Origin of the sequence: Halomonas hibernica (assembly GCF_013183775.1) — a bacterium.
Taxonomy (GTDB): Bacteria; Pseudomonadota; Gammaproteobacteria; order Pseudomonadales; family Halomonadaceae; genus Vreelandella; species Vreelandella citrativorans.
Map to the genome: position 1 here is coordinate 115,344 of NZ_VIFN01000007.1, position 91,502 is coordinate 206,845.

At 55.0% G+C, this 91,502-nt stretch carries 84 protein-coding genes and 2 pseudogenes (1 of these 86 only partly in view); 40 read left to right on the plus strand and 46 right to left on the minus strand.

Going from position 1 to position 91,502, the window contains the following annotated elements; translation table 11 throughout:
• Nucleotides 1-335 carry the 3' end of a glucose/quinate/shikimate family membrane-bound PQQ-dependent dehydrogenase gene (locus FKN99_RS12120; RefSeq protein WP_172118110.1) on the plus strand. Its footprint begins 2,185 nt before the window's first position, so only the last 335 of its 2,520 coding nucleotides appear in the window; the start codon falls outside the window, past its left edge; the stop codon is at nucleotides 333-335.
• 122 nt (nucleotides 336-457) lie between these two features.
• Here FKN99_RS12120 and FKN99_RS12125 read toward each other — a convergent pair whose 3' ends face one another.
• A complete protein-coding gene (locus FKN99_RS12125) occupies nucleotides 458-2,506 on the minus strand; it encodes a TonB-dependent receptor family protein (RefSeq protein WP_172118112.1) in 2,049 nt (682 codons plus the stop codon).
• Between the two features lie 148 nt (nucleotides 2,507-2,654).
• Here FKN99_RS12125 and FKN99_RS12130 point away from each other — a divergent pair.
• Nucleotides 2,655-2,794: pseudogene (locus FKN99_RS12130) on the plus strand (YqaE/Pmp3 family membrane protein); the annotation flags it as partial.
• Between the two features lie 69 nt (nucleotides 2,795-2,863).
• Here the strand turns inward: FKN99_RS12130 and FKN99_RS12135 are convergent.
• The 3 genes from FKN99_RS12135 to FKN99_RS12145 form a co-directional block, all read right to left on the minus strand.
• Nucleotides 2,864-3,337: a nucleoside deaminase gene (locus FKN99_RS12135; protein WP_172118114.1), complete on the minus strand. Its 474-nt coding sequence runs from the start codon at nucleotides 3,335-3,337 to the stop codon at nucleotides 2,864-2,866.
• Between the two features lie 34 nt (nucleotides 3,338-3,371).
• Nucleotides 3,372-4,520, minus strand: coding sequence for a dicarboxylate/amino acid:cation symporter (locus FKN99_RS12140; protein WP_319941287.1), 1,149 nt, complete (start codon nucleotides 4,518-4,520; stop codon nucleotides 3,372-3,374).
• Nucleotides 4,521-4,813: 293 nt separating this feature from the next.
• Nucleotides 4,814-5,713 carry an NAD(P)/FAD-dependent oxidoreductase gene (locus tag FKN99_RS12145; RefSeq protein WP_172118116.1) on the minus strand — a complete coding sequence of 300 codons (900 nt, stop codon included), beginning with the start codon at nucleotides 5,711-5,713 and terminating at the stop codon, nucleotides 4,814-4,816.
• Nucleotides 5,714-6,046: 333 nt separating this feature from the next.
• On the opposite strand from FKN99_RS12145, the gene FKN99_RS12150 reads away from it, so the two are divergent.
• Nucleotides 6,047-7,009 (plus strand): ATP-binding cassette domain-containing protein, encoded by a 963-nt coding sequence (locus FKN99_RS12150; protein ID WP_253927037.1) that lies wholly within the window; start codon nucleotides 6,047-6,049, stop codon nucleotides 7,007-7,009.
• A 9-nt stretch (nucleotides 7,010-7,018) separates the two neighbouring features.
• On the opposite strand, the gene FKN99_RS12155 is transcribed toward FKN99_RS12150, so the two are convergent.
• On the minus strand, nucleotides 7,019-7,906 hold the full coding sequence (locus FKN99_RS12155) for a helix-turn-helix transcriptional regulator (protein ID WP_172118118.1): 888 nt from the start codon (nucleotides 7,904-7,906) through the stop codon (nucleotides 7,019-7,021).
• A gap of 136 nt (nucleotides 7,907-8,042) precedes the next feature.
• Between FKN99_RS12155 and FKN99_RS12160 the strand changes: the two genes are divergently transcribed.
• Entirely contained in the window at nucleotides 8,043-9,206 is a 1,164-nt protein-coding gene (locus FKN99_RS12160; RefSeq protein WP_172118120.1) for an MFS transporter, read from the plus strand.
• Between the two features lie 271 nt (nucleotides 9,207-9,477).
• The gene (locus FKN99_RS12165) at nucleotides 9,478-9,684 is read left to right on the plus strand and encodes a cold-shock protein (RefSeq protein ID WP_018917934.1); all 207 of its coding nucleotides are present in this window, start codon (nucleotides 9,478-9,480) and stop codon (nucleotides 9,682-9,684) included.
• Nucleotides 9,685-9,811: 127 nt separating this feature from the next.
• Here FKN99_RS12165 and FKN99_RS12170 read toward each other — a convergent pair whose 3' ends face one another.
• A complete protein-coding gene (locus tag FKN99_RS12170; RefSeq protein WP_172118122.1) occupies nucleotides 9,812-10,714 on the minus strand; it encodes a putative RNA methyltransferase in 903 nt (300 codons plus the stop codon).
• Nucleotides 10,715-10,757: 43 nt separating this feature from the next.
• Nucleotides 10,758-11,492: a helix-turn-helix domain-containing protein gene (locus FKN99_RS12175; RefSeq protein WP_172118124.1), complete on the minus strand. Its 735-nt coding sequence runs from the start codon at nucleotides 11,490-11,492 to the stop codon at nucleotides 10,758-10,760.
• Between the two features lie 140 nt (nucleotides 11,493-11,632).
• On the opposite strand from FKN99_RS12175, the gene FKN99_RS12180 reads away from it, so the two are divergent.
• Both FKN99_RS12180 and FKN99_RS12185 read left to right on the plus strand, forming a co-directional pair.
• The gene (locus FKN99_RS12180; RefSeq protein ID WP_172118126.1) at nucleotides 11,633-15,115 is read left to right on the plus strand and encodes an acyl-[ACP]--phospholipid O-acyltransferase; all 3,483 of its coding nucleotides are present in this window, start codon (nucleotides 11,633-11,635) and stop codon (nucleotides 15,113-15,115) included.
• A 221-nt stretch (nucleotides 15,116-15,336) separates the two neighbouring features.
• Nucleotides 15,337-15,936 carry a nitroreductase family protein gene (locus FKN99_RS12185; protein WP_172118128.1) on the plus strand — a complete coding sequence of 200 codons (600 nt, stop codon included), beginning with the start codon at nucleotides 15,337-15,339 and terminating at the stop codon, nucleotides 15,934-15,936.
• A gap of 170 nt (nucleotides 15,937-16,106) precedes the next feature.
• Here FKN99_RS12185 and FKN99_RS12190 read toward each other — a convergent pair whose 3' ends face one another.
• Nucleotides 16,107-17,864: a mechanosensitive ion channel family protein gene (locus FKN99_RS12190; RefSeq protein ID WP_172118130.1), complete on the minus strand. Its 1,758-nt coding sequence runs from the start codon at nucleotides 17,862-17,864 to the stop codon at nucleotides 16,107-16,109.
• Between the two features lie 401 nt (nucleotides 17,865-18,265).
• Between FKN99_RS12190 and FKN99_RS12195 the strand changes: the two genes are divergently transcribed.
• On the plus strand, nucleotides 18,266-19,015 hold the full coding sequence (locus FKN99_RS12195) for a hypothetical protein (protein ID WP_172118132.1): 750 nt from the start codon (nucleotides 18,266-18,268) through the stop codon (nucleotides 19,013-19,015).
• An 89-nt stretch (nucleotides 19,016-19,104) separates the two neighbouring features.
• Here the strand turns inward: FKN99_RS12195 and FKN99_RS12200 are convergent, their stop codons facing one another.
• Nucleotides 19,105-19,683 (minus strand): NAD(P)H-dependent oxidoreductase, encoded by a 579-nt coding sequence (locus FKN99_RS12200; protein WP_172118134.1) that lies wholly within the window; start codon nucleotides 19,681-19,683, stop codon nucleotides 19,105-19,107.
• Nucleotides 19,684-19,864: 181 nt separating this feature from the next.
• Here FKN99_RS12200 and FKN99_RS12205 point away from each other — a divergent pair, with 181 nt between their 5' ends.
• On the plus strand, nucleotides 19,865-20,767 hold the full coding sequence (locus FKN99_RS12205) for a LysR substrate-binding domain-containing protein (RefSeq protein ID WP_172118136.1): 903 nt from the start codon (nucleotides 19,865-19,867) through the stop codon (nucleotides 20,765-20,767).
• 216 nt (nucleotides 20,768-20,983) lie between these two features.
• Here FKN99_RS12205 and glpK read toward each other — a convergent pair whose 3' ends face one another.
• A complete protein-coding gene (gene glpK, locus FKN99_RS12210; protein WP_172118138.1) occupies nucleotides 20,984-22,489 on the minus strand; it encodes a glycerol kinase GlpK in 1,506 nt (501 codons plus the stop codon).
• Nucleotides 22,490-22,571: 82 nt separating this feature from the next.
• Nucleotides 22,572-23,294: an MIP/aquaporin family protein gene (locus FKN99_RS12215; RefSeq protein ID WP_172118139.1), complete on the minus strand. Its 723-nt coding sequence runs from the start codon at nucleotides 23,292-23,294 to the stop codon at nucleotides 22,572-22,574.
• A 452-nt stretch (nucleotides 23,295-23,746) separates the two neighbouring features.
• On the opposite strand from FKN99_RS12215, the gene FKN99_RS12220 reads away from it, so the two are divergent.
• The gene (locus tag FKN99_RS12220) at nucleotides 23,747-24,175 is read left to right on the plus strand and encodes a DUF2231 domain-containing protein (protein ID WP_172118140.1); all 429 of its coding nucleotides are present in this window, start codon (nucleotides 23,747-23,749) and stop codon (nucleotides 24,173-24,175) included.
• Nucleotides 24,172-25,578, plus strand: coding sequence for a PQQ-dependent sugar dehydrogenase (locus FKN99_RS12225; RefSeq protein ID WP_172118141.1), 1,407 nt, complete (start codon nucleotides 24,172-24,174; stop codon nucleotides 25,576-25,578). The genes FKN99_RS12220 and FKN99_RS12225 overlap by 4 nt, the downstream gene beginning before the upstream one ends.
• Nucleotides 25,579-25,646: 68 nt before the next feature.
• Here FKN99_RS12225 and FKN99_RS12230 read toward each other — a convergent pair whose 3' ends face one another.
• Nucleotides 25,647-26,669 carry an SO_0444 family Cu/Zn efflux transporter gene (locus FKN99_RS12230; RefSeq protein WP_172118142.1) on the minus strand — a complete coding sequence of 341 codons (1,023 nt, stop codon included), beginning with the start codon at nucleotides 26,667-26,669 and terminating at the stop codon, nucleotides 25,647-25,649.
• A gap of 71 nt (nucleotides 26,670-26,740) precedes the next feature.
• On the opposite strand from FKN99_RS12230, the gene FKN99_RS12235 reads away from it, so the two are divergent.
• Nucleotides 26,741-27,172 (plus strand): MerR family transcriptional regulator, encoded by a 432-nt coding sequence (locus FKN99_RS12235; protein WP_172118143.1) that lies wholly within the window; start codon nucleotides 26,741-26,743, stop codon nucleotides 27,170-27,172.
• A 98-nt stretch (nucleotides 27,173-27,270) separates the two neighbouring features.
• Nucleotides 27,271-27,783 carry a hypothetical protein gene (locus FKN99_RS12240; RefSeq protein ID WP_172118144.1) on the plus strand — a complete coding sequence of 171 codons (513 nt, stop codon included), beginning with the start codon at nucleotides 27,271-27,273 and terminating at the stop codon, nucleotides 27,781-27,783.
• 138 nt (nucleotides 27,784-27,921) lie between these two features.
• Here the strand turns inward: FKN99_RS12240 and FKN99_RS12245 are convergent, their stop codons facing one another.
• Complete coding sequence (locus FKN99_RS12245) at nucleotides 27,922-30,048, minus strand: TonB-dependent siderophore receptor (protein ID WP_172118145.1); 2,127 nt, start codon at nucleotides 30,046-30,048, stop codon at nucleotides 27,922-27,924.
• Between the two features lie 210 nt (nucleotides 30,049-30,258).
• On the opposite strand from FKN99_RS12245, the gene FKN99_RS12250 reads away from it, so the two are divergent.
• The 4 genes from FKN99_RS12250 to FKN99_RS12265 are packed head-to-tail and all read left to right on the plus strand — an operon-like array spanning nucleotide 30,259 to nucleotide 34,196.
• Complete coding sequence (locus FKN99_RS12250) at nucleotides 30,259-31,251, plus strand: iron-siderophore ABC transporter substrate-binding protein (RefSeq protein ID WP_172118146.1); 993 nt, start codon at nucleotides 30,259-30,261, stop codon at nucleotides 31,249-31,251.
• Entirely contained in the window at nucleotides 31,211-32,287 is a 1,077-nt protein-coding gene (locus FKN99_RS12255; RefSeq protein ID WP_172118147.1) for a FecCD family ABC transporter permease, read from the plus strand. The genes FKN99_RS12250 and FKN99_RS12255 overlap by 41 nt, the downstream gene beginning before the upstream one ends.
• The gene (locus FKN99_RS12260; RefSeq protein ID WP_172118148.1) at nucleotides 32,284-33,357 is read left to right on the plus strand and encodes a FecCD family ABC transporter permease; all 1,074 of its coding nucleotides are present in this window, start codon (nucleotides 32,284-32,286) and stop codon (nucleotides 33,355-33,357) included. The genes FKN99_RS12255 and FKN99_RS12260 overlap by 4 nt, the downstream gene beginning before the upstream one ends.
• Entirely contained in the window at nucleotides 33,354-34,196 is an 843-nt protein-coding gene (locus tag FKN99_RS12265) for an ABC transporter ATP-binding protein (protein WP_172118149.1), read from the plus strand. The genes FKN99_RS12260 and FKN99_RS12265 overlap by 4 nt, the downstream gene beginning before the upstream one ends.
• Here the strand turns inward: FKN99_RS12265 and FKN99_RS12270 are convergent.
• The gene (locus FKN99_RS12270) at nucleotides 34,193-35,566 is read right to left on the minus strand and encodes an amidase (RefSeq protein ID WP_172118150.1); all 1,374 of its coding nucleotides are present in this window, start codon (nucleotides 35,564-35,566) and stop codon (nucleotides 34,193-34,195) included. The genes FKN99_RS12265 and FKN99_RS12270 overlap by 4 nt on opposite strands.
• Nucleotides 35,567-35,771: 205 nt before the next feature.
• Entirely contained in the window at nucleotides 35,772-37,001 is a 1,230-nt protein-coding gene (locus tag FKN99_RS12275) for an MFS transporter (protein ID WP_216658072.1), read from the minus strand.
• 135 nt (nucleotides 37,002-37,136) lie between these two features.
• Here FKN99_RS12275 and FKN99_RS12280 point away from each other — a divergent pair, with 135 nt between their 5' ends.
• The gene (locus FKN99_RS12280) at nucleotides 37,137-37,700 is read left to right on the plus strand and encodes a TetR/AcrR family transcriptional regulator (protein WP_172118151.1); all 564 of its coding nucleotides are present in this window, start codon (nucleotides 37,137-37,139) and stop codon (nucleotides 37,698-37,700) included.
• A gap of 59 nt (nucleotides 37,701-37,759) precedes the next feature.
• On the opposite strand, the gene FKN99_RS12285 is transcribed toward FKN99_RS12280, so the two are convergent.
• The 4 genes from FKN99_RS12285 to FKN99_RS12295 form a co-directional block, all read right to left on the minus strand.
• Complete coding sequence (locus FKN99_RS12285; protein WP_172118152.1) at nucleotides 37,760-38,956, minus strand: Bcr/CflA family efflux MFS transporter; 1,197 nt, start codon at nucleotides 38,954-38,956, stop codon at nucleotides 37,760-37,762.
• 133 nt (nucleotides 38,957-39,089) lie between these two features.
• A complete protein-coding gene (gene lldD / locus FKN99_RS12290; protein WP_172118153.1) occupies nucleotides 39,090-40,250 on the minus strand; it encodes an FMN-dependent L-lactate dehydrogenase LldD in 1,161 nt (386 codons plus the stop codon).
• Between the two features lie 127 nt (nucleotides 40,251-40,377).
• Nucleotides 40,378-40,563 (minus strand): type 2 periplasmic-binding domain-containing protein, encoded by a 186-nt coding sequence (locus FKN99_RS17930; RefSeq protein ID WP_253927045.1) that lies wholly within the window; start codon nucleotides 40,561-40,563, stop codon nucleotides 40,378-40,380.
• A 61-nt stretch (nucleotides 40,564-40,624) separates the two neighbouring features.
• On the minus strand, nucleotides 40,625-41,290 hold the full coding sequence (locus FKN99_RS12295; RefSeq protein WP_253927038.1) for a LysR family transcriptional regulator: 666 nt from the start codon (nucleotides 41,288-41,290) through the stop codon (nucleotides 40,625-40,627).
• A gap of 141 nt (nucleotides 41,291-41,431) precedes the next feature.
• On the opposite strand from FKN99_RS12295, the gene FKN99_RS12300 reads away from it, so the two are divergent.
• The 5 genes from FKN99_RS12300 to FKN99_RS12320 all read left to right on the plus strand — a co-directional run bounded on the left by FKN99_RS12300 (nucleotide 41,432) and on the right by FKN99_RS12320 (nucleotide 44,374).
• Nucleotides 41,432-41,824 carry a RidA family protein gene (locus FKN99_RS12300; protein WP_172118154.1) on the plus strand — a complete coding sequence of 131 codons (393 nt, stop codon included), beginning with the start codon at nucleotides 41,432-41,434 and terminating at the stop codon, nucleotides 41,822-41,824.
• A gap of 341 nt (nucleotides 41,825-42,165) precedes the next feature.
• Nucleotides 42,166-42,684, plus strand: coding sequence for a cupin domain-containing protein (locus tag FKN99_RS12305; protein WP_172118155.1), 519 nt, complete (start codon nucleotides 42,166-42,168; stop codon nucleotides 42,682-42,684).
• A gap of 53 nt (nucleotides 42,685-42,737) precedes the next feature.
• Complete coding sequence (locus FKN99_RS12310) at nucleotides 42,738-43,382, plus strand: TetR/AcrR family transcriptional regulator (protein WP_172118156.1); 645 nt, start codon at nucleotides 42,738-42,740, stop codon at nucleotides 43,380-43,382.
• Nucleotides 43,379-44,056 carry a type 1 glutamine amidotransferase domain-containing protein gene (locus FKN99_RS12315; protein WP_172118157.1) on the plus strand — a complete coding sequence of 226 codons (678 nt, stop codon included), beginning with the start codon at nucleotides 43,379-43,381 and terminating at the stop codon, nucleotides 44,054-44,056. Before FKN99_RS12310 ends, FKN99_RS12315 begins: the two co-directional genes overlap by 4 nt.
• Nucleotides 44,057-44,077: 21 nt before the next feature.
• Nucleotides 44,078-44,374, plus strand: coding sequence for a DUF1330 domain-containing protein (locus tag FKN99_RS12320; protein WP_172118158.1), 297 nt, complete (start codon nucleotides 44,078-44,080; stop codon nucleotides 44,372-44,374).
• Nucleotides 44,375-44,669: 295 nt separating this feature from the next.
• Here FKN99_RS12320 and FKN99_RS12325 read toward each other — a convergent pair whose 3' ends face one another.
• Nucleotides 44,670-45,479 carry a sulfite exporter TauE/SafE family protein gene (locus FKN99_RS12325; RefSeq protein WP_172118159.1) on the minus strand — a complete coding sequence of 270 codons (810 nt, stop codon included), beginning with the start codon at nucleotides 45,477-45,479 and terminating at the stop codon, nucleotides 44,670-44,672.
• A gap of 107 nt (nucleotides 45,480-45,586) precedes the next feature.
• On the opposite strand from FKN99_RS12325, the gene FKN99_RS12330 reads away from it, so the two are divergent.
• Complete coding sequence (locus FKN99_RS12330) at nucleotides 45,587-46,372, plus strand: AraC family transcriptional regulator (RefSeq protein WP_172118160.1); 786 nt, start codon at nucleotides 45,587-45,589, stop codon at nucleotides 46,370-46,372.
• Between the two features lie 327 nt (nucleotides 46,373-46,699).
• On the opposite strand, the gene FKN99_RS12335 is transcribed toward FKN99_RS12330, so the two are convergent.
• Nucleotides 46,700-47,683 (minus strand): TAXI family TRAP transporter solute-binding subunit, encoded by a 984-nt coding sequence (locus tag FKN99_RS12335; protein ID WP_172118161.1) that lies wholly within the window; start codon nucleotides 47,681-47,683, stop codon nucleotides 46,700-46,702.
• Between the two features lie 130 nt (nucleotides 47,684-47,813).
• Nucleotides 47,814-49,862, minus strand: coding sequence for a TRAP transporter permease (locus tag FKN99_RS12340; protein WP_172118162.1), 2,049 nt, complete (start codon nucleotides 49,860-49,862; stop codon nucleotides 47,814-47,816).
• A gap of 592 nt (nucleotides 49,863-50,454) precedes the next feature.
• Here FKN99_RS12340 and FKN99_RS12345 point away from each other — a divergent pair.
• Together FKN99_RS12345 and FKN99_RS12350 are read left to right on the plus strand one after the other, a co-directional pair.
• Nucleotides 50,455-50,772, plus strand: coding sequence for a helix-turn-helix domain-containing protein (locus FKN99_RS12345; RefSeq protein ID WP_172118163.1), 318 nt, complete (start codon nucleotides 50,455-50,457; stop codon nucleotides 50,770-50,772).
• Nucleotides 50,765-52,024 (plus strand): type II toxin-antitoxin system HipA family toxin, encoded by a 1,260-nt coding sequence (locus FKN99_RS12350; protein WP_172118164.1) that lies wholly within the window; start codon nucleotides 50,765-50,767, stop codon nucleotides 52,022-52,024. The genes FKN99_RS12345 and FKN99_RS12350 overlap by 8 nt, the downstream gene beginning before the upstream one ends.
• Nucleotides 52,025-52,064: 40 nt before the next feature.
• Here the strand turns inward: FKN99_RS12350 and FKN99_RS12355 are convergent, their stop codons facing one another.
• Both FKN99_RS12355 and FKN99_RS12360 read right to left on the minus strand, forming a co-directional pair.
• Nucleotides 52,065-53,087, minus strand: coding sequence for a methionine synthase (locus FKN99_RS12355; RefSeq protein ID WP_172118165.1), 1,023 nt, complete (start codon nucleotides 53,085-53,087; stop codon nucleotides 52,065-52,067).
• Nucleotides 53,088-53,115: 28 nt separating this feature from the next.
• The gene (locus tag FKN99_RS12360; RefSeq protein WP_172118200.1) at nucleotides 53,116-54,099 is read right to left on the minus strand and encodes a DUF1852 domain-containing protein; all 984 of its coding nucleotides are present in this window, start codon (nucleotides 54,097-54,099) and stop codon (nucleotides 53,116-53,118) included.
• Nucleotides 54,100-54,508: 409 nt separating this feature from the next.
• On the opposite strand from FKN99_RS12360, the gene FKN99_RS12365 reads away from it, so the two are divergent.
• Nucleotides 54,509-54,817: a hypothetical protein gene (locus FKN99_RS12365; protein WP_149573861.1), complete on the plus strand. Its 309-nt coding sequence runs from the start codon at nucleotides 54,509-54,511 to the stop codon at nucleotides 54,815-54,817.
• Between the two features lie 35 nt (nucleotides 54,818-54,852).
• Here the strand turns inward: FKN99_RS12365 and FKN99_RS12370 are convergent, their stop codons facing one another.
• From FKN99_RS12370 to guaB, 7 genes are all read right to left on the minus strand, one after another.
• A complete protein-coding gene (locus FKN99_RS12370) occupies nucleotides 54,853-55,803 on the minus strand; it encodes a DUF808 domain-containing protein (RefSeq protein ID WP_172118166.1) in 951 nt (316 codons plus the stop codon).
• A gap of 69 nt (nucleotides 55,804-55,872) precedes the next feature.
• Nucleotides 55,873-56,811, minus strand: a complete 939-nt coding sequence (locus FKN99_RS12375; RefSeq protein ID WP_172118167.1) for a nucleotidyl transferase AbiEii/AbiGii toxin family protein — start codon at nucleotides 56,809-56,811, stop codon at nucleotides 55,873-55,875.
• Nucleotides 56,795-57,613: a type IV toxin-antitoxin system AbiEi family antitoxin domain-containing protein gene (locus FKN99_RS12380; RefSeq protein ID WP_172118168.1), complete on the minus strand. Its 819-nt coding sequence runs from the start codon at nucleotides 57,611-57,613 to the stop codon at nucleotides 56,795-56,797. Before FKN99_RS12380 ends, FKN99_RS12375 begins: the two co-directional genes overlap by 17 nt.
• 195 nt (nucleotides 57,614-57,808) lie before the next feature.
• On the minus strand, nucleotides 57,809-58,942 hold the full coding sequence (locus tag FKN99_RS12385; protein ID WP_172118169.1) for a Fic family protein: 1,134 nt from the start codon (nucleotides 58,940-58,942) through the stop codon (nucleotides 57,809-57,811).
• Between the two features lie 195 nt (nucleotides 58,943-59,137).
• A complete protein-coding gene (locus FKN99_RS12390; protein ID WP_172118170.1) occupies nucleotides 59,138-61,111 on the minus strand; it encodes a DUF4365 domain-containing protein in 1,974 nt (657 codons plus the stop codon).
• Nucleotides 61,112-61,473: 362 nt separating this feature from the next.
• Nucleotides 61,474-63,051, minus strand: coding sequence for a glutamine-hydrolyzing GMP synthase (gene guaA / locus FKN99_RS12395; protein WP_172118171.1), 1,578 nt, complete (start codon nucleotides 63,049-63,051; stop codon nucleotides 61,474-61,476).
• Between the two features lie 94 nt (nucleotides 63,052-63,145).
• Complete coding sequence (gene guaB / locus FKN99_RS12400) at nucleotides 63,146-64,615, minus strand: IMP dehydrogenase (protein ID WP_172118172.1); 1,470 nt, start codon at nucleotides 64,613-64,615, stop codon at nucleotides 63,146-63,148.
• 216 nt (nucleotides 64,616-64,831) lie between these two features.
• Here guaB and FKN99_RS12405 point away from each other — a divergent pair, with 216 nt between their 5' ends.
• A complete protein-coding gene (locus tag FKN99_RS12405) occupies nucleotides 64,832-66,562 on the plus strand; it encodes an SWIM zinc finger family protein (protein WP_172118173.1) in 1,731 nt (576 codons plus the stop codon).
• 106 nt (nucleotides 66,563-66,668) lie between these two features.
• Nucleotides 66,669-67,421 (plus strand): hypothetical protein, encoded by a 753-nt coding sequence (locus tag FKN99_RS12410; RefSeq protein WP_172118174.1) that lies wholly within the window; start codon nucleotides 66,669-66,671, stop codon nucleotides 67,419-67,421.
• Nucleotides 67,422-67,441: 20 nt separating this feature from the next.
• Here the strand turns inward: FKN99_RS12410 and FKN99_RS12415 are convergent, their stop codons facing one another.
• Entirely contained in the window at nucleotides 67,442-67,855 is a 414-nt protein-coding gene (locus FKN99_RS12415) for an opioid growth factor receptor-related protein (protein WP_253927039.1), read from the minus strand.
• Nucleotides 67,856-67,928: 73 nt separating this feature from the next.
• On the opposite strand from FKN99_RS12415, the gene tnpA reads away from it, so the two are divergent.
• The 4 genes from tnpA to FKN99_RS12435 are packed head-to-tail and all read left to right on the plus strand — an operon-like array spanning nucleotide 67,929 to nucleotide 70,500.
• Nucleotides 67,929-68,219: an IS66 family insertion sequence element accessory protein TnpA gene (gene tnpA / locus FKN99_RS12420; RefSeq protein ID WP_022519766.1), complete on the plus strand. Its 291-nt coding sequence runs from the start codon at nucleotides 67,929-67,931 to the stop codon at nucleotides 68,217-68,219.
• A complete protein-coding gene (tnpB, locus tag FKN99_RS12425; protein ID WP_016915087.1) occupies nucleotides 68,216-68,560 on the plus strand; it encodes an IS66 family insertion sequence element accessory protein TnpB in 345 nt (114 codons plus the stop codon). Before tnpA ends, tnpB begins: the two co-directional genes overlap by 4 nt.
• Before the next feature lie 28 nt (nucleotides 68,561-68,588).
• Nucleotides 68,589-70,241 (plus strand): IS66 family transposase, encoded by a 1,653-nt coding sequence (tnpC, locus tag FKN99_RS12430; protein WP_022519765.1) that lies wholly within the window; start codon nucleotides 68,589-68,591, stop codon nucleotides 70,239-70,241.
• The gene (locus FKN99_RS12435) at nucleotides 70,231-70,500 is read left to right on the plus strand and encodes a hypothetical protein (protein WP_022519664.1); all 270 of its coding nucleotides are present in this window, start codon (nucleotides 70,231-70,233) and stop codon (nucleotides 70,498-70,500) included. Before tnpC ends, FKN99_RS12435 begins: the two co-directional genes overlap by 11 nt.
• A 25-nt stretch (nucleotides 70,501-70,525) precedes the next feature.
• Here the strand turns inward: FKN99_RS12435 and FKN99_RS18015 are convergent, their stop codons facing one another.
• The gene (locus FKN99_RS18015) at nucleotides 70,526-70,648 is read right to left on the minus strand and encodes a hypothetical protein (RefSeq protein ID WP_264757784.1); all 123 of its coding nucleotides are present in this window, start codon (nucleotides 70,646-70,648) and stop codon (nucleotides 70,526-70,528) included.
• Nucleotides 70,649-70,757: 109 nt separating this feature from the next.
• On the opposite strand from FKN99_RS18015, the gene xseA reads away from it, so the two are divergent.
• Complete coding sequence (xseA, locus tag FKN99_RS12440) at nucleotides 70,758-72,098, plus strand: exodeoxyribonuclease VII large subunit (protein WP_172118175.1); 1,341 nt, start codon at nucleotides 70,758-70,760, stop codon at nucleotides 72,096-72,098.
• Nucleotides 72,099-72,119: 21 nt separating this feature from the next.
• On the opposite strand, the gene FKN99_RS12445 is transcribed toward xseA, so the two are convergent.
• Together FKN99_RS12445 and FKN99_RS12450 are read right to left on the minus strand one after the other, a co-directional pair.
• A complete protein-coding gene (locus tag FKN99_RS12445) occupies nucleotides 72,120-72,692 on the minus strand; it encodes a carboxymuconolactone decarboxylase family protein (RefSeq protein WP_172118176.1) in 573 nt (190 codons plus the stop codon).
• 38 nt (nucleotides 72,693-72,730) lie between these two features.
• Nucleotides 72,731-74,056: an aspartate aminotransferase family protein gene (locus FKN99_RS12450; RefSeq protein WP_172118177.1), complete on the minus strand. Its 1,326-nt coding sequence runs from the start codon at nucleotides 74,054-74,056 to the stop codon at nucleotides 72,731-72,733.
• A 193-nt stretch (nucleotides 74,057-74,249) separates the two neighbouring features.
• Between FKN99_RS12450 and FKN99_RS12455 the strand changes: the two genes are divergently transcribed.
• Nucleotides 74,250-75,167 (plus strand): MurR/RpiR family transcriptional regulator, encoded by a 918-nt coding sequence (locus tag FKN99_RS12455; protein WP_172118178.1) that lies wholly within the window; start codon nucleotides 74,250-74,252, stop codon nucleotides 75,165-75,167.
• A gap of 112 nt (nucleotides 75,168-75,279) precedes the next feature.
• On the opposite strand, the gene FKN99_RS12460 is transcribed toward FKN99_RS12455, so the two are convergent.
• From FKN99_RS12460 to FKN99_RS12470, 3 genes are all read right to left on the minus strand, one after another.
• The gene (locus FKN99_RS12460) at nucleotides 75,280-76,467 is read right to left on the minus strand and encodes a DUF3618 domain-containing protein (protein WP_172118179.1); all 1,188 of its coding nucleotides are present in this window, start codon (nucleotides 76,465-76,467) and stop codon (nucleotides 75,280-75,282) included.
• Nucleotides 76,464-76,901: a phage holin family protein gene (locus FKN99_RS12465; protein WP_172118180.1), complete on the minus strand. Its 438-nt coding sequence runs from the start codon at nucleotides 76,899-76,901 to the stop codon at nucleotides 76,464-76,466. Before FKN99_RS12465 ends, FKN99_RS12460 begins: the two co-directional genes overlap by 4 nt.
• Nucleotides 76,902-76,994: 93 nt before the next feature.
• Nucleotides 76,995-77,660 (minus strand): hypothetical protein, encoded by a 666-nt coding sequence (locus tag FKN99_RS12470; protein WP_216658074.1) that lies wholly within the window; start codon nucleotides 77,658-77,660, stop codon nucleotides 76,995-76,997.
• A gap of 723 nt (nucleotides 77,661-78,383) precedes the next feature.
• Between FKN99_RS12470 and FKN99_RS12475 the strand changes: the two genes are divergently transcribed.
• Nucleotides 78,384-79,238: an SDR family oxidoreductase gene (locus FKN99_RS12475; protein WP_172118181.1), complete on the plus strand. Its 855-nt coding sequence runs from the start codon at nucleotides 78,384-78,386 to the stop codon at nucleotides 79,236-79,238.
• Between the two features lie 117 nt (nucleotides 79,239-79,355).
• On the opposite strand, the gene argA is transcribed toward FKN99_RS12475, so the two are convergent.
• The 3 genes from argA to FKN99_RS12490 form a co-directional block, all read right to left on the minus strand.
• Complete coding sequence (gene argA, locus FKN99_RS12480; protein ID WP_172118182.1) at nucleotides 79,356-80,672, minus strand: amino-acid N-acetyltransferase; 1,317 nt, start codon at nucleotides 80,670-80,672, stop codon at nucleotides 79,356-79,358.
• Between the two features lie 188 nt (nucleotides 80,673-80,860).
• Nucleotides 80,861-82,126, minus strand: coding sequence for an inorganic phosphate transporter (locus tag FKN99_RS12485; protein ID WP_172118183.1), 1,266 nt, complete (start codon nucleotides 82,124-82,126; stop codon nucleotides 80,861-80,863).
• A 9-nt stretch (nucleotides 82,127-82,135) separates the two neighbouring features.
• Complete coding sequence (locus FKN99_RS12490) at nucleotides 82,136-82,816, minus strand: TIGR00153 family protein (protein WP_172118184.1); 681 nt, start codon at nucleotides 82,814-82,816, stop codon at nucleotides 82,136-82,138.
• 137 nt (nucleotides 82,817-82,953) lie between these two features.
• Here FKN99_RS12490 and FKN99_RS12495 point away from each other — a divergent pair, with 137 nt between their 5' ends.
• Nucleotides 82,954-83,871 carry a CYTH domain-containing protein gene (locus FKN99_RS12495; RefSeq protein ID WP_172118185.1) on the plus strand — a complete coding sequence of 306 codons (918 nt, stop codon included), beginning with the start codon at nucleotides 82,954-82,956 and terminating at the stop codon, nucleotides 83,869-83,871.
• A gap of 88 nt (nucleotides 83,872-83,959) precedes the next feature.
• Entirely contained in the window at nucleotides 83,960-84,835 is an 876-nt protein-coding gene (locus FKN99_RS12500; RefSeq protein WP_172118186.1) for an ion transporter, read from the plus strand.
• 54 nt (nucleotides 84,836-84,889) lie between these two features.
• On the opposite strand, the gene FKN99_RS12505 is transcribed toward FKN99_RS12500, so the two are convergent.
• The 3 genes from FKN99_RS12505 to FKN99_RS12515 form a co-directional block, all read right to left on the minus strand.
• Nucleotides 84,890-85,666, minus strand: a complete 777-nt coding sequence (locus tag FKN99_RS12505; RefSeq protein WP_172118187.1) for a 5'-nucleotidase, lipoprotein e(P4) family — start codon at nucleotides 85,664-85,666, stop codon at nucleotides 84,890-84,892.
• A gap of 229 nt (nucleotides 85,667-85,895) precedes the next feature.
• Complete coding sequence (locus FKN99_RS12510) at nucleotides 85,896-86,519, minus strand: L-threonylcarbamoyladenylate synthase (RefSeq protein ID WP_087108002.1); 624 nt, start codon at nucleotides 86,517-86,519, stop codon at nucleotides 85,896-85,898.
• Between the two features lie 64 nt (nucleotides 86,520-86,583).
• Complete coding sequence (locus FKN99_RS12515; RefSeq protein ID WP_172118188.1) at nucleotides 86,584-87,525, minus strand: PHP domain-containing protein; 942 nt, start codon at nucleotides 87,523-87,525, stop codon at nucleotides 86,584-86,586.
• 199 nt (nucleotides 87,526-87,724) lie between these two features.
• Here FKN99_RS12515 and FKN99_RS12520 point away from each other — a divergent pair, with 199 nt between their 5' ends.
• Both FKN99_RS12520 and mnmC read left to right on the plus strand, forming a co-directional pair.
• Nucleotides 87,725-88,024, plus strand: a complete 300-nt coding sequence (locus tag FKN99_RS12520) for a YciI family protein (protein WP_172118189.1) — start codon at nucleotides 87,725-87,727, stop codon at nucleotides 88,022-88,024.
• 156 nt (nucleotides 88,025-88,180) lie between these two features.
• A complete protein-coding gene (gene mnmC, locus FKN99_RS12525; RefSeq protein WP_172118190.1) occupies nucleotides 88,181-90,178 on the plus strand; it encodes a bifunctional tRNA (5-methylaminomethyl-2-thiouridine)(34)-methyltransferase MnmD/FAD-dependent 5-carboxymethylaminomethyl-2-thiouridine(34) oxidoreductase MnmC in 1,998 nt (665 codons plus the stop codon).
• On the opposite strand, the gene FKN99_RS12530 is transcribed toward mnmC, so the two are convergent.
• Both FKN99_RS12530 and FKN99_RS12535 read right to left on the minus strand, forming a co-directional pair.
• On the minus strand, nucleotides 90,172-90,444 hold the full coding sequence (locus FKN99_RS12530) for a YheU family protein (RefSeq protein ID WP_172118191.1): 273 nt from the start codon (nucleotides 90,442-90,444) through the stop codon (nucleotides 90,172-90,174). The genes mnmC and FKN99_RS12530 overlap by 7 nt on opposite strands.
• A pseudogene (locus tag FKN99_RS12535) lies at nucleotides 90,441-91,319 on the minus strand (helix-hairpin-helix domain-containing protein); the annotation flags it as partial. The gene FKN99_RS12530 and the pseudogene FKN99_RS12535, both read right to left, overlap by 4 nt.
• Nucleotides 91,320-91,502 lie beyond the last annotated feature (183 nt).

Consider the following 91,502-nt stretch of genomic DNA (forward strand, 5'->3'; position numbering starts at 1 on the left):
TCGTGTGGAAGCACCGCAACGGCACTACGCGTGACAGCATGCCCTTTGATTTGCCGATTGGTTTGCCGGTGGGTGTTCCGGCACTAGGCGGCCCGCTCTCCACCGCCAGCGGCGTTGTCTTTATGTCGGGCACGCTGGACCAGTATCTGCGTGGTTACGACATCACCACGGGCGAAGAGCTCTTTAAAGCACGCTTGCCCGCCGGTGGCCAGGCCACCCCCATGACTTATACCGGCGCCGATGGCCGTCAATACGTGGTGGTAACGGCGGGTGGTCACGGCACCTTCGGAACTAAAATGGGCGATTACGTTATCGGGTACGCACTACCTGAATAAGCGTTTACTCATCGTCTCGTCATAACACAGCGGGCAGCCCTTGGGCTGCCCGCTGTCATTACAGTGTAGTGGCCATTACCGAAGCCTTCGCCGATTAAAGCCGAAGGCTTGAAACCTCGGGCTTAAAAGCGCATTTCTACCCCACCGTAAACGCTGCGCCCCGGTGCCGGTTCATAGTAACGACCATAGGTGCCGTTCAAGCGAACGTTGGCATAGTGCTCTTGATCAAGCAGGTTACGCACGCCCACATAAGCGTTTAAACGTGAGTCGCTTCCCAGTTGCCAACCATCCCCCACGCGAAGGTTCACCAGCCAATAGCTATCTATATCCGTTTCATTAGCGTTATCAGCGACCATATCGCCGGTGTATTGCGTTTCAAGCGTGGCAAAGCGGTGCGCTGAGCTCTCCCAGGTAAGCTGGTTGACCCAGGTTTGCTCCGGCAAGCCGGGAATACGCTTGCCATCAAAGCGCTCATCAGGCGTGGAAAACCGATCGAACTCATAGCGCGCCAGCGTCAACGCACTGTCTAACCGCCACTGATCGGCAAGCTGCCAGCCCAGCGCTACTTCCAGGCCGTCCCGATTGGTATCGCCCGCATTTTGATAGAAGGTACGCCCGCCCTCATCATAAGGCACTAGCTCATCACGCACACGTACCGAGAACAAGGCAACGTCGTAATCCATCGCTAGCGGCTCAATATACCCGCGCATACCCACTTCACGGTTCCAGGCCTTTTGCGGCTCAATGGATGGATTAAAGCCGCCGCCTGCCGGGTTAGCAAATTCAGCGAATGTAGGCGTTTCAAAGGCCGTCCCGGTATTGATATACACCTGATGCTGAGGACGATAGCGGTAGCTAAGCCCGGCAGAGCCGCTCCACTCATTAAAGGTACGCTCACCGCTTTGATCGCCATCGTCAAAATACTGGTCACCCACATCCAAATCCACACGGTCAAACCGCGCGCCTAACGACAGCGTTACCTGCTCGGTGATATCCAAATCGCCCTGAGCAAAAACACCCGCCGACGTGGCCTTTTGGGTTTCATCCGCCACTTGATCACCTACCGCGCCCTGGGCGTTCACATCATTGCGGAAGCGATCATCACTCTGGCGCGCGACATCAATTCCCGCGACATAGCTCAGCGGTAGCTCGCCCAGAGTAATATCATGATGGTATTCAGCGCTGGCACCCATGTAATCACGCTTATACCCTAATCGGCTGTCGCCCACGTAGGGCAACTGCTGCTCAAAATCGCGTCGCGCAATAAACCCTTTAAGGTAGAGCCCCCCTGGGCCTGCGGCCAAATCTTCATACTGCAAACCGACTAGCTGCTGGTCGACTTTTTGGTGTGAATCAAGCGCCAATGCATTGGGTGCCGCCTGATGGCGCCCGCTAGCCACTTCGCCAGCATTGAGTGCACCGGGATCTTCCGAGCGCGGGTTTTCCAGCAAGTTGACAATCGCGGTTAGCGCACGCTCGCTACCCAGCTCCCGGCGTAGCTTGGCATTCAACAAATACTTTTCAGTTGAGCTCTGATCGCGATAGCCATCCACGTTTAAGGCTGAAAAACTGACGTGGTGTGACCACTCCCCTTGGGCGCCACCGGTTTGCAGGGCAGCTTTACGATACCCATCACTGCCCACCCCTACTCGCAGCCGCGTGCCTGGATTATCACGCCCGTCAGCGGTCGTCACATCAATCACCCCACCGGCGGCATTGCCATAAAGTACCGAGGAAGGCCCACGAATCACCTCAATGCGCTCGGCACTGTCCAGATCAATGGCGTCCAGCTGCGCTTGGCCATCGGGCAAGGTATAAGGAATACCATCAACCATCACCGTAATACCGCGCACGCCAAACGGCGCACGCGCACCAAAGCCACGTATTGCAATACGCTGGCCCTGGGCAAAATTATCCCGGTTTTGGACAAACACACCCGGCACGCGTACCAGCGATTCATCCAGCCGCACACGCTGCTGGCCCTGAGCAATGGCGTCTCGATCCAGAATTGAAACCGCAGCCGGTGTGGCATAAAGCTCACGTGCTAAACGGGGTGCACTCACTTCAACAGTGGGCAGCGCTTGGGTAGATACCGGCTCGGCTTGTGCCCAAAGCGGGCCAGAAACAGCGCAGCTTGCAAGTAGTAGTGATGGCGGTAGTAACTTATACATGGATTCCCTTCCCCGTTTTTCTGATAAAAGAATGATAGTTAAGGATGTTGAAAAAAAGCGTTAATTAAAGATAGAAATAACGCCGCAGATAACAATTCATATAAGTAAAGGAGGTGTTGTGGCGTTGGCATCAACGGATCCGGTCAAGATGATGTTTGCCATCATCCTACCGCCGTTAGGTGTATTTTAGAGGTTGGCCTAAAAGGCTATTTTTGGCAAAACACCATCCTGACGCTGCTTGGCTTTATCCCCGGCATCATTCATGCGTTTTATGTGATTTTAAAGCACCGTATTGTACAACATAGAACCCTGAAGCCGCCTGGACAAATGCCTAGGCGGCTCTTTTATTGCTGCTAGCTAAACCGCATGGCGCCGTTGGTGCAGCACATGGACCTTTTCATCCCACCCCGCTAACGGGCCTGCTACTTCAAGCCCTGGCACAATGTGCTGAATAGGGAAGGAGGCTACCGCAGGTGGGGCGACACCCAGGTCATCTAGCCAACGCCCTAACTGTTCAGATGAGCTGATATAAACGATCCGACCAAGCCCTGCCCACCCATGCGCGGCTGCGCACATGGCGCAGTGCTCGCCTGTGGTATACACCGTTGCCTTGGCGCGCGCCTCTGGCGTCATGTGCTGTGCTGCCCAACGTGCCAGCGTGAACTCGGGATGCTGCGTCACGTCACCGCTGACAATTCGGTTACGGTCCTCGGCAAGAATATCTCCTTGTGCACTTACCAGCACGCTGCCAAAGGGTTCATCACCCGCATCAAGAGCTTCTTCAGCCAGCTCAATGGCACGGGTCAAGTAAGTGAGTTCCTGGTCATTCATCCCGTCGTCTCCTGTCGATTAATGGCCTTGCTCGTTACTCTTTCACTGTGGAAGAGATATCGTCTAAAGGCACGTCTTTCTGTTTGCCTTCTTCACTTTTGGCGATCACTGCCGTGCCCACTAAATCGCCGGTTATATTCAGAGCGGTAGCGCCCATTCCTACCAACGCATCAATAGCGGTTAACAGTACGACGGTTTCGATCGGCAGCCCTACCTGAGCAAACACGGTGGCAATCATGATGATACCCGCCCCCGGCACGCCCGCCGTGCCAACTGAGATCAGCGTACCGATCACGACAATTTGAGCCATGCTGGCAAGATCCAGCGGTGCGCCGATCACATTAGCAGCAAACACCGCGGAAATAGCGATCCGAATCGCCGCGCCATCCATGTTCATGGTCGCTCCCAGCGGCAGGCTAAACCCGTACACACTTTGCGCGATGCCCATACGGCGGGCGGCATTCATGGTCAGTGGCAGCACGCCCGCACTACTTTGCGTGGCAAACGCCGTGGCCATCGGTGTGCGAGCCTCCCGAAAAAAGCGGCGCAGTTTCACCCCAAAAAGACGCATGATGACGCAGTAAATCGCCAGTTGAACGGCCAAGGCAATGTAAAGCACGATCACCATGTCACCCAATGATAGTAGCGTTTCAAACCCCTGCTGGCTGACAGTTTCCGCCACGATAGCGAACACCCCAATCGGTACGACATGCAGCACGCCCGACATCACCTTCAGCGTCACAGCATTCAAGCCTTCGATCATTTCATACAACCGCTCGGCGCTTTTGCCGTGCGTTTCGCTTTGGCGCACTTTCATCAAAGCGATACCGAATACCAACGCGGTAAAAATGATGCCGAGCAGGTTCTGATCAGCCAACGCGCCAATAATGTTGTTCGGTACGATATTAAGCAGTACATCAACGAGTCCCGGATTCTCCGGCACTGAGAAGCTCGCACTGTCATCCAGCGTCATGCCACTGCCTGGATTAAGTAGTGAGGCCACCGATAGCCCCACCACAATTGCGAACGCGGAAGAGGCCAGGTAATACAGCAGCACCTTTTGACCAACGCGGCCGACGCCACCCACCGTTGACTGGTTGACCCCGACCATCAGCGTAAACAGTACAATGGGTACAATTAGAAACGTCAGCAAACGCAGCAGTAGATCGCCGACCGGCCCCAGTCAAGTGGCGATGGTTTCCCCACCCAACAAACCCACCACCACACCCAGCAGCAACGCGATCGTGACACGTAGAATCAACGAAGAGCGCATATACCCTTTCAAAAGCGCCGCCATGTTAGCCACCTTTACCCAGAAAGCTTATTAAAGCCCGCCAACTGAAAACGTCACCCTACGGAGCCAGTGAACCTCCAGCCGCTGTCTGATGGTTCAGGCTCGCGATACAAGCACACGTATTGGGGACTGCGCTGATTGGCATTGAAAGAGGCTCCTCTACTGCGCCATTGAAGCCTGATTTATAAATCGAATACCAGCGAATGGTGCGCTGCCTGCCCGGCCAAGGCGCCGTCGCTAACGGCAAGCGAAAGATTACCCACAGGCCGTGCAATGTCACCACAAGCAAAAACACCAGGCACGGAGGTTGCCTGAGCAGCACTGGTTTTGATAACACGCCCCAGCGGCGTGGTCTCAATTTCGCACCCAAGGCGCAGCGCCAGCGTGCTGGGGATCGTTTGAGTGACAACAAACAGCCCCTCCAAGGGAAATACCCGGCTATCGGCCATTACTACCTTCACGCCTTCCCCTGCCAGGCGTTCAACAGCGCCATGTTCGATATGCGTACCGCGCTCGTCGAGTTTTTGTAATTGCCACTTATCAGGCGCAAACGCGTCGTTCAAAAATAGCGTTGTTTTGCCCCAGTCGGGCAGCATCAGCGCAAGGTGCATCGCCGCTTCTGAATGGGCCAACACACCAATATGCCCACGGTTTAGATCAAAACCATGACAGTAAGGGCAATGAAAAATATGCGTGCCCCAGCGCTCTTTAAGCCCTGGCAACGCGGGAAGATCATCGTCTACGCCAGCGGCCAGAATAACGCGACGGGCGCGAAATGACGACGCCGTTGCCCGTGGCTCGGCAAGCGTTAGCGTAAAGTCGCCCACTTCGCCGACAATCGTTTTAACCTCCCCTTTGTGCCAGTCAACTGTCGGGTATTGAGCCAGTTCCGAGTAGCCTGCCGCCACAATGTCCTCGGGCGACTTACCATCCTGCGTCAAAAATCCCCGCGACCGAGCGGAAAAGCGGTTACGCGGCTGGTCAGCATCCACCACTACTATATGGCGCCGTGTCTGGGCCAGCTGCAGCCCTGCGGCCATCCCGGCATAGCTACCGCCTACAATTGCCACGTCGTACATCATGGTTTGCTCTCTTTCCATTGAGTGCCTATTGCGCGTATCTAGCGAGATACAAAATCCTTGTCAGAAAGTGTAGATCAGCAGGCAGGTAGCGCGGCAAAGGTCTTGGAAAAGCAACATAAGTTGACTAGGCTAGAAGCCTTCCCTCTGATTAAAGGTATTCGTCCAATGCGCTATTAATGCTGCCGTCCTGTTTCCGACGGTCACGTTCTCCATCCCTTATCAAAAGGGGAACGTTTGGCATTGATAGGTACATCCGATGACGAAGACGTTTATTTCGCTCGATAGCGTTTCTTATACGCTTCCCACCTGCCACGTATCGTTGAGCTGTCAACGTTGGGGCTACGCAGCTATGGCGGCAATTACACCTTTTACGCCGAACAAAAGGCGAGCGAACAAGCAGCGGCTCAAGCTAGCCTGGAACACCATCAAAAAGAGAAAAAACGTGCAGAGCGCGTGGTGCATCAACAACATGAACGCCAAGCGCAACGTCAGGCACGTGGCAACCGCCAGCGACATGATGCCAATCAGGCAAAAATCCTGCTGGATCGTCAAAAAGAGCGCAGCGAACTTTCTGCTGGGCGCCTTGCCCACCAGCAGGCAGAAACACGCAGCCAGCACCTGAGCGCTATTCAGCAAGCTCGGGAGCAGCTTTCTGAAGATACACATATCGCGCTGCATGACATTCCCGTGCAGCCTGCCCAGCGGATCATTGCTGAGTTCACGGATATCACACTTCCTTACGTTGCCGGAAAGCTTAATCTCAGCCTCACGGGGCAGCAGCGTTTAGGCATTGTTGGCCCCAACGGCTCGGGTAAATCCACGCTGCTTAAACTCCTGGCTGAACAGCGCCCATCCCTAAAGGGTGAACGCCGTGTGCATGTCAGAAGCGCCTATCTCGATCAACACCTGGCTCAGTTGGATAAAACCCGGAGCGCTATAGAGCAGTTAACCGTAGCCAACCGAGCAGCACCGACCAGCCTGCTGCGAACACGGTTAGTACACCTTGGGCTAACGGCTGAGAAAATTAGCGTTGCCTGCGGGAAGCTAAGCGGTGGTGAGCAGCTAAAGGTAGCGCTGGCGTGCGCGCTATATGCCGACCCGCCCGCGCAACTGTTACTGCTGGATGAGCCCAGCAACCATCTCGACCTACCCTCGCTACAGGCATTGGAAAGCATGTTAAGAGGCTACCCAGGTGCGCTGGTAGTGGCCTCTCATGACCTGGAGTTCTTGCACAACCTCGCGCTGACCGACTACCTATGCGCTACGCCAGAGGGCTGGGTATTGGAAAAAGCCTAAAACCACTCATTATGATGCTGGCGTTTGGGCGTCCTGAAGCCAGCGATTAAACGCCTCTTCGTTGCCCATACCATTGGTAGCGGCGTCGTTTTCAGTAGCGCCGTTTTTAATAACGTAATAGACCAGCCGCAGGTGGCGGTCTTCGTCAACCAACAACGAGGTATGCTCAAAATCGAGCGCCCCTAACGGCGCGAAGTGAAAGTGCCGAACGCCGTGGCAAGGCCCGTGGATATCCTGTCCTGCCCACCACGTTTTAAAATCTTTATCCACGTGGATCAGCATTTTGATCAACGCATTGATCGCCGGGTCTTCAGGCGCGCGGGCCGCATCGCGTTTAAAACTGGCGAGCATTTGGCGGGCCTGCTCTTCCCAAGGGTCGAAAAGTCCGCGAGTGGCTGCATCGGCAAACAGTAGCCACAGAAGATTGCGCTGCTCCGGTGGGTGTTTAGAGAAGCCAAACAGACGATCACCCGCGTGGTTCCAGGCCAGCACATCCCAGCGCAAATTCAACACGTAGGCAGGCCGAGTAGGTAAATCGTTCATCAGACGATGTATCAAGGGCGGCACTATGCACCACGTTTTTCCCGGCTCAGCGGGGAGGCGTTGGTGCGCCAGCAAAAACAGATGGCGCCGCTCGGTGGCATCAAACTTAAGCGTACGCGCAAGGCGGTCGAGAAAATCCGCCGAGGCGCGAATATCGCGCCCTTGCTCCAGCCACGTGTACCAAGTCAACCCAACCCCGGCGAGTGCCGCGACTTCCTCGCGGCGTAAGCCAGGCGTGCGCCGCCGCTTACCCACGGGCAAGCCAACCTCTTCAGGTGTTACCTGCTCGCGTCGACTACGCAGGAATTCCCCAAGCTCGGTGCGGGTGCGGTTTAACGAACGTACTGCCGCCATCTTGTTGCCTTTAGTAATAGTATAAATAGTTAAATTGTACCCCCTTTAAAGCCTCTCCAGAATAGCGCCCTCACCGCTTGGAGCCGTCTGCAAGATACGGCTGCCAAGTAATGTATGAGCCTGACTGGAGAGCCTAATGGCACTTTCTTCTCGACTATCGATTTACTTAATTGCCTTGGGCGCCTTTTCTTTGGGGATGGCGTCTTATGTTACTGCAGGCCTTATTCCCCTGATTACTCACGATTTTTTAGTATCAGATGCCATGGCGGCACAACTGGTAACGGCGTTTACGCTAGCGTATGGCCTGGTTTCCCCCATCGTGGTCGCGCTCCTGCCAGGTCATCAGCAGCGCACAGGGTTAATCATCGCATTGGCGATATTCGTTATTGCAAATGTGGCAAGCGCGCTGACCACAAGTTTTGTCATGCTGATGGCCTGGAGAGCACTCGCTGGCGTGGGAGCAGGGGTTTATCTGGCGCTAGGGATTGCAGCCTCGGCGGCACTCGTACCTGAAACGCAGCGCGGCAACGCCATCGCGATGATTATGGGCGGGATGGCGAGCGGCACCGTGCTTGGCGTGCCGCTTAGTCTGTTGCTCGCCGGACAGTTGGGCTGGGCCTCGGCCATGTGGCTGATTGCACTGCTCGGCGCAATTTCCCTGGCAGGCCTGTACTACAAGCTCCCCAATATTCCCGCAGCGCCTTCTATATCGTTGCGGCGCAAATTGGTCATTTTGAAGCACCCCGCGACCATGACCATTCTAGCTGTCTCGCTGTTAGCTGCCGTAGCAAGCCTTGGTATGTACACCTTTATTTCACCGCTTATAGCAGCATCGACGTCTGGCAGCTCTCCCTCTATGGCACTTTATCTATGGGTTTGGGGCGTTGGCGGGATTTTGGGCAGCTTTTTAATTGGTCCGATTGTGGATAAAAGCCAAGGCTCCAGCATTGTCCTGGCTATTATGCTGGTCTTGGCCGTTTCGCTGATAAGCCTGCCAATTGCTGCAGCTCTGCATCCATGGCTTGCACTTGTGCCTATCGCCCTATGGGGAGCCGTCGGCTGGGCGTTACAGGTGCCGCAAAATAACGCGCTAATGCACGTTCGTAAACCGCATGGCGATGGCAATCTCGCCGTAGCCCTGAACGAGTCAGCGCTTTACCTGGGTAGCGCGATTGGGGCGGCGATAGGCGGGCTTATGCTTGCCAGTGCCTTTCCGCTTTGGACGCTTGCGTTAAGTGCCGGTGCGCTTGCTGCAAGCGGTGCGTTATTACAGCTCACCATGCGCAAGCGAAGCCACTAAACAATTAATATTAAGCACTTAGCACTCGCGATATGACCTGTTGCGCGTAGGAGTGAAGTATTGCCTTGGGATTAGAAAATAAATACAAAAACCCTTTGACGCGTGCCGCGAAACATGGCACTGTAGCGCCAGTTGGTTAGCAAGCAGCATGGTTTCAGAAGCGTACGATTCTTTCGGCAGCCTGACATTGTATTCCTTGTTTCACCCGCTACTTCAATCTGGGTAATACCAGGAATTTTATTACGGCGCTTATGCGCGAAAGGATTTAATCATGGCAACTGGCACAGTTAAATGGTTCAACGACACTAAAGGCTTCGGTTTCATCGCTCCTTCTGACGGCAGCGACGACCTGTTTGCACACTTCTCCGAAATTCAGTCTGACGGCTTCAAAACCCTTCAAGAAGGCGCTAGCGTTTCTTTTGACGTTACCCAGGGTAAAAAAGGCCTTCAGGCTTCTAACATCAAGCAAACTTCTTAATATTTATTATTAAGTGTTTGTTCAGACCTTAGGGTCTGACTGACAAGGCCCGCCTCGGCGGGCCTTGTTGCGTTTGGGCCTGGCAAAACAAGACAAGCCTCACCCACGACTTGTCCGCTTCTCGCTTTTATATATTTTTAATCCACGTAATAAGCCGTACATCAACGCTCACGGTTAGCGTTTCAAGTGCTGCTGCCCTTTCACGGCCCTCTGCACTTGCTCGGTAAAGATGCGGCGTCATGGCCAAAAGATCCGCAATGCTATCTTTGTCATTCAGTGTCAGCGGATAGCGGATCGTGTCGGTTGCCTGCAGGCTAAACCCTTCTGGCACAGCGGGTTCTGCATTGCGCTCGGGTTTAAGCGTTGGATAAATAATCTCACGCAATTCGCGCAGGTGATTTGCCCCTGCCTCTACTTGCAGCAACAAGCCTCCCGGCTTAAGCGCTCTGGCAAACTCGCTCATCACGGGAAAGCCGAACATGCAGAGCAGCCTATCCAGCGTGCCCGACTGTACGGGCAAATTGGCATTACTGCCCACTACCCACGTGGCTGAATGCCGACGGCCCTGTCCTGGCTGATGATCCTGCCCTTGTTGACGACTCTGCTCTTGCTGATGATCCTGCTTGGCCGCCGCCATAACCGCCCATTTGGAAATGTCCAGGCCAATCAAAGCAAGCGGTATTTGCAGCGCAGTGCTAGCCAATTGACGCAAGTAGTAGCCTTCACCACATCCCGCATCCAGGCAGCTAAGCCATTCGTTTTCCGAGGCATCGCTCAAGGCAGCGTGACGAACAGCTTCGGCAACAGGCTGGTAATACCCGGCATTCAAAAAACGCTGCCGTGCCGCCACCATGGCCTTACTGTCACCGGGGTCGTTTGAACGCTTGTTCTGAACAGGCAGTAGATTTACATAACCTTGTTTGGCAATATCAAAACTGTGCCCAACCGTGCAGCGCCATACGCCTTCCGCTTGAGTGAGCGGGCCGCCGTCCAGCGGGCAGGCCAGTGATTGAAAAGAAAAAGTGCTCATAAAATGTCATCATATAAAAGAAGAAGGCAATATGGCCGTTAGCTTAACGGCGCGTATAGTCCTGAAACAACGCATATTTCCATTGGCGCACCGCTAATACTGACGTGGTACCAAAGCGCTTATGCAGAGGCAAACTACTTTCTCTTTCGCACAGGGCGTGAAACTCCTTGGCCAAGCGCTGCATTATCTGCTGCCACTCGTCATTGCCTGCTCGGGATAGCAGACCATTGAGGACCAGCAGTTGCTCGCTTTCGCCATCAAAGCGTGAGCGAAAAAATTCATTCGCAATATACGTTTGGAAGAACTGCTGAATGGGGCCGCCAGAGCGCCAGCGGAAATTGGCGGCTACGCGGCGGCGTATACGATTGCCAGGTAGCAACTCAATAAGCTTTAGCCGCTCAAGCTTAAGCAGCTGACGTGTACACTCCGTCTCGCTTAACTGATACTGATGATGAATTTCGTCAAAGCTATAGCCATTAACAACACAGACAGCGACCAGAAATAGCTCACGATCGTCAACGATGCTCTGCTCCTGAGCCTGGGTCAATTGCTGGGGCCGTAGCTCTTCTGCCTGCATGGCTTGTACCAGCTCGGCAAATTCGATATTGAGTTGATCACAGATGCACTCAAGCCGCGCCAGGGTAAAGTGCTTTTCAGCAAACAAACGCTTAACGGACGCCTCGCTTAGGCCCAGCCACTGAGCCACATCGGCATAGGTTTTACCCTGAGCACGAAGCTGGCGCTTCAACGTATCAATTAAACACCCCACTTGGGACATAAGCGCCTCCAGACACCTCAACGTAGCAAATAATGATACTTTAAAGCACGTATAACACAACCTGGTCTAACAAGGTTGCACCCAAGGCCTGACTTGGACAGATTGCTACCATCTAAAGGGGTTTATAAGGCTTAGTGAACATGCAAAGAGTGCTACAGATGAAGGGCGCATGGCCCTACTTCATCGCTATCTTTCTTAATGCTTTTCTCGACTTGGGGCATAAGATCGTTATTCAGAATTCGATCTTCAAAAGTTACGATGGCACCACCCAAATAGTGCTTACTGCGCTGGTAAACGGGTTAATCCTGCTCCCGTTCATTGCGCTGTTTAGCCCATCAGGTCACGCGGCTGATACCTATCCCAAAGTACGTATTCTACGCATTTCGGCGTGGGCAGCGGTCGTGGTATCACTAGGCATTACGGCGGCTTATTATCAAGGCTGGTTTTGGCTGGCTTTTGCGATGACGCTACTGCTAGCGATACAGTCAGCCTTTTACTCGCCTGCCAAATACGGCATGGTCAAGACGCTGTTTGGAAAACCCCGATTGGCCGAAGCGAACGGCATCGTCCAGGCCGTTACCATTGGTGCCATTTTAGCGGGCACCGTGGTGTTTACCGCCTTCTTTGAAGCATGGACACCCTTGGCCAACCAACCCCCAGAGCAGTTGCTGCGCCAAATTGCTCCGCTAGGCTGGCTATTAGTGCTCAATAGCATCATTCAGGTGATGGCGCTTTATCGGCTGCCGCTGGATACCCCACAGCCGCCCAGCACACCGCTGACCTGGAAGCGCTATATAAAAGGCAGCGCGCTTAAAGACAATCTACGCATCGTTGCACACCAACCCGTGTTAAGGCTGTCGATTATCGGTCTTGCCACCTTCTGGTCTGTTGGCCAAGTGCTGTTAGCCGCCTTCCCTGCCTACGCCAAATCCGCGCTCAGCATTGATAACACGCTGGTGCTGCAAGGTATTCTCGCCGCTAGCGGCATCGGTATTGCGCTGGGTTCGGTGCTGGCCAGTCGTCTTTCACGCAACCGTATTGAAACCGGCTTAATTCCAGTGGGCGCTCTAGGCGTTGCCGTTGGTTTATGGTGCTTACCGCTACTCACAACGCCACTCAGCCAAGCGCTTAATTTTGTGTTTATCGGCTTAATGGGCGGGCTGTTTATTGTGCCGCTCAACGCCCTGATCCAGTTCCACGCTGCGGATAACGAGCTGGGCACGGTGTTGGCAGCCAATAACTGGATTCAAAATATCGCCATGCTGGGCTTTTTGGTGCTCACGGCGCTGTTCGCTTTGGCGGGCGTGGATAGCCACTATTTATTACTTGTGATCGCTAGCGTAGCGATGATAGGGGGCGGCTACACCATTCTAAAACTGCCCCAAAGTCTGGTGCGTTTTTTACTGGGCTTTCTGCTGACCCGCCGCTATCGCGTTGATGTTTACGGTTTGGAAAACCTGCCTGCCCAGGGCGGCGTGCTGTTACTGGGCAACCATATCAGTTGGATTGATTGGGCCATGGTACAGATCGCAAGCCCTCGGCCGGTGCGTTTTGTGATGCTAAAAAGCATTTATCAGCGCTGGTATTTGCGCTGGTTTTTTAAAGCACTGGGCTGTATCCCCATTGAGCGCGGCGCTGCCGCCGAGCGGGCACTTAATAGCGTTGCTGAGTTGCTCAACGCAGGTGAAGTGGTCTGCCTGTTTCCGGAAGGCGCTATCAGCCGCACCGGGCAGTTGGGCGAATTTCGCCGAGGCTATGAGCGGGCCTGCAAAATGGCCAATCCCGACGTAAAAATCGTTCCGTTTTATTTACGTGGACTATGGGGCAGCCAGTTCTCGCACTCTTCCAGCAAACTTAAAGAACTACGCCATGCACCGCTACACCGCTCTATCGTTGTGGTCTTTGGCCAAACGCTGCCAAAAGAGACCCCAGCCGATGTACTCAAGCGGCGCATCTTTGAGCAGGCTACCCGCTCCTGGCAGCTCTCGATGGAGAACCTGCACACCCTGCCGGATGCCTGGATACGCAGCGTAAAACGCCGCCCAGGAAAGCTGGCGCTCACGGACACGATCAGCCGCCCATTAAGTGCCGCTAAAGCCCTCACGGCGAGTATTCTGATGGCCAAGCGCATCCGCAAGCAGAGCAAAGCGCAAAACATCGGCTTATTGCTGCCTACCAGTAGCGCGGGGGTACTCGCCAATATGGCCACGCTGCTGGCGGGCAAAACGGTGGTCAACCTTAACTACACCGCCAGCGGCGATGCGTTGGCTTCGGCCCTCTCGCAAGCCGGGATAGATACCGTTCTCACGTCTGCGCGTTTCGTGGAAAAACTTAACGCCCGTGGGCTTGATGTATCGGCGTTACTAGCCAATCAAAACGTTGTTTACCTGGAAACACTACAAGCCTCCATGGGCCGGGCTGAACGCTTAGGCACATGGCTTAGCGTCCGCTTGCTGCCGTCCTGGCTGCTGCGCCTCTGCTACTGCCGAGCACATGATGCCGAGGGCACCGCCGCCATCCTGTTTTCCAGCGGCAGCGAAGGACAGCCAAAAGGCGTGATGTTAAGCCACCGCAACCTGATGGCGAACGTCAAGCAAACGTCCGACGCGCTGAATACCGAGCATAACGACGTCATGATGGCCTCGCTTCCGCTGTTTCATGCATTCGGCCTCACGGTTACTCAGTTCTTACCGTTAATTGAGGGCCTGCCCCTGGTGTGCCACCCGGACCCGACCGATGCGGCAGGTATTGCAAAAGCGGTTGCCAAGCACCGGGCAACCATTATGTGTGGCACGTCGACGTTTCTGCGCTTGTTCACTCGCAGCTCCAACGTTCATCCGCTCATGCTGGATAGCATCAGAGTGGTGGTCGCCGGTGCGGAAAAGGTCGACGACAGCGTACGCAGCGCGTTCCAGCTTAAATTTCATAAGCTGATTTATGAAGGATACGGCGCAACCGAAACCTCGCCGGTAGCGGCGGTTAATCTTCCCGATACGCTGGATGTGAACTACCTGCAAGTGCAGCGGGGGGCCAAGATAGGCACGGTTGGCATGCCGCTACCCGGCACGAGTTTCAAAATTGTTGATCCTGAAAGTTATGAAGAGCTTTCCACTAACGAAGCAGGCATGATTTTGATTAGCGGGCCTCAGGTCATGCAGGGCTACCTGAACGATGCTGAACGTACCGCCAAGGTGGTGTGCAATCTCAACGACCAGCGCTGGTATATCACCGGAGACAAGGGTTATCTGGATGAAGATGGTTTTCTGACCATTGTGGATCGCTACTCACGCTTCGCTAAAATTGGCGGTGAGATGATTGGCCTCGGCGCGGTGGAGCAGGCTATTAACGCCACGCTTGCCGACCCCGATACCGCCATCATGGCGGTCAACATACCGGATGCTAATAAGGGCGAGCGTATTGTCTTACTCTCGGAAACCCCGCTGGATGCACAGGCTGTCAGAACGGCCCTACGCGGCCAGGGTCTCTCATCGCTAATGATTCCCAGCCACTGGCTCACCGTTGATCAATTACCGCAACTGGGTTCCGGTAAGCCCGATATTGCCGGCGCCAGACACCTGGCGCAGGAACAACTAGCCGAAAACGAGCAGTTCTCACGGCATTAATCCAATAGCGAGTAATGGTCCCGTTACTGGAATAAACCGGCGGTGTCTGGACGAACCGCCTGATTTCAGAGCCCCAATTACCCGTGGGGAAAAGCGCTTTTTTATCCGAGCCGGTGATTTTTTACTTATATCATCCAGAACAAATGTGTATAAGTTAAGCTAATAGTCCTATGGAATTACTGCTTCGTAAAGGCTCCTACCCACTAAAAGAGGAATGCTTTATGTCCAACCCAGCCATCAATATTTACAAGCAACGTCGTACTCAATACGCTATTGGTAAAAACATTTCCATCGGTCAAACCGACGCCACTTCCCTGATCAAGGAAGCGGTAAAACTGGCACCCACTGCCTTCAATTCCCAAAGCTCGCGCGCAGTAATTCTGTTCAACGAGCAGCACGACAAGTTCTGGCAACTGGTGATGGATAAGCTGCGTGCCATCGTGCCTGCTGAATCCTTTGCGCCGACCGAGCAAAAGATCAATAGCTTTTCCGCTGGCGCGGGCACCGTACTGTTTTTTGAAGATCAGGACGTTGTCAAAGGATTACAGGAGAAGTTTCCATCTTACGCCGACAACTTCCCTGCCTGGTCAGAACACGCCACGGGCATCGCCCAGTTTGCCGTTTGGACCGCCCTTGCCGAGGCCGATATCGGCGCCAGCCTGCAGCACTATAACCCGATTATCGACGACGCCGTATTTGAGACTTGGGACCTGCCAGCTTCCTGGAAACTGCGTGCGCAAATGCCCTTCGGCTCTCATGAGGCGCCGTTAGGCGAGAAGACATTTATGGATGACGAGGAACGTTTCCGCATCTTCTCTTAAGTAGCGACATCTTAACGTCTCACTGCATAGAAATATGCCAACGCCCGCCCGCCGGTTTACCCAAAACCGCGGGTGGTAGCGTTTTAAAAGCGGGCTTTTTCCGGCAACAAAGACGGTCGGAAAAGGCCCATCTCCTGAAGGTCCATATCTGGTTCCCCATTTTCACAAGGTTACTCTTCCTTACGCGGCTCAGAGTCTGTGGCTGGCTTTTCACTGCTTGTCCCCATAATTGTTTTGTGGGGCTTGGTGCCTTCTGCGCGAGCGACGTCCTGATGGCTAATCACCATAACGTCTCGTGGCCACCAATCGGGATGATCTTCACGTATAAAGGTCAGCAGCTTTTCCCGGATATTCATTTCAGCGGTCCAGCCCGACATGGGATCAGAAGCCACAAAGTAGCAGGTAATCACCAGCGTTGTCGCCGTTTGCCCCGTCGCGTAGCACAGAAGTTTATGATGCTCGATGACACTATCTTCCATCTCGGCATACTCTAGAAACTTTTTGCGCAATAACGCAATATCGGTACTTAGATGCAGAATCAGCTCCATACTGCGGTACATTTTCGCGCTCTTGACCGACAGATTCTGGAAAGGCCTGGAGACAAAGTACGTTACCGGAACAACGATTCGCCGGTCATCCCACACCCGCAGCCGAATAAAGGTATAGAAAATACCCTCCACATAGCACCACTCATCTTCAAAAATCACCAAATCGCCGATACGAATCGGCTTGGCAAGCGATAACTGCATCGATGAAAGAATATTGCCCAGCACGGCCTGCCCGGCGATACCCACCAGCACCGCCAACACACTGGCCGAGGCCAGCAATGAAAGACCAAGCGTCTCAAAGAGCTGGATCTGACTTAACACGTAGATGGTCACCGCCGACACCATCACCAATATCACGGCCCGACGCACCGCATAGAGCGTGGTGAGAAGCCTGCGTTCATCCTTTGGTTTGGTGTCGTCGATTTCCCCCACTAGCCGCCGGGCCATGCGCAGCATAATGGTGTCCACCAAACGCAGCGCAATCGTGCCGGCTCCCCACGCCATAACAGTAATCAGCAGAACACGGAATGTGGTCATTGCCACTGCAGAGAAAGAGACGACATACTCAAGCAGCATCTGCGTGACGAGCGACATGGCGATGAGCGACACCGGCCCCTTGATACGCGCGGCAAAAATACTGAGCGCGCCAGAAGGTAGCCATCGGGCCATCAGGCCCACAAAGGTGTAGATGCCCCAGCCCAGCAGTACAATTAATACAAGAAAGGCGGGAACGGCAATCCACTCCCATACCATTAGAAAGCCGAACGTGGTTTTAAATCGGTCGGGTATATACTCCTCCACCATGGAGGGGCCATACTCATCGTAGAGTAAAGGGATTGAGGTAACGCTTCCCGGCATGATCAGCCAGATGGGGTCTTCGTCTTCTACTCGGTATCGCCCCAGGCGAATGTCGTAGGCTTCACCATCGGCTTGCAGTGAGGCCAGCTCAATATCCCGTCGCGGATTACCAGCGAGCGGGTTTTCGCCCGTAGTGTCTTCGATAACGGCATCCTGGCGGCCTGAAAGGTTCGACGCACTCAGCCACTCTCCGCGCCGAAATACCTCGGCTAACTGCCTGGCCAGCACATGTCCACGCTCCTGCTGCTCTTCTGGTGACAGTTCGGCAAGATTCAGTACGTGGGCGGCACCCTGATAGTCCTCCTCCTCAGTCAGCTCAAGAAAACTCCGAATCGCCTCCCTCGGCGACATACGGTTAATCTCGTCGGGCGCTTCACCCAGCCCTACATTCAGTTCATCCGTGGTAAACCACTGTGTAGCTTCTTCGCCTTCTTCGCCCTGAGTTTGCGCGGCACAGAGGTTAGAAAACGCGAATACAATTACCAGTACCACCCATGTAGGCCACGAGCCATGTGCTTTCATAAGCCCCATATTCACTTGGGAGTCAAAATTTCTACACTAACATCCAGCATTACTGGACTATCCATGTCAGTGAAGGTGAAAAATCAAGTACAGCCTACCTTTAGGTAGGACGCAAGGCGAAGTCATAAACAGCAATATTAATACGGCCCACCGACTCACGCATAAAGAGTCGGCCTGTTATGCCTACGCGTAAGTCCTTACAACAAAGCTGCATAGCGTCGCTTAGGTTGGGTGAAGACAGTGTGACTAGCGTCATATTAGCGACTTGCAAAGCATCTAACCTCACGATAGCTTAATCTAACGAGGCCGATAAAACGTCTCCCCAAAACGGCGTTGGGATAAGCAGAGTGTTAATCAAAAAAGAGCGGAAACCGAATAAAACACAGCAGGGGAACCTTTAGATGCGTCGATTGCGGTCATTTTCAGCCATTATAGGTCTTATCGCAGCAGGCCTTGCCCTGCCCACCAACGCTGATGACATTAATGAGGAGAGCTGGCGCTTTCAGCTTACCCCCTATGTCTGGATGGCCGGATTGGCAGGCGATGTGCGCCCGCTTGAAAATGCCCCTACCGTTAGTACTTCACGCTCTTTCAGCAGCATTTTGGATGACCTGGATGGCGCCTTTTTCATGACCGGCACCGCTCGCCAGGACCGCTTGGTACTTTTTGGCGATATTTCCTGGGCCTCCCTTAGCCAGGCAAGCACGCTACCCTTCGGCATTGTCGCGAATAGTAAGCTACGCCAGCGCTTTATAACGGCCGCTGCGGGCTATCAAGTGATGACGACACCAACACAGCAGCTTGATTTATTGGCAGGCGCACGTGCTTGGCAAATTGATACCGACATCAACATTCCTGCGCTAGGCGTTAATGCAGCCAAAACCAAACAGTGGATAGATCCTATTGTGGTGGCACGCCTGCGATCACACTGGGCGCCCAACTGGTCCACACTGCTTCATGCGGATATTGGCGGTCTGGATGTATCGAAAAAAAACACCTGGCAAGTTGTCGCTACACTCAACTACCAGTTCAGCGATACGCTTTATCTTTCAGGCGGCTATCGCCATTTATCGGTTAAACGCGATGAAACAGACTCACTCATCGATATCGAAATGGGCGGACCTCTCGCTGGCATTACGTGGCGCTTTTAGTTAACCCAAGGGCACGATGCTTACGAGGTTACTGGGTAAATTGACTCAAGAAGTACAAGATCGCTAATCCCGTAATAACATCAATTCACTTAGCCGAACAGGCGCGTCAGGTGCTGGGCATAAGCGGCCATATCACGTGCAACGTCTGGCGCCTTGATTACATCGTTGGCGATAAACGTAGGCAGCGCTTCCAGGCCAATAAATTCCTGAGACTTATGGAACGGGAAGTAAACGCCATCGACACCGCGCCCTTCAAAGAAGTTATCGGCCTCATCAAAGGCGGCCAGCGGCGCATTCCAGGTGAGCGACAGCATATAGCGCCGCCCTTGCAGCAAGCCGCCACTGCCGTACTGCCTGGTGGGATCCTGGCGCGAGCGGCCGTCGCTGGCATAAAGCGAGCCATGCCCAGCGGTGAAGACTTCATCAATGTAGCGTTTAACGCTCCAGGGCGCGCCCATCCACCAACCCGGCATCTGATAGACGATGGTATCTGCCCAGAGGAATTTTTCCACCTCGGCCTCTGCTTCGTAACCCTGTTCAATTACCGTCTCGCGAACTTCATGGCCCAACTCGGCGAGCGTACGCCACGCGACATCATGCAGCGTATTATTGAGTTCACCGCCAGAATGTGCGAACGGCTTGCCACCATTGATTAACAGAACCTTCATCGTTAAAACCTCTCGTCCAATAGATAGACTTGCCTGTTGGTAGGCGGTAGTCCTGCCAACATGGCTTGAATGCCGCCGATTATGGGGTACTTAAAAGCATGGAAAAACCCGTCCACGGGCAAGAGACTTTTGATATAAAATCAACAACGACATTTAACCTGGACAGGCAAGAGCAACGCTTATGAAAACCACGCTTGAAGAGCAGCAAGCATTTATCACCGTGGTGGACAGCGGCTCGATCACCGGCGCCGCCGAACGGCTGGGCATTACGGTATCGGGCGTTAGCCGAGCGCTTAACCGCCTGGAGCGCAAGCTTGGCGCCACCCTGCTACGCCGAACCACCCGCCGCCTGGAGCTAACGGAAGAGGGAGAAACGTTTTTACAACACTGCCGCCGCATACTAACGGCGGTAGAAGCCGCAGAAGAGTCCGTTCAGCATCACCACGGCCAACCTCAAGGGCGGCTACGGGTGAACGCCGCGCCCAGCTTTATGCAGTTTGTCATTGTGCCGGTACTTGGTGAGTTTCGTGCCCGCTACCCCGGCATTACGCTACAGCTGGATACCCACGACCGTTTTGTTGACCTGCTGGAACAGCGTGTGGACCTCGCCATTCGTATCGGGGAGTTGGACGACTCTTCGTTACATGCCCGGCGCCTGGGTCATAGCCCGCTTCGCCTCTTGGCAAGCCCTGCTTACCTTGAGCGCGCGGGCACTCCTCAAAGTATTGAAGATCTTAAGCACCATAGTCTGCTCGGCTTCAGCCAGCTTGAACACCTTAACCATTGGCCGCTGCGCCGTGCCAATGGTAAGTGCTTACATATTACGCCCGCCCTCTCCGCCTCCAGCGGCAGCACGCTGATAGAGCTAGCACTTAAAGGTGAAGGGATCGTCTGCCTTGCCGACTTCATGACCATCAAGCCCCGCAAGGCGGGCACACTTGTCGATGTGCTGCCCAGTCATACCGAACTTCAAATGCAGGCCGTCAATGCTGTTTACTACCGCCAAGCCACACTTTCACAGCGCGCCCGGCTGTTTATGGACTTTCTGGCCGAACGCCTGCCGGAGGAGTATTTGCAGAGTTAAAGCGGCAAATAGTGAATCAAGGGTTCTGGAACAAGATATTCACTATTCTGAACCTGACGCTCTACACTCTCTTTACGAATGACGTTTATTTTGAAACGCAGCGGCCAAAATGCCGGTGGGCATAGCAATAAGGCCGATACCGGCCACGGCGCCTATAACGCGAAGCCCCGGCCTGGGGCCGGGGCGTGACAAACACCTGCGCTTACAGCGTTACGCTTAGGACTCTACATGGAATGCCATGGTAGCGTTGACGGCCTTTTTCCAGCCGGCATAAAGCTCATCGCGCTTTTCATCTTTCATCTGCGGCTCAAAGCGACGCTCCAACGCCCACTGTGCAACGATTTCATCCCGCGACTTCCAGAAGCCAACGGCGAGGCCAGCAAGATACGCCGCGCCAAGTGCAGTGGTTTCGTTTATTTCGCAGCGTAGAACATCCACTCCCAGTATGTCGGCCTGGAACTGAGCAAGGAAATCGTTGGAGATCGCCCCACCGTCGGTGCGAAGCTCGGTTAGCGCAATGTCGGCATCCGCCTGCATGGCTTTGAGAACATCGGTGCTTTGATAGGCAAGTGATTCGACCGCCGCGCGCACAAAGTGCTCTTTTTGAGTCCCCCGGGAGAGCCCAAACATGGCGCCGCGTACGTTAGAGTTCCAGTAAGGCGCACCCAGCCCGGTAAAGGCGGGCACCATATAAACGCCGTCATTATCCTTAGCGCGCGTGGCGTACGCTTCGGAATCAGACGCTTTGCCCAGCATTCTCAGGCCATCACGCAACCACTGAATCACCGAGCCCGCCACAAATACGCTACCTTCAAGGGCGTATTCCAGCGTGCCATCCACTTCCCACGCAACGGTGGTAAGAAGGCCGTTCTTGGAGGGCGTGGCCTGGGTGCCCGTGTTCATTAGAGTAAAGCAGCCCGTGCCATAGGTGTTTTTCGCCATACCCGGCTCGAAACAGGCTTGGCCGAACAGCGCGGCGTTCTGGTCGCCAGCGATACCGGCAATCGGCACTTCCTGGCCCATCAGGAATTTAGGCAGCACGTTGCCGTAAACTTCACTGCTGGACTTAACTTCGGGCAGCATCGACTCAGGTACACCAAACAGTGCCAGTAGCTCCGGGTCCCACTTCCGGTCACGGATGTTAAACAGCATCGTGCGCGATGCGTTGCTGACATCGGTCGCATGCACAGCGCCGCCGGTCAGGTTCCACACCAGCCAAGAATCAATAGTGCCGAACAGCAAATCGCCCTTTTCCGCTTTTGCCTTAACGCCCGCTACGTTGTCGAAAATCCACTTCAATTTGGTGGCGGAGAAGTAAGCATCAATGACCAGCCCGGTTTTATCGCGAATCATATCGGCATGGCCCGCTTCGCGCAGCTCATCGCAGATCTCGGCGGAATGACGCGACTGCCAGACGATGGCGTTATGTACCGCCTGCCCGGTATTTTTATCCCATACCACGGTGGTTTCACGCTGGTTGGTAATACCGATAGAGGCAACTTCGGAGACATCAACGCCGCTGTTGTTAATCACCTCGGTCAAGGTGGTCAGCACGCTGGTCATGATTTCGCGAGGGCAGTGTTCGACCCAACCCGGGCGCGTAAAAATCTGCTCAAACTCATGCTGGGCTACGCTGACAACCCGGCCCTCATGGTCAAACAGTATCGTCCGCGTGCTGGTGGTGCCTTGGTCAATAGCGAGAACGTAGTTTTTCTGGCTCATGAAATGCCTCTCAAGCGTTAACGTTAAATGATTGTTTTAAAAAGAATCAAATCAGCAGGCTGGCTTAATAAACCCGGCTGACTTAATAAACATACGCGGCAAGCCCGGCAAGGACACTGCCGATAAAGGGTCCTAAAATAGGGACCCAAGCGTAAGACCAGTTGTTCGTCCCCTTGTGCTTAATGGGAAGTAATGCGTGGGCAATGCGCGGCCCCAAATCCCGAGCGGGGTTGATCGCATAGCCTGTAGGCCCACCCAGCGAAGCACCAATGGATACTACCAGCAACGCCACCGCCAACGGGCCAAGCCCAGAAGGCGTATGTCCAAACATGATAATGACGAACACCAGCACAAAGGTACCGATGATCTCAGTGACCAGATTCCACCCGTAAGAAGGAATCGCCGGGCCTGTAGAGAACGTCGCCAGTATGCTTGACGCGTCTTCGGTCGCGTCGTAATGCTTTTTATAGGCCAGATAGCAAACAGTGGCACCCAACCAGGCACCGATGAGCTCAGCCGCAAAGTAGGCCGCAGTGGTCACAGCGTTAATAGGGATGCCGGGGGCGTATTCCGTCGCCGGGCCGACGAGCAATCCAAGCGTAACGGCGGGATTGATATGTGCCCCAGTCTCATAGGCGACATAAACCGCGCAAAAGACCGCGAGCCCCCAACCAAAGAAGATAACGATGCCATCGCTGCCATTCCCGTTGGTTTTGTTCAGCAGCACGTTAGCGACTACGCCACACCCCAAGAGCGTCAATATGGCCGTACCCACTATTTCGTATAGAAAAATTGTTTCAAGCATCGTAACCAGCTACTCCATGTGATCGGTTTGCTCTGTTTAGAACGATTGAATGTTCTTTTTAGAAAATATCGTTTTCCTTTTGGCATCCTATAGGGGGTATTGAAAAAAACAATACAAAAAAATAACTCTCTTTAAATTTACCAACTATGCTTTTGATTAATATAAATTTTCAAACAAATAGACATTAGTTCAACACCCCTTTCCTTATGATAATTAATCATTACCTGCTCACATAAAATAACCTCACGTCAACTAACGAACATATTTTTTCGATAGTTACCGCAGCGCTCATCCTCTGCGCTTATTTTATTAACCGAAAAACATGGCAATTTTTGGTGTAGCAAAACGTGACCTATACTCACGTTGTCAGCTATCCAGCTGGCTATCGTAAGCCCGTATAGAGAGCGGGTTTGACCACGTTTTTTGGGGTCACTTATCAAGGAGGGCGTATCATGAGGAGGTCTACAACGACGACCTATCCAGGCGGCATCTATCCGCTTCATGCCGTATTACTGGTGAGCATTTTTCCACTTTTTCTTGGCGCCGCGTTAAGCGATTACGCCTACTCGAAAAGCTTTCATATTCAATGGGGCACATTTTCTTCCTGGTTAATTGCTGGCGGGCTTGTTTTCGCAGGCCTGGCGTTTTTATGCGCAATTATCGGTCTCTTTCGTGCCGAACATCGTCGCGGGCTTGTTCTGGTTTACCCAGCACTCTTGCTGGCCATCTGGATACTGGGCTTTATCAATGCCCTGGTGCATGCCCGCGATGCCTGGGCCATGATGCCCACTGGCTTTATTCTTTCGATCATCGTTACCGTATTGAGCGTCGCAGCGATTTGGATCGGTTTTTCTCGGCCCACTGTCGGAGCAACGTCATGAAACATTTCATCCTGCGTTACACAACGCCGCTGGCATTTATGCTGGCTGCCAGCGGCGCGAATGCCTTTGATGTAGAACAGCCCTTTGGCCCCAACCCAACACTCCCCGAGCCACAGCGCGGGCTGTTGCCAGACATGACCGTTCCCGAGCCCGCCGAATGGGGCGACCGGCTACCGACGGTACCTGAGGGCTACACCATCACCAGGATTGCTTCTGATCTTAAGGTGCCCCGGCAAACCATCATGCTGCCCAATGGCGATATTCTGGTGGCGGAAGGTAGCGGCGGTAATGCACCGGCATTAAAGCCCAAGGATGTGATCGCTGGGTATATCAAGGACCAAGGCAACACCGCTGTAGAGGGCGGCGACCGCTTAACCCTGCTACGCGATGACAATGGCGACGGCAGCTACGAACAGATGATTTTCGCCCAAGACCTTAACGCGCCTTATGGGCTGGCTCTGATAGACAACAACCTCTATGTGGCCAACCAGGATGCGCTGGTGCGCTTTGATTATGACGAGGGCCAAACAGAGGCCAGCGGGCCGCCAGAAGTCATTGCGCAACTGCCCTCAGCGATCAATCACCACTGGACCAAGGCGATGACCGCCAGCGCCGATGGGCAGTTTGTTTATGTCGGTATCGGCTCGAACAGCAATATTACCGAGCGGGGCATGGAGGCGGAGGTTAATCGCGCCGAAGTGTGGGAGATCAATGTCGACACGGGCGCGCACCGCCCCTATGCCACCGGCCTGCGCAACCCCTCAGCGCTAGCCACCCAACCCGATACCGGCACGCTTTGGGCAGCGGTTAACGAACGTGACGAACTCGGTCCGGACCTGGTACCTGATTATATTACCTCGGTTCAGGAAGGCGGTTTTTATGGCTGGCCCTACAGCTACTGGGGACAGCATGTTGACCCTCGCGTACGCCCGGAAGATCCTGAAAAAGTGGCATCCGCTATTGCACCGGACTACAGCCTTGGCTCTCACGTAGCCCCGCTTGGCCTGGCTTTTTCTACGCCCGCCATGGGCGAAGAGTACGCCGAGGGCGTTTTTGTAGGTGAGCACGGCAGTTGGAACCGCGCGGACCCGGTTGGCTACAAGGTAAGCTTCATCCCCTTTAGCAACGGCCAACTTGCTGACAGCGACCCGATTGATTTTGCCAGTGGGTTTCTTACCGATGATGGCAGAGCACTTGGCCGCCCGGTCGGTGTCACTATTGATCCGGATGGCGCGCTTATTATTGCCGATGACCTGACCAATGCGATTTGGCGGGTTACACCGGATAATCCGCCCGCCCCACCGGAGCAGGAGCCTGAAGCAAACGCTTCTGAGCCAGAGGAGCCCGAGCCAACATCCACCGAACCACCCGAGCAGCCATCAACGCCCCAAGAGGCTGACTAACCACCAAGCGACGGGCAGGTACTCCCTGCCCGTCGCTGCTTCATCACGCTGTCTCAAACGGTGAATGTTTAAAATCCCAGCAAGCGCTTACGTACGGGGCGAATAGCCACCAAAGCCAGCACTGCCAGCGCCAACCACTCCAGCCAAACAGGCAGTAGTTCCTGAACCTCGCTTGCCTGATCGACCACGTTCCAGCCCGTCACTCCCAGCACGCTATCTACTGTCCAACCTACGAGCACAGTAACGACAAGCACGCTGGCGAGATAAACCGCCAACGCGGCATTGCCTAGTTCGCGACGCAATATCGCTAACGTCGCCAGGCTGGTGATCGGCCCCGCCAGCAGGAAAACCAGCGCCATACCCGGTGAAATCCCCGCTAACAGCAGCCCAGCAGCAACCGGCGTGGCCGCTGCCGCACAAATGTAGAGTGGAATGCCCACCACGGCCATCAGCGCAAGCGCCAGCAGCCCACCTGAGTAATGGGCCAGCGTATCAGGCGGCACCAGCGTTACCAGCACGCCCGCCAGCAACAGCCCGGCAAACACCCATGCGCTGATATCATCTAACAGATCACTAAACGCATAACGCAGCCCGGCCTTCAAACCGCTGGGTTCGTCGGCTTTCGCGGTGGGCGTATGACAGCCGGAGGAAGCGCAGCAGCCGCCAGGCGTGGCAGAGGTGGGAGTTGCAGGCTCACGCGTTAACCCGACTAGCAGCCCGGTGACAATGGCCGTTACCAAGGCACCGATGACGCGCACGACGGCCATCAACGGGCCAAGCAGTACGCTGGTCAGTAGAATGGAATCAACGCCCACCCCCGGCGTGCTGATTAAAAAAGACGTCGTGGGCCCACGCCCCGCGCCACCACGATGCAAAGCAATAGCGGTAGGAATCGCGCCACACGAACACAGCGGCAGGGGCATACCTATGACCGCCGCCCGCACAATGCTGCCCAAGCCACGCCCTCCCATCCAGCGCTGCAGCACGTGTTCCGGCAGCCATGCTTTAATTAGCCCAGCAATTACCAACCCCAACAGCAGCCACGGGGCCGCCGTTAACGCAATTTGCAATAGCTCTATAACCAGCGTCATGTCATCACCTGCTTGTCCACAGTGGGAATAGGGGCTAGCCTAAACCCTGTAATCGTTACAGGGTCAAGCCGATGAAAAACACGTATCGCATTGGTGAAGTGGCTACCCGCACAGGCTGCTCACCGGAAAGCATTCGTCATTACGAAAAACTCGGGTTACTGCCACCCGCCAAACGCAGCGAGCAAGGCTACCGGCATTACGATCAAGCAGCGCTTGCGCGTATCGGCTTTATTCGTCACGGCCGCAGCCTCGGTCTCGATCTACATAGCATTCAGGAATTACTGGCACTTTCAGACCACCCGGACACCGACTGCGGCGCGGCTGACGACATCGCCACTCGGCACCTTCAGCATCTGGAAGCGCGCATTGCCAAGTTGCAAGCGCTCGCTACTGAGCTACGCCAGGTAGTACAGCAATGCCGGGGTGGCAAAACCGCCGACTGCCAGATCATCCAAACGCTATACGACCACACGCTTGCCTGCAGCGAACACGGCTGTGGATAAATAGAGGCGACGATGCGTAGAAGCGTGGCGAGGCGCCCCTCTTCCTCAAGTAGCTATCGACTACAATGGTGTTAGCGCATCGTAAAAAGGACTTTTAAATGATCGAATCACGCGAAGAGCTAGAAGCCATCAGAAAGACCTGCCACTCAATGGTGACAAGAAGCTCCAGCCTTTCTGCTGGCACAGCGATCATCCCCATTCCCGGCGTGGATATCGGGTCAGACGTTGCCATATTGCTAAGGCTCATTCCTAAAATAAACGATAAATTCGGCTTAACGCCCGAGCAAATCGAAGGTCTGGATACCGAATCAAAAGTGATGGTGATGACCGCTATTTCCAATGTCGGCAGCAAGATGGCCGGAAAGTACATCACCAAAAAACTGGTGGTATCGCTGCTTCAAAAGATGGGCGTCAAAGTAGCCGCCACCGGTGTGGCTAAATATGTACCCTTTGTCGGCAGCGCCGTGGCGGGGGGCATCAGCTTCACGGCGATGAAGTATATGGGCAACAGCCATGTTGAGGATTGCTATAAAATTGCGCTGGCTGCACTGGAGAGTAATGTTCCGACGACAATAGACGCGAACAAGCCTGAACCGGACCTGAATATATAACGGTACACTTAAAAGACACTAACTCGGTCAGCGTTAATCAATAAAAAAACAAATTACTATTAGCAAAAAATACGCCCCGATCCAGGTCGGGGCGTATTAAGGCATTAGCGCATTGTAATGCAATATGCTGAGATTACATCACCACTGGTAACTGACTTTTGCGGTAATTTCACGCCCCGGATTATAGTAGTTAGCTGTGGCTGACCCAACGACGTGCTGCTCATCAAACAGGTTGCTAACGTTAACAGTGAGGTCAGTGTTTTCGACGATTTGATAACTTAAGGCCGCATCATAGAGCGTTGTGGCATCACTCTTGGATGTATTGCCTACATCGTAGTAATAGGTGCCTGTGTAACGAGCACCCAGACCGACACTCATAGGAGTGGCAGGCAGCGTATAATATCCCCAAAGAGAAGCTGAATGCTTCGGAGCAATGGCAAATTCATTTCCTTGCCTGGATGTATTGTCGTCGCGCACTACCTCTGAATCCATGTAGGAATAGCCGCCGATTAAGCTCAAGTTATCAGACAACTCAACTTTCGCTTCCAGATCAAGGCCTTTTACACGGGATTCACCAACAGTTTCCCGTTCAATCACCCCATTATCCTGCGTTACCGAGATAGTGACGTCATTTCTGGTCAGGTCGTAGATCGCTGCAGAGAACAGCGCATTTGTACCGAAGGGCGCGTATTTCGCACCAATTTCATACTGTTCGCCCCGTTCAGGCTTAACACCTATAGAAGGTGGTGCAACCGATTCCACCATACTGATATAGGTAGAAATTTCATCAGTGATTCGATAGGTCAGTGCTCCGCGAACGGAAGTTTCAGAAAAATCATCAGACGTGGTAACGCCATCCCTATCTTCACTAGAGATATCCAAGGAATCATTGCGCACGCCCCCAGTGACAATGAAGCGATCATAGAAAGACAAATTTTGCGTCAAGAAAACCGATTTGGTCGTGTAGTCCTGCTTGTTGCTACTGTAAACGTTCAGGCTGGTTGGACCGCCACTATATACAGGGTTTGCAATGTCGATAGGCGCTGAGTCTCCAAAAAAGGAACTGTCCTCAGTTGAAGCATCACGATACTCTACCCCCGCAATAGTGCTGCTATCGAACCAGTCAAAGCGAGCATCGTATTGCAGGAGAGCATTACCGATCAATTCCCGTGCTTTGCTGTCGGAACCGAAATAATCGCGATCCAACACGCTGCCTACTCGCGCTGCAGAATCAGTGATATAGACGTAACCGAAGTCGTCCTTCAGATCGCTATAGCGCAGATTACTTTGTAGAATCAGCCCGTTATTGAAATCATGGATGAGTTGCCCAGTAACACTGGTACGCTCAACATCATGATAGTTGAAATCAGGCTCGCCAAAAAAGACGCTACGATCATACTCCCGGTCGAGTGGGTAACCGCCGCTATTAGGGGTGTCATCCCGCTTTAAATAATCGAATATGACGCTCGCTGAGGTGTACTCTGTTGGCTCCCAAGCCAAGCCCCCCATCAAGAAGCCATGGTTATCTTTGGAATGATCATACTCACGATCACTGTCCTTGATAGTGCCGGTGAAGCGGTAGGCCAACGTCCCATCAGCATTCAATATGTCGCCAACATCAATACCGGCCTCTTTGTGATCAAATGACCCATAAGATAGATACCCTTCACCAAAGCTTTCAAATTTGGGTCGTTTGCTCACGAAGTTGACCGAGCCACCCGGGTCGGCTGGGCCGAAAAGTGTGGAGTTGGCCCCACGTAATACTTCAACCCGCTCATAGGCGAACGGTTCCTCACGAACACCGCGCATTGAGCCTAGCGTAAGCCCGTCACGATAGGTGGTAGCCTGGAAACCCCGGATCTTGAAATAGTCGTTACGGTCATCCGTGCCGTAGTAACCGGTGATAACTCCTGGCGTATATTGCAAGACTTCTTCAGTGGTAGAGGCGTTTCGCTGCTCAATCTCTTTTTCAGTAATGACCGATACGGAGGCGGGCGTATCGAGAAGACTGGTGGCGACCTTACCGCCCACCCATAGTTCTTGAGCCACTATCGAGTTGGCATCATCATCAGCATAAGCCTGAGCATTAACGATAATCGGGGCGAGGCGATAGTCCCCGTTATTGCCATTACCGTCGCCTGCTTCCTGTGCATTCCCGATCATGGGAATCGTGATGAGCGTTGTGCCGCACAGTATGGCGGTAGTGGTCTGCTGCCACCGTAGTCGATTCGTGTTGGGCCAGACTGTGCTAGTGCTGTCAAACATGTTCAAGATCCCTGGAAGTGAATAAACCCGCCCCGCCGCCTGATGATTTTTGTAAAAAAGCCCGTGAGAGTATCCGGAGGTGGTCTGGAGTAGCCAATAATGGTAATGTAAATCATAATTATTTAGAACCTGTTTTATACTAACCACATTTCATAATGACCATCAAATCCAAGACTATCGATTATCAGAACTAAAGCTTTAGAGGAAGCTATGGCATTGTTGCGTAAGAGCATATCCGTTTGCGTATCGCTTCTGGCGGCGTGCAGCCTCGGCGCTACGTCCGTAAGCGCCCAAGAGTACCCGCTAGAAATCGAACACGCCCTTGGCACCACCATCCTTCAGGAAAAACCCGAACGGATCGCCACCGTGGCATGGGCGAACCATGAGGTGCCGCTGGCGTTAGGCGTTGTACCGGTCGGCTTTGCTGCCGCCAACTTTGGCGATACCAACGGCAACGGTTTGCTCCCTTGGGTGGAAGCCCGGCTTGAAGAACTTGAAGTAGCGCCCCCCGCCCTGTTCGATGAAGGTGATGGCATTGATTTTGAGGCCGTTGCGGCCAGTCAACCTGATGTAATCCTTGCGGCCTATTCAGGGCTTAGCCAAGCGGACTACACCACCTTGAGCCAAATTGCCCCCGTCATCGGTTACTCCGAAGGCCCGTGGGCGACAGACTGGCGCGATATGATTCTTCTCAATAGCGCTGGCATGAGCATGTCCGACGAAGGCCAGGCACTGATTGAACGTCTTGAACGCCAAATTGCTGACACTGCCCAGGCGCATGCCGAACTAGAGGGCAAGACAGCCATGTTCGTGACGCACCTCGACCCCACCAACCTGGGGCGTATCTCTTTCTACACCGATAACGATGCGCGAGTGCGATTCTTCCATGACCTGGGGCTGGTCTCGCCAGAAATCGTTCAAGCCAACTCGGCACCGGGCACGTTTTCAGGCGAAATCAGCGCTGAGCTAATCGACCAACTGGCAGACGTGGATATTCTGGTCACCTACGGCGGACAAACGCTGATTGAACAGCTCGAAGCCCATCCGTTGACCTCTCGGCTGCCAGTCGTTGAAAACGGCGCCATTGTGCTGCTCGACAATAGTCCGCTGGGTACTGCGGCCAACCCGACACCCATGTCGATTTCATGGTTATTAGACGATTATGCTGACCTGCTCTCAGAAGCCGCACGCCACGCAGAGTAGCGTCGTTACTGCGCCAGCCGCTAGCGTTACCCGGCAGCGTAAAAAGCGAGGCACGCGCCTTGCTGGAGGCCTACTGCTGCTGGCGCTGCTTGCGTTGGCGCTAACGCTTTCTGTAGCGTTTGGCGCTCGCACTGTGGGTTGGCCAGAGATAGTGGCAGCGCTAAGCGGGCAGGTAGAAACCATTGGCGATGCCGCCGTGGCGAGTCGCTTGCCGCGTACTCTACTGGCAGTGCTTGCGGGCGCGGCACTCGCTGTATCGGGAGGCGTTATGCAAGGGCTTACCCGTAACCCGCTTGCCGACCCCGGCCTGTTAGGCGTTAACGCCGGTGCAGCACTGGCCATTGTAATAGGGATCGCGTGGTTTGGGATTGATGAAACCACGCCCTACATCTGGACGGCTATTCTGGGTGCCGGGCTTGCCGCCGTGGCGGTTTACACTATTGCCAGCCTGGCCCGCGGGGGCGCTACACCGCTCAGGTTGGCGTTGTCCGGGGCCGCTACGACGGCGGCGTTAAGCTCGCTGGCGACGGCCGTTATACTGCCACGCGGCGATATTGCGGGGCTGGCGCAGTCCTGGCTGGTGGGCGGCATTGGCGGCGCGACGTACGACCAGATCATGCCCGTACTGCCTTTTCTGCTCGCAGGTTTTGTGATCACGTTACTCGCCGCGCGCAAGCTCAACCTGCTGGCACTGGGCGACGATGCCGCTGCGGGCCTGGGCGAAAAAGTCGCCGTCGCCAGAGCCATGTCGGCGGTGGGCGCGGTACTGCTATGCGGCCCGATTACGGCTATCTGTGGCCCCATCGGCTTTGTCGGGCTGGTGGTACCGCATGCCTGCCGCCTGTTAGTCGGCGGTGACTACCGCTGGCTATTGCCGTTTTCCGCCCTGGGTGGCGCCGTGCTGTTAACGTTTTCAGATGTGGTGGGGCGGCTGGTAGCGCATCCTGCGGAGCTTGATGCGAGCATCGTTACCGCCTTTATCGGTGCCCCCGTGTTTATCTGGATCGTACGCAACCGCAAAGTAAGCGCGCTATGAACCCGCCCTCTTATAACGCCACTCCTTCCTCCCCCTCTCAACGCCATGGGCACCGTCCTTACGGGCAGATGCGGCGGGCACACGCCAAGCGCCGGGGGCGGATACTTGCGGTATTGGCCGCCTGTTTACTGGCAGGCGTAGTGTTGACCTTGATGCTCGGGCAATCCTTTACGCCACTCACCACGGTGCTGCGCATTCTGGGTGGTGCTGAGGTGCCCGGGGCCAGTTTTACCGTGCGAGAATTACGCTTACCAAGGGCCGTGGTTGCGGTGCTGGCAGGTGCCTGTTTTGGACTGGGCGGTGTCGCTTTTCAAACCCTACTGCGTAACCCGCTGGCAAGCCCCGACATTATCGGCATTAGTACCGGCGCGAACACCGGCGCGGTGTTTGCCATTGTGGTGCTATCGCTCAGCGGCACGGCGGTTTCGATCCTTGCGATTGCGGCGGGGCTAGGCGTGGCGCTGTTAATCTACGGGCTCTCCTGGCAGCAAGGCGTAACCGGCGCTCGATTAATTCTCATCGGCATTGGCCTGGCCGCGATGCTACAAAGCGTTACGGCGTACCTTTTAATGCGTGCGCCCAGTTGGTCACTACAGGAAGCACTGCGCTGGATGGCGGGTAGCCTTAACGGTGTGCAGCTTGACCAGGCACTGCCGCTGTTTATCGCCCTGCTACTGTTTGGCGGACTGTTGTCAAGCCGCCACCGTGACCTGGAAACCCTGCGCATGGGCGACGATATCGCGGTAGGGCTGGGTGTTCGTTTAGCCCTAACGCGAATTACTGTGGTAATTACCGCCGTGGCACTTGTCGCCTGTGCCACTGCGGTAACCGGCCCGATTGCGTTTGTGGCGTTTCTTTCCGGCCCCATTGCGGCACGTTTAGTGGGGCGCAACGGCTCGCTATTGATTCCTTCTGCGCTGGTAGGCGCGCTGCTGGTGCTTCTGGCAGACTACGCGGGCCAGTTTTTACTACCTGCCCGCTATCCGGTCGGCATTGTGACCGGCGTATTAGGCGCCCCCTATCTCGTTTACCTGATTACTCGCGACAATAAAAGCAGAGGCACCCTATGAGCGCTTCGTCGCTAATCGCCCAACACCTGACCGCAGGCTACGGCGAACGGACCATTCTTAATGACGTCAGCCTAACCGTTCAAGCGGGGCAAACAACCGCTATTGTGGGCGCTAACGCCTGTGGAAAATCGACGCTGTTGCGCGTGCTTTCGCGGCTCCTGACACCGGAGCAAGGCAACGTGGTGCTGGATGGTAACGCCATTCATAAGCTCCCCGCCCGCCGCTTGGCGCAACAGCTGGGGTTTCTGCCTCAGTCGCCTATCGCGCCAGAAGGCATTACCGTGCTGGAGCTGGTGAGCCGCGGCCGCCACCCGCATCAAGGGCTTTTCCAACGCTGGAGCACTACCGATGAAGCCGCCGTGGCCGATGCTTTAAGCGCGACTCACATGGCCAACCTAGCCGACAGCGCCGTAGAAGAACTCTCCGGCGGGCAGCGCCAGCGGGCGTGGATCGCCATGGCCCTTGCTCGGCAAACTGATGTGTTACTGCTGGACGAGCCCACGACCTTTCTGGATATCAACCACCAGATCGAAGTGCTCGACCTGCTCACCGACTTAAACCAAACGCGCGGCACCACCATTGTGATGGTGCTTCACGAGCTGAACCTGGCCGCCCGCTACGCCGACAAGCTAGTCGCCATGGCTAACGGCAACATCTACGCCGTTGGCCCATCGGAAGACGTATTTACCGAACAGATGGTACGCGACGTATTTGACCTGGAAAGCCGGGTCATCGACGACCCGGTCACGGGAAAACCCATGATGATACCGCTGGGGCGGCATGGGACGCGCAAGCGTAAGCACGCACCCACTGCCGATAGAGAGACACAGGCCGGTTAAGTGGGGGAAAGAGGCTGCTCAATGGCCCGCCCAACCTGTAGCACTTTGGCGTCATCAAATGCCTTACCCATGATCTGGACCCCCACGGGCAGCCCTTGATGATCCTTACCAAATGGCACCGTCAGCGCGGGTAGTCCGGTCACATTGGCGGGTGCGCATAAGCGCACATACGCTTCGGCGACACTCTCTTGGCTGCCGTCTTCCCAATCAAACGTATCCTGCTCCAAGCGTGCTGCTGTCTGGGGCACGGTGGGTGTCAGTAGAACATCGATGTCTGAAAACAGAGAGCCCCAGCGCTTAGCAATGAGGTTCCGGGCACGCTGCGCCTTCAAATAATCGCCTGCTGACAGCAGTTGTCCGGCTTCGAGCAAGGTGCGTACATCATCACCGTATAGCGATGCTGATTGACGTATGTCCTTGGCGTGTACGGTTGCTGCCTCGGCCACCATCAGGCCCCATTGAGTCGGGATGAGGTAGTCAGCCAGCGGAATATCCACCTCCACCAGCACGGCGCCCTGTTGTTCCAGATGCGCTGCCGCACGCCTAACAGCCGCGGCGACTGGCTCCGCAACGTGGTCAAAATAATAGTTGCGTGGGATACCAACACGCAACCCATGCACACTCGACTGTGCATTGATATCGAAAGAGGCAGGAGGAGTACGGCTAGCGGGGTCGCGCGCATCAAAGCCCATCACTGCCTGCAATAACAGGCCAACATCCTCTACCGTGCGTGCCATAGGGCCCGCATGATCGAGCGACCAGGCCAGGGGCATAGTGCCGTGGCGAGAAACCAAGCCATACGTTGGCTTGAACCCGACTAACCCGCAAAGTGCTGCGGGCACCCGAATCGAGCCACCGGTATCGGTTCCCATGGCTGCCCAGGCGCCGCCATAGGCAACCGCTGCTGCAGAGCCCCCACTGGAGCCCCCCGGCGTGCGCTGTGGATCAAGCGGATTGCGCGTTTGTGGTGTGGTCAGGCCGAAAGCGAACTCATGCGTATGGGTCTTGCCCAGGAGTATGGCGCCGGCACGCAGCAAGGCATCCGTTACTGCGCTGTTGGCCTCGGCCAGGTGTCCGTCCCGAACACGGGAGCTGGCAGTGGTGGGTTGGCCAGCAACATCGAACAAGTCTTTCAGCGCGATAGGAATGCCATGCAGCGGCCCACGGTAACGGCCATGTTGAATGTCTCGCTCGGCCTCAAGCGCCTGCACACGGGCGGCTTCTTCCCATACAGATACAAAAGCGTTGATCTCGGGCTCTCGCGCACCAATACGCGCCAAGGCCGCATCCACCAATTCTACTGGCGACAGTTCGCGTGCCGCGATGGCGGCACTGGCTTGGGCCAGTGTCAGGTTTAATGGGTTTAGCATGGCTTGTTCCCCTGGCTAGCATCAAAGGCAAATGAAGGAGTGCATGATTCATCAATAGGTAATTCGTCGAGCCGGGCAATGACCGTGTGTATGTGATGCAGTACACCCGCAATCAGTGGCGCACGTTCAGAGTCCAGGGGCAGCCCTAGGCTAGTAGCCAGAGCCAGGGTTTCCTCGGCGGACATAGGAGAGACATTTTGAACAGTCATGCTTGATTTCCTTTCTTCATTGAAGTGCGCGCTTGCATAAGCAGCAGGATAATGGCGAGCAAGGCCAGTGCAGTGATCACCGCACCATAGATATTGACCGCGGCCAGCAAGCCGGCCTTCTGCGCCAGGAAGCCGACAGCCATCGTGGGCACGCTATGGGCCAGATAACTTTCGATATAGAACACGCCCATCAGCGCGGCACGTTCATGGGGCTCAGCCAACGGCAGGACACTGCGTACAGCCCCGAGAAAGCTCGCGCCAAACCCAAACCCCGCAATGACCGACCCGGCCAACAGCAAGACAGCGTTTCCCTGGTTAGCCCCGACCAAAATGACAACCAGCCCTGCGACCAAGGCAAGTTCGCCAGACAAGAGGGTTGTAAAAGAGCTCAGCTTGCGAGCCGCCAGAACCGCTGTGGCGCCGGTGAGCGTTAGCGCTGCGACGACAAGACCACCCAGCCATGGCGTGCTCACATGCGTAACGTCAACGATCAGCGATGGCATAAGCGATAGATAAAAACCACCTAGCATCCACACTGCCACGTTTGCAGGAGTGACAGATAACAGCGTTTTGCGCGCTTGCAGCGGCACGGTAATGCGTGGTTTCAGGCTTGCCCATGCACCCGGGCGATATGTCACCGTCTCTGGTGCCAGCCAAATCAAGCCCAGCATCACCAGAAAAATAGCCAGCAGCAACGCGTACACCATGTGCAGCGGATCGGGCGCCAACACGACCAACGAGGTACTGCCTAGCGCGCCGGCTGCCATACCAAGCAGTGGTGAGATGCTGTTAATCACAGCCCCCCTCTCCCGACTAACATCGAGTATCGCCGCGCCAACTGCTGCAGTGGCCATACCCGTGGCAAAGCCTTGCAGAGCGCGCGCACCAATCAGCCAACCCGGCCCGGCCGCACCCAAAAAAACCACCATAGCGATGATCTGTAGCGACAACGCCATGGCAATAACCGGACGTCGACCAATATGATCGGACAGCCTCCCCGTCACCAGCAGTGCCAAAAGCAAAGCCAGCGCGTAAGTGGCAAAAACCACCGTCAGCAGTGTTGCGCTAAAGCTCCACTGCTGCTGATAAAGTTGGTACAGCGGGGTAGGTGCACTCGATGCTGCTAAAAAGGCAATCATTATCGCTGTGTGCAGGAAAACGGTACGGGCGGGAGACAGACTCCAGCTAGAGGAACGGCGGACAGTATCAGAAACGTTGATGGACATGATCTCTCCCAAAAGGCAAAATATTAGCTTTAAAGAGCATAAACTCAACAAAACACTAACGCAAATATTTTGCTTTAGTGTTTTATTGCACCGTACCGACGAAACCGTACTGACGAATAAGTACTGAAGGAACACATGACCAACAAACCCACCCCCCGTCCAGGTGGCCGCAGCGCTCGTATTCAGGCTGCCGTTCATCAAGCCGTTCGAGATCTGCAACAAGAACAAGGCCGGGCCGGGCTTACGGTGCCCGCCATCGCCACACGCGCTGACGTCACCCCCTCGACGATCTACCGTCGCTGGGGTGACCTTACCCAGTTACTGGCCGACGTTGCCGTCGAGCAACTACAGCCGGAGCAGCCGCCAGCCGATACGGGAAGTTTGCGTAGCGACTTGTTAGCCTGGCTTGTTGAGTACTTTGAGGAGATGTCATCAGCCCCAGGGCGGGCGATGCTCCGCGATGTTCTAGGCACAGAAGGCCATACCAGCGCAGGTAAATGTGATGGTTTCTTGCGTCAGCAGATCGAAGTAATAAACGAACGCGGCCTCGCCAGAGGAGAGCAGCCGATGGATATAGGGCGGGTCACCCAAATAGTGGTGGCGCCTCTGATGTACCGCATCCTGTTTGCCAACGAAACACCGACTGCGCAGGCCATAGAAGCACTTTTCGAACAATTAGTAAGCTCAGCAGATGCTTAATAAAAAAGCCCCGTGTTCTGGATAACACGGGGCTTTTGGCAAGGGCGCTGTTGGGCTCATTACGCCTCGACCGCGGCACGCCCTTTGATAATTGAGCGGGCAAGCAGCAGATACGCGACCGAGCTACAGGCGGCCATGGCCAACACCACCGCTTCAAGCGTATGCGGCAGCATGGCAGACAGGGCGCTCAAAATCCCGGCGATACCGAACTGGGCGGCGCCCAAAAGCGCGGCGGCGGTACCACTGCTAGTGGGGAAAAACTCCAAAAAGCAGGCCTGAATATTGGGCGAGATCGCCCCTACTGTGCCGATGGTCAGCATCATGGCGAACAGGAAAGCGTACATTGGCCACTCCATAAAGGCAGCCATCACTAACAATACAATGCCGACCGCTTGGCAGCCCGTTGCCAACTGCAGAATACGCAGCGACGATATTCTGGAAAGCAGTACACGGTTGCAAATATTGAAGAAAAGCATCGCGACGATGTTAGCCGCAAACAGCATCGAAAAGCTTGAGGGCGACTGGCCGAAGTGTCCCTGATAGATAAAGGAAGCGTAGGTAATGAACATCATCAGGGTGGAGAAGGAGGCGGCCTGCCAAGCGATAAACGGTAAGGCTGGTTTCGTCGACAGCACCAGCTTGTAACGTGCCAGCAGGCTCATCTTGGGGCTTTTCGATCGCGATACTTTGCCCTTCCCGGAAAAAAGCACCCGCACCAGTAACGGCACCAGCAGCACCGCGTAAACCGCCAAGGCAAAGAAAATATTGTGCCAGGAACCCACCGCCAAAATCGCACTGCCAACGCTCGGGGCGATACCCGGCGCCAGCACCATGATAAAACCCATCATCGAGAACAGCTTCGCGGCATCACGGCCCGCCACCCGGTCGCGCACCAGTGCCGGTACCGACACCAGCGTCAAACCCGCGCCAATGGCTTGAACGGCCCGCCCGCTAAGCAGAGTGTTCAAGGATTCCGCCATGCCGATGACAATGCTTGCGAGCGCAAAAATTGCCAGCCCGCTCATCAATACACGCTGGCGACCGAAGCGGTCCGAAAGCGCCCCTCCAATGAGCTGCCCCACTGCCATCGCGAACACATACACCGAAACGCTTAACGATACGGCCTGCTGAGATATCCCCAGCGACTCGCCAATGACCGGAAAGGCCGGCAAGTACGTATCCATGGAAAACGGACCCAGCATCATGGTCAATGCCAGGCTCAGTACCACAATGAAGGGCGTTTTAGATTGGGTCATAGAAGCTCGCGGTAAGATGGCTTAATGATGGCAGCATTCATAATATGATACCGATTGACTCCATCATCAGCCAATATTCGCCTGGAAGTGGCTACCAAGCCACCACGTTGGGCCATCAAACAGTCCGCGTGTGCTACTCGCTCCTTTTCATCTCTTTAACCACAGCATCCAAGTGGCTTGAGTTGATCTCGGCGGGCGAGTTGGCGCCGATCAACGTCATGGTGACACGCATATCAGCGGCGATTAGATCCAGCAGATGGGAAACGCCCTGCTCGCCCCGTGCGGCCAAGGCGTAAACGTAAGCACGGCCCAGTAGAACGCCCTGGGCGCCTAGCGCCAGCATACGCACCACATCAAGCCCAGAGCGCACGCCGGAGTCCGCCAGTACCGTCAGTTCATCGCCCACGGCCTCGGCAATATGTGGCAAGGCCTGAGCAGTGGAAATAGCCCCATCTAATTGGCGCCCACCGTGGTTGGACACCACGATACCGTCGGCCCCCATTCGTACCGCATCTCGCGCATCCTCTTTATCCAACAGCCCTTTGATGATCAGCTTGCCCTTCCAGCTCTCACGAATCCACTCAAGCTCACTCCAGCTAATGGAGGGGTCAAAGTTTTTCGCCAGAAAGCCCATGTAGTCGTCCATGTTCATTTCGCGCCCGGTGTAGGCCTCGATGTTACCGAACGACAGCGGCTTGCCTTTAAGCCCTACATCAAACGCCCACTGCGGGTGGGTGATTGCCTGAGCGTACTGGCGCAGCTTGGCATTGGGGCCTGACATACCCGAGCGACGGTCACGGTAGCGCGAACCCGGCAGCGGCATATCCACGGTAAACACTAGCGTTTTCATGCCTGCTTCCCAAGCGCGCTCCAGGGCATTTTTCATAAAGCCGCGATCTTTCAGCACATAAAGCTGAGACCACTGCTCGCCGTGGGCATTTTTCGCCACTTCCTCAATCGAGCAAACCGAAACGGTGGAGAGCGTATAGGGAATCCCCGCCTTTTCTGCCGCGCGCGCAGCCTGCACTTCGCCGCGCCGAGCATACATGCCCGTGGCGCCCACCGGTGCCAGCGCAACCGGCATTTTCCACTGGCTGCCTAAAATTTCGGTTTCAAGCGACGGCGTCCCGCCCCCCTGCAGCACGCGCTGACGTAAAGGAATAGCCTGCAACGCCTCCACATTGCTGCGCAGCGTGCTTTCCGTGACCGAGCCGCCATCAAGGTAATCAAACAAAAAACGAGGAACACGCCGCTTGGCGGCTTGCCGGTAATCAGAAGGGCTTGAAATGATCATGAATTCGCCTTAACTCGACACGGGAAACGGAGAAGTGAGCGTATGTTTGAAATCTTGATACCAATCCCAACTAGCGTACCAAGTTACGCCACTTCTATAGCCATTCGCTGCGCTGAACTTTAGTCTATTAGCGGTTTGGTTTATGCCCCAGCTCACGCTCATTCATTAGCGCAACAACCCAATCAATGAACACACGTAGCTTAGCGCTTACATGCCGATTGGGCGGAAATGCGATGAACATCGGCATAGGGTCCAGGTGCCACTCTTCGAATAAGGGCACTAACTCACCGCGTGCAACGTGTTCCCGGACCATGTAATCAGGCAACAAAATCGTGCCCAGCCCCGCCAAACCTGCCGCAAGCGCTGCACTGCCATCATATCCTATAGTGCCCTTGAACGCTAACGCTCTCTGTTTCGTGGTGAAGGGTATAGAGGGAAGCCAAACCAGCACGCCACTTGAAGCCGACGATGTAATGAGGCGGGACAGATAACGCTGACGGATGCGAAGGCGCCCCCGCTTTTTGCAGATAACTGGGCGCGGCGTAAATGCCAACACTCAGCTCCCCTATCCGGCGCGCCACCAACGATAAATCGGTAAGTTCTCCGCCACGCACTACGCAATCCACGTTTTCATCAATTAAATCCACCATGCGATCGCTAACCCCCATATCAAGCTGAATATCAGGATACTGTGCGTAGAAGTCCGGTAGCGCCGGTATCAAAATCATTCGCGCAAACGGGCTGGGCACATCAACTCTAAGCCGTCCGCGAGGCGACACCACCGCATTGGAGAGGCTGGTTTCAGCATCATCCATATCGGCTAACAATTTTATAACGCGCTCGTAGTAGGCCGCGCCGTCTGCCGTCGCGTTAACCTTGCGTGTGGTGCGGTTAAGCAGCTTTACCCGCAGCCGTGCCTCTAACTGCTGCACTAACTGGGTCACGCTGGTTTTACTGATATGCAGCGTTTCAGCGGCCTTGGTAAAGCTGCCCGTCTCCACGACCCGAGCAAATGCCTGCATCGCACTAAAACGGTCCATTACAACGACACCGCCCTGTGATTGTTTGGAAAATGCAAACAGTGTTAATCAGAATTCTCTGTTTATCCAGCCTGACAGCAGGCCTACAGTAAATCACCCAACGGCCAAGCTGATATTTGAATAACGGATGGAGAAAGAGACATGGCAACGCGTAACGCAGTTTACCCTCAACGCAGGCAGGCACTTTACGAGAAAAATGGCTATTCTGCGGCCATCCGCTCGGGCGACTTGCTGTTTGTATCGGGCCAGGTGGGCAGTCGTGAAGATGGTTCGCCCGAGCCGGATTTTGCCGCACAAGTTCAGCTCGCCTTCGATAACTTGCAAAGCGTGCTGGAAGCTGCGGGTGCAAGCTTTGACGATATCGTCGATGTCACAACCTTTCATACGGACCCTGAAGCTCAATTCACTACCGTGCTGGAAGCCAAGACCCGCGCGTTCCCAGATAAACCCTACCCCAACTGGACGGCGGTCGGCGTAAACTGGCTGGCAGGCTTCGATTTTGAAATCAAAGTAATTGCGAGACTCCCCAACTAACTAGGAAGATTCACTGCTTTTGAAAAAGCGATGGTAGAAACCGACATTGCAGAAACGCCTAAAACGAACAATGCTTGAACAGTGTGTAGCGATGGAGTTTTGCAATGGCAGACTTCAAGCAACGCGGGTGGGTGAAATGAAATGGGCTGATCACTGGGCCGCAGGCCAGGTTACCCACAAAGATAGCGAGAAGCCCCACCCTGCGTATCTGATCAAACAAGAGAACGGCAGCACAGTCTTGAAAGCACAGTTTTAAAAACAGAGTCTTGAAAACAGAGCTTTGAAAACAGAATCTTGAAACTTCATACCGATCTCAAAAAGGCATAGGCAAGGAGGTCACGGTGAGCATCCCACAGCCCGAAACACTCACTTTTGATAGCGATGAAACGAGCGGCTATCCCAACTCCCCACTACCCGTACTGATATACAGCAAGGCTCTCGACCTCAGTAGCGCAGAAGAGCGGGCCGATACCTTTGAAAACATGTTCAAACAGCACGGCTGGCCGCCCGCATGGCGTTACTACCTATATGATTTTGACCACTTTCACTCCACCGCCCACGAGGCGCTAGGCATTTTTCAGGGCCAAGCCAGAGCGCGGCTGGGCGGCCCCAATGGCCAAGAAGTGATGCTTTACGCGGGTGATGTGCTGGTACTGCCCGCAGGAGTGGGTCATGCCTGCGTAGAGGCGGACGACGATTTTTGCATGGTCGGCGCCTACCCACCGGGGCAAAACCCGGAGAACGAGCGCGGCGACCCGGCCGAGCTTTCGGCAGCACAAGCGCGGGTGGCTTCCGTAACCGTGCCGGAGACTGCCCCGGTGGGCGGGCCACTCCAACCACAGTGGAAACCATCATCATAGAAACGGCGAGCCCTATCTAGACGACTGGTCTAATCAGGCGTAAGCTAGTCGCTATGAATATGACATCCTTCACCGGCGATGTCCGGCAGCGCATTCTTAACACCGGCCAGGTCATCATCGGTGGCAAGGGGTTCTCGGCGGTAGGTCTTAACGAGATTCTTAAAGCCGCCGAGGTGCCTAAAGGCTCCTTTTATCACTACTTCAGCTCCAAAGAAGCGTTTGGCGAAGCACTGCTGGAAGACTACTTCAGTGGTTATCTCGCGCAAATTGAAGAACGCCTTACCCAGCCGGGCGCTTCTCACGCTGAGCGTTTTCTCAGCTACTGGGCGCACTGGCGGGATACCCAACACCATTGCGACCCCAGCGGAAAATGCCTGGCGGTGAAGCTTGCCGCCGAAGTCAGCGATCTTTCCGAGCGCATGCGCCGCGTGCTGCAACATGGCACTGAGCGCATTATTACCAGGTTAGCCCAGTCAATCGAAGCCGCCACTGCCGATGGCTCGCTGCCTCAATCCGTTAGCGCTCAAGGTAGTGCCCTGGAACTAGCCACCACCCTTTACCAGCTATGGCTGGGCGCCAGCCTGCGCGCCAAAATCACCCGCGACCGGGTGCCGCTGGATGCCGCCTTTAAAGCCACCTACGCTTTGTTAAACCTCGACCCCAGCCGCCCTCTCAGCCTGCAAAGGACTCAATCATGAAAATTCTCGTAGTGGTTACCTCACACGACAAGCTTGGCGATACCGGCAATAAAACCGGCTTCTGGCTCGAAGAGCTGGCCGCGCCTTACTATGCGTTTAAAGATGCAGGTGCCGAGCTAACCCTGGCCTCGCCCGCTGGTGGCCAGCCGCCGCTCGACCCCAACAGCAACGTACCGGATGCTCAAACTGAGGCTACTAACCGCTTCCAAGTGGACCTCGACGCCCAAGCGGCGCTGGCTAACACCCATCAGCTTGCCGATATCGATATTGCTGAGTTCGACGCCATATTTTACCCCGGCGGCCACGGCCCGCTGTGGGACCTGGCCGAGAGCGCTACATCTGTGCGCCTGATTGAAGACGCCATTGCCGCCAACAAGCCTGTTGCTACGGTATGCCACGCCCCCGGTGTGCTGCGTCATGTGAAAGGCAGCGACGGCAAGCCGCTGGTCGCTGGCCGTAAAGTGACCGGTTTCAGCAACAGCGAAGAAGACGCCGTTGGCCTGACAAACGTGGTACCGTTTTTGGTCGAAGATATGCTCAAAGAGAGCGGCGGTGAGTACAGTAAAGGCGATGACTGGAGTTCTTACGTGCTCGTCGACGGCCTGCTGATTACCGGACAAAACCCCGGCTCATCCGAAGCCACCGCCCAAGCGCTGTTAAAGAAGCTTTCCTGATAATTACCCAAGGAGAATGGAATGCCGGCTTATGTTGTACTGACGCGTGAACGCACCCACGACGCGAAAGAAATGGAGCAATACGCCACCAAGGCCAAAGCCGCCCGCGAAGGCCACGACCCGAAGCCACTCGCCTTCTACGGTGACTTTGAAGTAATGGAAGGCAGCGACATGGAAGGCGCGGTAATTCTGCGCTTCCCCGACATGGCCGCCGCCCGCGCCTGGTACCAAAGCGACGCCTACCAAGAAGCTCGCCAGCATCGTTTCCAGGGTGCCGACTACCGCGTGTTTATTGTGGATGGGGTTGAAGAGACGTAAGCCTTTTTGCAATTACGCATAGACGCACAAAGGGCCGTTCGTGGTTACGAACGGCCCTTTTATCTTTTTAAAGACCAGCATATCTGTGCCTAATGGCTGAATAGCAATATCACTCTTGGCTTATTCACCAATGAACTGCTCTAACGGCCAATAGCGGAGTTTTTCCTTTGAGGTGGTGCGACCAAGAGCGCCAGCGCCACTGTTACCATCGGCCTTTAATCACGAAGTAAAGCAGATGCGCTGTCCGAGTCACCACATTGGGATAAAACAGTTCATCGCCACAGCCTGGCTCAATTCAATGCATAAAAACCATCACCACCAGCACCATGGTCAGCAATAGCAGGTACACCCTGGCATGAATACGGTCAGGAATGCGCCCGATCCAGACTGACGCCAAGCGGATACCGAGCCATGAGCCTACCGCAAGTACCAGCAAGGCACGCAGATCCACATAACCGGCATACCAGTTTCCTAACGCTGAGTGATTTGCCGACAGCAACACATATGTCGCGGTGCCACTCACTGCCATGGGCAACGACAACGGATTGGCCATGGCCGTGGCCGCCGTCATGCTCGCGCCTCTACGACGCATAAGCGGTACGGTCATTACACTACCACCCACGCCCAGCAAGGCGGCCACCGCACCAATCAATGTCCCCACCATCGCCGTTACCCCACGCCCCATAGGGCGCACATCACTCCCTGACTGACGCAGAAAACCGGGCCGCAGAACGGCATCAGCAATCGTAATACCCAGATAGCCGATAAACGCCCAGCGCACCCACTCCCCGCTCAACGACACGGCAACCGCCGCGCCCAACACAGCGCCCATGGCGATATAACCAACCAGCGGACGCACTAGATGCCACTGCACGGTCTGTCGCCGATGATGACGCCATGTTGCCATTGAAGCCGCGAAGATCATTAGCGCCGTCGAGGTAGCCACCGCGATATGCATGGCTGCCATACCCGCCGCGCTATCTGGCCCATGGACGGCAATCAGTAAGGTATACAGCAAGGGAACTACTACAAACCCACCACCGAAACCGAACAACACAGTGGTGACGCCCGCCAAACCGCCACAAAGAAGTAATACGCTATACACCGCCACTCTCCTGATGAAATTCAACAGCAGGGAGAATATGCCGACTAGAACTGGCTGACCTTCGATTTTTGGACAATAATCATCGCATTTCGGCCAGAATAACGATTATGCTCAATACTCCTTTATCCGACGTGGATCACGTGGCACGGCCCATAGTGGCCATCGGCACTGACTACAGCCCCGGTACGCTTCTTGACTTTCATGCCCATCGCCGCGCCCAGTTTCTCTATGGCATGACAGGCGTGATGGAAGTCAATACGGATGACGGCACCTGGATGGTGCCGCCCTATAGCGGAGTCTGGCTGCCTGCGGGCAAGCGCCACCAGGTACGTATGAACGGGGTGAGCACCCGAAGTCTGTATATCGAGCCCCGCGTCGCGCCACGCACGACTTGCAGTTGTGAGGTGCTGGTCGTGACGCCTCTGTTGCATCACCTGCTGCTGGCTTCCGCCCATCTACCCGCGCTCTATGATGAAAATGGCCGCGACGGCGCCCTGGCGCAACTACTCCTATACGAACTGCAACAGGCTCAGGCCCTGCCGCTATTTGCGCCCCTGCCCCACGACCCTCAACTAGCCAGCCTGTGCCGAGCGTTTCTCGGCCAGCCACATATTCACAGCCCTCCCGAGGACTGGGCCCAGCAGATGCATCGCAGCCAGCGCACCTTCAATCGCCTGTTCCGTCAGCAGACCGGCATGTCCTTTGCCGTATGGCGTCAACAGGCCTGCCTGATGGCCGCCCTTCCCAGGCTGCTGTCCGGTAGTTCCGTTACTCGTACCGCGCTGGAACTCGGCTACGACAGCCCAGCCGCTTTCTCCAGCATGTTTCGTAAGGTGCTTGGCCAATCTCCCACCACTTTCGTTAGGGCGGCGAATCGTCAGTTGGAAGAGTAGAAGGCATTCCTCCTGATCAGTTGTTCGGCTACTTACTGGTCGTCACGGTATGAAGCCACTCGCCTTCTGCGGTGACGTTGCAGTATTGGAAGGCAGCAAGCACTGTTTTCAGAGCGCTTACTAACGCAGTTATTGTGCATAGGGTTGAAGAGGCTCAAAGCGTTAATGCCTTGTGCGTTATCGATAGCTCTTGGCAATAAAAAGGACCATTCGTGAATTCACGAATGGTCCTTTTCGATAATACTTTTTCCATGAGAACGTACGGGCTTGGCGAAGCGCAATCGATTTATAGCATTGCGCTTCTTCGAGCGTTAATCCCCAAGAGGGTTATTCTGCTTCAGGCGGCACCAACTCCTCAGGTACTTCGATACCGATTTCGCGGTAGTAACGAAGCGCGCCCGCGTGTAACGGCGTGGCGGTGTTCTCGACCGATACTTCAGCGGTCATGCCCTCAGCAGGTGAGAACGTGCGGCCCAGGTTCTCGACATTTTCCCAGTAGGCGCGAGTGATTTCATAAGCGGCTTCTTCCGACAATTCATCGGTCGCCGCAATACCAATGTAAGAACCCAGCGTAGTGGCTTCTTCCACGTCGCGGTAGGTACCGGCCGGGATCACTGCGCGAGACAAGAAAGGCAGCGCTTCGGTAGCCTTCTCTATTTGCTCGTCGTCGAACGACAGGATGTGCAGCGGCCGAGAGGAGTGCACTTCTGTGAAAGCAGGGATAGGCGGAATACCGTTATAGCTGAAGCCGATAATGCGCCCGTCTACCACTGCATCGGCCGCATCACCCATGCTCATTCGCTGGTAATCTGGCGTTATATCCAGCGCATCAAACACCAGCTCAGTGATGTATTCACCACCGCCACCGATACTGCTGGGGTTAAAGCGTTCGCCATCGAGGTCAGCAAACGTTTCAATGCCGCTATCCTGGCGTACAGCCCAGTGCATCGTCGACGGCGCCACCCATAACATCATGCGCATCTGGTCAATGGCATTGTTCTCGTAGCGGCCTTCCCCGTTGTACGCTTCGTAGGCACCCGAAGCATCCACCAAGGCTAAATCGATCTCACCACGGCCCAAGCGGATAGTGTTTTCACGAGAACCACCCGTCTCTCGAACAGAGATTTCCACCGGGGAGCCGGCGCTGATCAAACGTGATAACTCCGAGTAACCGAAGTACCAACCGGAAGCAGCCGGTGCTACACCAATGCTGACCGCTTCGCTAGCCATCGCGGGGGCCGCCAGTGAAGCGGCCAGCAGCGTTGATGCCAACGACGAAGCATATCGAGTAAGGGGTAAGCGGCGTGTCATGCATGTTCTCCTTATTTTACTGTTATATACAGCGTGCAAAGCTGTTATTGGCGTAATGAGGCAAAGCTCAGTTTCTCTATTTGAACAGACGGTGAAGCCACATCAGAGCCACACCGTTCCACTCCCAGGTTTATTGACGATGCTCTCCGTCACTTGCCGGGTGAATGGAACCATGGGTCTTTTGCTGAAAAAACTGCCAAACCAAGAGTATGGCAATTAGCACGACCCCAACAACATCGGTAATTGCCTGACCACTGATCAACATTAGTGCGGCTCCCAGCAATAGGCCACGCTCCAGCCAGGAACAGGGCCGCAGGAAGTAACCGATGGTCGAAGCGGCAAGCGCAATAATTCCGAGGACCCCCGACCCCACCGCCATGGCAATCTCTAAAAGCGTGCCATTACCCAGCAGCGGCGGGTGGTAAATAAACATGAAGGGAATCAAGAAACCGCCCAAGGATATTTTGGTAGCCGTAAGTGCTGTACGGAACCAGTGAGCACCCGCGATGGCACTGCCGATATAAGCAGCCAATGCCACCGGCGGCGTCACACCGGAAAGAATGGCGAAGTAGAGTATAAAAAGATGCGATGAAAGGCTTGGCAAGCCAGCCTCGACAAAGGCCGCAGCCACAACCGAGGCAGCCAACATATAGGCCGCCACGGTAGGCAGGCCCATTCCAAGAATAATGGCCACCACCATGGCAAGCAGCAACGTAACCAGCACATCACCACCGCCAACCAGCAAGATCAACGACGACACCTTCAGGCCCAAGCCGGTCAGGCTGATTACGGAAGCAATGATCGCTACGCTACCGACGATGACCGCAATCATGGCCGCGGTCATCGCGCCCGCTTCCAACGCCGCAGGAAGAGACTTCAAGCGTTCAATGAACGAACCAGGGCTACGCGGCGATACCAGGTAAAGCGCCAGAGCGGTAAAGTAGGCAGAAACCGCCGCTGTGGTAGGCGTGTAGCGCATCATCAGCATACTGATTAACACCACCAGCGGCAGCACGAGCGTCTCGATATTGAACAGCCCTTCACGCAGCGTTGGGCGCTCCGATTTGGGGATTGGGTTCAATCCCAAACGCTTGGCCTCAAAGTGCACGCTCATCCAAATAGCAAGGTAAAACAACAGCGCCGGAATCAGTGCAGCACTGATGATTTCCAAGTAACTCGTCGAAATCACATCCGCCATTACAAACGCCGCCGCTCCCATAATCGGCGGTAAAATCTGGCCGCCCGTCGAGGCGGAAGCCTCAGTGGCCGCAGCAAACCGGGGGCTGAAACCATTTTTCTTCATCAAGGGAATGGTGAAAATACCGGTAGTGGCCACATTGGCGGCGGTGCTGCCACTGATACTGCCGAACATTGCGCTGCACAACGTGGCCGCCTTAGCAGGCCCACCTGCCATGCGGCCAGTGGCGGCGTTAGAAAGCCGCATAAACGTTTCGCCGCCGCCGGTGGTAACGAGCAACGCACCAAACATGATGAAGATTACGATCACTGTCGAAGAGGTGCGCATCAGGCTACCGTAGATTCCGGTAGGCCCCATATAAAACGTCGCGATCAGGTCGTCCCAGCGGAAGCCGCCGTGGCCCCATACACCCGGCAGGTACTGGCCAAAAGCAGCGTAGGCCAGCGCGACCAGCACCAGTAAGGGAAACGCCAAGCCAATGGCCCGACGGCACGCTTCAAGCAGCAGCAAAATAGCCGAAATGCCAAAGATGATATCAAGCGTGGTGGGCATCAAATAGCCCATCTGGTAGATAATGCGATCAAAGTGAATGGCGTAATGAGCGCTGACCGCCGCGCTCAATATAATCGGGACAACGTCGTACCACGGGATGCGATGCGTATCGCGCACCCGGCAGCTGTAGGCTAAAAATATTAGCGGTAGGGCAAACAAAAGATGCACCGCGTTCTGAGTATTGACAGGCCCGGTGACCGCCGTATAAAGCTGAAAGATCGCCATGGATAACGCCGTAAAGCGCATCACTATCAGCGCAAACCCCATAAGTTGACGCTTGCCGGAATCTTCAGAGTATTTCTCTACGACGCTGTTTCCTACGCTCGGTGGCATTGCATCAGGTACATCTTCGTTTTTTAAAGCTCCTTCACTTGGGGGAAGATCAGCGCTTTCACTTGCAGGATTGCTTTGGTTTTGATGGCGTGTCATAGATTCATTAGCCCAGCTTACGCTTATTATACTGTTAACATCAGGGTGGTTTAGGGGGGAGCTTACGAAATCTCATAGCCTGAGAATAAGTGCCCATTTTCAAGGTGATTTTACACGTTTTTCCTATCATTTTGGCGCTTAAACGCCCCCTACGGGCCAGGCTGGATATTTATTGTTTAGTGCTCACGTTGGCATTTATCTGCAGTGACAGGGGCGCTAATACCCTGCACAAACTCCTCACACACTACCCAGCAAGCAATTAAGCACCTTGGCCTGACATTCATTCAGCACAGCAGTAACACCGCTGCCAGATGACCATGAGCCAATCACCCGCTTATTTGGATCAATTTATGAGCCGATTAAGGTTTATATTCGGCTCAGAGGATAAAATACGCAGCCGTCACTCCCATTTAAAGCGGCGAAAAACCGGATACAGCCTCTTCTCATCATGACCATAAATCCATTATTTAATTCTTTATTAGCTTTTATTGACCTTAATCTACAAAATAATGGAATTAATAAATTTGTAGGAACGACTTTATAATTCTATAATTTTGGGCACTAACTTCCTTAAACAGTGATTATCCACATTATGCTGGATTTAAGCCTCAGCAAACCCAAAGAGATCGTTAAGAGACTCTGTGAGCGCCTGCGCCAGGAGCGGCTGGCACAGCAGATGACTCAGGCGGAGGTAGCTGGCCGCGCGGGCATTGGCATCAATACCGTCTCCAACCTGGAAGCCGGGCGTAACGTGGGTTTCGAGAACCTGGTACGCGTGGCCATGGTGTTAGGGCGAGCCAAAGAGCTTGAGGCGCTGTTTATGCCAAAACTAGAGAGCATTGACGATATTCGCCGCTACGAGGAAAGCACACGCCGCCAGCGCATCAAAAGGAAATCTCGCAATGCTTGAACGAATCGATGTGTTCTACGAAGGCTGGGGCGAGCGATGGTTATGGGGCTCGCTGGTGTCGACGACCGCCCTCACTGGCCGCCCACGCATCCTATTCGAATACAGCGAAGAAGCCAGGCAGCACGGCCTGGAGCTTTCGGCCTTCACTTTGCCGCTTGAAGGCCCCAGGCTACGTCAGGATTTTCCGGCTCATCAGTTAGGCCTACCGGGACCGGTATATGACGCCCTGCCCGATGGATGGGGCATGCTGCTGATGGACCGGATTTTCAGGCGGAGGGGGCTCAATACGGCACGTATCGGGCCGTTAGAGCGGCTAGCCTATATTGGCAGCAACGCCATGGGTGCGATGTCGTTTGAACCTGTCGCATCCGAGGGGCAAGCCACGCAAGAGCATCTCTCGCTTAATCAATTGGCCGCCGATATACAGGACGTGTTTCAGGGGCACGATGGGGAATTTCTGCAGCGGTTGCTGCAGGTGGGAGGTTCGCCGCAAGGCGCCAGACCCAAGGCACTGATCTATCGCGATGTGCACACCGGCAGCTTCACGACTGCCACCGCACCAGGACTTGAGGCATGGCTGGTCAAGTTTCCGGCCCGAGACGAACACCCCGAAGTGTGCGCGATCGAAACGGTTTACGCCGAATGCCTGCGGCGGTGCGGTATTGCCACGCCCGCCACGCAGCATTTCACCCTTCCAGATGGGCAAGCCGCCTTTGCCAGCCAGCGCTTTGATCGCCAGAACGGCTTGCGCGTGCCCATGCAAAGTCTCGCTGCCTTTACCGGTGCAGACTACCGTGCGCCAGGTGAATTGGACTACGTCAACTTCTTGCGAGCCACTCAGTTGTGTACCAACGATGTACGTGAAATGATCCTCGCCTTCGAACGTGCCGTTTTCAACGTCGCGTTCAACAACCGGGACGATCATCCCAAGAACGTCGCCTATTTGATGTCATCGACGGGCCAGTGGCAACTCGCGCCGGCGTATGACGCGACCTTCTGCGAAGGCCCGGGCGGCTATCATCAGATGGATGTGATGGGCGAAGCACTTGCGATCAATCGCGCCGCGCTGTTAGCGCTTGCCGAGGAGGCCGAAATCTCAGCGCAAACAGCCCACCGCATCATCGACACTATTAACGAGGTCGCCAGCCAGTTTTCCGCTATCGCTGATCATTTATTACCGCAAGCCATTACGCGCCCGACGCTGCAGATGATCCAACGGCGTATAGATGAGAATTTGGCGTTGCTGCGCTAACCTAAAACGACTGCCACCGATTAAACCACTTGGGATGGATTCAAAGTTCTTTTCGAACGATCTCCGCCCCGGCACTCAAGGCACAGAGCTTGCCTCGCGCAACCGAGCGGGAAAGCGGCGCCATGCCACAGTTGGTGCAGGGGTAGAGCTTGTCGGCATCAACGAACTGAAGTGCTTTTCTAAGCGTTGCGGCGACCTCTTCCGGCGTTTCGATGGTGTTGGTGGCGACGTCGATGGCACCCAGCATCACCTTCTTGCCGCGCAGAAGTTCGATCAGCTCGATGGGCACGTGGGAGTTCTGGCACTCCAGCGAAACAATATCGATGTTGGATTTTTGCAGCCGGGGGAAGACTTCTTCATATTGCCTCCACTCCGATCCCAGCGTCTTTTTCCAATCCGTATTGGCTTTAATGCCGTAGCCATAACAGATATGGACAGCCGTTTCGCATTTGAGCCCTTCAATGGCTCTTTCCAAGGCGGCGATTCCCCAGTCATTCACCTCATCGAAAAACACGTTGAACGCAGGTTCGTCGAACTGAATAATATCGATGCCTGCTGCCTCCAGTTCCCGAGCCTCCTGATTGAGCGCTTTCGCGAACTCCCACGCCAGCTTCTCACGACTTTTATAGTGATCGTCATACAGCGTGTCGATCATGGTCATCGGGCCCGGTAGCGCCCATTTGATGGGTTGGCGGGTTTGCTCGCGCAAAAACCTGGCATCTTCGACGAAAACTGGCTTATGGCGGTTGATCTCGCCCACAACCGTCGGCACGCTCGCATCGTAGCGATTGCGAATTCTCACGGTTTTGCGCTTTTCAAAATCGACGCCGCTAAGATGCTCGATAAAGGTTGTCACGAAATGTTGACGCGTTTGTTCGCCATCGCTGACGATATCGATACCGGCTTGCTGCTGTTCCTGCAGCGACACGCGCAGCGCATCCTGTTTACCTTCAATCAACGCCTCGTCTTGCAATTTCCAGGGCGACCAAAGGGTTTCGGGCTCGGCAAGCCAGGAGGGTTTGGGCAGGCTGCCCGCCGTCGAAGTGGGTAAGCGTTTACTCATGAGTCATCATCCCGTGCATTTGATTAGGTTAAAGCGAGCTGTTGGAAGACCACTGCTCAAGCATCGCCTGATAGGGTTTAATGAAATTCTCTTCAGCAAATTTCCCCTGCTCGGCGGCCAATTGGCTACGTTCTTCTCGGTCGTAAACGATTTGAGTGAGCGAATGATCCGAGTTCTTCAAGTTGGGCTGATAAACATTTCCGGCAACCGCATTGGCGTTGTAGATCTCAGGCCGGTAAATCTTCTGAAAAGACTCCATGGTGCTAATGGTGCCGGCAAGCTCAAGGTTGGTGTAATCGTTGAGCAGGTCGCCAGAAAAATAAAACGCCAGCGGGGCAGCACTGTTGGCAGGCATAAAGTAGCGAACCTGAAGCCCCATCTTCTTGAAGTACTGCTCGGTCAGCGAAGACTCGTTCGGCTGATATTCAACCCCCAATACGGGATGCTGATTATCGGTTCGGTGATAGACCTTGTTATCCGATACGCTCAAGCATATGACGGGAGGCTTCCCGAAATGCTCTTTGTAAACGGGTGAATCCACGAAGCTTTTAAACAAGTTGCCGTGCAGAACACCAAAATCATCCGGAATACTGAAGGTCGACTGGTGCTTGTTATGCTCTAAAAGCCGCACGCTAAAGTCGTAATCTCGGACATAGGATGAAAAGTTGTTCCCTACGATACCGTCGATGCGTTTGCCGGTTTGCTTGTCCAGAAAACTGGTTTTGAGTATCTCGATGATTTGAAAAGGCGCTTCATGGCCCCTTGCGCCAACCTCCATACTCACGGAAATGATGTCGAGTTCGACGCAATAACGACGCCCTTCGGGGTTATCCCAATGCACCAGGGCATTGAAACGGTTATTGATCATTTCCAGCGTATTGCGGAGGTTCTCGCGCCGCCTTTCGCCCCGGGCCAAATTGGCAAAGTTGGTCGTGATACGCGTATTGTCCGACGGACGATAATTCTCATCGAAGCCGATACGCTTGATAGTAAATGCGACGTCGTTATTCATCATCTCGCCTCCAATAGTAAAAAATCGAACCGGTTCTTCGCTTCTGCGAAACGGCCCAATATTTATAAATCGGGCGGCTTCACAGCTTTTAAGCCTGACAGCCTTATTCATGAGAAGCTGACAGGCTCTATAACGAAGAGTGCTGGGGATTTTATACAGGAGTACAAAGATGAATAAAAATGGTCTTATTTCATGGGAAGTTTAGAAAAATTCATAGTGAAAGCCGACTCTTCAACTGAAAAAGATGCTGGCTGCGTTGGGCTTGATGAATTTAGGTAGTCATACGACGCGCTCAACATCCCCGCACTAAAAGTACGGGGTTTTCTGCGCAAATCTGATAAAGTTATTATCCCGCTAAATAGTTTTCTGCAGACTTCATGCACGTTTATATTCTTTCACTGGACACGCTATGCATAACCTATGGATTCCCGTCGTCGCCATTTTCGTCGTTGCGGGCCTGATATTCGGTGGCCAGGCCTATTCCGAGGCCCAGCGTGATGCCCACATCGCCGAGACGATTTCGGAGCGTCTTAATAGCCAAGCACCGGCCGAAATTTCCAACCTGGCGACTGTCAACAAGGGGTATGGGGTGTGCGGCGACTATGCGCTTTCAGGCGCCGAGTCCGGTCGCTTCTACTACAATAGCAACACCAAGCGACTGGCGTTGGGCACCGATGCCCCGTTGTATCGCGACAACTGTGAAAGCGTTTATAACTAAACTCTTGGTTCTCTGGTACGCCCGTCGCGGCCCACCTATGCCGAATGCGCCTTCTTGAAGGGAACGAGGTGCAGCACACCCACCACCACCGAGCCTACTAAAAAGCCAATCACCGCTGAGCACAGCGTATTGAAGCTCCAGCCCAGCAGGCCGCCCAAGGCACCGGTTGCCTCGCTAATGCCATGCTCAATGTGGTGCACCCACTCATAGGGGGCATTGAACCAACCCGTTCCCTCGGCCCCCAGATTGACCATCAAAATATGCCCACCCACCCAGAGCATGGCGATGGTTCCCACCACGGCGATGGCCGCTAGCACCTTGGGCATGGCCGTCACCAGCCCACGGCCCAGTTTCTGCATTCCCGGACTCTCCCGCTGGGCGAGCTTTAGGCCGACATCATCCATCCTGACCAACAGCGCCACCACGCCATACACCAGGATAGTGATGACAAACGCGACCACCACCAGGCTCGCCAGCTGTGACCAGAACCCTTGATGGGAAACAGTAGAAAGCGCGATCACCATGATTTCAGCGGAAAGAATCAGGTCGGTGCGAACGGCACCACTCACGATCTTTTTCTCAGCTTCCGGCCCCTTCTCTACCGCTGGCTTATCGTCGTCATGCTTGCCAGAGAGCTTGTGCCAGACCTTCTCCGCGCCCTCAAAGGCCAAGTAGGTGCCGCCCACCATCAGGATGATCGGCAATAGCGCGGGCAAAAAGTGATTCAACAGCAGCGCCACCGGCAGGATAAAAATCAGCTTGTTGCGGATCGACCCCAATGCGATTTTCTTCACAATCGCCAATTCACGCTCCGCTGCCACTCCTTGCAAATACTGCGGCGTTACCGCCGTATCATCCACCACCACCCCGGCCGCCTTAGCCGTCGCACGCCCGGCGGCAGCACTCACATCGTCCAATGATGCTGCGGACAACTTCGCCAGGGCGGCAATGTCATCCAGCAATCCAATCAAGCCGCCTATGGCCATGGATGCTTCCTCCGTGAATAACAGGTGTAGATAGTAAAGCACATAGCGGGCTGGGCGGAGCGCGTCCCTTCACACATCAGATACTATCCGTGCCAGGGTCTGCTCAAGTTCATGGCTATCCGCCTGGCGCTTGGCTTTCGAGCGGCGAGTAAGGTTTTGCAGCTTTCGCCCTACCCCTGGCAGTGCTGACGCGCCTTCTAAATGGATCAATTCAAAATCAGGCTGCTCATTTTCAACGGACCATAGAAAGTCACATGACGGCTTATCCAGCTTTTTGGAAATCCATAGCAGTAACTGTGCTCTGCTCTCCAGCAATTGCGCCGCCGTCACCGGCTTGGCGGTCATTCCCTTGAAATGGGCATCGAAGAGCGTCTCAAAATCCACTGGTTCACGGGGAGCCAGAAGTTCCCAGGCCGGTTTAGGGCTACACGTTAGATACACCAGAAAGGTTCGCCATAATGTCGCATCGGGCCGTTCATCTTCCAGCAGCAAGCCAATGTCGAACAGATCCCGGGGATGTTGACGAGACAAGGCCGCCGCCAGTTTTCCAGCGTAGAGATCGGCAAAATCGAGCACCTGTGTTGTTGCAAATCCGAAGGCCTGTTCGACTGCCGGTTGGACTACCATCGTTCGAACCGGGTGTACTGTGCCACGCATCACTGGGGTAGTTTCAATCTGCACACGCGCCCGGCCACGGCTGCAAATTAAGCGTGTGATTCCTCCTGTGTTCGCGCCACCCGATGTTTGCACTTGTAATTGCAAAGGGCGGGCACGCAAGGTCTCCGCCAACTGCTCTAATGCCGCGGCAATGTCCGCCACGCCTGTCTCAAAATTCTGCACAGGCAGCCAGGTCAAGTCGATGTCCACTGACAGCCTGGGGAGATCATGCTCAAACAAGTTGATGGCGGTGCCGCCCTTTAGTGCAAACCGAGTTTCCTTTGCCAGCACCGGCAGGATATCTACCAGCAATTGCACACGGTCGCTGTAGCGTTTATCCCAACTGCTCATCAAGGTCTCCCGGCAGGACGATGTGATACGTGGGATGCAGGCGGCCGCCAGGAACAAGCGAACGCTTACCACGACCGAGATTCACACCCTCAATCGATAGGTGCGAAAACCAGGCGTGCCCATGACGCTCGGCCAGCGCGAGAAACAGACGCTTGGCCTTGATGCTGTGACAATGGCGCAACAGCATTTCAAGCCGCCGAGGGCGTAGAGTGGCCATGGCCTGCATTAATGCGTCCACTTCATAGACCCCCCCAGCATCAGACGCCTCATCACATAACTCCAGCATGGCGCGCTCCGGAGTCGAAAACATCAGCATCCCGCTGGGTAGTGCTTCTCTTTGCTCCAACCCCTGGTCCAGCAATGCCTGTCCCGTCGTTTCATCAGTGAATGGAATTTCTGGCAGGTCGAAAGGCCCTTTACCGCAGTATTCAATGCGCTCTACCAACGGCAGCTTGTGCACCCACCCTGGCATACGATCTGGCCCATAGAGCGTGACCACTTCAGCTTCGCCCAAGCGCAAGTAATGCTCATGCCCAAGCCAAGCCAAGGCAAAGCGCCCACCTATATGCAGCGACAGACCTTCCATCTGTTGTAGCGCTCGTACTACCCCTTCCCAATGGAGGGAACCTCCTTTGCGCATGTACACACCACGCGCCGGGGAGACCAGCCAACCGCTGCCGACATAACGGGCCAACAAGCTACTGTAATAGCCATGCGCTCTTAACCACCGGCTGGAAACCACGCCGGTATCGCTTAGCCCAGTCAGCAGGCGGTTTAATTTTCCATCATTTTGATCACTCATGGTGACTAAAATACACTTTCTATAAACCAGCACAATGACTTTGGTTTAATAAATACCAAAAAAAGTCACTTATAGTGACTTTATCAGGAGTTTTATAAACCTCAACAACAAATACCTTATGCACATCCCATGGCATAACGACCTGCATACTTTCCACTTCAGTGGCAATCAAGACTTAAATGGCAAAGATCGCCACTACAAGGTGCCGTCCACTGTTCGCTCAAGTAACACCGTATAGCGCGTACTGCGCCCGCCGCCGGGTAGTTTGAAAAGGCAGCCTTTTTCCAGCAGCTCTGCCAAATCCCGCGTGGCGGTGGCTTTACTCACTTTTGCCAACGATTGGTACTTACGAGCATTGATGCCCTGCGCAAACTCCTCCCCCGCTGTATCCAATAAGCGGTTCAGCAGCTTAATTTGCCGTTCATTCAGCACGGTGGTGGCATGTCGCTGCCAGAAGGTGGCTTTCATTAACACACGGTCGATCCTTAACAGCGCCTGCTCAAGCGCCTCTTTCAGCGTATCCAGAAACCACAACAACCACGGCGTAATATCGAGACTGCCTTTCTGAGCGCTTTCAAGTTGCTCGTAGTAAGCATTGCGGCGCGCCATGATGGCTGCGCTCAAAGAATAGAAGCGAACGGATTGTTGCTCTGCTTGTGCCAGCGCACGATCTGTCACCGCGCGGGTAACGCGCCCATTACCATCATCAAAGGGGTGCAAGGTAATCAACCATAGATGGGTTATGCCAGCGCGAACCAGCCCATCAAGTCCCGGTGGTGGATGGTTGAACCAAGTAATAAATGCATCCAGCTCAGCCTCCAACTGCCCACGGGGCGGTGCTTCAAAATGAACAGTAGGCCGATTAAGCCGCCCCGACACCACTTGCATAGGGTGGTCGCCACGCAGCTCGCCTACACGTACATTGCCAAGCACGCCGGAGCCCTGCACAAAAAGCATGGATTGCCAGAGGCACAACTGTTCACGGGAGAGCGGCTTATCCAACTGATGCGTGGATTGCAGCAATAGCTCGACCAGCGCCTCCGATTCTGGCGTTGTTCTGGCAGAGATACCGGCCTGCTCTAAACCCAACTGGCGAGCAACGGAAGACCTCACAGAGCCAACGTCCAGACACTCTCCTTCGATTTCGCTGGTACGAATAGCATTCTGGATCAGAGTATCCATCTCCACGTCCAGATCGGCCTGGCCGTGGGCCGCCTCGGTTTTACCCAACACCCAGCCCTGCAGTAGACGCACAGCATCCAACGAAGGCCGAAGAACGGATCCGTCCCACTCAAAATGCGGCCAATATTGCTGTTTCCAGATATACATGAGCCGATTGCCACACCTATTCAGATCATATTATGAGCCGATTATGATTCATATTCGGCTCATGGGATAGTCAGGGAGTTGATTCAGATAGGAAATAAAGTGCAGAGAGAGAAGGAAGAGAATATTCAGTCCGTACAAACAAGACCAAATAATCTGGAGGAGGTTGCCTGTAAAAAGTTGTATACGGATAAAAAACTAGTTGGCGTCCCTAGGAAAGAACTGCGGGAAATCATGTTGGAGTTTGGCAGTAAGCTCATGGTCTGGAAAACGCTCAATCGCCGTCCGCCAAACCTCCAAAGCTTCAATTATGTCCCCATTATTCCAGTAGGCACCACCTAGATTGAACATCGCCAAGTCGTAGTCGGAATCAAGATTGAGCGCTTTCTTATAGGATTCAATGACTTGCTCGGATTGTCCAAGATCACCATACGCCGCACCAAGCTGAAACCAGCTCATTGCATCGGGTTGGATATGTTCTGCCTGCTCGAGCAGGATCGGCAGACTCTCTTCAAATCGTCCAAGAAAGTTAAGAGCGGTTCCTAGACAGTAACCGTAGTGCCCGCCAGCCATATCGTAGGCCCTCCGAAAACAGCGCTCCGCTTGTAGCCAGTTGCCCTCATCCTGCGCCCAGTGTCCGAGGCGATCCCACAAAAACGCGGCTTCTTCCGTGTTATCAATGTGCTTAATATGCCTAACAAACTTATCCAGAAACTCCGTGTAGGTTTGGCCTATATCTTTTCCTTCTGCCCGCAAATATAAGGTCGCCAATAACATCTCGCGACGGCCTCCGGATGTATCGGGGTGAGCGTCTACATAGCGATACCAGAAACCCTGCGCCTGACGCGCATTCTCAGCCGTAGCCCTACCGAAACTAGATACCAGTCGTGCGAAAAATGGCCAAACCCATGGCTCGCGGTCAGCTTGTGCTAGAAGACTGTTGATTTCGCGGAACGCAGCACTCCCCTCTCCCATGTTGAAAAGCACGTTAGCTCGCCAACCCGCAACTCCAGCTGCTTTAGCGTATATAGGATCTGTGAAGACGGCCTGATCCAGATGCTCAAGAGCGCTCTTCCACTCGCCCTCACGCACGTAGAATTGGGCCAAGGCATAATGGGCTTCAGGAAGGAGAGGGTTCATCCGCAAAGCTTCGCGATAGTGCTTAACTGCTCGCACCTCATCTCCGAGCCGTTCAAAGCTCGTCCCGAGATTCTTATGGCCTTGGGATGCCAGTCTTGACGAATTTGCGAATGCAGGTTCAAGCAATGCTGCCTTATAGGCCACTGTGGCGTCATCCTCTCGGCCGAGCGCCGAGTAGGCATTCCCGATCGTGTAATGCAGGCCACCCCGCTCATAGCGTCCCGCACTAAGCTGTTTCTTAAAATGGATCACTGCTGCTTCGATCCGCTCAGGAAACTGGCTTCTCTCAGACATGCCCAAGTTAATTTCGGACATATAAGCGTATCCCATGGCATCGTCTTCTGATCCAAGCACGGCCATGAATCGGTCAAAGGCGGCACTAATTTCCTCATCAGCATCCTGGTCATATAGGTGTTCCAAGAGTTGTCGAGCTGAGTCTGGATCATCAGGAACATGAACCTCCGGTACAACTCGGCGAAGGAGACCAATCAAATCTCCTGGGGCCGCCCGTGCCTGTTCAACGCGACGATTACGTGCCGCTCGAGTTGCAGAACTGGACAATTCAGCAAGACGCGCTAATCGTTCTGTCGTCAGAGCTTCCGTAAAGCTGACTGTAAGTGATTGCTGCTGGATCCAGTTCTTTCCAGCATGCTCGTATTTACGGAGAACAGTCTCAGCAAGGCAGATGCGCAGCGTCGCCGTTGGGACGTGATAGGCAGCATAAAAGCTATGCGGATGCATCAGTAGGTAATTCAGGTTTGTGCGACTAACTTCAACGCTGAGAGAGCCGTCCGCATTCAGTGCACGCTCGGTGCCCTTAAGCTGAACGTGGATCCTAATGTTGGTGGCTCTCCCATCCTCGACAATTTCGATCTCGCAGTCTGTACCATAGTCCTTGCGGTCAGCACGCTGAAGGATAAAGCGACCACTCTCTGTTAGGCATTTCTGAAATGCCGTCTCTGCCTTCTCCTCCGTGACATGATTAGAGGCACGCTTTGGAAGGTCGTCAAAGCATTCCATATCGCCAGCCATTTCTTTTTTTTATCCTCAATGATGTCAAAACCCAATACTGAAAATTGCCGATTATTTGCTTCAGCGTATTTTCCATATGAAATATAGAAGGTAGCCAACTTCACATCATGATAAGTGCATCGAATGTCGATGCCTCTTCCTTTCTTAAACCTTCGAGCCGTTATATCAGACGGCTGTTTAGGTTTCGTAGCTTGTGATTCATTACATGAGCATACCAACTTTGATACCACGCTCCAGCGGTGCTTCTCTTTGCCAAAAGTTGCTAGACAGTGGTGCTAAACATAAAAACAAAAAAGCCCATAAAAATATGGGCTTAATATCAACTTGCTACTCGTCAGTACCGGGCAGTGCTTAACTTGCAATCACTCCCACTCAATAGTAGCAGGCGGCTTGCTGGAGACATCATAAGTAACCCGAGACACCCCACCCAGCTCATTGATAATCCGGTTGGAGACAGTCTCCAGCAGCTCATAAGGCAGGTGCGCCCAGCGGGCGGTCATGAAGTCGATGGTTTCTACCGCACGGATAGCGATGACCCATTCGTAACGGCGGCCGTCGCCTACTACGCCTACCGATTTAACCGGCAGGAATACGGCGAATGCCTGGCTGGTTTTCTCGTACCAGCCAGCGGCGCGCAGTTCTTCGATGAAGATGGCGTCGGCTTCGCGGAGGATGTCGGCGTACTCTTTCTTCACTTCACCCAGAATACGCACGCCCAAGCCCGGCCCTGGGAAGGGGTGGCGGTAGACCATGTCGTAGGGCAGGCCGAGCTCCAGGCCAAGCTTGCGCACTTCGTCTTTGAACAGTTCGCGCAGCGGCTCAACCAGCTTGAGCTTCATGGTTTCCGGCAGGCCACCCACGTTGTGGTGGGATTTGATCACGTGCGCCTTGCCGGTTTTGGAGGCGGCGGATTCGATCACGTCCGGGTAGATAGTGCCCTGGGCCAGGAACTCGACGCCTTCAATCTTGCTGGCTTCTTCATCGAACACGTCGATGAAGGTGTTGCCGATGATTTTGCGCTTGGCTTCCGGGTCTTTCTCGCCTTTCAGCTTGCCCAGGAACAGGTCTTCAGCGTCTACGCGGATGACCTTAACGCCCATGTGCTTGGCGAAGGTTTCCATGACCTGGTTGCCTTCGTCTTTACGCAGCAGGCCGTTGTCCACGAATACGCAGGTCAGCTGGTCGCCAATCGCTTTGTGCAGCAGTGCGGCGACTACGGAAGAGTCCACACCGCCGGAAAGGCCGAGCAGTACGTGGCGGTCGCCCACTTGCTCGCGTACGCGCTGTACCTGGTCTTCGATGATTTGTGCAGGCGTCCAGCGTTTTTCAGCTTTACAGATATCCAGCACGAAGTGCTCAAGAATCCGCTGGCCTTGCAGGGTGTGGGTCACTTCCGGGTGGAACTGTACGCCGTAGAACTGCTTCTCTTCCCAGACCATCGCCGCAATCGGGCAACTGGGTGTGGAAGCGGTAATGGTGAACTCGGCAGGCGCTTGGGCTACCTTGTCGCCGTGGCTCATCCATACGTCCAGCAGGGCTTTTCCGGTCGCGGTGTCTACGTGGTCTTTGATGTCTTTGAAGAGTGCGTTTTCAGCGTCGATGCGGATTTGCGCGTAGCCAAACTCGCTCTTGTTGGAGCCTTCCACCTTACCGCCCAACTGCTCGGCCATGGTCTGCATGCCGTAGCAAACGCCAAACACGGGCAGGCCCATTTCGAACACGCACTGCGGCGCACGCGGGGAATCCAGCTCGGTCACGGACTCGGGGCCGCCGGCCAGGATGATGCCGTTAGGGTTGTACTCGCGGATCTCTTCTTCGGTGATGTCGAAGGCGCGAACCTCAGAAAATACGCCAATTTCGCGTACCCGGCGGGCGATCAACTGGGTGTACTGCGAGCCGAAGTCGAGAATCAGGATTTTGTGAGCGTGGATATCATTCATGGCGGTATCTCGAGTAAGCAGTGGAGGTGCTGCTGGTAAGGCCGAAAAGCAAGCGGCGGAGCAATGCCCGCCGCCGTGTTACTTAAAGCGCTGGTTAGCTCACCCGGTAGTTGGGAGCTTCTTTGGTGATCTGCACGTCGTGAACGTGGGATTCGTTAAAACCAGCACCGGTAATCTGGACAAATTCCGGCTTGGTGCGCATTTCCTGAATATCGCGGCAGCCGGTGTAGCCCATGGAGGCGCGCAGCCCGCCCATCATCTGGTGAACGATGGCGCTCATCATGCCTTTATACGGTACGCGGCCTTCGATGCCTTCGGGCACCAGCTTCTCGGCACCGGCGTCCTTATCCTGGAAGTAGCGGTCGGCGCTGCCCTGATTTTGCGCCATGGCGCCCATGGAGCCCATGCCACGGTAGGCTTTATAAGTACGCCCCTGGAACAGCTCGACTTCGCCCGGAGCTTCTTCGGTACCGGCCAGCAAACCGCCGACCATCACAGCGCTTGCGCCAGCGGCAATAGCCTTGGCCAGGTCGCCAGAGAAGCGTACGCCACCGTCAGCAATCAACGGAATGTCATACTCTTTAAGCGCGGCGGCGACGTTGGAAACGGCGGTGATTTGCGGCACGCCCACACCGGCCACAATGCGCGTGGTGCAGATGGAGCCTGGGCCGATGCCCACTTTCACGCCGTCGGCACCCGCTTCGGCCAGTGCTTTGGCAGCGGCGCCAGTGGCAATGTTGCCGCCGATGACCTGAATGTCCGGGTAGTGCTCTTTGATCCAGCTAACGCGGTCAATAACACCTTGAGAATGGCCGTGAGCGGTATCGACAATGATCACGTCAACGCCTGCTTCCGCCAGTGCGATAACACGATCCGGGGTTTCTGGGCCGGTGCCTACGGCGGCGCCTACCAACAGGCGACCATCGCTGTCTTTAGCGGCCATCGGGTAGGTGCGGGCTTTTTCGATATCCTGGAAGGTGACCAGGCCACGCAGGTGGAAGGCATCATCGACAATCAGCATTTTCTCAATGCGGTGTTCGCGCATCTTGGCTTTGCTGGCTTCAAGGTCAGTGCCTTCCTTAACGGTAACCAGCCGATCACGCGGGGTCATGATATCGGCCACGCTGTCGCCGACGTTCGGCTGGAAGCGCATGTCACGCTCGGTCACGATACCTACCAGCGTTTCGCCTTCCACCACCGGGAAGCCGGAGAAGCCGTTCTCTTTCGCCATGGCGAGAAGGTCTTCAAGCTTGGCCTTGGGGCTAACGGTGACCGGGTCTTTAACAATGACGCTTTCGTGCTTTTTGACCTTGCGCACTTCCGTGGCCTGCTGGGCCATGGTCATGTTCTTGTGAATGATGCCGATGCCGCCTTCCTGAGCCATCGCAATCGCCAGACGCGCTTCGGTCACGGTGTCCATCGCAGCAGAAACGAGCGGGATATTAAGCGAGAGATTACGGGTCAGGCGAGTTTTGAGACTGACATCCTTGGGGAGGATATCGGAGAAGCCAGGAACGAGAAGTACGTCATCGAACGTAAGCGCTTCTTGGGCCATACGTAGCATAGCGGCAACACCCAATTTGATGTGGGAAGAAGGGGCGTGAAAAGTTAATCCCCCATTATAGCGTTTTGAGGGGTTCCCCAGCAATGCTACTGCCCCTATTCAACGTCACTACTCCTGCTTGGCTCACTGCTAGCGCATACTCTGTGACGGCTATTACCCTGCAGTTAATGTTAACCTATACGTCATTTAGCTCTATAGAAATGTCGGGTGGCGACAATGGATGAGACGTTAATTTCAGACTCACAGCTGATTATGTTGGCGGGTGATGCGGCTTTTTCCCGAGGGGTTCAATATTACCAACAGGGCATGGTGATCCATTGGGATAAAAGCGGTTCCACCATTAGCGCTGACGTCGAGGGCAGCGAGCTTTACCATGTGACATTGACGTTAACCAAGCAAGGTTTGAGCGGAGGTTGTAATTGCCCTGCCTCCGAAGGCATTGATTTCTGCAAGCACTGCGTGGCCGTTGCGCTAGCGTTCCGCGCAGAGCAAGCCAAGCAAGCACAACGGGTAGAAGGCGACACTTCAGATCGCATTCACGCTTACGTTGAGTCGTTAGACAAACCCTCGCTGGTCGAGGCTCTGTTATCGCTTATTGAAAATGACCCTGTGCTGTACCAACAGTGGTCGTTGAAGGCGGATGCAGCACTTGGCGTGCTGGATCATAAAGCGCTGAAAAAACGCATCACCGCTGCGTTTCCCATCAATCGTGGGTTGTTCCGCTATTCTCAAGTGAGCCACTATTTCAGTAAGGCAGAAGCCGTTATTGAACAGTTGGCCGAACAAGTGCCGCAACTCCCCTCAGTAAAAAGCCTGGCACTGGTGGACTACGCACTCGCGCGCATGGATAAAGCGCTGGAAACCATTGATGACTCCGGCGGCTTCCGTTTCCACTGCGAACACCTCTTGCACACCTTGCATATTAAGACCGTAAAGCGGCTCGATTGGCCTGCCGACAAACTAGCAGACTACCTCTATGAAAAATCATTTGGCGGGGAAGAGGATCGCTACCCACCCATTCCTGATGCCTATTTGGATGTGCTGAACCAAGCGAGCCAAAATGCCTATCATGAGCGCCTGCAACAAGCCTTGGATGAACTGCCGAACCAAACAGCCACCATGGAATGGGATGATCGCTACCGATTGACTCGCCTGCGCGAGCCGTTACTCAAACGTGCGCAAGCCGCCGGTGACCTGCCCGCAATACTGGCGCTGTATCAGAAAACCATCAGCGATGAGAAGGACTGCCTAGAGGCTGCTGAGCTGTGTATAGCGTATGAAGCTTGGGACCAAGTGGCAGCGTGGCTAACGTATGCTGCTGAGTGCGAGGCAAAAAACAACCATCGCTGGCAGCTTGAACGCAACCGGCTTGAGATACGCCTAAAGCTGCATCGCGGCGAAGCAGACGCGGCGGCAGAGCAACAGTGGGGGATCTATCAGCATACCCAGCAGTTGGAAGATTACCGGCAGCTAGTAACGCTAATAGAAGCACATCAGCTAGCCACCGATTATCGCCAACAGGCCTGTGACTGGTTATTAAAATGCATCACCCAACCGTCGGAGAAGATGCCTTTCTACCAAGTACAACGGGCAAAAGACAGCTTATTGGAAATTTACTTGCACGAGGGTCGTTTGGACGATGCCCAAGCATTGTGCGCTGAGCATAAAGTATCAGCGCATTTGCTGTACCAATTAGCCAAAGCCCTGCCCTCTCCCGATGCCCAGATACCGCTCTACCTGCGGCTGGTACGGCTATATGTAGAACAAACCAATAAGCAGGGCTATCGCCAAGGCATCGCATTACTGAAAGAGCTGAAAAAGAGCCTGCAAACGCCAGCTCAATACAGCGCTTTCGCGCACATGCTGACACAGCTACATAGCGAATTTAAAGCCAAACGGAACTTTATTAAGTGGTTGAATGAAGCCTTTCCAGACATCCTCAAATAAGAGGTAGCCGTCAGCCAACTCAACCAGCGCGCCAAACAGACCCTTGAGCGAATAATATGGCTACAAGGTGTATCATGCTGTTTATTATTAATAAAAGGTAATAACAATGGCAGACCAACCCAAGCAGCTCTACTACAGCAATCCGGATAACATCACGGGGGCACGTGTTTCGCGCGATATGATGGTGATATTATGCAGTGCGTTGGGGGAAGCGCTTGACGATCCAGATACGCGTCATTTCATTCGCAATACACGTATTCCCAATGAGCGGGAACTCTACGGTACCTTTATCAAGGCGCTGCTCAGTGATGGCTTTAATAGCCAGATCGGCCACATTGCCACTGAAGTACAGGTATCTCGTCAGACAGATGACGCCAGCGGCAAAGGCCGAGTGGATATCATTTTCGACTATCGCAGCACCAGTTTCCTCGTCGAACTGAAAGTCATTCGTGCTTCTGTGAATGGTCGTCAACCTGGTGAAGAGTACACAACAACTACACAGCGACTCGTTCGCCCGTGGCAAAAAGCCGTCAATCAGCTCATCGAGCTTGATGAAACAAGCCTGGGAAAAGCACTAAAGAAGAAGGTTATCAAGCTCCCTATCGCCCTCTACCTGCATGTAGATAACAGACAGAAGGGCAACATGGAGCAATGGGAAGCACTCAGCGCTGCAACACACGAAAGGATCGTATCTCAGCTAGATACCGACGTGGATAGTGATGACCCCGCGAGCCACCACTTCAGCTACTTCCAGCCACTGACAGACCCAGTGACCACATCACGCCGAAGAGGCTGTCTCGTTGAAGGAACGCCAGACGTAAGGCTTTACGGCTTTTCTATTATTGCGGCATGCCAGTAACAATAACCGAATAATACAGGCTACTCCTTATGTGCCTCGCTCCAATACTGGATCGAGGCATTCGAGACGATGCCCTGCTCGGTACCAATGTGTATGACGGCTTGCTGAAGAGCCAGCGCCAGATCGCACTGGTGGCAAAGTGCCAAAGAACGAATCATCCGCGAGATGCGCAGGTGATTATGCCCACCCGCTTTGAGCCAAACATGATCACGGATATTGAGGCTCGGTTGGGCGGTAATGGTGAGCCCATCCCGCACTAAACCCAAAAAACGTAACATCACATCCAACGACACGCGCTGCTGCTCGCGTAACGCACTCTCGTCGTGAAATACTTCACGCTCGACATCAGTCAGTCGCGGGGCAAAACCGTTAAAACGACCAGCTTCAGGAATGGGAAAAAGCCATTGAATATAATCATGGCTGTAAGCGTTCATTCTAAGACGTCCTGCCGCCCGGCTGACATTCGCCCTACAGTAACCTCACATTTGCCCACACGAGGTTACCCCCATGAGAAAGCACCGCACCCCGGAACAGTGGCAGGCCCTGGTTGACCAGCATCGTGACAGTGGTCTGTCAGCTTCGCAGTTTTGTAAACAAGAGAACATTGGCTATTCCAGCTTCTGCAACTGGCGAAAGCGCCTGTCCGATCAGCCGACCGATAATTCGACAGACTCTGGAGAAGCCAGCTTTCTCGATTTGTCGTCACTGATGGGCACGTCGCCATCATCCGGCTTAGGCTGGAATATTGTGCTCAGCCTGGGTAACGGCGTCGAGCTACGGCTGAGCCAGAACGGATGATCGGGCTCGATAGCCAGGCGCGCATCTGGCTATGTACCGAACCCACAGACATGCGCAAATCCTTCCGGGGCCTGAGCGCCCTGGTTCGGAATCAGTTGAAGCACGACCCGCTCAGTGGCCAGTATTTCGTCTTCGTCAATCGTCGCAAGACCCAGATGAAGATGCTGTACTTCACCGCCACCGGTTATTGCCTGTGGGCCAAGCGCCTGGAGCAGGGCCAGTTCCGGGTGCCGTTATCCGCCTCCGGGCAGCGAGCCCTGACCCTGACGGATCTGCAACTGCTGATCGATGGCATCGAGGTGCAGAAATATCGCCAGTTCAAGCGTTTTCGAGGGGTATAGAAGGCCGACTTTCGATATAATATCGGCCATGAATTCAACCGCTTCCGCTCCTTCTTCCAATGCACCTTCCTACTCGGCTCTGGCCGAGGAGAATGCCGTGTTGCGGGAGCAGTTGGGAGCCCAGGCAGAAGCGATTCGTCAGCTGACGCATCAACTGGACTGGTTCAAAAAGCAGCTGTTCGGTCCCAAATCCGAGAAGCAGGTGTTCGATCTTCCCGGGCAGGACAGCTTGTTCCAGCCAGAGGAAGCGCCGCTACCGGCGCCGCCTGCTGACGAAGAAGAACGCCCCATCAAGGCCTATCAGCGTGGCACCGGCAAGAAGCAGCGCGACGATGGCTGCCTGAACGACACCGGTCTGCGCTTTACCTCTGATGTGCCGGTGGAAGTCATAGAGTATCTGCCGCCAGAGCTGACAGGGCCGGAGGCCGATCAGTACGAAGTAATCGGCAGTAAGACCACCTACCGGCTGGCCCAGCGGGCCTCCAGTTACGTGGTGCTGAAGGTGGAGCGCCCGGTGTTCCGGCGCAAGGGGAGTGACAAGCCCATCACCACGCCGGCCCCGTTCAACGTGCTGGACAACAGCCTGGCCGATGTCAGTCTGCTGGCCGGGTTGCTGGTGGACAAGTTCCAGTTCCACCTGCCGCTGTACCGTCAGCACCAGCGCATCCAGCAAGCCGGTATCACAATCAGCCGCAGCACCCTGACCAATCTGGTCAAGCGCGTGATCGACCTGCTTCGGCCCATTGTGGATGCCCAGACCGACAACGTGCTGCGCAGTCGGGTGCTGGCCATGGATGAAACGCCGATCAAGGCCGGTCACCAGGGTCGGGCGGGCCCGCAAAAAGGCAAGTTGAAATCCGGCTGGTTCTGGCCGTTATACGGCGATGCCGACGAGGTGGTGTTCACCTACTCGAACAGCCGTGGGCGTGCCCACATCGAAGCCATCCTCAGCGAATCGTTCAACGGCACGCTGATCAGTGACGGCTACGCGGCCTATGCCCGCTACGCTGCTGCCCAAGAGAACGTCACCCACGCCCAGTGCTGGGTGCATAGCCGCCGTTATTTTATCGAGGCGCAGAAGGATCACCCGGAAACCGTCACCGAGGCCCTGCAACGAATCGCAGCGCTGTACCGGAATGAAGAAACCATCAGAACCCACGGGCTGACTGGCGAGAAGAAACGTCAGTACCGGTTGGAACACTCGAAACCGGTCGTTAGCGGCTTCTTCCAGTGGTGCCGGGATCAGTTGGCGTCAGGCGGCCTGGTGCCGAGCGATCCACTGACCAAAGCTCTGAACTACGTGCTCAGCCGGGAAGCCAGCCTGAGCGTATTCCTGGAAAACCCAGACGTGCAGCCAGACACCAACCACCTCGAGCGGGCACTACGCCCCATTCCCATGGGCAAGAAAAACTGGATGTTCTGCTGGACTGAATTGGGGGCGGAACACCTGGGCATCATCCAGAGTCTGATCAGCACCTGCAAGCTGCACAATATTACCCCCTACACTTACCTGGTGGACGTGCTGCAACGCATCAGCCAGCATCCGGCCAGTGACGTCAGCGACCTGACGCCTCGTCTCTGGAAAACCCGGTTCGCCGAGAATCCGCTACGGGCGCTGATCGATCCACGCCATCCTGACCGACAGAACAAACAGCCGGAGGCCACCGTTCATGCGCATTGACGACATGAGCATCGACCAGTTGCTGGAACTGAATCAATACATCTGCCGGCGAATTGATGAACTGCGTGACCGGGAGAACCTCCAGGCGCTGAGCCAGTTGCGGGTGGGCCTGAAAGTGACCTTCGAGAGCCGGGAAGGCCCCGTGCTGGGGATTGTCACCAAGATCAACCGCAAGAGCGTGATCGTGCTGGATGAGGATGGCAGGAAGCAGTACAAGGTCTCGCCGGAGTTATTGAGACCTCTCCGGGACGTGAAGTAGGTCAACTACGTCTTGGAATGAACGCTTACTCATGGCTGTGCTCCAACCAAAAGTGCGACAAGGCCCAAATGGCATTGATATAGCGCCCTTTATGATCTGGTGCCTCGCTACGGTAAAAAGCGATCAGCGGTGTAAGCTGGTGACTCATAGCATTTCCTCGTGATTCCCTCGGTAATACAATGATACCTTGAAGTAGCGACACCACTTTACTCGACTAGCCGTCAAGATTCCTGGGTTCCCTAAAGCAAGGGATAGCAATGAACGCACCAACGCCCACTGCACTCTCCGTCAGCCAACTCAACCAACGCGCCAAGCAAACCCTTGAACGCGATGTGGGCGAGGTGTGGGTGGAAGGTGAGCTTTCTAATGTTTCGCGCCCGGCGTCCGGGCATATCTACTTTACGCTTAAAGATGACCGCGCCCAGGTGCGCTGCGCGCTATTTCGTCAGCGGGCGCGTTTTGTATCGGCGCCGATGCGCGATGGTGACCAGGTAAAACTGCGCGGGCGGGTGTCGCTGTTTGAGCCACGCGGTGACTACCAACTGATTGCCGAAGCCGTGCAGGCGGCGGGGCTTGGCGAGCTACTGGCCGCCTTTGAGCGCCTCAAAGCCCAGTTGGATGCCGAAGGCGTGTTTGCCAATACGCGTCCCCTGCCCTTTCCGCCGCGCAAAATTCTGATTTTAAGCTCAGCTACCGGCGCGGCCATTCGCGATGTACTGGCCGTTTTAGCGGCGCGCTGGCCCTTGGCAGATGTAACGCTAATCCCGGTACCGGTGCAGGGTGTGGAAGCGGCACCGGCAATGATCGCAGCGCTTGGGCTACTCAACCGTCAGGCACGGTTAGACCCTGAGCGCGATGTGGTGTTAATCACCCGGGGCGGCGGCAGCCTGGAAGATTTGTGGGCGTTTAACAACGAGCACCTGGCACGGGCGATTTTTCATTCACGCCTGCCAGTGATGTCGGCGGTAGGCCATGAGGTGGATGTCACGCTTGCCGATTTTGCCGCCGATGTTCGCGCCCCGACCCCTTCCGCTGCCGCCGAGCGCCTGGTGCCGGACCAACACGCCTTGAAGCGCCAGCTAGTTGATCAACAACACCGCCTGCACCGCGCCATGCAGCGCCGGTTGGAGCGCGACAGCCAGCAGTTGGATAGCCTGCGCGCACGGCTTCGCCATCCCGGCGAGCAGCTAAACCGCCAGCGCCAGCACGTGGCGACCCTTGCCCAGCGTTTAAATCGCGCTATGCAGCAAACGCTTACTCAGCAGCAGGCAAGCGTAACGCAGTTGGGCAAGCGCTTGGCGAGCCAGGACATGGCGCGTTTGCACCGCGCAGAAAGCGAACGGGTGGGTCAATTGCACCGCCGTATGGAAAACGCCATGCAGCGCCAGCTTCAACGTCAGCAGGCGCGTTTAACCAGCGCCGCACGGGAGCTTAATGCGATTAGCCCGCTGGCCGTACTGGGCCGGGGCTATGCGATTGCCCAGGATGAAAAGGGCCAGGTCGTGCGCCGCGCCGAGGAGACTAAACCCGGCCAGAAGCTCTCGCTGCGCCTGGGTGAAGGCAGGCTGAGTGTCGAGGTAAAACGGCGCTTCAAGTAAACAGCTAGAAACCTTCGTTGGTTACGCGGAAGGTGGTGTTAGCGAAAACAGCCCTGGATTCAACCGCGCCTCTTCTTGAATACCCTCATCAATCGGCGTGTCGTAGGTCTTGAGCAAATACCCCAGCACCGAATAGAAGCCGACCATGGCCATCAGGTCGATCACGGCTTCACGCCCAATCGCCTCGGCCAATGTTTCTTCCTGATCGCTTGCCAGCATTCGCTTGTCGAGTAGCGCATCTACCGCGTTAACAATCAGGCCATCAACGCCGTTAATTGATTCAGGCACGCCACGAATAGCGTTTATTCTCGCATCAGAAAATCCTAGCGCCAGCGCACGGCTGACATGGTGGGCCCACTCATAGGCCGACCCCAGGCGGAAACCGGCGCGTAGAATCACCACTTCGGTTAACTCGGGCCCCAAGGCATTGTTCTTCACCACGTGCTGCCGCAACGGCGCCCAAGCGTTTAGCAGGGCCGGATGATGTGCCATGGTGCGGTAGACGTTCATCGCGCCTGCAAAACCTTCACGTAACTCTGTAAACGCTTCAGGCCAATCGGCGTCGCTCATCGGCGGGCAGGGGGACTGCTTCATGGTGTATTTCCTCTTGTGTTATTTGGCTCTCGCGCCCGTTATTCGGCTATTGCGGCGTCAATCGCTTGAGTGATCCGCTCAATGAGGAGATCAATCTCGTCTGCATTAATCGTATACGGCGGCGCGAGCAGCACGTGATCGCCATACACGCCATCAATCGTACCGCCCATGGGATAGCTGATCAGGCCCCGGGCCATGGCCTGGCGCTTGATCCTGGCGTGAATCTTTCGAGCGGGATCAAACGGCGTCTTTAGCTCGCGGTCGGCCACCAACTCGATGCCACGAAACAGCCCCCTTCCCCGAATATCGCCCACGTAAGGTGATGCGCCAAGCGCTGCTTCAAGGCCGCTTTGCAAGCGCGCGCCCATGGCGTTTACATTCGCCAGTGTTTCAGGCCGCGCGATGATCTCGACAACCTTGTTCGCCGCAGCCGCCGCGACCGGGTGACCAAGATACGTATGCCCATGCTGGAAAAGCCCAGAGCCGTTGGCGAAGCTCTCATAAATAGCGGAGGACAACAGCACGGCCCCAATCGGCTGGTAGCCGCCGCCCAGGCCTTTGGCCACGGTGAGAATATCCGGCGTTATGCCGTCCTGCTCGCAGGCAAACAGAGTGCCAGTTCGCCCCATGCCGCACATGACTTCATCGAGAATCAGCAGTACGCCATGCTGGTCGCAGATTTTACGCACCCGCTTGAAGTAATCGGCCTCAGCGGCCACCGCGCCAAGGGTCGCCCCCACCACCGGTTCGGCCACAAACGCCATGACGCTTTCAGGGCCCAGCTCGATAATCTTGGCCTCAAGCTCATCGGCAAGCCTTGCGGCGTACGCCTCAAAAGATTCGTCGCTTGCCTTGTCACGGTAGGCGTAGCAGGGCGAAACGTGGTGCGTTTGAGGCAGAAGCGGCTGAAACTGCTGCCTACGCATGGCATTGCCGCCGGTGGCAAGCGCGCCCAGGGTATTGCCATGATAGCTCTGGCGCCGGGCAATAATGTGCCGCCGCTCTGGCCTACCGGTTTCAACAAAATACTGGCGGGCCATTTTTAACGCGGCCTCTACCGCCTCTGAACCACCGGATACCAGATAGACATAATCCAGCCCGTCTGGCGCCAGGTTCACCAGTTGCTCGGCCAGCTCCTCGGCAGCATCCGTGGTGAAAAATCCGGTATGGGCGTAGCAGAGGTTATCAATCTGGGCGCGCATGGCCTCCAGCACTTCCGGATGGCCGTGCCCCACACTCGTCACCGCCGCCCCACCCGAACCATCCAGGTAGCGGCGGCCTTCGGTATCAGTGATATAAACGCCCTGCGCTGACGCCGCTTTCGGTAACGCCTGACCAATACTGCGGTGAAGAATACGCGTCATAGCCCTTTCCTCTTCAGATGACCATCAACCACCCTATTTAGAACAAGAGTGACACGACCGAGGGCGCCAATGCAACATGCCAATCTTTAATTGAATATTTAAAACAAATGGATCATTATTTTATCGAAAAGCGCCCTTACCCTCGTGCGCAATCATCTAAAGCCCTTGGGCGTATTCAAGAGGCAGCTCTGCTATGTCAAAAAGCCCTAAATCAAAAAGCTCTGTATCGCAGAGCGATCCGTTAAGAGAGCAGATCATTGCGCAGTTCGATGGTATGTCCGCCCAACTGCAACAGGCCGCGCGCTACCTACTTGAGCATCCGGAAGAAGTGGCCTTGGTGTCCATGCGCGAACTGGCGCGCTTGGCGGCGGTTCAACCGGCGACCATGACACGGCTTGCCAAGGTCCTGGGCTTTCAGGGCTATAACGAAATTCGCGCCCACTATGCACAAACAGTGCGTCAGCGAAACGATGGCTTTGCGGCCAAGGTGCGCCAACGTGATGGTCAGGCGGTAAGCGCGCCAGGCAGTGATATTGCGCATCACATGCTGCACGGGTTGAGCGCCCAGATAGCCGCGCTTTGCGAGCCTGAGCCACTGCAGCGCTTGACCGCCATGGCCGAAAGGCTCGCGGCAGCCAAAAAAATCTATGTGTTGGGGTTACGTTCAAGCCATGCGGTGGCCTGGCATTTTCATTACGTTATGTCGCTGTTGGGCGAGCGCTCGGTTCATCTTGATGGGCCTGCTGGCACAGGCGGCGATGCCCTGATTCGTGCAAAACCGGATGAGGTGCTGCTGGTCATATCCATCAACCCCTACGCGCGCGATACGTTAACGCTTGCGCAGTTAGCAAAAGATAAAGGCCTGGCGGTTCTCTCGATCACCGATAGCGAGGTATCACCGCTGGTGAGTATTTCCGAGCATACGGTTTACTGCGCCACCGAGAGCTACAGCTTCTTTCATACTCTGGCCCCTGCGCTGGCCGTTTCGGAAGTGCTCTGCACGCTGCTGGCCGAGCGTGACCGCCCTGCCACGCTAGAAGCACTGCAGGACGCCGATGACCACCTTGCGCATCTTAATACCTACTCGAATGCGCTCCCCCGGCGAGAGTGAACGCTACCGCTTTGGTTGGCTTCGGGCGCAACAAGCATTAATGCTGCCCATAAAAAAGTGCCCAGCCAAGGCCGGGCACTGCGCGACAAGATAAGAGCGTCTGCTTGCCTGATTAACGCCTGGGTGGCGTCAAGGTGTCGTTGCCTTGCGTATTACCGGAGGGCGCACTGGAGCCTGCAAGGCCGGGTTCGGTGACTCCCTTGGCCGTATTCGGCGTGGCGCCCGTGGTGCTTGCGCTAATGCTTGAAGCCGAACCATGGCCTGTGGGGCTGCTGCTTGATGACATGCCCGGCGTTGCATAAGACGCTGAAGGCTGGCCGGAAGTCGAATGCGTGTGGTCAGAATGCGCGTCTTCTTTCATGTGCTCGGCTTTTTCATGAATCTTTTGCTGGGCTTTATCCACCTGCTCGTGGCCCGCTTCGGATGCCTTGTGCAAGGCGCGGTCGCGGTATTCGCCCATGTATTCATCCTCTTTACGCGTCGTGGGGAACAGCCCCGCTAACGCAGCACCCAGCGCAAACCCTAGCGCACCGACAACCAGCGGGTGCTCCTGAATAAACTCAGAGGATTGACTGCCCGCGTGGCGAGCGCGATCCGACATGTTGTGCAGGTGATCCCGCGTGCCGTGCTGAAGGTGGGATGTGGTGTCTCGCATACTGCCTCCCATGTGCTGTGCCTTTTCGCCAAGATGATGTGCTTTGTCGCCAAGCTGGTGAGCAGTATCTCTGGCCTTTTGGCTAATATGATGAGCCTTGTCTTTCGCGCCCTCTTTCATGCTGCTCATACGGCCTTTGCTACTGCCATGCTGTGCTGGATTACCGGCAACGTAGCCTGGCGTACCGCTATAGATAGGCGTTCCATCATCGGTATGCGTGCCCTCATGAACCGGCACTCCCGGCGAGCCGTGAGAACCGCTCACCGCATGTTCATCGGCATAGCGGTGCGAAGATGCATGCTGATGGCGCCGTTCATGGTTCGGGTGACGCTGGGAAAGCATCAACCAACCAAGACCGGCAGTGGTCATCAAAAACGGTAGCGGGTGCTGCTTGATTGTTGCGCCCAGGTTGGATGCAAACTCGTTAGCACCGCCATGACGAATATAATCATAAGAGCTGTTTAACAGCTGTTGAGGAGAGAAGCGCTCCTCAATTTCATGCAGCGTGGCGTCAAGGCGTTCACGTGAGCGATGAATGTCCTTTTCAATCTCTTCAGTGCTGCGATGGTCGTGGTCGCGATGGTCATGATGGTCGCGCTGATGATGGATATCGCTGTGGCTGTCGTTATGGCCGTGATCACTCATTTCAACTCCTCCTTGACGTTATGCCTATGCTCTCTGGCGAGCTCCCTGTCGGCCTGTAGGCTATGCAACGTGCGATCAGGCACCAGGTTGCGCGCCTGAAGTTTGGCAAGCCCACTTTTAAGCATCACGATGCCAATTACCGATACCACCACGCCTACGATAATGGCAGAGAGCCAAGGCGTCATATCAGGAGGCAACACCTCATTGAGCATAAAGACAAGGGCGGCAAGCAGCGTGAGAAAGCCGCCTAAAAGCACCGCGCCTGCGACCGCAATGGCCGCTAAGGTGATCATAGCCTGATGCGTTTTTTCCGACACCTCTGCCTTGGCAAGCTCGGTTTCGTTGCGCACTAACGACGTTATTTCCTGCATCACCGTCGATAAAAGCGAGCCGACCGACGCGCCTTGTGGGGGCGTATTGTGATCTGAATCCATTCATAACCTCTCTTGCCCTTGATTAAGGGCGTTCAACTCAATCTTTTAAACCTGGCGACAGGCTGATCCACAGCTGGCGGCTACACAGGCCAGCTACAGCCGACCGGAGCCACCGGGCTGATTGGTTGAATCTGGCCTAGCAGTAGTGGTATCAGCCGTGCCGCCGGGCGTTGCCGTAGGCGCTGAGCGTTGCTGTGTGGGGTCCGAGGCACGCGAAGATGCCCCACCCATCACGCCACCTTCCGGGTTCTCAGGCGTAGGAGACTCATGGCTTGAATAAGCACCCGATGACGGATGAGCATAACTACTTGGGCCGTTTGAATAACGGTTTGAACCGCCAGATGAGTGCGAATGCTTGCCTGAGCTACGCAAGAAGCGTGTCACCAAAAAACCAGCCGCAATTGCCCCGCCAAAGAACAAGGCAGGCTCACGCTCGCTGAAGCTTTTCGCTTCCTGGCAGATGCTGTTTAAGTCCTTGTTGCGTAGCTTGTCTGAAAAACGATCAGCTGTATCGGCAAACTTTCTCGCCTGTTGTGAGAAGTACGGCTGATCTTGATGATCAAACTCATCAGCCATCTTACGAAAAGCGCTGGTAAATTTTTGCGACTGCTCGGTGGCGGTATCACGCTGCTGATTGTAAAAGCTTTCAGCCTGATGCTGAGCCGCTTCACCTACGTCATGTGCCGCGTCGCGCCCTTGCTGTTTGAGCGAGTCGGTATTTGAAGAACCTGGGTCAGCCTGTTTTCCATAATCATTCATTTGTTACTTCCTCCTTGTCGTTTCACGCGTTAACGTACTTGTTAACCAGCACGTACTAACAAACACTTATTAACAAGCAGTTAACAAACAGTGGCTTGAAACAAAACGAACTGAACCGCTAATCAATTAAACACACGCACTAGATAACGAGCTCACCACCTAAATAGTCGTTTAATATAAATCGGCTTTTTTACTATAGTTACCCAATACTCCCTGTCAATTTATAACCTTGAGCACACCCTTACGGCACCACTATTTAACCAATATCAAAAAACATTTAATTAAAAGCAAAAACCAGCCTTTAACAAACATCAACCAATCCGCCTTGACCTCCCGCCACTGCTGCCTTTACTCACATCCAGCAGGGATAAATAGCGGCATCCTCTCAAGCTGATGACCTTTGTTCATCAGGGTCTAAAACACCTAATCCATCCTTTAAATATCTACTTAAATAAACATCAAACCTCAACAAACGCATTACATGGTTGATAAAAAAGATTAAAAGGACAAACAACTCATCTATACCAGCTCAAGCCTATAAAAACCCTTCATCCATTAACCTCGAACTTTATAATAATTCAATCTTTTATAAATCAAACGTTACGGTAATACTTGAATTGGCTCTTGATAAAACCTTGCGCTAGTGTAAGTAACGCAGGAATACGATTAGGCCACGGCTTTTCGTAGAGGAAGGATTAACGTCCCAACAAGGAGTCACTGCACATGAGCGATCAGAAACAGCCGCCTCAGCACCAGAATAAACAGCCCGGTGATGAGCATGAGATGCGTCCGGAACCTGAATTTATTCGTGATAGCTATAAAGGCACCGATAAGCTTGTTGATAAGGTAGCGATTATTACCGGCGGTGATAGCGGTATTGGGCACGCGGTAGCGGTACATTACGCCCGTGAAGGCGCCGATAGCGTGATTGTTCACCTTAAAGAGCCTAAAGATGCCGAAGATACGCAAGCTCTGGTGGAAGCGGAAGGTCGCCGCTGCCTGGTATTACAGGGCGATGTAGCTGACCCCGCCTTTTGTCGTGACATCGTTAAAAAAACGCTAGACCACTTCGGCAAGCTTAATATTCTGGTCAACAATGCAGCCGAACAGTACGACTGGAGCGATCTGACCGAGATCCCCGATGATCAGATAACACGCACCTTTCAGACCAATCTGTTTAGCCATTTCTACCTTTCCAAGGCGGCGTTACCTCATCTGGAGGAAGGCGATACCATTATTGCCACCTCCTCCATTAATGCCTTTAAAGGCAACAACACGCTGATCGATTACAGCGCCACTAAAGGGGCCATCCAGGGGTTAATGCGCTCGCTTGCCATGTCGCTGGTCGGTCGCGGCATTCGGGTGAATGCTGTTGCCCCAGGCCCGGTATGGACACCGCTGATCCCCGCAAGCTTTGACGATGAGAAAGTCGCCGAGTTTGGCGGGCAAGTACCCATGAATCGCGCCGGGCAACCGAGCGAAATGGGGCCTGCCTATGTGTACCTGGCAAGTGAAGAGTCTTCGTACATGACGGGGCAGACGATCCACCTGAACGGTGGGGTTATTTTAAATACGTAATCCCGGCATTTGAATTAAATGCCGGGGGAGAGCTGGGGCGGCTTCGCCGCCCTTTCGCGGGTGCCTCGCTTCGCTCGTTACCACGCGCTACTTTTATCCTGCACTCCTAACGCTTGGCTAGCCTGTTAGTGTCTTTACCAACACCTTGGATTTACGTGCGTGGTTATAAGCTTCGCGCCTCAAGGGCGGCAAATCATCCAGGCTGGCCGTTTGGAAGCCGTGCTCCACAAACCAGTGGGCCGTGTGGGTGGTTAATACAAATATTTCGCTAACACCGCGTTGGCGTGCGCGGCGCTCCAGCGCTTCCATTAAGCGCTCACCGCGTTCGCCCCCGCGGTAGTTACCGTGCACAGCCACGCAGGCCAACTCGGCAACCGTGGTGTTAGGGAACACGTGCAGCGCGGCGCAGCCAATCACCATGCCATCGCGCTCGATAACCATATAGTCATCAATTTCATGCTCCAAACGCTCACGCGAGCGCGCCACTAGCATGCCGCGGCGCTCCAGCGGTTCAAGCAACTCCAGAAGCCCTGCTATATCGTTGAGCTTAGCCGGGCGTAGTTGCTCATAGCGGTGCTGGGTAATCATGGTGCCCACGCCGTCGCGGGTAAAAAGCTCACCCAGCAGCGCATCGTGATTGCGCCACGACAACAGGTGGGTGCGGGCCACCCCCTCTCGTGCAGCGTTACACGCAGCTTGAAGGTGGCGGGCAAGCTCGCTGCCGGGCAGCGCGCTCTCAAGCCGGGGCTCAGCATCGGCAGGCGTTAGCTGGCGCAGTAAGGCGCCCCCTTCATCCTGTAAGCCTTCTGATTCGCCCAGCAGGATCAACTTGTCGGCCTTAAGCGCTACGGCGGCATGCTGGGCCACTTCCGCGGCGTCAAGGTCGAACACTTCGCCGGTGCTTGAGAAACCCAGCGGCGGCAGGAGCACCAGCGAGCCCTTGTCGAGCAGCCCTTCAATGGCGCCAGCCCGAACGCGGCGTACTTCGCCGCTATGATCAAAGTCCACCCCTTCCCGAACGCCCAAGGGCTTGGCGGTGACCAGGTTCCCGGAAATCACGCTAAGCTCTACACCGTGAAGCGGCGTGCTGGGCAGGCCAAGCGATAACCGTGCTTCAAGCCAAAGCCGCTGGTGGGCAGCGACCTGCTCTACATGGGTCATTACGGCGCGGTCGGCCACCCAGCGTCCGTTAATGCGCATGGGTTCAACACCGGCCTGGCCAAGCGCTTCCTGCACTTGCGGGCGGGTGCCAAATACCACCACCAAGCGCACGCCCAAGGTATGCAGCAGGGCTAAATCCTGAATCAATTGCTCCCCACGGCCAGACGCCATGGCTTCGCCTTCAATCAAGATGACGAAGGTTCGCCCCCGGTGCGCATTAATGTAGGGGGATGCGTTACGAAACCAATCAACAAAGGGGAAGTGCTTATCCAAGGGCCGCTCTCCGGCAGCAGGTGAAAGAAAAAACGACGTTTACAACACTACTCGCGCTACTTTACCAGAGCGCAAAAAACAGCGGCACCTTCTATTGCAAATCGGCTAGCGCAAATCTGCATGAAGGTGCCGCTGATCTTGGGGCTTTCCGTGCGGGCGTGCGCCGGGTGGCGCCGCCTGTTACACCGTTAGCCGAACATGCCTTTAAACATAAAGAAGAACACAATCGCTAAGCCTGCACCGGCGGGCAGGGTAATCAACCACGAGACAACAATGGTGCCAATAACGCGCAGGTTAAGTGCCGCCATACCGCGCGCCAGCCCGACACCCAGCACCGCGCCAACCAGCGTATGGGTCGTTGAAATTGGTAGGCCCGTGCCCGAGGCAACGACGACGGTACTCGCAGCGGCAAGCGTTGCGGCAAAGCCACGGCTAGGAGTGAGCTCGGTGATCCCGGTGCCCACGGTCGCAATTACCCGACGCCCATACGTCACCAGACCAACAACGATACCCGCGCCGCCCAATATCAGCACCCACCAGGGCACCAACGCCGCGCTATCAATCATACCTTCGCTGCGCACGACACTTATGACGGCGGCCAGCGGCCCCACCGCATTGGCGACATCGTTGGAACCGTGAGCAAAGGCCATGGCACACGCGGTAAAGATCATCAGCACACCGAAAACACGCTCCACATTGGCATAGCCAAAGTGGTCGTTGGCGTTCTTGGTGTACTTGATACGCCGCTGCATCACTATGCCAAGGCCCATGATCAGCACACCAATCAGAATCGAAAGCAGCAGGCTTTCGCTGAAGCTAAGATGCAGGCCAACATGGGAAAGACCTTTGGTCAGCGTCACCATGGCAACAATAAAGCCGACCAAAAATATATAGCCCGGCACATAGCGCTTGGCCGCCGCTAACGGATCTGAACTCTCGAAAATCAAATGGTGTACCGACTTAAACAGCATATAGCCGATGGTACCGGCGATCAGCGGAGAAATAGCCCAACTAGAGGCAATCTGACCGACCTTGTCCCAGGCCACCGCATCAACGCCTAGCCCTACCGCCGCGAAACCGACAATGGCGCCAACAATGGAGTGTGTGGTCGACACCGGCCAGCCGCGGGCAGAAGCGACCATCAGCCAAATGCCTGCCGCCAACAGCGCTGACAGCATGCCGTAAACCAAAAACTGTGGGTTGGCTTCAAGCAGGTTGGGATCAATGATGCCGCCACGAATGGTGGCGGTAACCTCACCACCGGCAAGCCAGGCACCTAAAAATTCGAAAATAACAGCAATGATGATGGCTTGCTTGATGGTGATCGCTTTCGACCCCACCGACGTTCCCATGGCGTTGGCAACATCGTTTGCGCCGACGCCCCATGCCATGAAAAAGCCAAATAAACAGGCCAGAATAATAAATATCTCGCCGTACTGGGCAATAATTTGCATTGGTTTCCCTTAGCGTGCGGTCAAAATCTGCAAGCGACTGCCTACGCGCTCAGCACGGTCAGACACTTCACCCACCCATTCGATAATCTTGTAAAGAAAGATCACATCGACGGGCGGTAGTTGGCTTTCAAGCTGAAACAGCTGGCGACGAATGGCCACCTGCTGACTGTCTGCCTGGTGTTCAAGGTTATGCAGCTCACGGATCATGTTGCTCATAACATCCGCGACGTTACGCCCAAAGCCTGACTCTAAAAGCTCCATCAGCTCTTCAAGGGCCTGGCGCGCTTGGGCCACACATGCCACGCTAGTCACCATATAATCGCGCATCGGATCAGCGAGCTCATCAGGCACGCGCATTTTACGGCCTAGCATAATGCCGGTAATGTCGCGCACCTTGTTGGCGATTTTGTCCTGGACGCTAATCAAATCCAGTAGATCAGACCGTGAAACCGGCAGAAACATGGTGCTGGGCAGGTTGAGCCGTAGATCCGTTTTCAGCACATCCGCTTCGTGTTCTAAACGGGTTACGTTTTCACGCAGCTCAGTGGCGGTATCCCAATCGCCAGCAAGCGATGCTTCAAAAAACGGTAACAGTTGGTCGGCGCATTCATTGGCCTTGACGATGTGGGCCAGCAGCGGCTGGAATGGCGAGCGGCCAAACATCGCGGAAAAAGGGTTGGAGGTAACCATAGAGCCTTTTAGCCTGTTTTCGGGGGAGCCTGGAAATGGCGACGCCAGTATAAAGAGTGCGCTCGCCGCCGTCATGAAAACTTCATATTGGTAGCAAAAATTTAACCAGTACTTCACGTTTAAGAGTGGCTATTGTCATGAAAAATGCAACACCAATCGAAGTAGAGATAAAACTTGCGCTTGCCCAAGCCAGTATTGAGGCGCTCAAGCACCACCCTTTGCTCGACACAAAAACACCGTTAATCCAGACCTTAGCCAATACCTACTTCGACACACCGACCCATGACCTGGCCAACGCACGAATCGCGGTGCGTCTTCGTCAAGTTGATGGCCGCGTGCTGCAAACGGTAAAAACGGCGGGCCAGGGGGGTGGCGGATTATCCAGCCGCCAGGAGTGGGAGTGGCCGGTCGCATGCGCTGAACTCGACCAGACAGGTCTCGCCGCACTGCCACCTTTCAGCGACGAGCCAGTCAATAATGGGCCTGCCCACAAAGTGCTCAGAGAACGACTAACGCATCTAGCCCCCATATTGCGCACCGACTTTACTCGATACAGCTGGCAGCTCGACTGGCAGGGCAGCCAGATTGAGCTGGTACTGGATGAAGGCGAAATTGAAAGTGGTGACTACCGCACGCCCATTTGTGAAGTAGAACTGGAGCTTAAAAACGGTGACCCGCAAGCGCTCTGGTCGCTGGCGATTGCGCTGGCAGAACAGGTTCCGCTTCGCCCATCTGATAGCAGCAAGGCATCGCGGGGTAACGCCTTGCGCGCCCAACAGTGGCCGCTTCCTAACGCAACGACACCTGCTGAATGGCTACACCGGGCAACGCTTGCCCTTGATGCCTACCACGACAACCAGCAGCGCCCGTTCCTAAACCTTACCCATGAGGCGCTGACCCGCTTAGCCGAACACGCATCACTGCCCGAGGACATGAAGGCCCAGGTGGCTCACCTATCCACAGCGCTAGATGACACTGGGCAACCCCGTATTGCCTATGGAGTAACGCTCCTGACGCTTTCCCATCGTTTAGCGCTGCAACGCGAGCTAAGCTAACCTTCACGTTGTTTTAGATAGATTCAAGCACGTTTGCCCATAGACCTAATCACTGTGATAAGTGATTGTTCATTTCATCAGGATCGCCATGAGTTTTAACCTGACCCCTGCCGCGGAAGGGCTTCGCACACAGCTGTTTCACGTTATTTTCGAGTCCGACACGCCCACTGCCAAGGGATTCGATATTGCGCTGATTGTGATGATTTTGGGCAGCGTCGCCGTCATTCTGCTCGGCAGTGTTCAGGAGTTTTCCCAAGAGTATGGCTGGCTTTTCTACTACCTGGAGTGGGGCTTTACGATTCTGTTCACCGTAGAGCTTGCGGTACGCATCTACTGCCTTGAACGTCCTACTATCTATCTGAAAAGCTTTTATGGCGTGGTCGATCTAATCTCCATCCTGCCAGCCTGGCTGGTACTGCTGATGCCCGGCTTTCATGCGCTGGTGATTATTCGCATACTCCGCGTGCTGCGCATTTTCCGTATCCTGCGCCTGATGGAATTTGTGGGCGAAGGACGACTGCTGATCGAAGCATTAAAGCGTAGCGTGCGCCAGGTACTGCTGTTTTTCTGCAGTATTTTTATGGTTGTCACCATGTTTGCCGCGCTGATGTATACCATCGAGTCGCCGGAAAGCGGCTTTACCAGTATTCCCATGTCGATCTACTGGGCGGTGGTCAGCGTTACCACGGTGGGGTATGGCGATATCGTACCGGGCACAGCGCTTGGCAAAGCGATTACTGTGCTTCTCATCCTGATTGGTTACTCGATTATCGCCGTGCCTACCGGCATTTTTTCAGCCCAGGTCATCCGCTCTATCCGTGAAGACCGCTACTCCGATGAAGCGTGCCCAGGATGCGGCCACGACCGTCACGAAAAAGACGCACTCTACTGCCTTCGTTGTGGCACCTGGCTGGATGAAAACAGTGAAGACCCGCGCAAAGAGAAACAGACTGAAGAGATGTAATCGCCTCAAGCGAAAAAGGCCGCCGGTTCAGGCGGCCTCTGCTTAATGTCTTGCTTAATTGTCTTCGAAGGGAGCCTGCCAGACATCAAGCTCAGCGTTGCGCCAGCTGCCATAGGTCGCATTGGGGAACACGATCCAGTCCTGCCCAAACCGTTCAGCGTTTTCATCTACCAGCCGTTTCTGCTCCTCCAGCTCAACGCCAGCAAACACGTCAGAAAAGTCGTGAAGCGTATCGCCCAGTTGCATCACCAGCGCGTACTGCTCGGCCACGACGGCCCGACGCTCGCCTTTGGGCGGCCCCAGCAGCATAACGCTCTGCTCGGACACTTGGGGTAACCCTAACGTCTCCAGAGTGGCTAGCGTTGCCGACTTGTTTTCCTCATAGCGGTCAGAGACATAATAGATGGCAACGCCCTGCTCATCAGCAAATTCCAAAAAAGCTCTGGCGCCCGGGATCAGGCTCGGCTCACCTTCGCGCTCCCAGTGTTTCCACGTGTCCCAAGTCGTAAAGTCGTGACACGCCTGCATATCGCGCACCAATAACGCACTGTTATCAATAACGGTTTCATCAAGATCGGTAATGATAGCCAGCTCAGCGTCTTCACCATGGGCAGCTATCTGGTCCTTCAAGCGGTACGTTGCCAGCTCGAACCCCTGCCGCTGCAACGCGATGACTTCGGCAGCCTGCTGCTGGTAGCGAAGCCCCATTGCGTACTCATTCATCTCACAAGCGGCACTGTCGCTGGCCACAGCATTAACAGACACAGGTAACGCTGCCAGACTTGCGAAAGCCGAAGCAATAACGGCACTGCGATAACGGAACATCGTCATTAAGCACTCTCCATTTTTTTATGATGATCGGGCGGAAAGCGAATTCCACTCAATTTATAAAAAATTATTATGAACATTTGGCGTTTTTAGCCTAATTTATTTTTATTAGTCATTCAAATAATAAAAATAGAGTATAACTGGCATGAAAGGTGACGATAGATTTACATCGGGAGTGCAGATAAACAGATCGCGCCATGCCTGGCAGCTGCCAGAGCATGGCGTGGGTAAGTCAGTTGGCGAAGGGAGCCGTGTCACCGCGTCCGGCACGGACAATTTTGGGCGGTAGCTCTCGCAGGTCGATGACGCTGGTGGGGTCTAGGTGGCAGGCGCCACCGTCAATAATCAGGTCCAAATGCGCTTCAAAGCGGTCACGAATTTCCTCTGGGTCACTCATGGGAAGATCCTCCCCCACCGGAATCAGCGTAACGCTCATTAGCGGTTCGCCAAGCGCTTGCAGCAGCGCATGAGCAATCCGGTGATCAGGTACGCGTACGCCAATGGAGCGCCGCTTGGGATGCAGCAGCAGGCGCGGGACTTCTGTCGTGGCATCCAGAATGTAGGTGTACGGTCCTGGCGTATGTGCTTTCAGCAGCCGAAACACCGCATTATCTACCTTGGCGTAGGTGCCAATTTCCGAAAGGTCCGAGCACATCAGCGTAAAGTTGTGCTTGTCATCCAGCGAGCGCAACCACTTGATCTTTTCAATAGCCTTCTTTTCGCCCAGATGACAGCCTAACGCGTAACCTGAGTCAGTGGGATAAGCCACCACACCGCCTTTGCGAATAATCTCGATCGCTTGATCAATCAGGCGCTTTTGTGGGTTTTCTGGATGAATCTGGAAATATTGGCTCATTGTCTGCTCCTGCCCGTGGGCGCGTTTCAGTCCATTAGGGTATTCGCTTTTATCAAACGCTTACTCATACCATAGCTGACGCAGCGGCTAATGGACCAGCGGGGGCATCGCGTAAATGCGCTAAGCGAGGGTGCTGCCAAATGGGCGGCGCGGCCGTGCGCGGCACCATGCTCATGCTGCCTGGTGCGGCGTGGCTGCCGGGAAAGTGGAAGTCGCTGCCTAACGAGGCATAAAGCCCACGCTCGACCATTTGACGGGCAAGGTCCCTTGTGACATCCGGATTCTGCTGGCCGCTGACCAATTCAACCGCGTCACCGCCTGCGGCCTGAAAGGTATCCATTAACTGCCCTCGCTTACGCCGGGTTAAGCCGTAGCGTAAAGGATGCGCAATCACCGCAACGCCACCAGAGGCCACCACCCACTCGACGACTTCGCTGATTTCTGGCCAGTGAGCTTTAACATCGCCTTTTTTACCGCTGCCCAGGTAGCGTTTAAACGCAGTGGCCCAATCGGCCACAACCCCCTCGGCCACTAACGCGCGGGCAAAATCAGGTCGGCCTAGCGGGCGGTCACTGCCTGCCTGCTCCCGGGCTTTTTCCAAGGCATTTTTAAGGCCCACTTTCTCTAACCGCTCGGCGATCACTTCTGCGCGCTGAATACGCGCCAGCCGCTGCTGTTCAAGCCCTTCAACCAGCGGACCTTGCAGACCACCGGGCATCAGCGCCACGACGTGGATGTTAATGCCTTGCCAGCGAGTGGATAACTCGCAGCCAGGCACCAGGCATAGCCCGGCTTGTACCGCCGCCTTTCCGGCCTCGTCGATGCCGTCCATGGTGTCATGGTCTGTTAGCGCCATGTGGGTAAGGCCACGCGCTGCGCACAGCGACACCAACTCCGTGGGGGTTAACGCGCCATCCGACGCCGTTGAGTGCATATGCAGGTCAGCTGTGTAGCGCTGATCGGCATCAAACACCGCAGGAAGTAACGTTGCAGGAAGTAGAGGCATGGGCATGACGTCATGTGGCGAGTTTGTCAGAATAGGGATGTCTACCACGAACAGTCATAATGTGCCGTGTTCAAAAGACCTGGTGTTCACAGCGCTGCGCGTGGGACGATTTACAAACGCTCGCCATGGTGCGCGCTTATGTGGATGCGGTCAATGCTGCATAGGGCGCTTTACTACATGCTTTTAAGGAGTTATCCCCATGCTCTACGCCATTATTAGTGAAGACGTATCGAATAGCCTTGAACGCCGCCTGGCGGCCCGCCCGGACCATTTGGCACGCTTGGAAACGCTACGCGATGAAGGCCGCTTGGTGCTCGCGGGCCCGCACCCCGCTGCGGATACTGAAAACCCCGGCGACGCGGGTTTTAGCGGCAGCCTGGTGGTGGCTGAATTCGACAGTTTGGAAGCCGCTCAGGGCTGGGCTGACGCCGATCCATACATCATTGCGGGTGTCTATGCCAAGGTAATTGTTAAGCCGTTCAAGAAAGTTTTGCCTTGACCGATTAGGGCGAGTGTGGAGGGTCCGCCTGCTAATTCACAGAGCCTGTGGAAAACTCTGTGCAAACCCGGCGGACGCTTTTCGCTAAGCCAGAGATAGCGCCCTGATTAACAAATTGATTATTTTTTAACCACTTCAGTCATTACGGATATCCGCGTGCCTCAACGCCTTACTGATCTCCCCCCCTTAGCGGCGTTAAGCGCGCCATTACTCACCTGGAGTGACACTTCACCGCACTCGGATGATTTTGATGACGTGTACTTTTCCCGTGAGGGCGGTCTTGAAGAAACCGAGCACGTTTTTTTAAATACCAACCGCTTGCCTGAGCGATTTGCCGCTTGGGAAAACACGCGCGCCTTTGTGATCGGGGAAACCGGCTTTGGCACGGGCCTTAATATGCTATGTGCCTGGGCCTGCTTTGAGCGGCACGCGCCCGCCGGGGCAAGGCTGCATTTTTTATCCACAGAAAAGTATCCCCTGGATCAGGTATCGCTTGAGCGCGCCCTACGCGCCTGGCCGTCGCTTGCCGGTTATTCACAGCGGCTTTGTGAGCAGTGGCCCTCACCCGTTAGCGGCGTACACCGCCTGCACCTGAGCGACCGCGTGACGCTGGATCTGCATTATGGCGATACCACCGAGCGGCTGACGCTGTTAGATGGCCAGGTCGATGCCTGGTTTCTGGACGGCTTTGCGCCTTCTAAAAATCCACAAATGTGGCAGCCCGAGCTGTTTGAAGCCATGGCGGCGCGCTCTCGACCGGGGGCCACCTTTGCCACGTTCACCTGTGCGGGCATTGTTAAGCGGGGCTTGAAAGCGGCAGGCTTTAGCTGGAAAAAAGTCCCGGGCTGCGGGCGTAAGCGCGAAATACTGGCAGGCATGATTGACACACCGCCTACCGATAAGCGCCGTGAGGCAACGCCCTGGTTTACGCCGCCAGCGCCTCTCCCCACGCAGCAGGTGGCGGTTATCGGAGCAGGGATCGCCGGGTGCAGCGTGGCGGCAGCGCTTGCCAAGCGTGGCGTTAATGTGACGGTGATCGAACGCGAAGCACCCGGCGCAGGCGGCTCGGGTAATCGCCAAGGGGCGCTTTATGTGAAGCTTGCGGCCGACACCAACTACCAAAGCCGGTTTTATCTTTCCGGCCTTTTATACAGCCAGCGCTGGCTTAATCAGCTAAAGGTTCCGACGCTTTGGCAGCCCTGCGGCGTCGTGCAACTGGCCACCAACGCGAAAGAGGCCAAGCGCCAGCAGCGCTTTAGCGAGCAGCATTCGCTTCCCGAAAGCGTGGTGTCGCCGCTTACCCAAGGGTTGAGTGAGAAAGCCGGTGTGGCCATTGAAGCCAAACACGCCCTGTTTTACCCACATGCAGGCTGGGTGCGGCCCAAAGCGTTATGTGAGCACTTACTCCAAACGCCTAATATCACGCTGAAACAGGGCGATGTCACGTCCCTTACGCGTGAAAATGACCGCTGGCAGCTCGCACTTGCTGATGGAAATACGATAAGTGCAGACCAGGTGGTGATTGCAAGCGCTCACTACGCCAATATGTATGCTCAGACGGCCAATCTGCCGCTCCAACAGGTGCGCGGCCAGGTCAGTGAGGTGAGGCTTCCCGCCGGCGTAAAAGGCCCGGAGCGGGTGGTATGCGCCGGTGGCTATGTGTCGCCCGCCATTGAAGGGGTGCTTACGTTTGGGGCAAGCTTCGTGCCCAACAATGCTTCTACCGAAGTGACCGATTCCGACCACCAGCGCAATATTGACGAGCTTCGCCAAACGCTTCCAGCGCTGGTGGCAGAACTTGAAAGCGCAGGCACCTACCTGACTCCACAGGCGCTTGAAGGGCGTGCGGCGGTACGTGCAGCCAGCCCTGATAAAACGCCCTATGCAGGCCCAGTGCCCAACGCACCGGTCTGGCAGTCAGACTATGCCGTGCTGGCAAAAGATGCCTCGCGGGTGCCAAATGCCCCCGGGGAGCACTACCCAGGGTTGTGGATATCTACCGCCCACGGCTCCCGCGGGCTTTCCAGTGCGCCGCTATGCGCCGAGCTTATTGCCTCCCGACTGCTTGACGACCCCATGCCGCTTGAGGCTCAGTTGGTCGACCATCTTCATCCCGGGCGGCGTATTATCAGCGCGATTATTCGCGGTCAGTAGTCACCCTCTTCCTCATCATCTGCCAGATCACGACCGAAGGAACGCCACTGGGCTAGGGTCATTACTTCGGTCATTTCAAGCTTGAGGTCATGGGCAATAATCAGTTCACTACGTGCCAACTGCTGTTTAAGCTCGTCGACCCACCCTTTCATCCCCGTGCCGGTATCGGTGGTGTCATAACCCTGCCGGGTAACAAACGCCTCCAGCAACGCATCGAGGGTTTCCGGCGGCAACATGCGGGCGGGTACTTCAATGAAACGGCTCATTCGCTCTGCTCCCACTGCGCAAGGCGTTCAATAAAGGTGGCTTCATCCACAACCTCTACGCCCAGCTGTTCCGCTTTGGTTAACTTACTACCGGCCGCTTCACCGGCGACCAGCGCCGTGGTCTTTTTCGAAACGCTACCCGCTACTTTGGCGCCAAGCGCCTGTAGCCGAGCCTTGCCCTCGTCACGGGTCATGCTTTCCATGGCGCCCGTCAGCACCCAGGTTTGGCCTTCTAGCGGTGTAGGGCCTTGGGTAACGTCGGCTTCCTGCCAGGTGACGCCTGCCTCAATCAAGGCAGCCAGGGTCTCCTGGTTATGGGGCTGGCGGAAAAAGGTGTGCACGTGGGCCGCCACAATGGGGCCAACATCGTTGACCGCCTCAAGCGCTGCCTGTTCGGCTGCTTGAAGCGCTTGCAACGTTCCAAAATGGCTCGCCAGGTTGGCAGCGGTGGCCTCACCCACCTCGCGAATGCCCAACGCGTAGATAAACCGAGCGAGCGTCGTATGACGAGCTTTATCCAGCGCGTTGACCAGATTAATGGACGATTTTTCGCCCATACGCGGCAAGCTCTGCCATTGCTCAACCGTCAGGTGAAACAGATCGGCAGGTGTTTTCACCCAATCCAGCTCTACCAGTTGGTCGATCAGTTTGACGCCCAGGCCATCTACATCCAGGGCCTTGCGGCTGGAGAAGTGTTTGAGCGCTTCTTTACGCTGGGCAGCGCAGAAAAGCCCACCCGAGCAGCGCGCTACCGCTTCGCCTGACACGCGTTCGATATCCGAACCGCACACCGGGCAGTGCTCGGGGAACACAATCGGCTGCGCGTCTATTGGGCGTTTTTCCTTATCGACCCGGACCACTTGGGGAATCACCTCGAAGTGTCTCCATGGCATCGATTGTTCAACTAGGGACATAACTAAAAACCCTTTATTAATCAGTTGCATATGCAAGAGGATTCTTGCATCATCAGTATTTGAAAAGTTCATTAAGGCATAAAAATGACATATGATGAAAAAATAGATTTTTTGTCCACAATAATGCATAAAAAAACACTGGAT

Bases quoted from the DNA above. Each gene is read 5' to 3' on its own strand.
- FKN99_RS12125 (WP_172118112.1), bottom strand. From the start codon at position 2,506: ATGTATAAGTTACTACCGCCATCACTACTACTTGCAAGCTGCGCTGTT.
- FKN99_RS12135 (WP_172118114.1), bottom strand. From the start codon at position 3,337: ATGAATGACCAGGAACTCACTTACTTGACCCGTGCCATTGAGCTGGCT.
- FKN99_RS12145 (WP_172118116.1), bottom strand. From the start codon at position 5,713: ATGATGTACGACGTGGCAATTGTAGGCGGTAGCTATGCCGGGATGGCC.
- FKN99_RS12155 (WP_172118118.1), bottom strand. From the start codon at position 7,906: ATGGCGGCAGTACGTTCGTTAAACCGCACCCGCACCGAGCTTGGGGAA.
- FKN99_RS12160 (WP_172118120.1), top strand. From the start codon at position 8,043: ATGGCACTTTCTTCTCGACTATCGATTTACTTAATTGCCTTGGGCGCC.
- FKN99_RS12165 (WP_018917934.1), top strand. From the start codon at position 9,478: ATGGCAACTGGCACAGTTAAATGGTTCAACGACACTAAAGGCTTCGGT.
- FKN99_RS12170 (WP_172118122.1), bottom strand. From the start codon at position 10,714: ATGAGCACTTTTTCTTTTCAATCACTGGCCTGCCCGCTGGACGGCGGC.
- FKN99_RS12175 (WP_172118124.1), bottom strand. From the start codon at position 11,492: ATGTCCCAAGTGGGGTGTTTAATTGATACGTTGAAGCGCCAGCTTCGT.
- FKN99_RS12180 (WP_172118126.1), top strand. From the start codon at position 11,633: ATGCAAAGAGTGCTACAGATGAAGGGCGCATGGCCCTACTTCATCGCT.
- FKN99_RS12185 (WP_172118128.1), top strand. From the start codon at position 15,337: ATGTCCAACCCAGCCATCAATATTTACAAGCAACGTCGTACTCAATAC.
- FKN99_RS12190 (WP_172118130.1), bottom strand. From the start codon at position 17,864: ATGAAAGCACATGGCTCGTGGCCTACATGGGTGGTACTGGTAATTGTA.
- FKN99_RS12195 (WP_172118132.1), top strand. From the start codon at position 18,266: ATGCGTCGATTGCGGTCATTTTCAGCCATTATAGGTCTTATCGCAGCA.
- FKN99_RS12200 (WP_172118134.1), bottom strand. From the start codon at position 19,683: ATGAAGGTTCTGTTAATCAATGGTGGCAAGCCGTTCGCACATTCTGGC.
- FKN99_RS12205 (WP_172118136.1), top strand. From the start codon at position 19,865: ATGAAAACCACGCTTGAAGAGCAGCAAGCATTTATCACCGTGGTGGAC.
- glpK (WP_172118138.1), bottom strand. From the start codon at position 22,489: ATGAGCCAGAAAAACTACGTTCTCGCTATTGACCAAGGCACCACCAGC.
- FKN99_RS12215 (WP_172118139.1), bottom strand. From the start codon at position 23,294: ATGCTTGAAACAATTTTTCTATACGAAATAGTGGGTACGGCCATATTG.
- FKN99_RS12220 (WP_172118140.1), top strand. From the start codon at position 23,747: ATGAGGAGGTCTACAACGACGACCTATCCAGGCGGCATCTATCCGCTT.
- FKN99_RS12225 (WP_172118141.1), top strand. From the start codon at position 24,172: ATGAAACATTTCATCCTGCGTTACACAACGCCGCTGGCATTTATGCTG.
- FKN99_RS12230 (WP_172118142.1), bottom strand. From the start codon at position 26,669: ATGACGCTGGTTATAGAGCTATTGCAAATTGCGTTAACGGCGGCCCCG.
- FKN99_RS12235 (WP_172118143.1), top strand. From the start codon at position 26,741: ATGAAAAACACGTATCGCATTGGTGAAGTGGCTACCCGCACAGGCTGC.
- FKN99_RS12240 (WP_172118144.1), top strand. From the start codon at position 27,271: ATGATCGAATCACGCGAAGAGCTAGAAGCCATCAGAAAGACCTGCCAC.
- FKN99_RS12245 (WP_172118145.1), bottom strand. From the start codon at position 30,048: ATGTTTGACAGCACTAGCACAGTCTGGCCCAACACGAATCGACTACGG.
- FKN99_RS12250 (WP_172118146.1), top strand. From the start codon at position 30,259: ATGGCATTGTTGCGTAAGAGCATATCCGTTTGCGTATCGCTTCTGGCG.
- FKN99_RS12255 (WP_172118147.1), top strand. From the start codon at position 31,211: ATGCTGACCTGCTCTCAGAAGCCGCACGCCACGCAGAGTAGCGTCGTT.
- FKN99_RS12260 (WP_172118148.1), top strand. From the start codon at position 32,284: ATGAACCCGCCCTCTTATAACGCCACTCCTTCCTCCCCCTCTCAACGC.
- FKN99_RS12265 (WP_172118149.1), top strand. From the start codon at position 33,354: ATGAGCGCTTCGTCGCTAATCGCCCAACACCTGACCGCAGGCTACGGC.
- FKN99_RS12270 (WP_172118150.1), bottom strand. From the start codon at position 35,566: ATGCTAAACCCATTAAACCTGACACTGGCCCAAGCCAGTGCCGCCATC.
- FKN99_RS12275 (WP_216658072.1), bottom strand. From the start codon at position 37,001: ATGTCCATCAACGTTTCTGATACTGTCCGCCGTTCCTCTAGCTGGAGT.
- FKN99_RS12280 (WP_172118151.1), top strand. From the start codon at position 37,137: ATGACCAACAAACCCACCCCCCGTCCAGGTGGCCGCAGCGCTCGTATT.
- FKN99_RS12285 (WP_172118152.1), bottom strand. From the start codon at position 38,956: ATGACCCAATCTAAAACGCCCTTCATTGTGGTACTGAGCCTGGCATTG.
- lldD (WP_172118153.1), bottom strand. From the start codon at position 40,250: ATGATCATTTCAAGCCCTTCTGATTACCGGCAAGCCGCCAAGCGGCGT.
- FKN99_RS17930 (WP_253927045.1), bottom strand. From the start codon at position 40,563: ATGGTCCGGGAACACGTTGCACGCGGTGAGTTAGTGCCCTTATTCGAA.
- FKN99_RS12295 (WP_253927038.1), bottom strand. From the start codon at position 41,290: ATGGACCGTTTTAGTGCGATGCAGGCATTTGCTCGGGTCGTGGAGACG.
- FKN99_RS12300 (WP_172118154.1), top strand. From the start codon at position 41,432: ATGGCAACGCGTAACGCAGTTTACCCTCAACGCAGGCAGGCACTTTAC.
- FKN99_RS12310 (WP_172118156.1), top strand. From the start codon at position 42,738: ATGAATATGACATCCTTCACCGGCGATGTCCGGCAGCGCATTCTTAAC.
- FKN99_RS12315 (WP_172118157.1), top strand. From the start codon at position 43,379: ATGAAAATTCTCGTAGTGGTTACCTCACACGACAAGCTTGGCGATACC.
- FKN99_RS12320 (WP_172118158.1), top strand. From the start codon at position 44,078: ATGCCGGCTTATGTTGTACTGACGCGTGAACGCACCCACGACGCGAAA.
- FKN99_RS12330 (WP_172118160.1), top strand. From the start codon at position 45,587: ATGCTCAATACTCCTTTATCCGACGTGGATCACGTGGCACGGCCCATA.
- FKN99_RS12335 (WP_172118161.1), bottom strand. From the start codon at position 47,683: ATGACACGCCGCTTACCCCTTACTCGATATGCTTCGTCGTTGGCATCA.
- FKN99_RS12340 (WP_172118162.1), bottom strand. From the start codon at position 49,862: ATGACACGCCATCAAAACCAAAGCAATCCTGCAAGTGAAAGCGCTGAT.
- FKN99_RS12345 (WP_172118163.1), top strand. From the start codon at position 50,455: ATGCTGGATTTAAGCCTCAGCAAACCCAAAGAGATCGTTAAGAGACTC.
- FKN99_RS12350 (WP_172118164.1), top strand. From the start codon at position 50,765: ATGCTTGAACGAATCGATGTGTTCTACGAAGGCTGGGGCGAGCGATGG.
- FKN99_RS12355 (WP_172118165.1), bottom strand. From the start codon at position 53,087: ATGAGTAAACGCTTACCCACTTCGACGGCGGGCAGCCTGCCCAAACCC.
- FKN99_RS12360 (WP_172118200.1), bottom strand. From the start codon at position 54,099: ATGAATAACGACGTCGCATTTACTATCAAGCGTATCGGCTTCGATGAG.
- FKN99_RS12365 (WP_149573861.1), top strand. From the start codon at position 54,509: ATGCATAACCTATGGATTCCCGTCGTCGCCATTTTCGTCGTTGCGGGC.
- FKN99_RS12370 (WP_172118166.1), bottom strand. From the start codon at position 55,803: ATGGCCATAGGCGGCTTGATTGGATTGCTGGATGACATTGCCGCCCTG.
- FKN99_RS12375 (WP_172118167.1), bottom strand. From the start codon at position 56,811: ATGAGCAGTTGGGATAAACGCTACAGCGACCGTGTGCAATTGCTGGTA.
- FKN99_RS12380 (WP_172118168.1), bottom strand. From the start codon at position 57,613: ATGAGTGATCAAAATGATGGAAAATTAAACCGCCTGCTGACTGGGCTA.
- FKN99_RS12385 (WP_172118169.1), bottom strand. From the start codon at position 58,942: ATGTATATCTGGAAACAGCAATATTGGCCGCATTTTGAGTGGGACGGA.
- FKN99_RS12390 (WP_172118170.1), bottom strand. From the start codon at position 61,111: ATGGCTGGCGATATGGAATGCTTTGACGACCTTCCAAAGCGTGCCTCT.
- guaA (WP_172118171.1), bottom strand. From the start codon at position 63,051: ATGAATGATATCCACGCTCACAAAATCCTGATTCTCGACTTCGGCTCG.
- guaB (WP_172118172.1), bottom strand. From the start codon at position 64,615: ATGCTACGTATGGCCCAAGAAGCGCTTACGTTCGATGACGTACTTCTC.
- FKN99_RS12405 (WP_172118173.1), top strand. From the start codon at position 64,832: ATGGATGAGACGTTAATTTCAGACTCACAGCTGATTATGTTGGCGGGT.
- FKN99_RS12410 (WP_172118174.1), top strand. From the start codon at position 66,669: ATGGCAGACCAACCCAAGCAGCTCTACTACAGCAATCCGGATAACATC.
- FKN99_RS12415 (WP_253927039.1), bottom strand. From the start codon at position 67,855: ATGAACGCTTACAGCCATGATTATATTCAATGGCTTTTTCCCATTCCT.
- tnpA (WP_022519766.1), top strand. From the start codon at position 67,929: ATGAGAAAGCACCGCACCCCGGAACAGTGGCAGGCCCTGGTTGACCAG.
- tnpB (WP_016915087.1), top strand. From the start codon at position 68,216: ATGATCGGGCTCGATAGCCAGGCGCGCATCTGGCTATGTACCGAACCC.
- tnpC (WP_022519765.1), top strand. From the start codon at position 68,589: ATGAATTCAACCGCTTCCGCTCCTTCTTCCAATGCACCTTCCTACTCG.
- FKN99_RS12435 (WP_022519664.1), top strand. From the start codon at position 70,231: ATGCGCATTGACGACATGAGCATCGACCAGTTGCTGGAACTGAATCAA.
- FKN99_RS18015 (WP_264757784.1), bottom strand. From the start codon at position 70,648: ATGAGTCACCAGCTTACACCGCTGATCGCTTTTTACCGTAGCGAGGCA.
- xseA (WP_172118175.1), top strand. From the start codon at position 70,758: ATGAACGCACCAACGCCCACTGCACTCTCCGTCAGCCAACTCAACCAA.
- FKN99_RS12445 (WP_172118176.1), bottom strand. From the start codon at position 72,692: ATGAAGCAGTCCCCCTGCCCGCCGATGAGCGACGCCGATTGGCCTGAA.
- FKN99_RS12450 (WP_172118177.1), bottom strand. From the start codon at position 74,056: ATGACGCGTATTCTTCACCGCAGTATTGGTCAGGCGTTACCGAAAGCG.
- FKN99_RS12455 (WP_172118178.1), top strand. From the start codon at position 74,250: ATGTCAAAAAGCCCTAAATCAAAAAGCTCTGTATCGCAGAGCGATCCG.
- FKN99_RS12460 (WP_172118179.1), bottom strand. From the start codon at position 76,467: ATGAGTGATCACGGCCATAACGACAGCCACAGCGATATCCATCATCAG.
- FKN99_RS12465 (WP_172118180.1), bottom strand. From the start codon at position 76,901: ATGGATTCAGATCACAATACGCCCCCACAAGGCGCGTCGGTCGGCTCG.
- FKN99_RS12470 (WP_216658074.1), bottom strand. From the start codon at position 77,660: ATGAATGATTATGGAAAACAGGCTGACCCAGGTTCTTCAAATACCGAC.
- FKN99_RS12475 (WP_172118181.1), top strand. From the start codon at position 78,384: ATGAGCGATCAGAAACAGCCGCCTCAGCACCAGAATAAACAGCCCGGT.
- FKN99_RS12485 (WP_172118183.1), bottom strand. From the start codon at position 82,126: ATGCAAATTATTGCCCAGTACGGCGAGATATTTATTATTCTGGCCTGT.
- FKN99_RS12490 (WP_172118184.1), bottom strand. From the start codon at position 82,816: ATGGTTACCTCCAACCCTTTTTCCGCGATGTTTGGCCGCTCGCCATTC.
- FKN99_RS12495 (WP_172118185.1), top strand. From the start codon at position 82,954: ATGAAAAATGCAACACCAATCGAAGTAGAGATAAAACTTGCGCTTGCC.
- FKN99_RS12500 (WP_172118186.1), top strand. From the start codon at position 83,960: ATGAGTTTTAACCTGACCCCTGCCGCGGAAGGGCTTCGCACACAGCTG.
- FKN99_RS12505 (WP_172118187.1), bottom strand. From the start codon at position 85,666: ATGACGATGTTCCGTTATCGCAGTGCCGTTATTGCTTCGGCTTTCGCA.
- FKN99_RS12510 (WP_087108002.1), bottom strand. From the start codon at position 86,519: ATGAGCCAATATTTCCAGATTCATCCAGAAAACCCACAAAAGCGCCTG.
- FKN99_RS12515 (WP_172118188.1), bottom strand. From the start codon at position 87,525: ATGCCTCTACTTCCTGCAACGTTACTTCCTGCGGTGTTTGATGCCGAT.
- FKN99_RS12520 (WP_172118189.1), top strand. From the start codon at position 87,725: ATGCTCTACGCCATTATTAGTGAAGACGTATCGAATAGCCTTGAACGC.
- FKN99_RS12530 (WP_172118191.1), bottom strand. From the start codon at position 90,444: ATGAGCCGTTTCATTGAAGTACCCGCCCGCATGTTGCCGCCGGAAACC.